The 115,343-nt window shown below is 39.6% G+C and carries 107 protein-coding genes, 2 tRNA genes and 2 pseudogenes (2 of these 111 running past the window's edge); 81 read left to right on the top strand and 30 right to left on the bottom strand.

What is annotated here, in order from left to right; translation table 11 throughout:
* The 10 genes from hemC to EAL87_RS02615 all read right to left on the bottom strand — a co-directional run.
* On the bottom strand, nt 1–796 hold the 5' portion of the coding sequence (hemC, locus tag EAL87_RS02660; protein ID WP_120912862.1) for a hydroxymethylbilane synthase. It extends 125 nt beyond the left edge of the window; 796 of the gene's 921 nt are visible here — the first part of the coding sequence; the start codon lies at nt 794–796; the stop codon falls past the left edge of the window.
* Between the two features lie 9 nt (nt 797–805).
* A complete protein-coding gene (gene proS / locus EAL87_RS02655; protein WP_120912861.1) occupies nt 806–2,539 on the bottom strand; it encodes a proline--tRNA ligase in 1,734 nt (577 codons plus the stop codon).
* A 3-nt stretch (nt 2,540–2,542) separates the two neighbouring features.
* Entirely contained in the window at nt 2,543–3,886 is a 1,344-nt protein-coding gene (gene hemA / locus EAL87_RS02650; protein WP_120912860.1) for a glutamyl-tRNA reductase, read from the bottom strand.
* Nucleotides 3,886–4,809: a polyprenyl synthetase family protein gene (locus EAL87_RS02645; RefSeq protein ID WP_120912859.1), complete on the bottom strand. Its 924-nt coding sequence runs from the start codon at nt 4,807–4,809 to the stop codon at nt 3,886–3,888. Before EAL87_RS02645 ends, hemA begins: the two co-directional genes overlap by 1 nt.
* A gap of 9 nt (nt 4,810–4,818) precedes the next feature.
* The gene (locus EAL87_RS02640) at nt 4,819–5,214 is read right to left on the bottom strand and encodes a hypothetical protein (protein ID WP_001004116.1); all 396 of its coding nucleotides are present in this window, start codon (nt 5,212–5,214) and stop codon (nt 4,819–4,821) included.
* Nucleotides 5,207–5,491 (bottom strand): DUF2018 family protein, encoded by a 285-nt coding sequence (locus EAL87_RS02635; RefSeq protein WP_120912858.1) that lies wholly within the window; start codon nt 5,489–5,491, stop codon nt 5,207–5,209. The genes EAL87_RS02640 and EAL87_RS02635 overlap by 8 nt, the downstream gene beginning before the upstream one ends.
* Nucleotides 5,492–5,511: 20 nt before the next feature.
* On the bottom strand, nt 5,512–5,946 hold the full coding sequence (gene dps / locus EAL87_RS02630; protein ID WP_000846455.1) for a DNA starvation/stationary phase protection protein: 435 nt from the start codon (nt 5,944–5,946) through the stop codon (nt 5,512–5,514).
* A 204-nt stretch (nt 5,947–6,150) separates the two neighbouring features.
* Complete coding sequence (gene flgS, locus EAL87_RS02625; protein ID WP_120912857.1) at nt 6,151–7,296, bottom strand: acid survival sensor histidine kinase; 1,146 nt, start codon at nt 7,294–7,296, stop codon at nt 6,151–6,153.
* The gene (locus tag EAL87_RS02620) at nt 7,293–7,610 is read right to left on the bottom strand and encodes a hypothetical protein (RefSeq protein WP_120912856.1); all 318 of its coding nucleotides are present in this window, start codon (nt 7,608–7,610) and stop codon (nt 7,293–7,295) included. The genes flgS and EAL87_RS02620 overlap by 4 nt, the downstream gene beginning before the upstream one ends.
* Nucleotides 7,607–8,632 (bottom strand): flagellar basal body P-ring protein FlgI, encoded by a 1,026-nt coding sequence (locus tag EAL87_RS02615; protein WP_120912855.1) that lies wholly within the window; start codon nt 8,630–8,632, stop codon nt 7,607–7,609. Before EAL87_RS02615 ends, EAL87_RS02620 begins: the two co-directional genes overlap by 4 nt.
* A 189-nt stretch (nt 8,633–8,821) precedes the next feature.
* Between EAL87_RS02615 and EAL87_RS02610 the strand changes: the two genes are divergently transcribed.
* Genes EAL87_RS02610 through EAL87_RS02600 form a run of 3 tightly spaced genes read left to right on the top strand, consistent with a single transcriptional unit; the run spans nt 8,822 to nt 11,961 of the window.
* Nucleotides 8,822–10,300, top strand: coding sequence for a DEAD/DEAH box helicase (locus EAL87_RS02610; protein ID WP_120912882.1), 1,479 nt, complete (start codon nt 8,822–8,824; stop codon nt 10,298–10,300).
* A 20-nt stretch (nt 10,301–10,320) separates the two neighbouring features.
* The gene (locus EAL87_RS02605; RefSeq protein ID WP_120912854.1) at nt 10,321–11,415 is read left to right on the top strand and encodes a prohibitin family protein; all 1,095 of its coding nucleotides are present in this window, start codon (nt 10,321–10,323) and stop codon (nt 11,413–11,415) included.
* Nucleotides 11,416–11,421: 6 nt separating this feature from the next.
* Nucleotides 11,422–11,961 (top strand): DUF2393 domain-containing protein, encoded by a 540-nt coding sequence (locus EAL87_RS02600; RefSeq protein WP_120912853.1) that lies wholly within the window; start codon nt 11,422–11,424, stop codon nt 11,959–11,961.
* A 71-nt stretch (nt 11,962–12,032) separates the two neighbouring features.
* On the opposite strand, the gene EAL87_RS02595 is transcribed toward EAL87_RS02600, so the two are convergent.
* From EAL87_RS02595 to EAL87_RS02585, 3 genes are all read right to left on the bottom strand, one after another.
* Complete coding sequence (locus tag EAL87_RS02595) at nt 12,033–13,583, bottom strand: dipeptide ABC transporter ATP-binding protein (RefSeq protein ID WP_120912852.1); 1,551 nt, start codon at nt 13,581–13,583, stop codon at nt 12,033–12,035.
* Between the two features lie 9 nt (nt 13,584–13,592).
* Nucleotides 13,593–14,615, bottom strand: coding sequence for an ABC transporter permease (locus EAL87_RS02590; RefSeq protein ID WP_000116882.1), 1,023 nt, complete (start codon nt 14,613–14,615; stop codon nt 13,593–13,595).
* 106 nt (nt 14,616–14,721) lie between these two features.
* Nucleotides 14,722–14,797 (bottom strand) — tRNA-Ala (locus EAL87_RS02585).
* Between the two features lie 158 nt (nt 14,798–14,955).
* Between EAL87_RS02585 and hopF the strand changes: the two genes are divergently transcribed.
* The 7 genes from hopF (at nt 14,956) to xseA (ending at nt 22,549) form a co-directional block, all read left to right on the top strand.
* The gene (gene hopF / locus EAL87_RS02580) at nt 14,956–16,398 is read left to right on the top strand and encodes a Hop family outer membrane protein HopF (RefSeq protein WP_120912851.1); all 1,443 of its coding nucleotides are present in this window, start codon (nt 14,956–14,958) and stop codon (nt 16,396–16,398) included.
* Nucleotides 16,399–16,410: 12 nt separating this feature from the next.
* On the top strand, nt 16,411–17,829 hold the full coding sequence (hopG, locus tag EAL87_RS02575; protein ID WP_120912850.1) for a Hop family outer membrane protein HopG: 1,419 nt from the start codon (nt 16,411–16,413) through the stop codon (nt 17,827–17,829).
* Nucleotides 17,830–17,927: 98 nt separating this feature from the next.
* Nucleotides 17,928–19,163, top strand: coding sequence for an adenylosuccinate synthase (gene purA / locus EAL87_RS02570; protein WP_120912849.1), 1,236 nt, complete (start codon nt 17,928–17,930; stop codon nt 19,161–19,163).
* Nucleotides 19,160–19,588, top strand: coding sequence for a flagellar export protein FliJ (locus tag EAL87_RS02565; RefSeq protein ID WP_120912848.1), 429 nt, complete (start codon nt 19,160–19,162; stop codon nt 19,586–19,588). Before purA ends, EAL87_RS02565 begins: the two co-directional genes overlap by 4 nt.
* Complete coding sequence (locus EAL87_RS02560) at nt 19,581–20,222, top strand: MotE family protein (protein ID WP_120912847.1); 642 nt, start codon at nt 19,581–19,583, stop codon at nt 20,220–20,222. The genes EAL87_RS02565 and EAL87_RS02560 overlap by 8 nt, the downstream gene beginning before the upstream one ends.
* On the top strand, nt 20,219–21,274 hold the full coding sequence (gene rseP / locus EAL87_RS02555) for an RIP metalloprotease RseP (protein ID WP_162972541.1): 1,056 nt from the start codon (nt 20,219–20,221) through the stop codon (nt 21,272–21,274). The genes EAL87_RS02560 and rseP overlap by 4 nt, the downstream gene beginning before the upstream one ends.
* Nucleotides 21,275–21,286: 12 nt before the next feature.
* Nucleotides 21,287–22,549 carry an exodeoxyribonuclease VII large subunit gene (gene xseA, locus EAL87_RS02550; RefSeq protein WP_120912846.1) on the top strand — a complete coding sequence of 421 codons (1,263 nt, stop codon included), beginning with the start codon at nt 21,287–21,289 and terminating at the stop codon, nt 22,547–22,549.
* Nucleotides 22,550–22,567: 18 nt separating this feature from the next.
* Here the strand turns inward: xseA and EAL87_RS02545 are convergent, their stop codons facing one another.
* Nucleotides 22,568–23,722, bottom strand: coding sequence for a DNA methyltransferase (locus EAL87_RS02545; protein WP_162972552.1), 1,155 nt, complete (start codon nt 23,720–23,722; stop codon nt 22,568–22,570).
* Between the two features lie 10 nt (nt 23,723–23,732).
* Nucleotides 23,733–24,347, bottom strand: coding sequence for a hypothetical protein (locus EAL87_RS02540; RefSeq protein ID WP_120912845.1), 615 nt, complete (start codon nt 24,345–24,347; stop codon nt 23,733–23,735).
* Between the two features lie 113 nt (nt 24,348–24,460).
* On the opposite strand from EAL87_RS02540, the pseudogene EAL87_RS02535 reads away from it, so the two are divergent.
* The 19 genes and pseudogenes from EAL87_RS02535 to EAL87_RS02445 all read left to right on the top strand — a co-directional run bounded on the left by EAL87_RS02535 (nt 24,461) and on the right by EAL87_RS02445 (nt 42,082).
* Nucleotides 24,461–25,146: pseudogene (locus tag EAL87_RS02535) on the top strand (BsaWI family type II restriction enzyme).
* Nucleotides 25,143–25,903 (top strand): annotated as a pseudogene (locus EAL87_RS02530) (DNA-methyltransferase). The pseudogenes EAL87_RS02535 and EAL87_RS02530 overlap by 4 nt, the downstream one beginning before the upstream one ends.
* Before the next feature lie 72 nt (nt 25,904–25,975).
* Entirely contained in the window at nt 25,976–28,546 is a 2,571-nt protein-coding gene (locus EAL87_RS02525) for an ATP-dependent Clp protease ATP-binding subunit (protein WP_120912843.1), read from the top strand.
* A 54-nt stretch (nt 28,547–28,600) separates the two neighbouring features.
* A complete protein-coding gene (locus tag EAL87_RS02520) occupies nt 28,601–29,320 on the top strand; it encodes a cytochrome c biogenesis protein CcdA (protein ID WP_162972539.1) in 720 nt (239 codons plus the stop codon).
* 9 nt (nt 29,321–29,329) lie between these two features.
* Nucleotides 29,330–30,463, top strand: coding sequence for an amidohydrolase family protein (locus EAL87_RS02515; RefSeq protein ID WP_120912841.1), 1,134 nt, complete (start codon nt 29,330–29,332; stop codon nt 30,461–30,463).
* Nucleotides 30,451–31,677, top strand: coding sequence for an adenosine deaminase (locus EAL87_RS02510; RefSeq protein ID WP_120912840.1), 1,227 nt, complete (start codon nt 30,451–30,453; stop codon nt 31,675–31,677). The genes EAL87_RS02515 and EAL87_RS02510 overlap by 13 nt, the downstream gene beginning before the upstream one ends.
* A gap of 58 nt (nt 31,678–31,735) precedes the next feature.
* Nucleotides 31,736–31,978 carry a nuclease gene (locus EAL87_RS02505; RefSeq protein WP_000780053.1) on the top strand — a complete coding sequence of 81 codons (243 nt, stop codon included), beginning with the start codon at nt 31,736–31,738 and terminating at the stop codon, nt 31,976–31,978.
* 9 nt (nt 31,979–31,987) lie between these two features.
* On the top strand, nt 31,988–33,301 hold the full coding sequence (gene miaB / locus EAL87_RS02500) for a tRNA (N6-isopentenyl adenosine(37)-C2)-methylthiotransferase MiaB (protein WP_120912839.1): 1,314 nt from the start codon (nt 31,988–31,990) through the stop codon (nt 33,299–33,301).
* Between the two features lie 38 nt (nt 33,302–33,339).
* On the top strand, nt 33,340–33,993 hold the full coding sequence (locus EAL87_RS02495) for a lysophospholipid acyltransferase family protein (RefSeq protein WP_000053527.1): 654 nt from the start codon (nt 33,340–33,342) through the stop codon (nt 33,991–33,993).
* Nucleotides 33,986–34,969 carry a hypothetical protein gene (locus EAL87_RS02490; RefSeq protein ID WP_120912838.1) on the top strand — a complete coding sequence of 328 codons (984 nt, stop codon included), beginning with the start codon at nt 33,986–33,988 and terminating at the stop codon, nt 34,967–34,969. Before EAL87_RS02495 ends, EAL87_RS02490 begins: the two co-directional genes overlap by 8 nt.
* The gene (locus EAL87_RS02485) at nt 34,959–35,492 is read left to right on the top strand and encodes a hypothetical protein (protein ID WP_120912879.1); all 534 of its coding nucleotides are present in this window, start codon (nt 34,959–34,961) and stop codon (nt 35,490–35,492) included. Before EAL87_RS02490 ends, EAL87_RS02485 begins: the two co-directional genes overlap by 11 nt.
* Nucleotides 35,489–36,028: a hypothetical protein gene (locus EAL87_RS02480; RefSeq protein WP_120912837.1), complete on the top strand. Its 540-nt coding sequence runs from the start codon at nt 35,489–35,491 to the stop codon at nt 36,026–36,028. The genes EAL87_RS02485 and EAL87_RS02480 overlap by 4 nt, the downstream gene beginning before the upstream one ends.
* Before the next feature lie 16 nt (nt 36,029–36,044).
* Nucleotides 36,045–36,443, top strand: coding sequence for a YkgJ family cysteine cluster protein (locus EAL87_RS02475; RefSeq protein WP_120912836.1), 399 nt, complete (start codon nt 36,045–36,047; stop codon nt 36,441–36,443).
* Between the two features lie 36 nt (nt 36,444–36,479).
* Nucleotides 36,480–37,775 carry a tetratricopeptide repeat protein gene (locus tag EAL87_RS02470; protein WP_120912835.1) on the top strand — a complete coding sequence of 432 codons (1,296 nt, stop codon included), beginning with the start codon at nt 36,480–36,482 and terminating at the stop codon, nt 37,773–37,775.
* Nucleotides 37,763–38,320, top strand: coding sequence for a beta/alpha barrel domain-containing protein (locus EAL87_RS02465; RefSeq protein WP_120912834.1), 558 nt, complete (start codon nt 37,763–37,765; stop codon nt 38,318–38,320). The genes EAL87_RS02470 and EAL87_RS02465 overlap by 13 nt, the downstream gene beginning before the upstream one ends.
* A gap of 56 nt (nt 38,321–38,376) precedes the next feature.
* Nucleotides 38,377–38,628, top strand: coding sequence for a YfhL family 4Fe-4S dicluster ferredoxin (locus EAL87_RS02460; protein WP_120912833.1), 252 nt, complete (start codon nt 38,377–38,379; stop codon nt 38,626–38,628).
* 9 nt (nt 38,629–38,637) lie between these two features.
* Nucleotides 38,638–40,092 carry a Ppx/GppA family phosphatase gene (locus EAL87_RS02455; RefSeq protein ID WP_120912832.1) on the top strand — a complete coding sequence of 485 codons (1,455 nt, stop codon included), beginning with the start codon at nt 38,638–38,640 and terminating at the stop codon, nt 40,090–40,092.
* On the top strand, nt 40,089–41,099 hold the full coding sequence (waaC, locus tag EAL87_RS02450; protein ID WP_120912831.1) for a lipopolysaccharide heptosyltransferase I: 1,011 nt from the start codon (nt 40,089–40,091) through the stop codon (nt 41,097–41,099). Before EAL87_RS02455 ends, waaC begins: the two co-directional genes overlap by 4 nt.
* Nucleotides 41,096–42,082, top strand: a complete 987-nt coding sequence (locus tag EAL87_RS02445) for a lipid A biosynthesis lauroyl acyltransferase (protein ID WP_120912830.1) — start codon at nt 41,096–41,098, stop codon at nt 42,080–42,082. Before waaC ends, EAL87_RS02445 begins: the two co-directional genes overlap by 4 nt.
* A gap of 123 nt (nt 42,083–42,205) precedes the next feature.
* Here the strand turns inward: EAL87_RS02445 and tgt are convergent, their stop codons facing one another.
* Entirely contained in the window at nt 42,206–43,321 is a 1,116-nt protein-coding gene (gene tgt / locus EAL87_RS02440) for a tRNA guanosine(34) transglycosylase Tgt (protein ID WP_120912829.1), read from the bottom strand.
* Between the two features lie 56 nt (nt 43,322–43,377).
* Between tgt and EAL87_RS02435 the strand changes: the two genes are divergently transcribed.
* From EAL87_RS02435 to EAL87_RS02375, 13 genes are all read left to right on the top strand, one after another.
* Nucleotides 43,378–44,814: a COG3400 family protein gene (locus EAL87_RS02435; RefSeq protein ID WP_162972538.1), complete on the top strand. Its 1,437-nt coding sequence runs from the start codon at nt 43,378–43,380 to the stop codon at nt 44,812–44,814.
* 4 nt (nt 44,815–44,818) lie between these two features.
* Nucleotides 44,819–45,850 carry a 3-dehydroquinate synthase gene (gene aroB / locus EAL87_RS02430; RefSeq protein ID WP_120912827.1) on the top strand — a complete coding sequence of 344 codons (1,032 nt, stop codon included), beginning with the start codon at nt 44,819–44,821 and terminating at the stop codon, nt 45,848–45,850.
* Nucleotides 45,841–47,412 carry a mechanosensitive ion channel family protein gene (locus EAL87_RS02425; RefSeq protein WP_120912826.1) on the top strand — a complete coding sequence of 524 codons (1,572 nt, stop codon included), beginning with the start codon at nt 45,841–45,843 and terminating at the stop codon, nt 47,410–47,412. Before aroB ends, EAL87_RS02425 begins: the two co-directional genes overlap by 10 nt.
* Nucleotides 47,409–48,665: a tRNA (N(6)-L-threonylcarbamoyladenosine(37)-C(2))-methylthiotransferase MtaB gene (gene mtaB / locus EAL87_RS02420; protein WP_120912825.1), complete on the top strand. Its 1,257-nt coding sequence runs from the start codon at nt 47,409–47,411 to the stop codon at nt 48,663–48,665. Before EAL87_RS02425 ends, mtaB begins: the two co-directional genes overlap by 4 nt.
* Nucleotides 48,652–50,304, top strand: coding sequence for an AAA family ATPase (locus tag EAL87_RS02415; protein WP_120912824.1), 1,653 nt, complete (start codon nt 48,652–48,654; stop codon nt 50,302–50,304). The genes mtaB and EAL87_RS02415 overlap by 14 nt, the downstream gene beginning before the upstream one ends.
* A gap of 2 nt (nt 50,305–50,306) precedes the next feature.
* Nucleotides 50,307–50,825 (top strand): pimelyl-ACP methyl ester esterase BioV, encoded by a 519-nt coding sequence (gene bioV / locus EAL87_RS02410; RefSeq protein ID WP_120912823.1) that lies wholly within the window; start codon nt 50,307–50,309, stop codon nt 50,823–50,825.
* 12 nt (nt 50,826–50,837) lie between these two features.
* Nucleotides 50,838–51,311 (top strand): DUF4149 domain-containing protein, encoded by a 474-nt coding sequence (locus tag EAL87_RS02405; protein WP_120912822.1) that lies wholly within the window; start codon nt 50,838–50,840, stop codon nt 51,309–51,311.
* Nucleotides 51,312–51,364: 53 nt separating this feature from the next.
* Nucleotides 51,365–60,082, top strand: coding sequence for an immunomodulatory autotransporter protein ImaA (gene imaA / locus EAL87_RS02400; protein WP_120912821.1), 8,718 nt, complete (start codon nt 51,365–51,367; stop codon nt 60,080–60,082).
* 47 nt (nt 60,083–60,129) lie between these two features.
* Entirely contained in the window at nt 60,130–61,347 is a 1,218-nt protein-coding gene (lysA, locus tag EAL87_RS02395; RefSeq protein WP_120912820.1) for a diaminopimelate decarboxylase, read from the top strand.
* Nucleotides 61,348–61,351: 4 nt separating this feature from the next.
* Nucleotides 61,352–61,642, top strand: coding sequence for a chorismate mutase (locus EAL87_RS02390; protein WP_120912819.1), 291 nt, complete (start codon nt 61,352–61,354; stop codon nt 61,640–61,642).
* Between the two features lie 12 nt (nt 61,643–61,654).
* On the top strand, nt 61,655–62,527 hold the full coding sequence (locus EAL87_RS02385) for a DUF2156 domain-containing protein (RefSeq protein WP_120912818.1): 873 nt from the start codon (nt 61,655–61,657) through the stop codon (nt 62,525–62,527).
* Nucleotides 62,528–64,207 (top strand): bifunctional chorismate-binding protein/class IV aminotransferase, encoded by a 1,680-nt coding sequence (locus EAL87_RS02380; protein ID WP_120912817.1) that lies wholly within the window; start codon nt 62,528–62,530, stop codon nt 64,205–64,207.
* Between the two features lie 241 nt (nt 64,208–64,448).
* Nucleotides 64,449–65,468, top strand: a complete 1,020-nt coding sequence (locus EAL87_RS02375) for an aliphatic amidase (RefSeq protein WP_001215714.1) — start codon at nt 64,449–64,451, stop codon at nt 65,466–65,468.
* Between the two features lie 79 nt (nt 65,469–65,547).
* On the opposite strand, the gene flgL is transcribed toward EAL87_RS02375, so the two are convergent.
* Nucleotides 65,548–68,034: a flagellar hook-associated protein FlgL gene (gene flgL / locus EAL87_RS02370; RefSeq protein WP_120912816.1), complete on the bottom strand. Its 2,487-nt coding sequence runs from the start codon at nt 68,032–68,034 to the stop codon at nt 65,548–65,550.
* Between the two features lie 241 nt (nt 68,035–68,275).
* Here flgL and rplU point away from each other — a divergent pair, with 241 nt between their 5' ends.
* The 17 genes from rplU (at nt 68,276) to EAL87_RS02285 (ending at nt 82,395) form a co-directional block, all read left to right on the top strand.
* Nucleotides 68,276–68,590 carry a 50S ribosomal protein L21 gene (gene rplU / locus EAL87_RS02365; RefSeq protein ID WP_000119318.1) on the top strand — a complete coding sequence of 105 codons (315 nt, stop codon included), beginning with the start codon at nt 68,276–68,278 and terminating at the stop codon, nt 68,588–68,590.
* Between the two features lie 14 nt (nt 68,591–68,604).
* Nucleotides 68,605–68,871 carry a 50S ribosomal protein L27 gene (gene rpmA / locus EAL87_RS02360; protein ID WP_000940618.1) on the top strand — a complete coding sequence of 89 codons (267 nt, stop codon included), beginning with the start codon at nt 68,605–68,607 and terminating at the stop codon, nt 68,869–68,871.
* Nucleotides 68,872–68,987: 116 nt separating this feature from the next.
* Nucleotides 68,988–70,637, top strand: coding sequence for an ABC transporter substrate-binding protein (locus EAL87_RS02355; protein ID WP_120912815.1), 1,650 nt, complete (start codon nt 68,988–68,990; stop codon nt 70,635–70,637).
* 10 nt (nt 70,638–70,647) lie between these two features.
* On the top strand, nt 70,648–71,652 hold the full coding sequence (locus EAL87_RS02350; RefSeq protein WP_000947972.1) for an ABC transporter permease: 1,005 nt from the start codon (nt 70,648–70,650) through the stop codon (nt 71,650–71,652).
* The gene (locus EAL87_RS02345) at nt 71,652–72,509 is read left to right on the top strand and encodes an ABC transporter permease (RefSeq protein ID WP_120912814.1); all 858 of its coding nucleotides are present in this window, start codon (nt 71,652–71,654) and stop codon (nt 72,507–72,509) included. The genes EAL87_RS02350 and EAL87_RS02345 overlap by 1 nt, the downstream gene beginning before the upstream one ends.
* Nucleotides 72,510–72,520: 11 nt before the next feature.
* The gene (locus EAL87_RS02340) at nt 72,521–73,384 is read left to right on the top strand and encodes an ABC transporter ATP-binding protein (RefSeq protein ID WP_000599883.1); all 864 of its coding nucleotides are present in this window, start codon (nt 72,521–72,523) and stop codon (nt 73,382–73,384) included.
* Nucleotides 73,381–74,187 carry an ABC transporter ATP-binding protein gene (locus EAL87_RS02335; RefSeq protein WP_033589942.1) on the top strand — a complete coding sequence of 269 codons (807 nt, stop codon included), beginning with the start codon at nt 73,381–73,383 and terminating at the stop codon, nt 74,185–74,187. Before EAL87_RS02340 ends, EAL87_RS02335 begins: the two co-directional genes overlap by 4 nt.
* 19 nt (nt 74,188–74,206) lie before the next feature.
* Nucleotides 74,207–75,289: a GTPase ObgE gene (gene obgE / locus EAL87_RS02330; RefSeq protein ID WP_120912813.1), complete on the top strand. Its 1,083-nt coding sequence runs from the start codon at nt 74,207–74,209 to the stop codon at nt 75,287–75,289.
* 42 nt (nt 75,290–75,331) lie between these two features.
* Entirely contained in the window at nt 75,332–76,315 is a 984-nt protein-coding gene (locus EAL87_RS02325) for an alginate lyase family protein (protein ID WP_120912812.1), read from the top strand.
* A gap of 281 nt (nt 76,316–76,596) precedes the next feature.
* Nucleotides 76,597–77,151, top strand: a complete 555-nt coding sequence (locus EAL87_RS02320) for a YceI family protein (protein WP_000738982.1) — start codon at nt 76,597–76,599, stop codon at nt 77,149–77,151.
* 8 nt (nt 77,152–77,159) lie between these two features.
* A complete protein-coding gene (gene hemL, locus EAL87_RS02315) occupies nt 77,160–78,452 on the top strand; it encodes a glutamate-1-semialdehyde 2,1-aminomutase (RefSeq protein WP_120912811.1) in 1,293 nt (430 codons plus the stop codon).
* Between the two features lie 5 nt (nt 78,453–78,457).
* Entirely contained in the window at nt 78,458–78,721 is a 264-nt protein-coding gene (locus EAL87_RS02310; RefSeq protein WP_128022061.1) for an AtpZ/AtpI family protein, read from the top strand.
* 15 nt (nt 78,722–78,736) lie between these two features.
* Nucleotides 78,737–79,132, top strand: coding sequence for a hypothetical protein (locus EAL87_RS02305; RefSeq protein ID WP_120912809.1), 396 nt, complete (start codon nt 78,737–78,739; stop codon nt 79,130–79,132).
* Between the two features lie 110 nt (nt 79,133–79,242).
* Complete coding sequence (locus EAL87_RS02300; RefSeq protein WP_120912808.1) at nt 79,243–80,127, top strand: carbon-nitrogen hydrolase family protein; 885 nt, start codon at nt 79,243–79,245, stop codon at nt 80,125–80,127.
* Between the two features lie 12 nt (nt 80,128–80,139).
* Nucleotides 80,140–81,021 (top strand): polysaccharide deacetylase family protein, encoded by an 882-nt coding sequence (locus EAL87_RS02295; protein ID WP_120912807.1) that lies wholly within the window; start codon nt 80,140–80,142, stop codon nt 81,019–81,021.
* A gap of 46 nt (nt 81,022–81,067) precedes the next feature.
* Nucleotides 81,068–81,430: a hypothetical protein gene (locus EAL87_RS02290; RefSeq protein ID WP_120912806.1), complete on the top strand. Its 363-nt coding sequence runs from the start codon at nt 81,068–81,070 to the stop codon at nt 81,428–81,430.
* The gene (locus tag EAL87_RS02285; protein ID WP_120912805.1) at nt 81,430–82,395 is read left to right on the top strand and encodes a CobW family GTP-binding protein; all 966 of its coding nucleotides are present in this window, start codon (nt 81,430–81,432) and stop codon (nt 82,393–82,395) included. The genes EAL87_RS02290 and EAL87_RS02285 overlap by 1 nt, the downstream gene beginning before the upstream one ends.
* A gap of 5 nt (nt 82,396–82,400) precedes the next feature.
* Here the strand turns inward: EAL87_RS02285 and EAL87_RS02280 are convergent, their stop codons facing one another.
* A complete protein-coding gene (locus tag EAL87_RS02280) occupies nt 82,401–83,546 on the bottom strand; it encodes a YbfB/YjiJ family MFS transporter (RefSeq protein ID WP_120912804.1) in 1,146 nt (381 codons plus the stop codon).
* A 107-nt stretch (nt 83,547–83,653) separates the two neighbouring features.
* On the opposite strand from EAL87_RS02280, the gene EAL87_RS08035 reads away from it, so the two are divergent.
* Nucleotides 83,654–83,818, top strand: a complete 165-nt coding sequence (locus EAL87_RS08035) for a tautomerase family protein (RefSeq protein ID WP_162972518.1) — start codon at nt 83,654–83,656, stop codon at nt 83,816–83,818.
* Nucleotides 83,819–84,106: 288 nt separating this feature from the next.
* Here EAL87_RS08035 and labA read toward each other — a convergent pair whose 3' ends face one another.
* The 6 genes from labA to EAL87_RS02250 all read right to left on the bottom strand — a co-directional run bounded on the left by labA (nt 84,107) and on the right by EAL87_RS02250 (nt 91,504).
* Nucleotides 84,107–86,230 carry a Hop family adhesin LabA gene (gene labA / locus EAL87_RS02275; protein ID WP_120912803.1) on the bottom strand — a complete coding sequence of 708 codons (2,124 nt, stop codon included), beginning with the start codon at nt 86,228–86,230 and terminating at the stop codon, nt 84,107–84,109.
* A 500-nt stretch (nt 86,231–86,730) separates the two neighbouring features.
* On the bottom strand, nt 86,731–87,486 hold the full coding sequence (locus tag EAL87_RS02270) for a HugZ family heme oxygenase (RefSeq protein ID WP_120912802.1): 756 nt from the start codon (nt 87,484–87,486) through the stop codon (nt 86,731–86,733).
* Between the two features lie 62 nt (nt 87,487–87,548).
* On the bottom strand, nt 87,549–89,174 hold the full coding sequence (gene argS / locus EAL87_RS02265; RefSeq protein ID WP_120912801.1) for an arginine--tRNA ligase: 1,626 nt from the start codon (nt 89,172–89,174) through the stop codon (nt 87,549–87,551).
* Nucleotides 89,175–89,176: 2 nt separating this feature from the next.
* Nucleotides 89,177–89,416, bottom strand: coding sequence for a twin-arginine translocase TatA/TatE family subunit (gene tatA, locus EAL87_RS02260; RefSeq protein WP_022576912.1), 240 nt, complete (start codon nt 89,414–89,416; stop codon nt 89,177–89,179).
* A 71-nt stretch (nt 89,417–89,487) separates the two neighbouring features.
* Entirely contained in the window at nt 89,488–90,108 is a 621-nt protein-coding gene (gene gmk / locus EAL87_RS02255; protein ID WP_120912800.1) for a guanylate kinase, read from the bottom strand.
* Entirely contained in the window at nt 90,101–91,504 is a 1,404-nt protein-coding gene (locus EAL87_RS02250; RefSeq protein WP_120912799.1) for a hypothetical protein, read from the bottom strand. The genes gmk and EAL87_RS02250 overlap by 8 nt, the downstream gene beginning before the upstream one ends.
* 142 nt (nt 91,505–91,646) lie before the next feature.
* Here EAL87_RS02250 and EAL87_RS02245 point away from each other — a divergent pair, with 142 nt between their 5' ends.
* Nucleotides 91,647–92,189 carry a phospholipase D-like domain-containing protein gene (locus EAL87_RS02245; RefSeq protein ID WP_000932487.1) on the top strand — a complete coding sequence of 181 codons (543 nt, stop codon included), beginning with the start codon at nt 91,647–91,649 and terminating at the stop codon, nt 92,187–92,189.
* Between the two features lie 54 nt (nt 92,190–92,243).
* On the opposite strand, the gene EAL87_RS02240 is transcribed toward EAL87_RS02245, so the two are convergent.
* Nucleotides 92,244–92,981: an outer membrane protein gene (locus tag EAL87_RS02240; protein WP_162972536.1), complete on the bottom strand. Its 738-nt coding sequence runs from the start codon at nt 92,979–92,981 to the stop codon at nt 92,244–92,246.
* 130 nt (nt 92,982–93,111) lie between these two features.
* Between EAL87_RS02240 and flgH the strand changes: the two genes are divergently transcribed.
* The 4 genes from flgH to pseH are packed head-to-tail and all read left to right on the top strand — an operon-like array spanning nt 93,112 to nt 95,934.
* Entirely contained in the window at nt 93,112–93,825 is a 714-nt protein-coding gene (flgH, locus tag EAL87_RS02235) for a flagellar basal body L-ring protein FlgH (RefSeq protein ID WP_000709990.1), read from the top strand.
* A gap of 17 nt (nt 93,826–93,842) precedes the next feature.
* Nucleotides 93,843–94,532: a pseudaminic acid cytidylyltransferase gene (pseF, locus tag EAL87_RS02230; protein WP_120912798.1), complete on the top strand. Its 690-nt coding sequence runs from the start codon at nt 93,843–93,845 to the stop codon at nt 94,530–94,532.
* On the top strand, nt 94,523–95,395 hold the full coding sequence (locus EAL87_RS02225; protein ID WP_240444222.1) for a CMP-N-acetylneuraminic acid synthetase: 873 nt from the start codon (nt 94,523–94,525) through the stop codon (nt 95,393–95,395). The genes pseF and EAL87_RS02225 overlap by 10 nt, the downstream gene beginning before the upstream one ends.
* Nucleotides 95,392–95,934: a UDP-4-amino-4,6-dideoxy-N-acetyl-beta-L-altrosamine N-acetyltransferase gene (gene pseH, locus EAL87_RS02220; protein WP_120912796.1), complete on the top strand. Its 543-nt coding sequence runs from the start codon at nt 95,392–95,394 to the stop codon at nt 95,932–95,934. Before EAL87_RS02225 ends, pseH begins: the two co-directional genes overlap by 4 nt.
* On the opposite strand, the gene EAL87_RS02215 is transcribed toward pseH, so the two are convergent.
* The gene (locus tag EAL87_RS02215) at nt 95,867–96,805 is read right to left on the bottom strand and encodes a tetraacyldisaccharide 4'-kinase (RefSeq protein ID WP_120912795.1); all 939 of its coding nucleotides are present in this window, start codon (nt 96,803–96,805) and stop codon (nt 95,867–95,869) included. The genes pseH and EAL87_RS02215 overlap by 68 nt on opposite strands.
* A complete protein-coding gene (locus EAL87_RS02210) occupies nt 96,802–97,584 on the bottom strand; it encodes an NAD+ synthase (RefSeq protein ID WP_120912794.1) in 783 nt (260 codons plus the stop codon). The genes EAL87_RS02215 and EAL87_RS02210 overlap by 4 nt, the downstream gene beginning before the upstream one ends.
* An 84-nt stretch (nt 97,585–97,668) precedes the next feature.
* Here EAL87_RS02210 and EAL87_RS02205 point away from each other — a divergent pair.
* From EAL87_RS02205 to EAL87_RS02165, 9 genes are all read left to right on the top strand, one after another.
* Nucleotides 97,669–97,745 (top strand) — tRNA-Arg (locus EAL87_RS02205).
* Nucleotides 97,746–97,832: 87 nt separating this feature from the next.
* Complete coding sequence (ilvC, locus tag EAL87_RS02200) at nt 97,833–98,825, top strand: ketol-acid reductoisomerase (protein ID WP_120912793.1); 993 nt, start codon at nt 97,833–97,835, stop codon at nt 98,823–98,825.
* Between the two features lie 23 nt (nt 98,826–98,848).
* Complete coding sequence (gene minD / locus EAL87_RS02195) at nt 98,849–99,655, top strand: septum site-determining protein MinD (RefSeq protein WP_120912792.1); 807 nt, start codon at nt 98,849–98,851, stop codon at nt 99,653–99,655.
* Nucleotides 99,652–99,885, top strand: a complete 234-nt coding sequence (gene minE / locus EAL87_RS02190) for a cell division topological specificity factor MinE (protein WP_000051414.1) — start codon at nt 99,652–99,654, stop codon at nt 99,883–99,885. The genes minD and minE overlap by 4 nt, the downstream gene beginning before the upstream one ends.
* Before the next feature lie 6 nt (nt 99,886–99,891).
* Complete coding sequence (dprA, locus tag EAL87_RS02185; RefSeq protein ID WP_120912791.1) at nt 99,892–100,692, top strand: DNA-processing protein DprA; 801 nt, start codon at nt 99,892–99,894, stop codon at nt 100,690–100,692.
* Entirely contained in the window at nt 100,689–101,093 is a 405-nt protein-coding gene (ruvX, locus tag EAL87_RS02180; protein WP_120912790.1) for a Holliday junction resolvase RuvX, read from the top strand. The genes dprA and ruvX overlap by 4 nt, the downstream gene beginning before the upstream one ends.
* A 128-nt stretch (nt 101,094–101,221) precedes the next feature.
* Nucleotides 101,222–101,581 (top strand): tetratricopeptide repeat protein, encoded by a 360-nt coding sequence (locus EAL87_RS02175; protein ID WP_120912789.1) that lies wholly within the window; start codon nt 101,222–101,224, stop codon nt 101,579–101,581.
* Nucleotides 101,582–101,708: 127 nt separating this feature from the next.
* The gene (locus EAL87_RS02170; protein ID WP_120912788.1) at nt 101,709–102,047 is read left to right on the top strand and encodes a hypothetical protein; all 339 of its coding nucleotides are present in this window, start codon (nt 101,709–101,711) and stop codon (nt 102,045–102,047) included.
* Complete coding sequence (locus EAL87_RS02165) at nt 102,031–102,591, top strand: hypothetical protein (RefSeq protein WP_120912787.1); 561 nt, start codon at nt 102,031–102,033, stop codon at nt 102,589–102,591. Before EAL87_RS02170 ends, EAL87_RS02165 begins: the two co-directional genes overlap by 17 nt.
* 97 nt (nt 102,592–102,688) lie before the next feature.
* On the opposite strand, the gene EAL87_RS02160 is transcribed toward EAL87_RS02165, so the two are convergent.
* The 3 genes from EAL87_RS02160 to pyrG are packed head-to-tail and all read right to left on the bottom strand — an operon-like array spanning nt 102,689 to nt 106,745.
* Entirely contained in the window at nt 102,689–103,570 is an 882-nt protein-coding gene (locus EAL87_RS02160) for an RluA family pseudouridine synthase (protein ID WP_120912786.1), read from the bottom strand.
* On the bottom strand, nt 103,570–105,120 hold the full coding sequence (recJ, locus tag EAL87_RS02155) for a single-stranded-DNA-specific exonuclease RecJ (RefSeq protein WP_120912785.1): 1,551 nt from the start codon (nt 105,118–105,120) through the stop codon (nt 103,570–103,572). The genes EAL87_RS02160 and recJ overlap by 1 nt, the downstream gene beginning before the upstream one ends.
* 8 nt (nt 105,121–105,128) lie before the next feature.
* Nucleotides 105,129–106,745, bottom strand: a complete 1,617-nt coding sequence (gene pyrG, locus EAL87_RS02150) for a glutamine hydrolyzing CTP synthase (protein WP_120912784.1) — start codon at nt 106,743–106,745, stop codon at nt 105,129–105,131.
* Nucleotides 106,746–107,000: 255 nt separating this feature from the next.
* Between pyrG and EAL87_RS02145 the strand changes: the two genes are divergently transcribed.
* The 7 genes in view from EAL87_RS02145 to EAL87_RS02115 are tightly spaced (at most 43 nt apart) and all read left to right on the top strand, a layout consistent with a single transcriptional unit that may run on beyond the window.
* The gene (locus EAL87_RS02145) at nt 107,001–107,663 is read left to right on the top strand and encodes a phosphatase PAP2 family protein (protein WP_120912783.1); all 663 of its coding nucleotides are present in this window, start codon (nt 107,001–107,003) and stop codon (nt 107,661–107,663) included.
* Between the two features lie 43 nt (nt 107,664–107,706).
* On the top strand, nt 107,707–109,410 hold the full coding sequence (fliF, locus tag EAL87_RS02140) for a flagellar basal-body MS-ring/collar protein FliF (RefSeq protein WP_120912782.1): 1,704 nt from the start codon (nt 107,707–107,709) through the stop codon (nt 109,408–109,410).
* A gap of 12 nt (nt 109,411–109,422) precedes the next feature.
* On the top strand, nt 109,423–110,454 hold the full coding sequence (fliG, locus tag EAL87_RS02135) for a flagellar motor switch protein FliG (RefSeq protein ID WP_000201859.1): 1,032 nt from the start codon (nt 109,423–109,425) through the stop codon (nt 110,452–110,454).
* Nucleotides 110,447–111,220 carry a flagellar assembly protein FliH gene (fliH, locus tag EAL87_RS02130; protein WP_162972550.1) on the top strand — a complete coding sequence of 258 codons (774 nt, stop codon included), beginning with the start codon at nt 110,447–110,449 and terminating at the stop codon, nt 111,218–111,220. The genes fliG and fliH overlap by 8 nt, the downstream gene beginning before the upstream one ends.
* Before the next feature lie 2 nt (nt 111,221–111,222).
* A complete protein-coding gene (dxs, locus tag EAL87_RS02125; RefSeq protein WP_162972534.1) occupies nt 111,223–113,073 on the top strand; it encodes a 1-deoxy-D-xylulose-5-phosphate synthase in 1,851 nt (616 codons plus the stop codon).
* 20 nt (nt 113,074–113,093) lie between these two features.
* Nucleotides 113,094–114,884 (top strand): translation elongation factor 4, encoded by a 1,791-nt coding sequence (gene lepA, locus EAL87_RS02120; protein ID WP_120912877.1) that lies wholly within the window; start codon nt 113,094–113,096, stop codon nt 114,882–114,884.
* A 14-nt stretch (nt 114,885–114,898) separates the two neighbouring features.
* Nucleotides 114,899–115,343 carry the 5' portion of a protein NO VEIN domain-containing protein gene (locus EAL87_RS02115; RefSeq protein ID WP_120912779.1) on the top strand. 314 nt of this gene lie beyond the right edge of the window, so only the first 445 of its 759 coding nucleotides appear in the window; it begins with the start codon at nt 114,899–114,901; its stop codon lies off the right edge, out of view.

Raw genomic sequence — 115,343 nt, 5'->3', positions numbered from 1 at the left:
TCCCGTTAGGCAAGCCCAAAACCGCCTGGATTTTAACCCTATCGCCCATTAAACTCGCATGCACGCCAACAGGGATCTGACACCCCCCATTAAGCCCTTTGATAAACTCCCTTTCTAAATGGCAACAAAACGCGCTTTCTTCATCGTTGAGTTTTTGAAGCACAATAAAATGCTTGTGGTTTTTGAGCATTTCTACCCCTAAAGCCCCCTGACCCATGCTAGGAATCATTTCTTCTACGCTAAAAGCCTTGCGGTATTTCGCCCCTTGAATTTCTAAACGCTGCAGTCCGGCTTCAGCTAAAATGATAGCGTCAAATTCACCGCATTCAAGCTTTTTCAAACGGGTTTGGACATTCCCCCTTAAGCTTTCTGTGTCTAGATCCTGGCGCTTCAGTTTGATTTGCATGGAGCGTCTTAAAGAAGTCGTGCCAACCTTTGCCCCTTTAGGCAAACTCATCAAATCAGGGAATTTCACGCTCAAAAAAGTGTCCCTCACATCAGCCCTTTTAGTGATGCATGCCAAGTCTAACCCCTTTTCAAACACGACCGGCACGTCTTTTAAAGAATGCACCGCCAAATCAATGGCGCCTTTTAAAAGCAATTCTTCTAATTCCTTAGTGAATAGCCCCTTACCGCCAATCTTATTTAAAGGGGTGTCTAAGATTTTATCGCCTTTAGTCTTAACGATTTGAATTTCGCTTTCTATAGAGCATTCTTTTTTCAGGCGTTCTTTAATGTGATTCGCTTGCCATAAGGCTAATTCGCTCCCCCTAGAGCCAATCACTAATTTTCCCACTCAATCCCCTTATTCGCTCGCTAACATTTCTAAAATTTTTTCTTCTAATTCGGTGTCTTTAAGCGTTTGTTTTTCCAAATTCGCGCGTTTGATGCATTCAAATTCTTTATTCTCTAAAGTTTGTTTCCCAACAATTAGCACTAACCGTTCCCCAATCAATTCAAAATCCCTCATCTTCGCCCCAAAACGCGCGTCTCTGTCATCTAACAGCACATCAACGCCCTTTTGAAGCAACCTTTCATACACTTCAAAAGCGAGTTTTTTTTGCGCTTCATCTTTCAAATTAGAAACCACGATCACCACATCAAAAGGAGCGGTATTTTTCGTCCACACACAGCCTAGATCATCGCTTTTTTGCTCCAAAATCGCGCTGAGTAATCGGCTAATGCCTATCCCATAGCACCCCATTTCAAAAAATTGCTCCTTACCATTCTTATCCAAGAAACTAGCCTTCAAGCTTTTAGCATAGCCTTGCCCGAGTTTGAAAATATGCCCCACTTCCAAGCTTTTATGGTATTTCAACGCTCCTTGACAATTAGGGCAACAATCGCTCTCTTTAACCTGGACAATATCCGCATAAACAAGATTTTCAAACCCTTTTAAATCCACGCCCACTGCATGAAAATCCTTTTCATTAGCCCCAGCGATCAAGCAATCGCCCTCTTTTAAATCTCCATCAAAAATAATGTAAGAAACATGCTTTTTCAAGCCATAAGGCCCTATAAATCCCGCTATTAACCCTGCGTGGTTTAAATCTTCTTCATTGGCCTCTCTTAACTCTAAAGCGTTCGCCCCTAAAAAATTTAAGGCGTTTAGGGCTTTAGTCTCTTCTAAATTGTCATCGCCCCTAACAAAAAAGCACGCTAGGGTTTCTTTATCTTTGTGGATCACTTTTCTAACAAGCGCTTTTAAAATAAAATAAGGCTCTGTTTTAAAAAATTCCGCCACGCTTTGAGCGCTGGTGGTATTAGGGGTAGGGAATTTCGCTAATTGCGCTTTGGGGACATTTAAAGGCTCAGGTCTTTTAGAGCGTTTAGCGATTTCAATATTGGCGGCATAATCGCAATTTTGACACACCACAATCGTGTCTTCCCCGCATTCTGTTAAAACGACAAATTCCCTGCTTTTACTCCCCCCAATCGCCCCGCTATCCGCTTCCACAATGCGAAAATCCAAACCCAAGTCGCTTAAAATCTCTTTATAAGCGCTTTGCGTGTTTAAAAATTCCTTATCCAAGCTCTCAGCGTCTTCATGAAAGCTATAACCATCTTTCATGATAAATTCCCTCGCTCTCACCAACCCGAATCGTGGGCGGATTTCATCACGGAATTTCGTGTGGATTTGATAGAGATGCACGGGTAATTGCTTGTAGCTTTTAATGAAATTAGCGGCAATTTCGGTAATATTTTCTTCTAAAGTGGGGCTTAAAACAAAATCATTGTCTTTGCGGTCTTTAAAAACCAGCAATTCCTTGCCGTATTTATCCAAACGGCCTGATTTTTCCCACAAACTTGCCAAAACCACAAAACTCATTAAAATATTTTGCGCCCCATGCTCTTGCATGCGTTTGTGCGTGATGTTTTCTATTTTATCCAGCACTTTTTTAGCTAAGGGCAAAAAATTATAGATCCCACTTCCTACTTGATAAATGTATCCTGCTTGAGCTAAGTGCTTATGGCTTTTTAACACGGCATCTTTTGGGGGTTCTTTGAGAGTGGGGGCAAAAAGTTTTGAAAACAGCATGCATTATTCCTCGTAATATTCGCATTTATAGAGATTCAAATTCTGGGCATGACAAGCACTAGATTTGTCTAAATTAAACAAGTTTTTAATCGCGCCCACAAACACATCGGATTCTTCTTTTTGAGCGTTCTTTTTTAAGGCGATAGTAGGGTGGTGTAAAAAGGTGTTGAAAGCGTTGTGCAAGATCTTTTCAATATTGCCTTCGTATTCTTTAGGCACATAGCGTTTTTTGAGTGCCTTTTGCAATTCCTTTTGGGCTGAAATCCTAGCCAATTCCCTTAAATCCTTAATCAAAGGCTCTATTTCTAAACTTTGGATCCATTGGTAAAATTCCATTGTGGCAAGCCCTACAATCTCATAAGCTTTCGTCCTACTCTCTTGCCTGTTTTCCACATTTTCCCTCACCATAGGCTCTAAATCATCCACGCTGTATAAGAAAATATTATTAAATACCGGTTTTTCAATATTCCGTGGCACGGCCAAATCAAACCAAAAACGCCTGAAAATCGTTTCTTTTAACATGGAATTTCGCACGATAAAATTCGGCGAAGAAGTGGCGCAAAAAAGCAGTTCGTATTCATTGATATAAGCGTTTAAATTTTCTACATTTTGAAAGCCCACTTTTTTAGGCTCTTCTAATTCCTTGAAAAAATCTTCAAATTTAGCCGCATTACGCCCTAAAATAAGCACTTCAAATTGCTTGTTTAAAAGGTGTTTGATGACTAATTGAGCCATCTCGCCAAGCCCTATCACAAGGGCTTTTTTATCCTTAATCCTTTCTTTTTCAAAAATATTAAGCGCTTCTTTGACCGCTACTGAAGAGATGGAGACCCCTTGCTTGGAAATGCCGGTTAGATTGCGCACTTTAGCGGCGCATTTGAAAGCAAAATGGAGCAATCGGGTTAAATCTTTGGAGCAAAATTTCTCTTCAAAAGCGAATTTATAGGCGTTTTTCATCTGCCCTGTGATTTGAGTTTCCCCCACCACTAGGCTATCCAAACTGCTGCACACGCTAAAGACATGATGGACCGCACTTTCATCAACGCTCATTAAAACGCATTTTTCTAAATCAGACACGCTCATTTTTTTATTTTGAGCCAAAATCTTTAATAGTGCGTTTTTTTGTTCATGAGTATTAGCGCCGTGTTTTAGGCTCGCATAGATTTCAAAGCGATTGCATGTGGATAATACCATGCACTCTTTGATATTGGGGCAGTGGTTTTTGATGGTTTGTAAAAATTCTTTAAGCGTTGCGCTCGAATTGATAGCGAGTTTTTCTCGCATTTCTAAGCTCATGCTTTTATGCGTAAAGGCTAGGATGAAATATTTTGTGGTTTCTAACTCCATTAAAAAGTCCTGTAAATGACATCTTGCGCTAGTTTTTCTAAAATCAAATTGTTTTCCCCTTTAATGGCTTCAAGGGCTTTGTTAGAATAAACTTGAGCGATCTTAAGGGTTTCTTCTATGATAGCATATTGCTTGAATTTTTCCTTAGTCCATTCAATGATTTCATCGTTATCTTGTTTGAAATAAGAAATTAAAAGCCCTTGCTCGCTCTTATTGAGTTTTTCATATAAAAGCAAGTAGGGTAAAGTGGTTTTGCCTTCTTTAAAATCGCTAAAATTGGGCTTGCCTAGAGTTTTGGCGTCTTGAGTGATGTCTAATAAATCGTCAATGATTTGAAACGCCATGCCAAAATGCAATCCAAAATCCGCATACATTTTGGCGTCTTTATCCAAAAGAATCGCCATGCTTTTTAGGCTCGCTTCTATAAAGTGTGCGGTCTTGTCTTCTAAAATGCGCCAGTATTTTTGTTTGTCGCTATTAAAACTTTCTCCCACAAACACATCTTCAATCTCGCCCCTAGAGAGCCTTAAAACCGCATTAGAGAGGATTTGAGCGATTGCTTCGCCCATTTTGGATAGTTCAAAAAAGGCTTTAGAATAAAACACATCCCCAAGCATCACGGCGTTAAAATTCCCAAAAAGAGCGTTAATGCTGGGGAGTTTTCGGCGCATGGCCGCCTTGTCAATCACATCATCATGCAATAAGGAAGCGGTCTGTATCATTTCTACAATCGCGCACAAATTGAAGGCTTTATCCAATAAAATAGCGTCTGTTTTTTCGTCTAACAAAGCGAGCATGAGTTTGGAGCGCAGCATTTTTGAAGGGCCAATCTTAGAAAACAATGCATCGATAAAGCCGCTTTCTATTTCTTTGATCCAAGAAGCGATTTTATTTTGAATGGCTTGAAGTTGTTTTTCTTGCATGCAAATCCCTTAAGGCTCTTTAGGGGAAAAAACAAGGGGCATAAGGGCTAAAAGCTTTAAAGTGGCTTTATCTTCTTTAAAGTCTTTAAACACAAGCGACAGAGTGCTGTTAGAAGAAAATTTTTCTTCAAAAACTTTAAGGTTATAGGTGTTTCTCGCATGATCGGTGTATAAAATAAACTGGTAAGGGAAATGGTTAAAACGCATGTTGATGACTAAACCTTTATTTGCATATAGCGTCCAATAGAGCGTGATTTCTTTGGTTTGTTCATTTGAAGTGTCTTTGATGATCGCTTTAAACACTTCATCTTTTTTTAATTCTAGCGTTCTATCTATCCCATAATCAAGCCCAAACGCCTTTAAAAAAAAGAGAAATATCAAGCCATAGCGGATAAGCTCATTCATTCCCGCTAAGAATATTCGCCATGGATTGGATCACAATGTCCGTTTTCCTGCTCTCTATTGTTTGTTGCAACTCTTCATCAATTCTTAAAGCTTTAGCAAAAGATTCAAACTTTTCTTCTAAGTTCTCTTTTTCTATAAAAGTTTCCAAGAGAGCCAGAAGCTCTAAAAGCCTTTCTAGCTCTTTTTTAGAAAGCTTTTTGCTCGCATGAAAAATAATGTCATTCCACTTGTCTAAGGGGTTTCCCTCAAAAATTTCAAGCTCGCCGTAATCTCTCATGCTAGCTTCTTTTTGTTCGCTTAAGCCAAATGGGCTTCTAGCATCCAAATGGATTTTTGCAACTTGGCCAATTGATCGTCCGCATAAGTTACGGTGACTTTATCGCCTTCTTTTTCAGCGGTGTTAGAAAGCTCTTTAAATTCTTTTTCTAGGTGTTTGTAATCGCCTAGAATTTCTTTAAAGATGTCTTTAGAGTGGAAGCTCGTTTTAGTTTCTTCTTTAACGCGAGTGAGTTTGAGTGCTTCGGATAAAGTGACTAAGGGGTGGTGTCCTAATTGAGCGATCCTTTCAGCGAGATCATCAAACATGTCCGCAAACTCTTCATAAATTTCTTCAGTGGCTTTATGCACATTGAAAAAATCGGTGCCTTTCACATTCCAATGGAAGTTATGCACTTTCATAAATAACACGATCGCATCCGCTTGCAAATGTTTTAAAATTTCAAATGTTTTCATCAAAAGTCCTTTTTTAAAATTGTTTTAGGCTTTTATTTCATAAAAACCTTGATCGCTATCCTACACCAAAAGAGTTAATGAAACATTTTTTTGATCTTATTTTTGTCAAATATTGATAAACCCTATTCAATTTAATATCTTTTAATCTTTTTAAAATTTTGTTTTATCGTAAAAATCATTTTTTAATGGGGATAGTTATCCAAATCAAGAAGCGTTAAGGATCTTAATTTCAAAGGTTTTTTCTTGATTTTCTAACAGCGCAATGCTCCCTTCATGGGCTTTAACGACTTGTAAAGACAGGGCTAACCCTAGGCCATTACCCTTCAATTTAGTGGTTTCAAAAGGCTCAAATAAAGCGCTTTTGTTTTCCACTTCCTTGCCATTATCAATAATAGTGAAGACAATAAATTCATTTTGAATGAACGCTTTAATCTTCACCTGACCCTGTTCGCTCTCTTCTAATGCTTCAATCGCATCAATGGCGTTATACAAGAAATTTTGCAACACAATCCCCATTAAATCAAAGTCAAAAAACCCTTCTTCATCGCTGAAATGAAAAAGAAAATCAATGTCTTTAGAGTAAGTGTAGCAATTTAGGGCTTCTTTGAGATCGCTCTCTAGCGTTTTTAAACTTTGCTTGGTGCGGTTGGCTTGAATGCCTTTAGAAAAAAGCAAGGTGGCTTTAATGATCCTTTCTACGCGCCATAAAGCTTTTTGCAATTCTACAACAATGGGCTTAGTCTTTTCGTTCGCATGCTTTAATAACACTGAAGCTAAAAGAGAGATGGAGCCTACGGGGTTTCTGATCTCATGGGCTAAATGCGCTGAGATTTTCCCCATAGAAGCGAGCCGCTCTTGGCGTTTTTGAGCGCTAATATCGGTTGCGGTGATGATTTGCTTGCCTTGAATGCTGTTTTGCTGGACCAAATAGCTTTTATTTTCATGCTCAATTTCGGTATTAAAATTTTCTAATTTAGCCTTATTAAACACCTCATGGCTTTGATTGGCTAAAGAATTTTTATAAAAAAAGCTCCCGTTTTCATTCACCACCCAAATGGCTTGCGGTAAAATCTCTATGACCCATTCATAAAGGGCTTTATAATCCTTAAATTCCTTTTCTACCTTGTAGCTTTGTAAAATAAATTGGTTTAAAAGCCCTAGCAATTCTTGCATGTCTTTTTTGTTGGAAAAATTTTCTAATAAATCTTCGCTCTCTTTGGGTTTAAAATTTTCTAATGAAATCACATTATCTTCTTTTTTTAACAACCCCTTGAAAGGAGAAGCCTTATCAGAGTGTTTCAAATGGGAACGCTTTAAATAAGGGCGTTTTAAGCACTTGGATTTTCTCATGGTTTTTGTTTTTCTTGCTCTTTTAAGAAATTAAACAGCATTTCGCTATAGCCAAAATTCCCGCTCAATTCTTTAGAAAGCGTGTCCTTATACATAGACGCATAAATCTCATCGCCTGGGGCTTTAGGATACAAAGGGTTATCCATTTTCATGGCGGTATCTAGCATGAATTTTAAAAGCAACGCTTCAAAAGAATCGGTTTGTTCTTTGAGGAGCTTGTCGTTTTTAGTTTGAGCTAGCGTTTTTAATTTCTCTTTGCTCGCTAATTTAGAAACATGGTATTGCTCTAACATGGCTTTATTGTTGTTTATCATAGTATCTCCATTTCAGCGCTAATCGCGCCGCTTTTTTTTAGGGCTTGTAAGATTGAAACCATCCCCTTAGCGCTCACGCCAATTTTTTGTAAGGCTTTTACCACCCCGGCAATGGTGATGTTTTTCCCGTTAGAACTCAGCGTGTTATGAGCGGTATCCAAAGACATATTATCTAAAGCTTGCGTGTTTTTAGAATCATTTAAAGGCTCTTTAGTGATTTTAAGCGTGATGTCTTGGCTGGTAACCACTATCGGGTGCACCATTATATCTACTCCTGAAACGATCGTGCCTGATTTTTCATCTATAATGATCTTATTTTTCGCGCTGTAATTAATAGGGATTTCTTGCACTAAGGCTAAAAACTCCACCATAGAAAAACGCTCTGGGCGAGTGATTTGAATGGTTTTTGGATCTAACGCTATTGCTGCCCCTTTACCAAACACACTATTTAAAGTGTTTTGCACTTGGATAGCGTTTTTAAAATTGGGGTTTTTTAGGCTTAAAGTCATGGCGTTTTTATGGAACAAATCATACGAAACTTCTCTTTCAATAGTCGCCCCGTTGATGATGTTGGCTGAAAGCAAGTTATTGGAATTACCTGAAGTGATTGATCCTTGAGCGAGGGCGTAAATATTCCCATCTACCGCATTTAAAGGGGTCATCACTAAAGTCCCCCCTTGAATGGATTTTGCATCCCCAATAGAAGAAATGTGAATATCAATTTTATCGCCCTGTCTTGCAAAAGGGGGTAAAGAGGCTGTAATCATCACGGCAGCGACATTTTTAGATTTAATATCATCTGCAGAGATCTTAACATTCACGCTCTCTAGCATGTTAGAAATGGATTGCATGGTGAATTTTGAGCCGGATTTATCCCCTGTGCCATTTAAGCCAATCACAAGCCCATAGCCAATCAGCTGGTTATCCCTTACGCCCACCACGCTCGCTATATCGCCTATTTTTTCGGCCAAAAGCTTATGAAAGGCTAATACAAAAATAAGCCACAAAAACACCCGTTTCAATCAAACCCTTTCTTTATTCCTTAAATTCTAATTATTTTAGCATAAGCCTTTTATAAAAACTTTAAACTTAATTGAGCGCATTTTTATGCTATACTCAAAAATCTTATAAACTTTAAATCAAAGATTTTAATTTTAGCCTTTTATTAGCTTTTTATGAAGTTTCAAATTAAATTGAGGTATGAATCTCCCATGGAATTGAATCAACCACCACTCCCTACAGAAATTGATGATGACGCTTATCATAAGCCGAGTTTTAATGATTTGGGCTTAAAAGAATCGGTTTTAAAATCCGTCTATGAAGCCGGCTTCACTTCCCCAAGCCCCATTCAAGAAAAGGCCATTCCGGCTGTTTTACAAGGCCGAGATGTCATCGCGCAAGCCCAAACAGGCACAGGAAAAACCGCTGCTTTCGCTCTGCCCATTATCAACAACCTTAAAAACAACCACACCATAGAGGCCTTAGTGATCACGCCCACTAGAGAATTAGCCATGCAAATTAGCGATGAGATTTTTAAATTGGGCAAACACACCAGGACTAAAACCGTGTGCGTGTATGGAGGCCAGAGCGTTAAAAAACAATGCGAATTTATCAAGAAAAACCCCCAAGTGATGATCGCTACACCAGGAAGGTTGTTGGATCATTTAAAAAACGAACGCATCCATAAATTTGTGCCTAAAGTGGTCGTTTTAGATGAAAGCGATGAAATGCTAGATATGGGGTTTTTAGACGATATTGAAGAGATTTTTGACTACCTCCCTAGCGAAGCGCAGATCTTGCTTTTTTCAGCCACGATGCCAGAGCCGATTAAAAGACTAGCGGATAAGATTTTAGAAAACCCTATTAAAATCCATATCGCTCCTTCTAATATCACCAACACCGACATCACCCAACGCTTTTATGTGATCAATGAGCATGAGAGATCTGAAGCGATCATGCGCCTTTTAGACACCCAAGCGCCCAAAAAGAGCATTGTTTTCATGCGCACTAAAAAAGAAGCCGATGAATTGCACCAATTCCTTGCTTCTAAAAATTACAAAAGCACCGCCTTGCATGGGGATATGGATCAAAGGGATCGGCACGCTTCTATCATGGCGTTTAAAAAAAATGACGCTGATGTGTTAGTGGCTACAGATGTGGCGAGCCGTGGGCTAGACATTAGCGGTGTAAGCCATGTGTTTAATTACCACTTGCCCCTAAACACTGAGAGCTATATCCATCGCATTGGCAGAACCGGAAGAGCAGGCAAAAAAGGCATGGCGATCACTTTAGTAACGCCCTTAGAATACAAAGAGCTTTTACGCATGCAAAAAGAAATTGATTCAGAGATTGAACTTTTTGAAATCCCTACCATCAACGAAAATCAGATCATCAAAACCTTGCATGACGCTAAAGTGTCTGAAGGGACTATCAGCCTTTATGAACAGCTTACCGAAATTTTTGAACCTTCTCAATTGGTGTTAAAACTTTTGAGCTTGCAGTTTGAAACCAGTAAAATTGGCTTAAACCAACAAGAAATTGATGCGATTCAAAACCCTAAAGAAAAAACGCCAAAACCCTCTCACAAAAAAACGCACAAGCCTGAGCAAGCGCGTTCTTTTAAAAAGAGCCACCACAAAGACAAACACCCTAAAACGAACCATTATTCTAAAAAACCCAAACGCCGTTAAAATATTAAAAAAGGAAATTCATGCCCATTGATTTGAACGAACATTTAAAAAAGAAAAATTCTCAAAGACCCCCAGACAACTCTGTGCCTAATGGGTCTAATAATGGGGGGCGTTTCATCCCGCCGTCTAACTCTTTTAATTCTAAAAAGCTATCGGTTTTAATTGTCATTGTCCTTTTAGGCGTTATCGCTTTTTTAGCCAAGCCTTTTGAAGTGATTAGCTCAGGAGAAATTGGCATTAAAATCACCGCCGGGAAATACGAACCCACCCCCTTACAGCCAGGAATCCACTTTTTTGTGCCTATCATTCAAGACATTCTTATTGTAGATACAAGGATCAGGAATATCAACTTTTCACGCACCGAAGACATGGGTGTGGCGGGTAAAAATCAAGGGATTTTTAGAAACGACGCTATTAATGTGATGGATAGTAGGGGTTTGACCGTTTCTATTGAACTCACCGTGCAATACCGCCTAAACCCCCAAACTACCCCCCAAACGATCGCTACTTATGGCTTGTCTTGGGAGCAAAAAATCATCAACCCTGTGGTGCGCGATGTGGTGCGCTCTGTCGTGGGGCGCTATCCGGCTGAAGATTTACCCATTAAGCGCAATGAAATCGCCGCTCTTATCAACAGCGGTATCAATAAAGAAGTCTCTAAACTCCCCAACACCCCTGTGGAATTAAGCTCTATCCAGTTACGAGAAATCGTTTTGCCCGCTAAGATCAAAGAGCAAATTGAAAAAGTCCAAATCGCGCGCCAAGAATCAGAAAGGGTGAAATACGAGGTGGAGCGCTCCAAACAAGAAGCTCAAAAACAAGCCGCTCTGGCTAAAGGGGAAGCGGACGCTAACAGGATTAAGGCTCAGGGCGTGGCGGATGCGATTGTGATTGAGGCTAAGGCAAAATCTCAAGCTAATTTAAGCATTTCACAAAGCTTGAGCGACAAGCTTTTAAGGCTGCGCCAAATTGAAGTTCAAGGTCAGTTTAATGAAGCGTTAAAAACGAACAATAACGCTCAAATCATGCTCACTCCAGGTGGGGCTGTGCCTAACATTTGGATTGACACTAAAAGTAAGGTTAAATCTAGTATCGCTGAGACTAAAGAGCCTTAAAAACGCATGGCATCTCTTGCCTTTATCCAAGCTTTTTTGGAGTCTTTTAAGGGCTTTTTAAGTCAAGCGACTTTAATTAGCGTTTTAACAGCGAGCGTTTTAATCCTTTTTTGTGCGGTTTTGCTCCTTTTAGCTCTGCTTTTAAAAAACCGCTGGGCTAGCTATATAGCAACAACAACTTTTTTGGGTGCGTTTTTGAGCATGCCTTTTGTTTTAAAATTTTTACTCACTCAAGCGATTTATCCCATAGAAACACGCATCTTGCACGCTAACCCTTTAAGCTATAGCAACGCCTTTTCTTTGCAAGTGGGAGTCAAAAACCATTCCAAATTCAGTTTAAACAAATGCGTTTTACGCCTAGAAGTGCTTAAAAACCCTCACAATTTTGTAGAAGAGCATGCTTTTAAATGGTTTGTCAAAAAAAGCTATGAAAAAACCTTTAAAGAAAAGATTTTGTCCAAAGAATCTAAGGTGTTTTCATTCTTTATTGATAATTACCCTTATTCAAAAACAGCCCCCTATCAAGTTTCTTTGTTTTGTTTGTAGAAAGCTAAAAGATAACACCCATTAAAAAGCGATTAAAAACGCTAAAAGTATAAATTTTAAAATAGAGTTTTTTAAAGCCTGGATTCTAACAAACGCTTCGTATAAGCGTGTTTGGGGTTGTCAAACACCTCTTCAATAGCGCCTGTTTCTACGACTTTCCCCTCACTTATCACTAACACCTTATCGCAAAACGCTTTGATCACATCTAAATCATGGCTGATAAACAAATAGCTTAAATCCTGCTTTTCTTGTAAATCCAACAACAATTCCAACACGCTTTTTTGAATGCTTTTGTCTAAAGCAGAGGTTGGCTCATCTAAAAGAATGATTTTAGGTTTTAAGGCAATCGCTCTAGCGATCGCTACTCTTTGGCGTTCCCCTCCACTGAGCTCATAAGCGTAAAAGTTAAGCAATTCAGGGTTTAAACACACTTCTTCTAAACAAAGTTCAGCTAAATGGTGCCATTCTTCTTTGGAAGATTTAGGGTAAGCAAAGCGCAAAGCTTCTATTAAAATGCTTTGAATGCTTAAGCGAGGGTTTAATGAAGCGTAAGGGTCTTGAAACACCATTTGCAAGATCTTGCGGTAGGGTTTGAACGCCTTAGAATTTAAAAGCCCCACGCTTTGGCCTAAAATCTTTTCTTCCCCGCTATTTAAAGCGAGTTTTAAAAGCCCTAACGCTAGAGAGCTTTTCCCGCTCCCGCTTTCGCCAATGATGCCGATGTTTTCTTTGGCTTTGAGGGAAAAATTCACTGATGCAATAAGGGGTTTTTTTAAAGAAGGCCTAAAGAAGCGCTTTTGCAAGTAATAAACGCTAAAATCTTTTACTTCTAAAAGCGTCTCGTCTAGCGCTTTTAAATTTTTAGCGGGCAAGTTTGAAGCTTGAATCAAGAGTTTTGAATATTCATGCTTGGGGTCATTAAAAAGATCTTTAGTGGAATTGGTTTCTACTATTTCGCCTTTTTTTAGCACATAAACCCTATCAGCCAAGCGTTTGACCGCTTTTAAATCATGGCTAATGAATAAAAGGGCGATGTTTTTTTCCGTGCTCAATTGCTTGAGTAAGTCTAAAATCTGGTTTTGGATTTGCGCATCTAATGCGGTGGTAGGCTCATCGCAAATGAGCAGTTTGGGCGCATTAATAATGCCCATAGCGATACACACCCTTTGGCGCTGACCTCCGCTCAATTCATAAGGGTAACGATCCAAAAATTTTTCATCTAATTGGACTTGTTTCATGGCGTTTAAAACTTTTTCTTTAAGGAGCGTTTTAGAAGCGTTTTTATGGTGTAAAAAATAGGCTTCACTCATTTGTTTGCCGATTTTATGCAAGGGGTTTAGACTGGATAAGGGGTCTTGAGCGATGTAAGCGATCGCATTCCCCCTTAAATGCTGCATAAATTCTTCGCTTTCTTTTGAAAGGTTGGTTGTTTCAAACAGCACTTCGCCATTATGGGGTTTGAATCTAGGGTTTAAACGCATAATGATATTAGCGATAGAGCTTTTCCCGCTCCCGCTCTCGCCCACGATCGCCACCCTTTCGCTAGGATTTAACGAAATATTGATGTTTTGGAGCGAAAAATGCGCGTTTAAAACGCAGTTCAAGTTTTTGATTTCTAGCATGTAACCCCCTTATTTGAGCATGTTAGCGTTGAAAGCATCGCGCACCCCTTCGCCAATGAACACTAAAACAGAAAGCAACAAGCTAATGGCTACAAACGCAACGATGGCTAAATGGGGCGTGGTGAGATTATCCTTACCTTGATTGACCAATTCGCCCAAACTCGCGCTCCCTATAGGCATGCCAAAACCCAAAAAATCCAAAGACACTAAAGTGGAAATACTAGCCGCCATTAAAAACGGCACATAAGTGATCGTCGCCACTAAAGCATTGGGCAAAACATGGTAGAAAATGATTTTTAAATCATTCACCCCAAGCGCTCTAGCGGCTTTGGTGTAGTCCATATTCCTCGCTTTTAAAAACTCCGTGCGCACGACTTGAGAAAGCCCCATCCAGCTAAAGAGCAAGACTAAAAACAAGATGATCCAGAAATTAGAATTAAACGCGCTAGAAATCACAATGAGTAAAAAAAGCATGGGAATCGCGCTCCAAATCTCGCTCAATCTTTGCCCCAATAAATCCACTAACCCTCCATAATACCCCTGAAACGCTCCCAAACTCACGCCAATAAGAACGCTAAAAAGGGTGAGTAAAATCCCAAACACTAACGAAACCCGATAGCCATAAACCAGTCTGGCTAACACATCTCTGGCTTGATCGTCTGTGCCTAAAAGGTGTTTGAAGCTTGGGGGGGTGGGGGCAGGCGAGTCTAAATCCATAATGATCGTATCATAGCTATAAGGAATGAGCGCATGGATGATGAAAGCGTCTTTTAAAAGCGTGTTTTGCACATAAGGATCGTTATAGTCCGTAGGGGTGAAAAAATCGCCTCCAAACTCCACTTCCGCATAGTTTTTAAACATAGGGAAATACGCTTTATTGTCTTTATAGATGAATAAAGGGCGATCATTCACCCACAAGGGGGCTAAAAGAGAAAGCGCTAATAAAGCGATAAAAAGATAGAGTGAAAACACCGCCCGCTTATTCTTTTTAAAACTAAGAATACGCATTTTAAACAAACTGCTCACGCTCAAACTCCCTTGATGAAAAACAATTCCTAAGATTATAATTAATTATGGGTAATACTAGCAAGAAAATGGGTTTGATCAATAAAGTAAAAAGGATAAGCGTAATAAATGATGGTGGAGTGTAGGGGGTTCGAACCCCTGACCTCAACGCTGCCAGCGTTGTGCTCTCCCAACTGAGCTAACACCCCAAATAAAATTAAACAAGCATTATAACATTTTGCTTAAAAGATGTCAATTTGATGCTTTTTTGAAACGCTTAATAGCAAATTAAGAATGATTATCTTAAAATTAGAGAGTTTCTTTTATGGATTAAGTAAAATCACTTATCAAAGCAAAAAGGATATTTTTGAAAAACCACTCCTTTAAAAAAACGATCGCTCTTTTCTTACTAGCGAGCATGTCTTTGTGTAACGCTGAAGAAGACGGGGCGTTTTTTGTCATAGATTATCAAACGAGTTTGGCCAGACAGGAATTGAAAAATCCAGGCTTCACTCAAGCGCAAGAATTAAAGCAACTCATTAGAGATGGGGCTGTGAGGTTGCAAACTTCTGCCATTCCCTTATCCTACTACTTGGATATTTTAGGGAATAAAACAAAAATTCTTTTGAGTGAAAGCCTGAAAAACAATGTGCAACCATCGCAACCAAACGGACAACCCAACCAAGCTTTAGTCAATTTAGAGCAATCTCTAGGGATTTTAGGAAAACTACTAGATCTATCCCAACAATACGCTAATCAGGGTGTCATTAAGCCTTTGGTGGTGGATGTGGGGAAAGAGCAAATCGGTATCACTGATAGCATGCTCTTAGTGGCTCAAAACATCGTTTTAGCTTTAGGGCAAGTGGATTTGAGTAAAATCCAACAAAACAATAACGAACAGCTATACGAAAATATCATGAAAGTCATGCTTTTAGGCGCAGGCGGGACTAATGGAGCGTATAACGGCGTGAGCGTGGGCGATATTGCCACAGGCATGCAAAATTTTTCTTCGCAAACGGGCTTGATAGGGGCTAATTCTACGGTTAGCGAGCTCAACGCTTTGATTAAGAGCGGGATTTCTTTAGATCGTGAGACTTTGGGGTTAGGGAGTTTTATTGAAAAAAATATTTGTAGCGGTGCATCGTCTTGTTTTACTGGGGGTCAGCTTATTTATAAGAAAGGGCTAGATAGAACCATAAACATCATTAATACGAGCTTGAATCAGTTTGAATATTCGGCTAGTTCTCTTTATAAGATTTCTTATATCCCTAATCTCTTTTCGCTCAAAGATTATCAGTCAGCGAGTATGAACGGCTTTGGGGCTAAGATGGGTTATAAACAATTTTTCACCCATAAGAAAAATATTGGCTTAAGGTATTATGGGTTTTTGGATTATGGCTATGCGAATTTTGGCGATACGAATTTAAAAGTGGGAGCGAATCTTGTTACTTATGGGGTAGGAACGGATTTTTTATACAATGTGTATGAACGCTCTAGAAGGAGGGAAAGGACTACAATCGGTCTTTTCTTTGGCGCTCAAATTGCAGGGCAGACTTGGAGCACGAATGTAACGAACTTGTTGAGCGGGCAAAGGCCTGATGTCAAGTCCAGTTCGTTCCAATTCTTGTTTGATTTGGGCGTGCGCACCAACTTTGCAAAAACCAATTTCAATAAGCATAGGCTGGACCAAGGGATAGAATTTGGGGTGAAAATCCCTGTTATCGCTCATAAATATTTTGCAACCCAAGGCTCAAGCGCGAGCTATATGAGGAATTTTAGCTTCTATGTGGGCTATTCAGTCGGTTTTTAAGGAAGGCTCTTGATGAAAAATACCAATACAAAAGAGATAAAGAATACAAGAATGAAAAAAGGTTATAGTCAATACCAAGCGCTCAAAAAAGGGCTTTTAAAAACCGCTCTGCTTTTTAGCCTTCCTTTAAGCATAGCGTTAGCTGAAGACGATGGCTTTTATATGGGAGTGGGCTATCAAATCGGCGGCGCGCAACAAAACATCAATAACAAAGGCAGCACCCTAAGGAATAATGTCATTGATGATTTCCGTCAAGTGGGCGTGGGTATGGCAGGGGGTAATGGGCTTTTAACCTTAGCGACAAACACGACCATGGACGCTCTTTTAGGGATAGGCAACCAAATTGTCAATACTAATACAACTGTTGGCAACAACAACGCAGAATTAACCCAGTTTAAAAAAATACTCCCCCAAATTGAGCAACGCTTTGAAGCGGATAAAAACGCTTATAGCGTTCAAGCCTTGCAAGTGTATTTGAGTAATGTGCTGTATAACTTGGTCAATAATAGTAATAATGGCAGTAATAATGGAGTCGTTCCTGAATATGTAGGAATTATAAAAGTTCTCTATGGTTCTCAAAATGAATTCAGTCTCTTAGCCACGGAGAGTGTGGCGCTTTTAAACGCGCTCACAAGAGTGAATCTGGATAGTAATTCGGTGTTTTTAAAAGGGCTATTAGCCCAAATGCAACTTTTTAATGACACTTCTGCAGCAAAGCTAGGCCAAATCGCAGAAAGCTTGAATAAGAGCGGTGGTGCAGGGGCCATGCTCCAAAAGGATGTGAAAACCATCTCGGATCGAATCGCTACTTACCAAGAGAATCTAAAACAGCTAGGAGGAATGCTAAATAATTACGATGAGCCTTACTTGCCCCAATTTGGGCCAGGCAAAAGCTCTCAGCATGGGGTTATTAATGGCTTTGGCATTCAAATGGGCTATAAGCAATTTTTTGGGAACAAGAGGAATATAGGCTTACGATATTACGCTTTCTTTGATTACGGCTTTACGCAATTGGGCAGTCTTAGCAGCGCTGTTAAGGCGAATATCTTTACTTATGGCGCTGGCACAGACTTTTTATGGAATATCTTTAGGAGGGTTTTTAGCGATCAGTCCTTGAATGTGGGGGTGTTTGGAGGCATTCAAATAGCGGGTAACACTTGGGATAGCTCTTTAAGAGGTCAAATTGAAGGCTCGTTTAAAGAATACCCCACTCCCACGAATTTCCAATTTTTATTTAATTTGGGCTTAAGGGCTCATTTTGTCAGCACCATGCACCGCCGGTTTTTGAGCGCGTCTCAAAGCATTCAGCATGGGATGGAATTTGGCGTGAAAATCCCAGCGATCAATCAAAGGTATTTGAAAGCGAATGGGGCTGATGTGGATTACAGGCGTTTGTATGCGTTCTATATCAATTACACGATAGGTTTTTAAGCTCTTTTTAGGGCTTATAAAGAGGCTTTTTACTTTTTTTTGGTATTCTAACAAGCTTTTAAACAATCCAATCTACTTTGTTTTAAGGATAATATTTTATGGCAGATGTCGTTGTGGGGATCCAGTGGGGAGATGAGGGGAAGGGAAAAATTGTGGATAGGATCGCTAAAGATTATGACTTTGTGGTGCGCTATCAAGGCGGGCATAATGCGGGGCATACCATTGTGCATAAGGGGGTTAAGCACTCTTTGCATTTAATGCCCTCAGGAGCACTATACCCCAAATGCAAGAATATCATTTCTAGCGCGGTGGTCGTGAGTATTAAGGATTTGTGCGAAGAAATCAGCGCGTTTGAGGATTTAGAAAATCGTTTGTTCATCAGCGACAGAGCCCATGTGATCTTGCCTTATCATGCCAAAAAAGACGCTTTTAAAGAAAAATCTCAAAACATCGGCACGACTCAAAAAGGCATAGGCCCTTGCTATGAGGATAAAATGGCCAGAAGCGGGATAAGAATGGGGGATTTATTAGACGATACCATATTAGAAGAGAAACTAAAAGCGCATTTCAAAGCCATTGAGCCTTTTAAAGAAGCGTATGATTTGGGCGAGGATTACGAAAAAGATTTGAGGGAGTATTTTAAACAATACACCCCAAAAGTCCGCCCCTTTATCAAAGACACCACAAGCATGCTGATAGAAGCGAATAAAAAAGGTGAAAAAATCCTATTAGAAGGGGCGCAAGGCACGCTTTTAGACATTGATTTAGGGACTTACCCTTTTGTAACAAGCTCTAACACCACTAGCGCTAGCGCATGCGTGAGCACCGGTTTAAACCCTAAAGCGATCAATGAAGTGATAGGCATCACGAAAGCGTATTCTACTCGTGTGGGGAACGGGCCTTTTCCTAGCGAAGACACTACACCCATGGGCGATCATTTAAGGACTAAGGGCGCGGAGTTTGGCACGACAACCAAGCGCCCAAGGCGTTGCGGGTGGCTGGATTTGGTGGCTTTAAAATACGCTTGCGCTTTGAATGGTTGCACGCAATTAGCTTTAATGAAATTAGATGTTTTGGATGGGATTGATGCGATTAAAGTGTGCGTGGCTTATGAAAGAAAGGGCGAAAGATTAGAGGCTTTCCCTAGCGATTTGAAAGATTGCATGCCTATTTATCAAACTTTTAAAGGCTGGGAAAAAAGCGCGGGCGTGAGAAAATTAGAGGATTTAGAGCCAAACGCTAGAGAGTATGTTCGTTTTATTGAAAAAGAAGTGGGGGTAAAAATTGGCCTTATTTCTACAAGCCCTGAAAGAGAAGACACGATTTTTCTATGAAAAAATTCGCTTCTGTGTTGGTGCAATTAAAAACCCTTGCGTTAGAAAAAATAGAGCAAAAGCTTGAAAGCAAGCGTTTAGAATTGCAACAAAACGAGCGAGAAGTTTTGGACAAACAAGCCCAATTGAGCGCGTTTAAAAACCCTGAGTTGGGGGGAATGAGCCTTTTTTTACAAATCCAGCAATTAAAAAGCGCTCTAAGAATGGAGATAGAATATTACCAACAAGAGGGCGAGAATTTAACTAAGGATTTAAAAGTTTTAGAAAAAGATTATTTTTTGGCTAACCAGGAATTAGAAAAAGCTAAAATCATTTTAGAAAATGAAAAGCAAAAAGAAAAGGAAATTGTGGAAAAAAAAGAGCAGGCTCTTTTGGACGAAAACGCTATGATTTTACACTGGCAAAAAGGGGGCTTGCATGCGTAAAATCTTGTTAATGGGCTTGATTTTACAAGCGCTTTTTAGCGAAGAAGCCGCACAAGAATTGTTGCGATGCTCTGCGATTTTTGAATCTAAAAAAGCCGAATTAAAAGACGATTTGCGCCGATTGAGCGAAAAAGAGCAGTCTTTAAGGATCTTACAAACCGAAAACGCCCGCCTTTTAGATGAAAAAAACGATCTGCTAAACCAAAAAGAAAAAGAAGTGGAAGAAAAACTGAAAAATTTAGCCGCTAAAGAAGAAGCCTTTAAAACCTTACAAGCTGAAGAAAAAAAACGCCTTAAAAATTTGGTAGAAGAAAATGAAGAAATTTTAAGAGAAATCAAGCAGGCTAAAGAGAGTAAGATCGGCGAGACTTATTCTAAAATGAAAGATTCTAAATCGGCTCTGATTTTAGAAAATTTACCCACCAAAAACGCCTTAGAAATTTTAATGGCGCTAAAACCCCAAGAATTAGGTAAAATTTTGGCCAAAATGGATCCTAAAAAAGCGGCGGCTTTGACAGAGTTGTGGCAAAAACCCCCAAAAGAAAATAAAGAAAGCCAAAAAACTACAGCGCCCACGCCTTTAAAAGAGCCGATGATAAAAGATCCTAACACCAAAGAGCCTGCAGGGGTATGATGTTGATTGCAGCGGTTTTAATGCTGGCGTTTTTGATCTTTGTCCATGAGTTAGGGCATTTCACTATTGCTAGGTTTTGTGGGGTGAAGGTAGAAGTTTTTAGCATTGGTTTTGGTAAAAAACTCTGGTTTTTTAGGCTTTTTGACACGCAATTCGCTTTGTCTTTGATCCCGCTTGGGGGCTATGTGAAATTAAAGGGCATGGATAAAGAAGAAAATGAAGAAAATGAAATTAATCAAGCGGATGATAGCTATGTGCAAAAAAGCCCTTCTCAAAAGCTATGGATATTGTTTGGGGGGGCGTTTTTCAATTTTCTTTTTGCGATTTTAGTGTATTTTTTTCTGGCATTGAGCGGGGAAAAAGTCTTACTGCCCGTCATTGGCGGTTTAGAAAATAACGCGCTAGAAGCTGGGCTGTTAAAGGGGGATAAAATCCTTTCTATCAACCACAAAAAAATAGCGAGTTTTGGAGAGATTAGAGGGATAGTGGCGCGCTCTCAAGGCGAGTTGGTTGTAGAAATAGAGCGAAACAACCAGGTTTTAGAAAAACGACTGACCCCCAAAATCGTGGCGGTGGTAAGCGAATCTAATGATCCTAATGAAATGATCCAATACAAGGTGATAGGCATTAAACCGGACATGCAAAAAACAGGCATTGTTTCTTATTCCCTAATTCAAGCGTTCAAGCAGGCCTTAAGTCGGTTTAAAGAGGGTGTTGTTTTGATTGTGGATTCTTTAAGGCGTTTGATTATGGGGAGCGCTTCAGTTAAGGAATTGAGTGGGGTAATAGGCATTGTGGGAGCGTTAAGCCATGCCAATAATTTGAGCATGCTTTTGTTGTTTGGGGCGTTTTTGTCTATCAATTTAGGGATTTTAAATTTACTGCCCATCCCCGCTTTAGATGGGGGGCAAATGCTAGGGGTTATTTTTAAAAATATTTTTAATATCACTTTGCCTGTGATCATACAAAATGCGTTGTGGCTAGTGGGGGTGGGGTTTTTGGTTTTTGTCATGTTTTTAGGGCTTTTCAATGACATCACTCGTTTGCTATAAAAGGGGGAGTTGATGCATGTGTTGAGCGTGAGCGAAATCAACGCGCAAATCAAAGCCCTTTTAGAAGCGACTTTTTTACAAGTTAGGGTTCAAGGGGAAGTGAGTAATTTGACTATCCATAAGGTGAGCGGCCATGCGTATTTTTCGCTCAAAGACAGCCAATCAGTCATTAGATGTGTGCTGTTTAAAGGGAACGCTAACAGGCTTAAATTCGCTTTAAAAGAAGGGCAGGAAGTGGTTGTTTTTGGGGGTGTTAGCGTGTATGTTCCAAGGGGGGATTATCAAATCAATTGCTTTGAAATAGAGCCTAAAGATATAGGTTCATTAACTTTAGCTTTAGAGCAATTGAAAGAAAAGTTACGCCTTAAAGGCTATTTTGATGAAGAAAATAAATTACCCAAGCCAAGTTTTCCTAAACGAGTGGCAGTCATCACTTCTCAAAATTCAGCCGCTTGGACGGACATGAAAAAGATCGCTTCCAAACGATGGCCGATATGCGAATTAGTCTGCATCAATACCTTAATGCAAGGGGAGGGGTGCGTTCAAAGCGTGGTGGAGAGCATCGCTTATGCGGATAGTTTTCATAACACAAAAAACGCTTTTGATGCGATTGTAGTGGCTAGGGGTGGGGGGAGCATGGAGGATTTGTATTCTTTCAATGATGAAAAAATCGCTGATGCTCTGTATTTGGCTAAAACTTTCAGCATGTCAGCTATTGGGCATGAGAGCGATTTTTTATTGAGCGATTTAGTGGCGGATTTAAGGGCTTCTACGCCTTCAAACGCGATGGAAATTTTGCTCCCTAGCAGCGATGAATGGTTGCAAAGACTTGATGGGTTTAATGTGAAATTGCAACGCTCCTTTAAAATTTTGCTCCACCAAAAAAAGGCGCATTTAGAGCATTTAGCGGCTTCTTTGAAACGATTGAGTTTTGAAAACAAGCACCATTTAAACGCTTTAAAACTAGAGAAACTAAAAATCGCCCTAGAAAATAAAATCCTAGAATTTTTACGCTTTAAAAAAACGCTTTTAGAAAAGATTTCTACCCAGTTCTTTACAAGCCCTTTTTTACACACTAAAACAGAGCGCTTAAACAGGCTAGAAAACGCCCTTAAACTCGCTCATGCGCATTTGAAATTACCCCAATTCGGGGCGTTTGTGAGTAAAAATAATCAAGCGGTGGAATTAGAGGTATTAAAAAGGGGCGACAAAATTGAATTGAGCAATGAAAAAGCCAGAGCGAGCGCTGAAATTTTGAGCGTGAGTAAAGCGTAGGGGTTTGAAAAATAATATTTAAAATAAAATGGATTTTGTTTTTAAAATTTCGTATTCACTTCTTTTGATGATCTTTTCTAAACGCAATAGCATGATGTTTGAAATCGTGTTTTGATACCCTTTGTTTTTTAAAATGCTAACAGCTTGCGGGTTATTTTTAATTTTTTCTTCTTTTTGACACAAATAAAAAGACCAATTCAAATCATAATCCCTATTAACTTCTATAACCGCTTGCGCTGTTGTCCCGCTGCCTGCAAAAAAATCTAAAACAACAGAATCTTTAGGGGTGGAGCATAGCAATAAATATTTGATCAATTCTACAGGTTTTGGTGTCTTAAAAAGCCCTTTTAAGCCTAATTTTTCTAAATCTTTTGTGCCTTGTCGGCTATAAAAATCCAACACGCTCAAACAATTATCTTGCGATTCTTTTAGGTAATGTTTTTCATAAGGGCGGTTGTTCTTAAAAATAAGTCTATTTTGATAATATAAATCCTTAAGCTTTTCATCGCTGCTCCACCCTCTGCTTTTTAGGGGTTCTAAAAAAAGATTGATTTCTTGTATCGCTACACTGCGTGGGTTTGAAGGCGTGGATAAATCTTTAGCGAAATAAATCTCACCTTTTTCATCCACTAAATTATAATTTTTTAAAAAATTAAAATGTTCTTTTTGGGATAACTCTTTGATTTGTTCTTTTAAGACAAGTTGGGCTTGAGCTTGTCCTTTTTGTTTAAAAACATTCTTAATCGTTCGCATTAAATCTTTTAATGGTTTAGCATAAACAGGCAAAAGCGTTCGTAAGATTTTAAAACAAGGAGCGAACGCTTTATTTTTGGCGTAGCTTAAAACATATTCATGGGTAATATTGATGTGTTTAGCGTTAGACCTTGTGGCTTGTTTAGTGATAAAAGTGCCTAAAAAATTGCGCGTTCCAAAAATTTCATTGGCAATGATTTTAACTTCAGCCATTTTATTGTCATCTATGGAAATAAAAAGACAACCGCTTTGTTTTAACACAGCCTTTGCTAAAATCAAATGTTCTTTAATCCATTTTTCATAGTCAGCATGATCGTCTTCGTATTCAAAATTAGAATTCTTAGTGTTATAAGGGGGGTCTATATAGATCGTTTGGATGCTTTCTTTTTCTATCCTTTTCAAACACTCCAAAGCTTCCATGATAAAAACTTTATGCAAGGTGGTTTTCCCAAGAAAAATGGCCAAATTTAAGATTAAAAAGGTTGATAAGCTCTTGTCCTTTTAAATCAATGGGTTTCATTTTAAATTCAAATTCTTTGATTAATTTACTAACCCCTATCGTTTGAGTTGAACGCCTGCTCTCATTATGACACTCTTTTACTTTTTGCTCTAAATACAATCCTATTTCAGGGTGCTTTCCATAAACAATGAATAAGAGATTAGAAATATTATTCCAAACGCCCACGGCTAAAGTCGTTTTAATATCGCAAAAAACTTTGGCTTTTTCTAAAGTGGTGTCATTAAAAGTCGCGCTCCAAGTTTTACTTTGAAAAGATACTTGTTTGATTTCTAAAAATTCATCGCTTGAACTTCTTTTGGCATCAAGGCCATGCTTTTGGGTATTGATGAGATCATAATCTAAATATAAAGCCACCATGCTATCTCTCAATTCATTCAAAAATGAATCGTTATCATGTTTATTGTATTTATTTTGAATTTCTTCAATCGGCTTTAGTGCTTGATAGCTTTCTGTAATGAAGTTTCTGTCAATGGGTTCAAAGCACCCCTTATTAAAAAATCCTAAAGATTGATTTAAAAATCGCATATCTAGCCCTTTGATTAAATTCTGTCAATATTATAGCCTGTTTAAAACACCAGCCATTATAAAAAGGTTTTGTATTATAATTTGATGGATTTCTATGGATTAAGGTGTTTGGATTGAGTTTAGCGGATATTATTTTAGAGCGTTTTAAAGATTTTATGAGAGAACAACCTGAGCCTTACAAGTTTTTGCAGGTTTTTTACGCGCAAGAAAAAGAACGCTTTTTAAACCATAAAATGAACGATTACATCAAGCAAAATAAAAGCAAAGAAGAAGCCAGCATTTTGGCCAGACAAGGTTTTGTCAGCACCATAGGAAGGGTGTTAGAAAAAATCATAGAACTTTTATTAAAAGATTTCTGTATTAAAAACAATGTCAAAATGACGAACGATAAAATCTTAAGGGCTAAGCGCATTAATGGCGAGTTGGATAGAGTCAAACGGGCTTTATGGGTGCATTTTGGAGAATATAGCGTGTTACCCGATATTATTCTTTATCAAACTAACAAGGATACTATCAAAATTCCAGCGATTTTATCGGTAAAAAATTCGTTTAGAGAGCGTTTCACAGAAACGCCTTATTGGAAATTAAAACTCTTACGATCGCCTGTAACTTCTCACATTAAAGTCTTTATGATAACACCGGATAACGATGAGGAGATCAGTTTTAAAGACAAGCCCAAAAAAGCATCGTCATGGAGCATGAATGAGATGGCCTTTATTTAGCCAAAAGCCATTTTGATCAAAGCTCTAAAATTAAGGGCATAGAGAATTTATTAGAAGATTTAAAAAGGCTTTTATGAAACCTTATTTCAGTTTGGAAAAATTGCATTTATACCATGGCGATGCGAGCGTTTTAGAGACTTTTGAAAAAGGTTTTTATGATTTGTGCGTTACTTCACCGCCCTATAATTTGAGCATTGAATACCAATGGAGTAATGATTTTAGGGCTTATGATGATTATTTGAATTGGTGTAAAAATTGGCTTAAAAATTGTTATTTTTGGGGTAAGGAGCAAGCGAGATTGTGCTTGAATGTCCCTTTGGATACGAATAAACATGGCAAGCAAAGTTTAGGGGCTGATATTACTACAGTGGCTAAAGAATGCGGTTGGAAATACCAAAATACGATCATTTGGAATGAAAGCAATATTTCAAGACGCACCGCTTGGGGGAGTTGGCTTCAAGCTAGCGCGCCCTATGCGATCGCTCCTGTGGAGTTGATTGTCGTTTTTTATAAAAACGAATACAAACGAAAAAAAAACAAACTTCTACAATCAGTAAAGAGGAATTTTTGCTCTACACTAATGGGCTATGGAATTTTAGCGGTGAATCCAAAAAGCGCTTAAAGCACCCAGCCCCATTCCCAAGGGAATTACCCAGGCGTTGCATCCAATTGTTTTCTTTTTTGGAAGACACGATTTTTGATCCTTTTAGCGGATCTGGCACGACTATTTTAGAGGCTAATGCTTTAGGGCGTTTTAGCGTGGGTTTAGAGGTTGAAAAAGAATATTGCGAGTTGTCTAAAAAGCGTATTTTAGAGAGTTTATCGTTAGTGTGAGCGTTTTAAAAACCTTTGAGGGTTAAAATAGTGTAAAATAGTAAAGATTTTAAAACTCAAAAAGGATTGATAATGAATTTATTTGAAAAAATGACTGACCAATTGCATGAAACTTTAGACAGCGCGATCGCTCTAGCCTTACACCATAAAAACGCTGAAGTAACGCCCTTACATGCGCTTTTTGCCATGCTCAATAATTCCCAAGGCATTCTCATTCAAGCCTTACAAAAAATGCCTGTGGATATTCCAGCTTTAAGGCTTAGCGTTCAAAGCGAATTAAATAAGTTCGCTAAAGTTTCACAAATCAGCAAGCAAAATATCCAATTAAACCAAGCTCTAATAGAAAGTTTAGAAAACGCTCAAGGTTTGATGGCTAAAAGGGGCGATTCTTTCATCGCTACCGATGTGTATCTTGTGGCGAACATGAGCCTTTTTGAAAGCGTTCTAAAACCTTATTTAGACACTAAGGAATTGCAAAAAACTTTAGAATCTTTAAGAAAAGGCAGGACTATCCAGGATAAAAACGACGATTCCAATTTGGAAAGTTTAGAAAAATTTGGCATTGATTTGACGCAAAAAGCCCTAGAAAATAAGCTAGATCCCGTGATCGGAAGAGATGAAGAAATCATTCGCATGATGCAAATTTTGATCAGAAAAACAAAAAATAACCCTATTTTACTGGGCGAGCCTGGAGTGGGGAAAACAGCGGTTGTGGAAGGGTTAGCCCAACGCATTGTGAATAAGGAAGTGCCTAAAACGCTTTTGAACAAACGAGTCGTCGCTTTAGATTTAAGCTTGTTGGTGGCTGGGGCGAAATACAGAGGCGAGTTTGAAGAGCGCCTGAAAAAGGTGATTGAAGAAGTTAAAAAAAGCGCGAATGTGATTTTATTCATTGATGAAATCCATACGATCGTGGGGGCTGGGGCTAGTGAGGGGGGCATGGACGCGGCGAATATTTTAAAACCGGCTCTAGCTAGGGGGGAATTGCACACGATTGGAGCGACCACTTTAAAAGAATACCGCAAGTATTTTGAAAAAGACATGGCGTTACAAAGGCGTTTCCAACCCATTTTACTCAATGAGCCTAGCATCAATGAAGCTTTACAGATTTTAAGGGGGTTAAAAGAAACTTTAGAAACGCACCATAATATCACCATCAATGACTCCGCGCTCATAGCGAGCGCCAAACTCTCTAGCCGTTATATCACTGATAGGTTTTTACCCGATAAAGCGATTGATTTGATTGATGAGGGAGCGGCTCAATTAAAAATGCAAATGGAATCAGAGCCGGCCAAACTCTCTAGCGTTAAGCGCTCCATTCAAAGACTGGAAATGGAAAAACAAGCCCTTGAAATGGAAAAAAAAGAGAGCAATGCCAAACGCATGCAAGAAATCCTTAAAGAATTGAGCGATTTGAAAGAAGAAAAAATCCAATTAGAAGCGCAATTTGAAAACGAAAAAGAAGTGTTCAAAGAAATTTCACGCTTGAAAATGGAAATGGAAAGCTTGAAAAAAGAGGCTGAGAGATTTAAGCGCAATGGGGATTACCAGCAAGCGGGTGAAATTGAATACTCTAAAATCCCTGAAAATAAAAAGAAAGAAGAGGAATTGCAGCATAAATGGGAAGCGATGCAACAAAACGGGGCGTTATTACAAAACGCTTTAACCGAAAACAACATTGCTGAGATTGTGAGCCAATGGACGCACATCCCGGTCCAAAAAATGCTCCAAAGCGAAAAAAATAGGGTTTTAAACATTGAAAGCGAATTGCAAAAAAGAGTGGTGGGGCAAGAAAAAGCGCTCAAAGCGATCGCTAAAGCGATTAAAAGGAATAAGGCCGGCCTTAGCGATAGCAATAAACCCATAGGGAGTTTCCTCTTTTTAGGGCCAACAGGCGTGGGTAAAACCGAGAGCGCTAAAGCCTTGGCGCAATTCTTGTTTGATAGCGATAAAAATCTTATACGAATTGACATGAGCGAATACATGGAAAAGCACGCTATAAGCCGTCTTATTGGGGCTGCTCCTGGGTATGTGGGCTATGAAGAAGGCGGGCAATTGACCGAAGCGGTGCGCAGAAAGCCTTATAGCGTGGTGCTGTTAGATGAAGTGGAAAAAGCCCATCCGGATGTGTTTAACCTCTTGTTGCAGGTTTTAGATGAGGGGCATTTAACCGATAGCAAGGGCGTGAGGGTGGATTTCAAAAACACGATTTTGATTTTAACCAGCAATGTGGCTAGCGGCGCGCTTTTAGAAGAAGATTTGAGTGAAGCCGACAAACAAAAAGCGATCAAAGAGAGCTTGAGGCAATTTTTCAAGCCGGAATTTTTAAACCGCTTAGATGAAATCATCTCCTTTAACGCCCTAGATAGCCATGCTATCATTAATATCGTGGGGATACTCTTTGAAAACATTCAAAAAAAAGCGCTTGAAAGGGGTATTAATATAACCCTAGACGAAAAGGCAAAAGAATTGATCGCCGAAGCGGGATTTGACAGATTTTATGGCGCTAGACCCTTAAAGCGCGTGCTCTATGAAATGGTAGAAGACAAGCTCGCTGAACTCATTTTAGAAGATAAAATTAAAGAGAATGACAGCGTGGCGTTTGTGGTAGAAAATAACGAGATTGTGCCTAAGATTAAGTGAAGTTTGGTTATCCTAAAAAATAAGAAATGGTTATTTTGAAAAAAGGATTGAATGATGTTTGATAACACGCTTGTTAATCTCTTTGACACAGCGCCTCTTTTAACTTCGCTTCTAGCTGGGATTTTAACTTTTTTAAGCCCTTGCGTGTTGCCTTTGATCCCAGCGTATATGTCTTATATTTCTCAAATTTCTTTAGAGGATATTAAAGATGGTAAGGCTAAAAGGGTTTCGGTTTTTTTAAAATCCTTGATGTTTGTAGTGGGGTTTTCGCTCGTGTTTTTGGGCGTAGGCATGTCTATGGCCAAGCTTATCCATAGCTTTTCGTTTTCCTGGGTGAATTATATCGCTGGGGGGATTGTGATCCTTTTTGGTTTGCATTTTTTAGGCGTGTTTCGTTTTTCATTTTTGTATAAAACTCAAAGCGTTCGTTTAGCGAGCAAATCTAATAGCATGCAACGCTTTTACCCCTTTCTTTTGGGCATGAGTTTCGCTTTGGGTTGGACGCCATGCATTGGGCCGATATTCACTTCTATAGTGATCATGAGCGCGAGTAAGGACGCTTACGGCTTAATGCTTATGGTGGTGTTTGTAATGGGTTTAGCGATCCCTTTTTTATTGGTGGCTTTAATGCTAGAAAGAGCGCTTTTATTTTTAAAATCCTTAAAGAAATACAACCGCGCGATTGAAATCGTCTCAGGGGTGGTGCTTATTTTAATGGGAATATTGATCATGACAAATTCTTTAGAAAGCCTGACTAACTTTTTACAAAATTAGGAGGGTTTGATGCTGTTAAAAAACGCTTCGTTTTATGATGATGAGATTTTAAAAAGAGCAGACATTCGCTTAAAAGATTCCCTCATTATAGAGATTAAAGAAAACTTAAGCCCTATTAATAATGAAGAAGTGGTTGAGTGTGGGGATTTATTCGTGCTGCCAAGCTTCATTGACTTGAGCGTTACTGGTTTAGAGGGTTATGAAAATTTAAAACAAAAGGCTTTTAAAGGGGGGGTAGGGTTACTCAATGTTTTTAATTGCGATCAAAGCGGTATTAAAAATATCATGGCGCTCAAAAACAACCAACTAGCCGACATCGCTACGCTTAAAAATAAAGGGGGGGAAATTTTAATTGCGCAATCTGACGCTTTTTTAGAACTCATCAGCCATTATGCCAAATCCTACAACTTGCCTCTTTTAATCTCTTTGGAAAATTCTTTTGAAGCCCTAAATAGCGGGGAATTAGCCTATGAATTGGGACAAAATTTTGTGGAAAATGCGTTTGAAAACACGCGCTTGGTGCGTTTCATGGAGGTTTCTAGAGCGTTACAAATCCCTGTGCTTTTAGATAAAGTGAATAGCATCGCCACGCTCAAACTCATCAAAGCCTTTAACGATTTAGGGGCGAAATTACAAGCCCAAACGCCCTTAAGCCATTTAGTTTTAGATGAGAGCGTGTATGAAGATTATGAACCACGATTTAAAATCGCTCCTCCTTTAAGGGATAAAGAAAGCCAAAACGCCTTAAAAGAAGCCCTAAAAAATAACGAAATCGCCATGCTCACAAGCCTTCATGCTTCTAAAAATTCTAACGCAGAGCTTTTTGAAGAAAGCGCGTTTGGGTGTGAGAGCATAGAGGACGCTTTTAGCGTGGCTTACACTTTTTTAGTTCAAAAAAAGGTTATCAGTTTCCAACAGCTCATTAAAGTCATGGCGATCAATCAAGCGGAGTTTTTAAAACTCAATGCAGGCGAGGTTAAAGAAAACCAATTAGCTAATTTGATGATCGTGGATTTAAACGTTCAAACAAGAGTGAGTAATCAAAATTCGCCCTTTTATGGTTTGGAATTGTATGGCGAAGTGCAAAGAATGATCTTAAAAGGGCAAACCACATTTATTAAGGAGAATGCATGCAAATCATAGGAGCGTCTTTAGTTTTTTTATGCAATGAAAAATGCGAAGTGTTAGAAGATTATGGCGTGGTCTTTGATGAAAAGATTGTTGAAATAAGCGATTATCAAAGCTTAACGCTTAAATACCCCCACTTAAAGGCGCAGTTTTTTGAAAATTCCGTTCTGTTGCCCGCTTTTATCAACGCGCACACCCATTTTGAATTTTCCAACAACAAGGCGAGTTTTGATTACGGGAGTTTTTCTGGCTGGTTAGGGAGCGTGTTAAACAATGGGGGGGCGATTTTAGAAAATTGCCAAGGGGCTATTCAAAACGCTATCGCTGTGCAATTAAAAAGCGGGGTGGGGAGCGTGGGAGCGATTTCTAACCACTTGATAGAAGTTAATTTGTTAAAAGAAAGCCCCTTGAACGCTGTCGTGTTTTTAGAGTTTTTAGGGAGTCGTTATTCTTTAGAAAAATTGAAAGCGTTTGAGAAAAAATTTAAAGAGTTAAAAGATTTAGAAGATGCAAAGCTTAAAGCCGCTCTCGCGGTGCATGCCCCTTATTCGGTTCAAAAAGACATGGCTTTGAGCGTGATTCAATTAGCTAAAGATTCACAAAGCCTGCTTTCTACGCATTTTTTAGAATCGTTTGAAGAATTAGAATGGGTAGAAAACTCTAAAGGGTGGTTTGAAAATTTTTACCAGCATTTTTTAAAGGAGTCTAATTTCAAATCGCTCTATGAGGGCACGAACGATTACATTGACATGTTTAAAGACACGCACACTTTATTCGTGCATAACCAGTTCGCTTCTTTGGAAGTGTTAAAAAAGATCAAGTCTCAAGTCAAAAACGCTTTTTTAATCACATGCCCCTTTTCTAACCGCTTATTGAGCGGGAAAGCGTTGGATTTAGAGAGAACCAAAGAAGCCGGTTTGAGCGTGAGCGTCGCCACTGATGGCTTGAGTTCTAACGTTTCGCTGAGCCTTTTAGACGAATTAAGGGCGTTTTTGCTCACCCATAACATGCCGTTATTGGAATTGGCTAAAATAGCCCTTTTAGGAGCGACTAGGCATGGGGCTAAAGCTTTAGCTTTGAATAATGGCGAGATACAAGCCAACAAGAGGGCGGATTTGAGCGTGTTTGGTTTTGATGAAAAATTCACTAAAGAGCAAGCGATTTTGCAATTTTTATTGCATGCTAAAGAAGTGGAGCGCTTGTTTTTAGGGGGGAAAAGGGTGATCTAATTTGTTTTAAAGACAGAATGCGTTAAAATGAGAAGATTAAATCAATTAAGGAGAGTTTATGAAATTAGTTTTAGCCAAAAACACGAGAAAATCAGACGCTAAGAGCGTGGAATTAGAGGATTTGTATAAAAAATTCAATGAAGACAAGCGTTCTATTTTTTATTTTGCCCCCACAAACGCCCACAAAGACATGCTTAAAGCGGTGGATTTTTTCAAAGAAAAAGGCCATACGGCTTATTTAGATGAGGTGAGGGTCAGCACTGATGAAAAAGATTTTCTTTATGAATTGCACATTATTTAAAGGCTTGTGTTGAAAGTTTATATTGAAACCATGGGTTGTGCGATGAATTCTAGGGATAGCGAGCATTTGTTGAGCGAGCTTTCCAAACTAGACTATAAAGAGACCAATGACCCTAAAACAGCGGATTTGATTTTGATCAACACTTGCAGCGTACGCGAAAAGCCTGAGCGGAAATTATTCTCAGAAATCGGTCAATTCGCTAAAATCAAAAAACCTAACGCCAAAATTGGGGTTTGCGGGTGCACTGCAAGCCACATGGGAGCGGATATTTTGAAAAAGGCCCCGAGCGTGAGCTTTGTGTTAGGAGCTAGGAACGTGTCTAAAATCTCTCAAGTGATCCATAAAGAAAAAGCCGTTGAGGTAGCGATTGATTATGATGAAAGCGTGTATGCGTTTGAATTTTTTGAAAAAAAGGCTCAAATCCGATCGTTATTAAACATCTCCATAGGTTGCGATAAGAAATGCGCTTATTGCATTGTCCCACACACTAGGGGGAAAGAAATTTCTATCCCTATGGATTTGATTTTAAAAGAAGCTGAGAAATTGGCGAATAACGGCACTAAAGAGCTCATGCTTTTAGGACAGAATGTGAATAATTATGGTGCGCGTTTCAGTAGCGAGCATGCGAAAGTTAATTTTAGCGATTTGTTGGATAAATTGAGCGAAATTCCAGGCATTGAAAGGATACGATTCACTTCGCCTCACCCCTTGCACATGAATGATGCATTTTTAGAGCGCTTTGCCAAAAACCCTAAAGTGTGTAAGAGTATCCACATGCCCTTACAGAGCGGATCTAGTGCGGTGTTAAAGATGATGCGAAGAGGTTATAGTAAAGAGTGGTTTTTAAATCGGGTGGAGAGGTTGAAAGCCTTAGTGCCTGAAGTGGGCATTAGCACGGATATTATCGTGGGCTTTCCTAATGAGAGCGATAAGGATTTTGAAGACACGATGGAGGTGCTAGAAAAAGTGCGCTTTGACACGCTCTATAGCTTTATTTACTCCCCACGCCCTTTCACGGAAGCGGGAGCTTGGAAGGAAAGAGTGCCATTAGAGGTTTCATCTTCAAGGTTAGAGAGGTTGCAAAACAGGCACAAAGAAATTTTAGAAGAAAAAGCCAAGTTAGAAGTGGGTAAAACGCATGTGGTGTTGGTGGAAAATAGGCGTGAAATGGATAATCAAATCGTGGGTTTTGAGGGGCGCAGCGATACGGGGAAATTCATTGAAGTAACTTGTAAAGAAAAAAGAAACCCGGGCGAGCTTGTAAAAGTGGAAATCATTTCTCATTCCAAAGGGCGCTTGATAGCGACCGCTAAAGGCAACTAATCAAAATAACTAATGAATAGCGGGTTTAAAGGCGAGAATTGAGCTTAAAATTTTTCAGGAAAAATATCGTTTTAAAGGTTGTCCCTCGTTTGGCGTTTGGAGTCCTTTGGTTGTTGCATAAAACTTGTAAAAACCGCTATTTTTTAGCTCAAAATTTAAAAGAAAAACCCTTCATTGTGAGCTGTTGGCATGGGGAGCTTGGCATGATCGGGTTTGCGTATTTAAGGCTTCAAAAACCTTCTGTTTATGTGATCGCAAGCCAGCATTTTGACGGCTCTATTGCGGCGGGTTTGTTTGAAAGCTTTGGTTTTAAAAACATTAGAGGCTCTAGCAAAAAAGGGGGGGTTAAGGTTTTGATAGAAGGGCTTAAACGCTTAAAAGAGGGCTGTGATGTCGCTATCACTCCTGATGGCCCCAAAGGCCCACGACACAGCATAGCGGATGGGGTGATCGCTTTGGCTCAAAAATCAGGCGTGGGGATTAGTGCTTGTCGGGTGGTTTGTAAAAACGCATGGCGGTTGAACACTTGGGATCAATTTGAAATCCCTAAACCTTTTAGCGAAGTGCATTATCACATGCTAGAATCTGTAATTATCCCTAAAGAATGGGAGCTTTCAAAGGCTAAAGAATATTTAAAGACGCGTATGGATTCTGTTGGATTTGAAGAATCTCAAAGGGGTTTGGGTGCTTAAAGGGTTAAAAAAAGCACTTAAAGAGAGATTTTGCTCTCAAGTGTATATCTCTTTTAATGTGGATCACAATCTTTTATCCACTCAAGTCATAAGGATCAAAAACGATCGCATTAAAGAGAAATTTTTTAAAACTTTTGAGGCTAAAGTGGAAACAAAAAACGGCGAAGTCCCCATTCAAGCTTTAAAAATCGCCAGAACTTATAGCCAAAAATACCCTTATACTTATTTTAGCGCAATGGTTAAAGCTAAAGAGGTTTTATGCGAAAAACAGGCGTTTGAACAAATCAAGCGAGAAAATCAGGATTATCAAACTTGTGAAGTCAATCAAAAGTATTGCGTTTATGTGGAATCTAAGGATTTTTTAAAGGATTTCAAGCGTTTTAAAATCCAGGACGTGGATTTTTTGTTTTCGCCTTTTAGCCTTATTTATGAATTTATACGCGACATGTTAGAAGAAAAGCCATTATTGTATTTGCTTTTGGAGCGTTCAAGGTTTTATTTTTTGATTGCGGACAAAAAAGAGATTTTTTTAGCTAAATCTGTGTTTTTAGAAGAACAACCTGAACAGTTTGTAGAGAGCAAAGAAGAAGATTCTATGGAAATGGATAATGAGACTGTGAATTTGTTTTTGAGTGAAATCCAAGAAGATATTGACAGCCTTGAAGAAGCGATAGGCCTAGATAGCAGTAAGGATAATGGCGAAAAAATAACAGAGGACGCTTATAGTTTGATTGAAGGCATGACGAATATCCCCTTGATTGCAGATGTTTTGCAAGAGGGATTGCGCAGCGTCTATTATTCTAGAGATATAGACTTTGTGGAAAAAGTGGTTGTTTTGGATAGCTGTCAAATCCATCAAAAAGCGTTAATGCATTTGCAAGAAACTTTGATGATAGAAGTGGATAGGCTTGATTTTTCCTTAGTGGAACAATTAAATGTTTTAGCGCGCATGGAGAATGAAAAGCATGCGTTTTAGTTACATTGAGCCAAGAGCGAAATACCTTATCGGCAAGCTTTCTAAAATTTGGGTTTTTTACATTTTTTTATCTTTTGTAATAATAGGGGGGTTAGTGTGGTTTATGCACAACGCTATTAAAAGCACTCAAGACAACGCGTCTGATTTAACGATCCAAGAAAGGCTCTATCGCCATGAAATCAGCCGCTTGCAGGTAAAGACTGATGAAACTTTAAAACTGATTAAAGAAGCCAAAAAGCGTTTGAATTACAATGATGATATACGAGATGTTTTGCAAGGGCTTTTGAATATTGTGCCGGATCTTATTACTATTAATAGTATTGAAATAGACCAGCAAAGCGTGGTGGTGAGTGGTAAAACCCCCTCTAAAGAAGCCTTTTATTTTTTGTTTCAAAACAAACTAAACCCCATGTTTGATTATTCTAGGGCGGAATTTTTCCCCTTAAGCGACGGGTGGTTTAATTTTGTTTCCACCAACTTTTCTAATTCCTTGTTGATAAAAAACCCGGAGTCTCTTAAATGAAACCATTGCATTTTTCACACCTGGACAGAGAGCAATCAGGCGATGTGGGTTTTATCATTAAAAACCTTGTTTTTTTAGGGGTTTTTTCCTTATTTGGTTGGCTCAATACCGAGTATTTTCTATGGCCTAGCATGTTGGAATTAAAAAAAATCCTTTTAGAAGAAAATCGTAAAAAAAGCGTTTTAGAATACGCGCAAAGGCATTTTGAAACAGCTCTAGCAAACTATCGCAGTCAAAAAGAAACGGGTGAATCCTTATTAAAAATTTTTAATGATGAAGAGTCCAGGCGGATTTTAGAAAAGATTTTAAAAAAATGTTTTGATGTTTATAAAATCAAACCCTTGCTCTCTCAAAACCCTCTTCAAAAAACCCAATTTTTCATCATGGCCAGAGCGAGCGAATTAGAAAAAACCTATCTTTTTTTCACCTTAATCAACAAGTATTTACCGAGCGCTCAAAGCCAATTACCTTTTAAGATTTCTAAAGATAATGAAGGGCTGTTGGTGCAATTTAGCGTGAGCATTGATTTCCAATAGGATTAGGGGTAGTTTGATGCAAGATTTTGATTTTAGTTTTGACCATAAGGCATGCGAGAGTTGTGGGGCGAAGTGTTGCGTGGGAGAAAGCGGGTATATTTTTTTAAATATCCAAGAAATGCAAACAATTAGCGCTTTTTTAAAATTAGAATTAGAAGAATTCAGCCAAAAATACGTTAAAAAGGTGGGGTATAAGTTCTCTTTATTAGAAAAAGACGCTAAAGATTTGGGTTTAGCGTGCGTGTTTTTGGATTTAGAGACGAAAAAATGCCAGATTTATAGCGTGCGCCCTAAACAATGCCAAACTTTCCCTTTTTGGGAGAGCGTGAAAACTTTTTCTAAAGAGCGAAAGGAAGCTTTTTGTAAAAGCTGTCCGGGCATCACACAAAAAACCAAAGAAACTAAAGTGCGCTAAAATTCACTTCAGTGATACAAAAAAGGAAATAAAATAATGAATATTCAAACAAAGAAAAGATTTTTAGCAAATATATTGCTTTTTAGTCTGTTTTCTTGCCTTAAGGCTGAAACCCTTTCAGAAGATCATCAAATCCTATTGAGTTCAGACGCTTTCCATAGAGGGGATTTTGTTGCCGCTCAAAAAGGCTATATGAATCTTTACAAGCAAACCAATAAGGTGGTGTATGCTAAAGAAGCGGCCATTTCAGCGGCGAGCTTAGGGGACATTAAAACCGCTATGCATTTAGCCATGCTCTATCAAAAAGTCACCAACAATCGTAACGATGTTTCTATCAATAAGATTTTAGTGGATGGCTATGTGCAAATGGGGCAGATTGATAAGGCGATTGAACTATTACACAAAATCCGTAAAGAAGAAAAGACCATAGCCACAGATAATGTGTTAGGGACTTTGTATTTGACTCAAAAGCGTTTGGATAAGGCTTTCCCGTTGTTGAATAAGTTTTATAACCAAGTGCATGATGAAGACAGCCTAGAAAAACTCATTACAATCTATTTTTTGCAAAACCGCAAAAAAGAAGGCTTAGACTTGTTGCAATCTCATATAGACAGGTATGGTTGCTCAGAGCAATTGTGCCAAAAAGCGCTCAACACTTTCACGCAATTTAACGAGCTTGATTTGGCTAAAACGACTTTCGCTCGTTTGTATGAAAAAAACCCTATCGTTCAAAACGCCCAATTTTACATAGGGGTATTAATCTTGTTAAAAGAGTTTGATAAGGCCCAGCAAATCGCAGAATTATTCCCTTTTGATAGGCGTTTGTTGTTGGATTTATACACCGCGCAAAAAAAATTCGATCAAGCTTCCAAACAAGCTTCTTTGATCTATCAAGAAAGAAAAGACCCTAAATTCTTAGGATTAGAGGCTATTTATCATTATGAAAGCTTGAGCGCGAAAAATAAAAAGCTCACCAAAGAAGAAATGCTGCCTATCATTCAAAAATTAGAGCAAGCCACCAAAGAGCGCCAAGCTTGGCTTGCTAAAACTAAAGATAAAGAAGACGCGCAAGACGCTTTCTTTTATAATTTTTTAGGGTATTCCTTAATAGATTATGACATGGATATTAAAAGGGGCATGGATTTTGTGAGGAAGGCCTTAGCTTTGGATTCTGGATCAGTGCTTTATTTGGATTCTTTAGCATGGGGTTATTACAAATTGGGGAATTGCTTGGAGGCTAAAAAAATTTTTTCTAGCATCGCTAAAGAGTCTATCCAAGCCGAACCCGAATTGAAAGAACACAATAAGATCATTCAAGAATGCAAGAAATAGGGATTTTAGAAAATTTACAAAAAAGCTTAGCCTTAAAAGAGGGTATGCTTTCTTATGAAATGCTGGGTAAAAGCCTGTCGTATAACCCTTACTTGCCTAGAATCATTTCTCAAACCAAAAATTGTGTTTTTGTAACCCCTGATGAGGTTTTAGAAAAGCTTTTGAAAGAAAACACCCACACCGATTGCGTCATTGTCAATTTCAAAGGATTATACGAAATAGGCGCACCAAGCGTGTTTGATTTAGAAGTTTTAGGGTTATTGCGCCGCCATGCAAGCTCTATGATAGTCCATCAGGATTTTTTCATCAGCCATTACCAGCTTTTAGAATCCCTTGTTCAAGGATCTGATGGGGTCATTTTAGATGAAGAGCTTTTAAAAGAAGATTTAAAGGGCATGGTAGAATTTTCTTGGCGTTTGGGCTTGAGCGTGTTTGTAGAAACTGACAAGCCAGACTACACCCATTTGAAAGATTTAGGGGTTTTAGGCGTGTTAGAAAAAGTCCCTCATTCTCATAATCAAAAAAAAATAGTCTTTTTAGATTGAATTTTAAGCTAATTTAGAGTAAAAATCGTATTCAAACTTTTTAAAAGGAGTTAGTCATGTCATTATTGGTGAATGATGAATGCATTGCATGCGATGCTTGCAGAGAAGAATGCCCTAGTGAGGCGATTGAAGAAGGCGATCCTATTTATAATATTGACCCAGACAGATGCACGGAGTGTTATGGGTATTCTGATGAGCCAAGTTGCGTGAGCGTATGCCCTGTAGATGCGATTCTACCGGATCCTAACAATACAGAAAGCACAGAGGAATTGAAATACAAATACGAAAGCTTAAAAGAGCAAGATTAAAGGCTAGTAATGGCTAAAATCACAACCGTGATTGATATAGGCTCTAATTCAGTGCGTTTGGCTATCTTTAAAAAGACGAGCCAGTTTGGGTTTTACTTGCTTTTTGAGACTAAATCTAGGGTTAGGATTTCAGAGGGCTGTTATGCATTTAAGGGGGTTTTGCAAGAAATCCCCATGCAAAGAGCCATTAAAGCCTTGAGCGAGTTTAAAGAAATCGCCCTCAAATACAAAAGCAAAAAGATCTTGTGCGTAGCGACCTCAGCGGTGCGCGATGCCCCTAATCGTTTGGAGTTTGTAGCGAGGGTGAAAAAGGCTTGCGGTTTGCAAATCAAAATCATTGATGGGCAAAAAGAAGCGCTCTATGGTGGGATCGCGTGCGCGAATTTGTTGCATAAAAATTCAGGGATCACGATAGATATTGGAGGGGGTAGCACCGAGTGCGCGTTGATTGAAAAAGGCAAGATTAAGGACTTAATCTCGCTTGATGTCGGCACGATTCGCATTAAAGAAATGTTTTTAGACAAAGATTTAGATGTCAAATTGGCTAAAGCCTTTATCCAAAAAGAGGTCTCTAAACTGCCTTTTAAGCATAAAAACGCCTTTGGGGTGGGGGGGACAATTAGGGCCTTGAGTAAGATACTCATGAAACGCTTTGATTACCCTATTGATTCTTTGCATGGTTATGAAATAGATGCACATAAAAATTTGGCGTTCATTGAAAAGATTGTCATGCTCAAAGAAGATCAATTACGGCTTTTAGGGGTGAATGAAGAGCGTTTGGATAGCATCAGGAGCGGGGCGTTGATTTTATCAGTCGTTTTGGAGCATTTAAAAACTTCTTTAATGATCACCAGTGGCGTAGGGGTGAGGGAGGGCGTGTTTTTAAGCGATTTATTGCGAAACCATTACCATAAATTCCCCCCTAATATCAACCCCTCTCTCATCTCTTTAAAAGATCGCTTTTTACCCCATGAAAAGCACAGCCAAAAGGTCAAAAAAGAATGCGTGAAATTGTTTGAAGCCTTATTGCCTTTGCATAAAATAGATGAAAAATACCTTTTCCATTTAAAGATTGCGGGGGAATTAGCGAGCATGGGTAAGATTTTAAGCGTCTATTTAGCCCACAAGCACAGTGCGTATTTTATTTTAAACGCTTTGAGTTATGGCTTTAGCCACCAAGATAGAGCGATCATTTGCCTATTAGCTCAATTCAGCCATAAAAAAATTCCTAAAGACAACGCTATCGCCCACATGAGTGCGATGATGCCAAGCCTTTTAACCTTGCAATGGCTGAGTTTTATCCTTTCTTTAGCCGAAAATCTGTGTCTGACAGACAGCCATCATTTAAAATACACGCTAGAAAAAAACAAGCTTGTGATCCATTCTAACGATACGCTTTACCTGGCTAAAGAAATGCTCCCTAAACTCATTAAGCCCATTCCTTTGATGATAGAGTTTGCTTGAAAATAGCGATTGTCAGGCTTTCAGCGCTCGGGGATATTATCGTGAGCGCGGTGTTTTTGGCGGCAATTAAAGAGTGTCTGCCTGATGCTCAAATAGAATGGTTCGTGGATGAAAGATTTGGTGCGATTTTAGAGCATTCCCCTTATATTGATAAATTACACCCCATCGCTTTAAAAAGCGCGCTCAAAACCTTTAACCCTTTAAAGATTTTCAAACTTTTTAAATCTTTAAGGGCTTATGAATACGATATAATCATTGACATGCAAGGCCTAGTCAAATCCGCTCTCATCACACAAATGTTGAAAGCCCCTAAAAAAGTCGGCTTTGATTACGCTTCGGCTAGAGAGGGTTTGAGCGCATTGTTTTATTCGCAAAAAGTTTCTATCGCTTATGATGAGCCTGTTTTAAAGCGTAATTTCACGCTCCTTTCTCAAGCCCTAAACTTGCCCAAAAAAGAGATTTCAGAGGTTTTAAGCTCTAGATTTAAAGTGTTTTCTTACCAAGATTCTCCAAAAATTGATGCGTTAAATTTGAACCAAAACAAGCCTAAAATCCTTTTTGTTTTAGAAACTTCTAAAATCAATAAAACTTACCCCATAGAGCGCTTTAAAGAGTTAGCGTTAATGCTAGAAAATTTTCAAATTTGCTTGTTATGGCATGCTAATGAAGATAAGGCTACTACGCTTTATCGCGCTTTAAAAAACCAGTGCGATGTTTTATTGCTCCCCAAACTCACTTTAAACGAGGTTAAGGCGTTGCTCTTTAGAATGGATTTGATTATTGGGGGCGATACGGGTATTACGCATTTAGCATGGGCGTTGCAAAAAGCTAGCATCACCCTTTATGGCAACACGCCCATGGAGCGTTTTAAATTAGAAAGCCCGATCAATGTTTCCCTCACCGGTAATTCAAACGCCCGCTATCATAAAAAGGATTTTTCTATCCAAAACATAGAGCCTAAAAAAATTAAAGAATGCGTTTTAAACCTTTTAAAGGAAAAAGAATGACTTACAAAGAACGACTCATACACGAAAAAATATTGAACAAAGATGATAAGGGTTTTAAAACAGAACTGCGCATTTTGAGCGTTTTTATTGTGGAATTTTTAGTGAATATTTTGGGGTTTGTTTTGGCTAAAATGCCCCATTCGTGGTTTTTAAGGTGCATTAAGGCTGTGGCGTGGCTGATGAGAACTTTTGATAGGCACCGTTATTTTGACGCTAAAGCCAATTTGGATTTTGTGTTTGGGGATTCTAAAAGCGAAGAAGAGAAAAAACGAATCATCAAAAAGGGTTATGAAAATTTTGCTTTCATTATTTTAGAAACCATTAGAGTGATCTTTATCCCTAAAGATGAATACGACGCTCGTTTCACGCTCATCAATGAAGAAAACGTGTGGAAGTCTTTAAACAAGGAAGGCCAAGCGATCACTTTATGCATGCATTTTGGCTATTGGGAAGCGGTAGGCACGACTTTAGCGCAATATTATGAGGATTATGGTAGGGGGTGCTTGGGGCGTTTGACTAAATTCGCCCCCATCAATCACATGATTATGAGTAGGCGAGAGGCGTTTGGGGTGCGTTTTGTCAATAAAGTGGGAGCGATGAAAGAACTCATTAAAATGTATAATCAAGGCAACGGCCTTGTGGGGATTTTAGTGGATCAAAATGTCGTGCCTAAAGATGGGGTGGTGGTGAAATTTTTCAATAAAGACGCTACGCACACCACGATCGCTTCTATTTTATCGCGCCGTTACAATATAGACATCCAGCCGGTATTCATTGATTTTAATGACGATTATTCGCATTACACAGCGACTTATTATGAAAGCATTCGATCTAAAATCACCGATAACGCTGAAAAGGATATTTTAGAATGCACGCAAGCCCAAGCGAGTTTGTGCGAAGAAGTGATCAGAAAGCATCCGGAAAGTTATTTTTGGTTCCATAGGCGTTTTAAAAGCACCCACCCTGAGATTTATCAAAGGTAGGGTTTTGTTTTAATCAAAAACTGAAAACTAAAGTCTTATTTTAAGAAAAACTTTTATTTTGCTTTGCAAGTTCTTTGTCATTGATGGTAAAAAACGCTTTTTAGTATTTTTGTATTCCATCATTCAATGAGAGCGAGAGTTGTATTTCTCCAAAAATTCTTTTTTAAAACTCAAAAACCGCTTTTCTAAAATAGCGTTTCTGGCGTTTTTAACCAGCTCTAAATAAAAATGCAAATTGTGCAAGCTGGCTAAACGAGCGTAGGTGAGTTCTTTGGCCCTAAATAAATGGTGCAAATAGGCTTTAGAGTAGCGTTTGCAAGCATAACAAGCGCAATTTTCTTCAATAGGCGTATCATCCAATTTATAGGGTGCGTTTTTGATAGAAATTTTGCCAGAATGCGTGAAAAGGGTGGCGTTTCTGGCGTTTCTGGTGGGCATCACGCAATCAAACATGTCCACCCCCAAACTGATAGCGTCTATGATATTTTCAGGCGTGCCTACGCCCATTAAGTAGCGAGGCTTGTCTTTAGGGAGTAAGGGGGCGGTGTGTGCGATCGTTTCTAGCATTTCATCTACACTTTCCCCCACCGCTAAACCGCCTATCGCATAGCCATCAAAGCCCCCATGCGTTAATCCCACGCTAAGGCTGCGCATTTTCAAATGCGTCCCGCCCTGGATAATGGCAAAAAGGTTGTTGTTGGGGCGGTTTTTTTCTTTGTGGTATTCTAGGCTAAGATTCGCCCATTTAGCGCTTCTTTTAATGGATTCTTCAAGGCGTTTTAAGGGAGCGGGCAAGCCCACCAAATCGTCTAAAACCATCATAATATCGCTATTTAAAGAATATTGAATGTCCAAAACTTTAGCGGGCGTGAAGAAATGCTTGCTCCCATCAATATGGGATTTAAAAACAATCCCGTCTTCTTGCAATTTAACATTGCCGCTCAAACTAAAGGCTTGAAACCCTCCGCTATCGGTTAAAAAACTCCCCTGAAATTGAGCGAAACGATGCAAGCCTCCTAATTGTTCAACCACTTCCTCGCCCGGTCTTAAATACATGTGATAGGTGTTGGCTAAAATGAGTTTAGCGCCTAAAATTTCTTGCATATCCATAGCGTCTAAAGATTTGATACAGCCTTGCGTGCCTACGGGCATAAAAATGGGTGTCTCTACTTGAGAATGGGCTAAATTTAAAAGACCAGCTCGCGCGTTATCATCAATAGCTTGGAGTTGAAAATCCATTGTTTAAGCCTTAATCTTGGATATAATGGCGTAATCATTTTTTAGGAAGTTTGGAATTGAAAAAAATCGCCCTTATTTTAGATGGCATTGTAGCAAAAAATTTTTTAGACTTGGTGCTAAGGCATTATTCTAATCATAATTTTTATATAGTGGTTGTCAAAGATGAGAGCCTTATCCCTAAAAATTACCCGAGCACTTTCGCTTTTTATTGTTTTGATGCGACTTCTAGTTTTAGGCTCTTGCAAGTGTTAAACGATGAGGTGAGCGATGCGTTTTTAATCATACAAGATTTTAAAGAACAGCGCATCATCCATAAAATCATTCAGACCCATTTCAAACGCATGCGCGTGGTTTTGAGCGTGAAAAAAGATGGTGAAAAAGCTTTAGAAAATAATGGAGAAAATAAAGATGAAAAGCTTATTTTGATTGATGAATTTGAAGTTTTAGCCAATAAATTCATTTCTCGTTTGCCTAATATCCCTAGCACCCCTAGAGAGTTTGGGTTAGGCAAGGGCGAGATCATGGAAATTGATGTGCCTTTTGGGAGCGTTTTTGCTTACAGGCATATTGGCTCTATCAGGCAAAAAGAATACAAAATTGTAGGGCTTTATCGCAACGATGTTTTGTTGCTCTCCACTAAATCTTTGGTTATCCAACCACGAGACATTCTTTTAGTGGCGGGCAATCCGGAAATTTTAAACGCGGTGTATCATCAAGTCAAAAGCAATGTGGGGCAGTTCCCAGCCCCCTTTGGTAAGAGCATTTATTTATACATTGATATGCGCTTACAGAGCCGAAAAGCGATGATGCGCGATGTGTATCAAGCCTTGTTTTTGCACAAACATTTAAAGAGCTACAAGCTCTACATTCAGGTTTTACACCCCACTAGCCCTAAGTTTTACCATAAATTTTTAGCGCTAGAAACCGAAAGCATTGAAGTGAATTTTGATTTTTATGGGAAAAGTTTTATCCAAAAACTCCATGAAGACCACCAGAAAAAAATGGGCCTGATCGTGGTAGGCAGAGAGCTTTTTTTATCTAAAAAACACCGAAGAGCCTTGCATAAAACAGCCACCCCGGTTTATAAAACCAACACTTCCGGCTTGTCTAAAACCACTCAAAGCGTGGTGGTATTGAATGAAAGCTTGGATATTAATGAGGACATGTCTTCAGTGATTTTTGACGTGTCTATGCAGATGGATTTGGGCTTGTTGCTCTATGATTTTGACCCTAACAAGCGCTATAAAAACGAAATTGTCAATCATTATGAAAATTTAGCCAACGCGCTCAACCGCAAGATTGAGATTTTTCAAACCGATATTAGAAATCCTATCATGTATCTCAATTCTTTAAGAAATCCCATTTTGCATTTCATGCCTTTTGAAGAGTGCATCACGCACACGCGCTTTTGGTGGTTTTTATCCACTAAAGTGGAAAAATTAGCGTTTTTAAACGATGATAACCCTCAAATTTTTATCCCCATAGCGGAGTGAAAGAATGCAAGAAATTTTAATCCCTTTAAAAGAAAAAAGCTATAAAGTGTTTTTGGGGGAATTGCCCAAAATGGAATTGAAACAAAAAGCGCTCATCATTAGCGATAGCATCGTAGCCGGGTTGCATTTATCGTATTTATTAGAGCGCTTGAACGCCTTAGAAGTCAGAGTGTGCGTGATAGAGTCCGGGGAAAAATACAAGAATTTTCATTCATTAGAGCGCATCTTAAACAACGCCTTTGAAATGCAATTAAACCGCCATTCTTTAATGATAGCCCTTGGTGGGGGAGTGGTAAGCGATATGGTGGGGTTTGCGAGCAGTATTTATTTTAGGGGGATTGATTTTATTAATATCCCTACGACTTTACTTTCTCAAGTGGATGCGAGCGTGGGGGGGAAAACAGGGATCAATACGCCTTATGGCAAGAATTTAATCGGATCGTTCCACCAACCTAAAGCGGTTTATATTGATCTAGCTTTTTTAAAAACCCTTGAAAAAAGGGAATTTCAAGCAGGGGTGGCTGAAATCATTAAAATGGCGGTGTGTTTTAATAAAAATTTGGTAGAAAGATTGGAAACAAAGGATTTAAAAGATTGTTTAGAAGAAGTAATCTTTCAAAGCGTCAATATCAAAGCTCAAGTTATTATGCAAGATGAAAAAGAGCAAAATATCAGGGCTGGGTTGAATTATGGGCATACTTTTGGGCATGCGATAGAAAAAGAGACTGATTATGAGCGATTTTTGCATGGCGAAGCGATCGCTATTGGCATGCACATGGCGAATGATTTAGCCCTTTCTTTAGGCATGCTCACTCTAAAAGAATACGAACGCATAGAAAATTTATTGAAAAAATTTGGTTTGATATTCCATTACAAAATCACAGATATTCAAAAATTTTACGAACGCTTGTTTTTAGACAAAAAAAGCGAAAATAAGACGATCAAATTCATTCTGCCTAAAGGCGTTGGAGCGTTTGAGATTGCCTCTCATATCCCTAAAGAAACGATTTTAAAGGTGTTAGAAAAATGGCATTAAGGGTATTATTATTCTTTTGTTTTTTGTTTTTACAAGCAGAAGATAAAAGCCAAGAATTATTGTCCATACAAAAACAAATGGCTTTGGTGGATAAAAAACTCGCCAAAGACGATAACGTGTGGTTGAAAAAATTTGAAAACTATAAGATTTACAACCAAATTTATACCGAAAAAGAGAGCGTGAGGCAGGAGTTAAGGCGTTTAAAAAATAAAAAAAGCAAGGATTTATTAAAGATTAGCACTTTAGAGCACACCCTAAAGGCTTTAGAATCCCAGCAAAAAATGTTTGAAAGCTATGGGGTCAATCCTTTTAAGGATTTGATAGAGCGCCCCAATATCCCCAATATCCCTAATATCGCTAACCCTATTGCGATCATTGATGGCATTTCTTTCATTAAAAGCATGCATTTAAAGCATGAAAATCTTAAAAGAAACCAGACTGCTTTAGAAGAAGTTTTAAGGCTTTTAGATCAAAAACACCAGCTTTTAAATCAGTGGCACGCTTTGGATAAAAGCGCGAAATTAAGCGATGAAATTTATCAAACTCAAGCCAAACGCCTGGAATTGCAAGGGGCTCAAAACATTTTAAAAACCACGATCGGGATTTTCCAAAAAGACAGCGATGAGGCTATAAGCATTGTTAAATCTCAAGTTAAAAATCAGTTTTTTAAATTGATTTATGTGTTTTTAGCAGCCCTTTTGAGCGTGGTGTTTGCTTGGATCTTAAAAATCATTTCCAGTAAATACATTGAAAATAATGAGCGCGTCTATACCGTGAATAAAGCCATTAACTTCGTGAATGTGAGCGTGATCATTTTAATCTTTCTTTTTTCTTATTTAGAAAACGTTACTTACTTGGTCACGGTTTTAGGCTTTGCGAGCGCGGGCTTAGCGATCGCGATGAAAGATTTGTTCATGAGCTTGCTCGGGTGGTTTATTATTTTGATTGGAGGGAGCGTGCATGTGGGCGATAGGGTGCGTATCGCTAAGGGGACGGATATTTTTATTGGCGATGTGTTGGATATTTCTATGTTGCACATTACGATTTTAGAAGATGTAACCTTTACCACTTACACGAATAACAGGAGAGCGGGCCGAATTATCTTTGTGCCTAATAATTATATTTTCACCACCATGTTCGCGAATTACAGCCATTTTGGGATGAAAACGGTTTGGGATGGGGTGGATTTTTGCGTTACATTTGATTCTGATTTTAAAAAAGCTTCTAAAATTGCGCTCAATATCGCTACAGAATTGTCTAAAGAATACACGGATATTACCTATAAACAGCTCAATAAAATGCGCGACCGGTATTCTTTAAGGAGTTTGAGCGTGAAACCACGATGCTTTTTGATGCCTGAAAATAATGGGATAAAGATCTCGGTGTGGTATCAAACCAATTCGTATGCGACCATGTCTTTAAGGAGCAAGATTGTGGCTGAAATCGTTGAAGCTTTTTTGAAAGAAGAAAATATCCATATCGCTTATACGACCAGCAAGCTGCTTAAAGTGGATGCTGACGCCTTAGGCGATGGTTTTGGGAATAAAAGGGAACAAAAATGAAAAAAGTCTATTTCAAAACTTTTGGGTGCAGGACGAATCTTTTTGACACGCAAGTGATGGGCGAAAATTTGAAAGATTTTAGCGCGACTTTAGAAGAACAAGAAGCCGATATTATTGTGATCAATTCTTGCACCGTGACCAATGGGGCCGATAGCGCGGTAAGGAGTTACGCTAAAAAAATGGCGCGATTAAATAAAGAAGTGCTATTTACCGGCTGCGGGGTGAAAACCCAAGGCAAAGAGCTTTTTGAAAAAGGGTTTTTAAAGGGCGTTTTTGGGCATGACAATAAAGAAAAGATTAACGCGCTTTTACAAGAAAAAAAGCGTTTTTTTATAGACGACATTTTAGAAAACAAGCACTTAGACACCACGATGGTGAGCGAGTTTGTGGGAAAAACCAGGGCGTTTATCAAGATCCAAGAGGGCTGTGATTTTGATTGCAATTATTGCATTATCCCAAGCGTGAGAGGGAGGGCTAGGAGTTTTGAAGAGAGGAAAATTTTAGAGCAAGTGGGTCTTTTATGCTCTAAAGGGGTTCAAGAAGTGGTTTTAACCGGCACCAATGTGGGGAGCTATGGGAAAGATAGAGGAAGCAATATCGCAAGGTTGATTAAAAAATTAAGCCAGATTGCTGGATTAAAACGCATAAGGATTGGGAGCTTAGAGCCTAATCAAATCAACGATGAATTTTTAGAGCTTTTAGAAGAGGATTTTTTAGAAAAACATTTGCATATCGCTTTACAGCACAGCCATGATTTCATGCTAGAAAGGATGAACCGAAGAAACCGCACTAAAAGCGATAGGGAATTATTAGAGGCAATCGCTTCTAAGAATTTTGCTATTGGCACGGATTTTATTGTAGGGCATCCGGGCGAGAGCGGAAGCGTTTTTGAAAAAGCGTTTAAAAATTTAGAAAGCTTGCCTTTAACGCACATCCACCCTTTTATTTACAGCAAACGAAAAGACACCCCCTCTAGCTTGATGACTGATAGCGTGAGTTTAGAAGTTTCCAAAAAGCGTTTGAATGCGATCAAAGATTTGATTTTTCATAAAAATAAAGCGTTCAGGCAATTGCAACTCAAACTCAATACGCCCCTAAAAGCCTTAGTGGAAGCGCAAAAAGACGGCGAATTTAAAGCTTTAGATCAATTTTTCAACCCCATTAAAATCAAAAGCGATAAGCCTTTAAGGGCTAGTTTTTTAGAAATCAAAGAGTATGAAATTAAGGAGAGGGAAAATCATGCCGTTTTCTAAAAATTTAGAAAACCTCACCGCTCCCTTTAAACGCATCAAAAACCGCTCGCTTGTGTTGGCGTTAGGGTTTTTGATCCTTACTTTTTGCTTGCTTCTTTTTTTGGTTTTGAGCGATGTTTCTAGGCTCATATCGGGTAAGGACTTTTTCTATGTGATCCAATCCCACCCTAAGCAAACTCTAATTGAAGATGAAAATTATTTTTATGCCAATAAAGGACTTTATAAAACCAACAAAGAAGCCTTTTTAAGAGTTTATAAAATCCCAGAAAACATGCCCATAGAAAGACGAGAAAGTTTAAACAAGGTTTCTAAAATCTTTTTAGCGTTGCTTTTTTTCATTTCTAGCATGCTTTTTGGGATCTTTTGGCGCTTGCCTAAACGATTGGATACTAAAATGAGTTTAGAAAGCGCGCACAAAAACGAATTAGAAAACGCGTTCCAACGATACGATGCGCTAGGGGTGCGTTTTGAAGACATTGCAGGGGTGGATGAAGTCAAAGAAGAATTATTAGAAGTGATAGATTATTTAAAAAACCCTAAAAAATACCAGGATTTAGGGATTTTTCTCCCTAAAGGCGTGCTTTTAATCGGGCCTCCTGGAGTGGGGAAAACCATGATCGCTAAAGCCTTAGCGAGTGAAGCCAGAGTGCCGTTTTTTTATGAGAGCGGGAGCGCGTTTTCTCAAATTTATGTGGGGGCTGGGGCTAAAAAAGTGCATGAACTTTTCATGCACGCTAAAAGGCATGCCCCCTCTATTATTTTTATTGATGAAATTGACGCTTTGGGTAAGGCTAGGGGAGGGCATAGGAGCGATGAAAGAGAGGCCACGCTCAATCAGCTTTTAACCGAAATGGATGGGTTTTTACAAAACGATGAGGTGGTGGTGATAGGAGCGACTAACCAAATGGAAGTGATGGATGAAGCGCTATTAAGGAGCAAGCGTTTTGATCGGCGCATTTTCATTTCTTTACCGGATTTACTAGAAAGGCAGAGCATTTTAGAAAAGCTTTTAGAAAACAAAAAGCATGCGCTCAATTATCTTAAGATCGCTAAAATTTGCGTGGGTTTTAGCGGAGCGATGTTAGCGACTTTGATCAATGAAAGCGCTCTAAACGCCCTCAAACACCAACGAAACGAAATCACTGAGAGCGACATTTTAGAAGTGAAAGACAAGATCGCTTACGGCAAGAAAAAGCCCCAAACCTTAGACGAAAACCAAAAAGAATTAGTCGCTTTGTATCAAAGCGCGAAAGCCTTGAGCGCGTATTGGCTAGAAATTGAATTTGATAAAGCGCCATTATTAGGGGAATTTATCGCTTTTAATGAAAATAAAATCCATAGCGAAAGCGAGATTAAAAATTACATTAAAGTGTATTTGAGCGGGACGATTATTTTAGAGTTGCTCTATAAGGAGCGTTATAGTTTGTCTAAACAAGACTTGCAAAAAGCGAAATTTTTGAATGAATTTATGGCCAGCGAGCTTCTTTTAGCCCCTACAAAAGAGTCTTTGAGCGTTCTTTATGAAGAGCAATTGGAGTTTTTAAAACCCCAAGTAACGACTTGCAAGCGATTAAGCGTTCTACTATTAGAGCAAGAGTATTTAGAGTATTCTCATTTGTATGATTTGTTGAACGGGTGAAAATGCGTTTTTTTAGCGGTTTTGGGTTCATTAATGAAAGCGTTTTGTTTGAAGAGTGGCTTTTAAAAGGGGCTTATGATGTGTCAGGCTTTTCTATGGGGGCGATTAAGGCGATAGAATACGCTTATAATGAAATCTTACAACAGCGCCGCATCCATTCTTTGTTATTGTTTTCGCCTTGCATGTTAGCGCATAAGAGTTTGGCGTTCAAACGCTTGCAACTTTCTTCGTTTCAAAAAGATCCGCAAAATTACATGGATAACTTTTATCAAGCAGTGGGTTTGAACGCCCGATTGGAGCGTTTTAAAAAAGAGGGTTCTTTAGAAGAATTAGAATTTTTATTGAATTACAAGTATAGTGATCCTATAATTAGATTTTTATTAGAAAAAGGCGTGAAGATTGAAGTGTTTATCGGGTTAAAAGACAGGATCACTGACATTCAAGCCCTTTTAGAGTTTTTTACGCCATTAGTTCAAGTGTGGCAGTTTAAGGATTGTAACCATTTGTTGCAAAAATCTTAAAAAAGGTGGAAGATGAAAAAATTTGGTTTAGGGGTGTATTTGCTTCTTTTAGGCATTTTGGGCGGCTCTTTGATCATTCTAGGAGCGATAGTCGCGCCCATTGTTTTCAAAGCTTCAAGCATTTTACCTGAATTGAATCTGACTCCCTTTGAGAGCGGGAAACTCATGGCGCAAATCTTTGTGCGTTTCAATTATCTTTTGGGTGCGATGGGGTTTATAGTGTTGCTTTATGAAATCGTTTCGTTTATCTACTCTAAAAGATCGTTAGTGTATTTGATCCTTGGCGTGGCGATAGGGGCGTTGTGCTTGCTCTTTGTTTTTTATTACACGCCTTATATTTTAAACGCTCAAAAAGCAGGCGAAGCCGTGCTTCAAAGCACTGAATTTGCCCGCTTGCACACTCAAAGCGAATGGCTGTTTAAGGAATTGTTTGTGCTGGTGTGCGCTTTGTTTTTTTGGCGTTTGTTTGGGAAAAATGCGGTTTGATTAAAGGAGAGAGTTTTTAGTTACTATTTAGAGAAAAAGAAAGTAGCATTTAAATGAAGAAGTTTAAAAAGAAACCAAAAAAGATAACACGCAAGCAAAAAACCATTTTAAAGCGTCCCTTATGGCTCGCACCTTTATTGCTCGGTGGGTTTGCTAGTGGGGTGTATGCGAATGGAACGGATATTTTGGGGCTTAGTTGGGGGGAAAAAAGCCAAAGGGTATGCGTGTATCGTCCATGGTATGCTCTATGGAGTTGCGATAAATGGGAGGAAAAAACACAACAATACACAGGAAACCAACTCATCACAAAAACTTGGGCAGGGGGTAATGCGGCTAATTACTACCACACTCAAAACAACCAAGACATTACAGCCAATTTAAAAAATGATAACGGCACTTATTTTTTAAGCGGTCTGTATAACTACACCGGAGGGGAATATAATGGGGGGAATTTAAATATTGAATTAGGCAGTAACGCTACCTTTAATCTAGGTGCGAGTAGTGGGAATAGCTTCACTTCTTGGTATCCTAATGGGCATACTAATGTTACTTTTAGCGCTGGGACTATCAATGTGAATAACAGCGTAGAAGTGGGCAATCGTGTGGGATCGGGAGCTGGCACGCACACCGGCACAGCCACTTTAAACTTGAACGCTAATAAAGTCAATATCAATTCCAATATCAGCGCGTATAAAACTTCGCAAGTGAATATAGGCAATGCTAACAGCACCATTACCATTAATTCGGTTTCTTTAAGTGGGGATACTTGCAGTTCTTTAGCTAGCGTTGGGATAGGGGCTAATTGCTCCACTTCAGGGCCTAGCTATTCTTTTAAAGGGACGACTAACGCTACTAATACGGCTTTTAGCAATGCAAGCGGTAGTTTCACTTTTGAAGATAACGCCGCTTTTAGCGGGGCGAAATTAAATGGGGGGGCATTCACTTTCAATAAAGGATTTAGCGCTACCAATAATACCGCCTTTAATAGCGGTAGTTTTAATTTTAAAGGCGTAAGCTCTTTTAATGGTGCGAATTTCAACAACGCTACATACACTTTCAACAATCAAGCCACTTTCCAAAACAGCTCCTTTAATGGGGGGACTTTTACTTTTAATAACCAAACCAATCAAAGCGTTCAGCATCCCCAAATTGTGTTTGAAAACAGCTCTTTTAGTGGTGGCGCTACCACTCTTAAAGGCTTTGTGAATTTCCAGCAAGCCTTTAACAATTCAAACCACCAGCTAACAATCCAAAACGCTTCCTTTAATAACGCTACTTTCAACAATACCGGTAAAATCACTATAGAAAAAGATGCGAGTTTTAACAACACGACATTCAACACTTCTGTTGATACAAACAACATGAGTGTTACCGGTAGCGTTACTTTAAGCGGTAAGAATGACTTGAAAAATGGCTCAACCCTTGATTTTGGGAGTTCTAAAATCATTCTCACTCAAGGGACAACTTTCAACCTCACAAGTTTAGGCAGTGAGAAGAGCGTAACGATTTTAAATTCTAGCGGTGGGATCACTTATAGCGGTTTTTTAAATCATGCAATCAACAGCTTGACAAACGCCCTAAAAACGAGCGAAAGCCCTTCAGATCCGCAAAGTTTCACTCAAGGTTTGTGGGATATGATCACTTACAATGGGGTTACCGGGCAGCTTTTGAGCGGAAACGCTACAACATCTAAAAATACTGACTCTTCGCCCCCTAAATCCTCCTCAAACTCTACGCAAGTCTATCAAGTGGGCTACAAAATAGGGGATACTATCTACAAATTACAAGAAACTTTTAGCCCTAATTCCATTATTATCCAAGCTTTAGAGAGCGGGACTTACACGCCACCCCCTACAATCAGCGGATCACAATTTGACTTATCCGCTTCAAATTATATTAATGCTGACATGCCTTGGTATAACCATAAATATTACATCCCCAAATCCCAAAATTTTACAGAGAGCGGGACTTATTACTTGCCGAGCGTTCAAATATGGGGGAGCTACACCAACTCGTTTAAACAAACCTTTAGCGCGAATAATAGTAATCTGGTGATTGGGTATAACTCAACATGGACTGATCATAATGTTTCTTCTAGCGACACGGTGTCTTTTGGGGACACTTCAGGGAGCGCTCTTAATGGGCATTGCGGGCCTTGGCCCTATTACCAATGCACAGGCACGACTAACGGCACTTATAGCGCTTATCATGTGTATATCACAGCGAATCTGCGTTCTGGCAATCGTATAGGCACCGGTGGGGCAGCCAATCTGGTCTTTAATGGGGTAGATAGTATCAATATCGCTAACGCTAAGATCGAACAACATAACGCCGGGATTTATTCAAGCTCTATGACTTTTTCCACGCAAAGCATGGATAGTTCTTATAATTTGAATGGTCTAAATTCTAACGGCAAACTTTCCGTGTATGGCGCAACTTTCACTAACCAAGCCAAAGACGGGAAATTTATTTTCAATGCGGGGCAAGCGGTTTTTGAAAACACCAACTTTAATGGAGGGAGTTACCAATTCAGCGGCGATAGCTTGAATTTTTCAAATAACAACCAGTTCAATAGCGGTTCGTTTGAGATTAGTGCAAAAAACGCTTCGTTCAATAACGCTAACTTTAACTACAGCGCTTCTTTTAATTTCAATAATTCTAGCGCGACCACTTCGTTTATGGGGGATTTCACTAACGCTAATTCAAATTTGCAAATCGCTGGGAACGCTGTTTTTGGGAACTCTACTAATGGCTCTCAAAATACCGCTAATTTTAACAATACCGGTTCTGTCAATATTTCCGGGAATGCAACTTTTGATAATGTGGTATTTAACAGCCCTACGAATACAAGTGTGAAAGGGCAGGTTACTTTAAACAACATCACTTTAAAAAACCTGAACGCTCCTTTGTCTTTTGGCGATGGGAAAATTACTTTTAACGCTCATTCGGTGATTAATATTGGTGAAGCTATCACGAATGGCAACCCTATCACCCTTGTAAGCTCTTCTAAAGAAATTGAATACAACAACGCTTTCAGTAAAAATCTATGGCAGCTCATCAACTACCAAGGGCATGGGGCTAGCAGTGAAAAGCTCGTTTCTAGCGTGGGTAATGGCGTCTATGATGTGGTGTATTCTTTCAACAACCAAACCTACAATTTCCAAGAGATTTTTTCACCAAACAGCATTTCTATCCGGCGTTTGGGCGTTGGCATGGTGTTTGATTATATGGATATGGAAAAATCGGATCACTTATATTATCAAAACGCTCTCGGTTTTATGACCTACATGCCCAACAGCTATAACAATAATTTAGGGAATGCAAACAACACCATTTACTATTACGACAAGAGTATTGATTTTTATGCGAGCGGGAAAACCTCATTCACTAAGGCGGATTTTTCTCAAACATTCACCGGGCAAAACAGCGCGATCGTTTTTGGGGCTAAAAGCATATGGACGAGCTTAAGCGATGCACCGCAATCTAATGTGATCATCCGCTTTGGGGACAATAAGGGAGCAGGGAGTAATGATGCGAGCGGGCATTGCTGGAATTTGCAATGCATAGGCTTTATTACAGGGAATTATGAAGCGCAAAAGATTTACATTACCGCAAGCATTGAAAGCGGGAACCGCATTTCTAGCGGTGGGGGCGCGAGCCTTAATTTTAACGGGCTTCAAGGCATTCTTTTAACGAACGCGACTTTGTATAACCGCGCCGCTGGCACGCAAAGCTCGTCTATGAATTTTGTCTCTAACAGCGCGAACATTCAGGCTCAAAACTCCTATTTTATAGACGATACGGCGCAAAATGGCGGCAACCCTAATTTTAGTTTCAACGCTTTGAATCTGGATTTTTCTAACAGCTCTTTTAGAGGCTATGTGGGGAAAACGCAATCTGTTTTTAAATTCAATGCCAAGAATGCGATTAATTTCACCAACAGCACGAATTTAAGCTCTGGTTTGTATCAAATTTCAGCTAATAGCGTGTCGTTTAACAATTCCAATTTAAGCGTTTCAGTGGGGACAAGCAGTATTCAAGCTAGTGCGATCAATCTTTCTCAAAACGCTTCAATTAATGCGAGCAACCATTCAACCTTAGAGCTTCAAGGCGGTTTGAATTTAAACGACACCAGCTCGCTCAACCTCAACCAAAGCGCCATTAATGTTTCCAACAACGCCACGATCAACGATTATGCGAGCTTGATTGCGAGTAATGGCTCTCACCTTAATTTTAACGGAGCGGTTAATTTTAATTCAGCGAATATTACTACGAGTTTGAGTGATTCCTCTATCGTGTTTAAGGGAGCGAGCTCTTTAGGAGGGCAGTTTAATTTAAGCAATAACTCTTCTTTAGATTTTCAAGGCTCTAGCACTATTGCCTCTAACACGGCGTTTAATTTCTATGATAACGCTTTTTCTCAAAGCCCCATCACTTTCCATCAAGCCCTTGATATTAAAGCACCCTTAAGTTTGGGAGGCAACCTCTTAAACCCTAACAATAACAGCGTGCTGAATTTGAAAAACAGCCAGCTTGTTTTTAGCGATCAAGGGAGTTTGAATATCGCTAACATTGATTTACTAAGCGATCTAAACGATAATAAAAATCGTGTGTATAATATCATTCAAGCGGGTATGAGTAGTAATTGGTATGAGCGTATCAGCTTCTTTGGCATGCGCATCAATGATGGGGTCTATAACGCTATCAACCAAACTTATAGTTTCACTAACCCCCTTAATAACGCCCTAAAAATCACCGAGAGTTTTAAAGACAACCAACTAAGCGTTACGCTCTCTCAAATCCCAGGTATTAAAAACACGCTTTATAGCATTGGCTCTGAAATCTTTAACTACCAAAAAGTCTATAACAACGCTAATGGCGTGTATTCTTATAGCGATGATGCACAAGGCGTGTTTTACCTCACAAGCAATGTGAAAGGCTATTATGACCCTAATCAATCCTATCAAGCTAACGGTAACAATAACACCATCATAAACAATAATATCAGCTCGGATTCTTCTGTCATTTCGCAAACCTATAACGCGCAAGGCAACCCTATTAGCGCGTTACACATCTATAACAAGGGCTATAATTTCAATAATATCAAAGCGTTAGGGCAAATGGCACTCAAACTCTACCCTGAAATCAAAAAGATATTAGGGAATGATTTTTCGCTTTCAAGTTTGAGCAATTTAAATTCTAACGCATTAAACCAGCTCACCAAACTCATCACGCCTAGCGATTGGAAAAACATTAACGAGTTTATTGATAACGCAAACAATTCGGTTGTGCAAAATTTCAATAACGGCGCTTTGATTATAGGAGCGACTCAAATAGGGCAAACAGACACCAATAGCGCGGTGGTTTTTGGGGGCTTGGGCTATCAAACACCTTGCGATTACACCGACATTGTGTGCCAAAAATTTAGAGGCACTTATTTAGGGCAGCTTTTGGAGTCCAGCTCGGCTGATTTGGGCTATATTGACACGACTTTTAACGCTAAAGAAATTTATCTTACCGGCACTTTAGGGAGCGGGAACGCATGGGGGACTGGGGGGAGTGCTAGCGTAACTTTTAACAGCCAAACTTCGCTCATTCTCAACCAGGCTAATATCGTAAGCTCACAAACCGATGGGATTTTTAGCATGCTAGGCCAAGAGGGAATTAATAAGGTTTTCAATCAAGCTGGGCTCGCTAATATTTTGGGCGAAGTGGCGGTGCAATCCATTAATAAAGCCGGGGGATTAGGGAATTTGATAGTAAATACGCTAGGGAGTGGTAGCGTGATTGGGGGGTATTTAACGCCTGAACAAAAAAATCAAACCCTAAGCCAGCTTTTGGGGCAGAATAACTTTGATAACCTCATGAATGATAGCGGTTTGAATACGGCGATTAAGGATTTGATCAGACAGAAATTAGGCTTTTGGACCGGGTTAGTGGGGGGGTTAGCTGGACTAGGGGGCATTGATTTGCAAAACCCTGAAAAGCTTATAGGGAGCATGTCCATCAATGATTTATTGAGTAAAAAAGGGTTGTTCAATCAGATCACTGGCTTTATTTCTGCTAACGATATAGGGCAAGTCATAAGCGTGGTGTTGCAAGATATTGTCAAACCGAGTAAGGCTTTACAAAACGATGTAGCGGCTTTAGGCAAACAAATGATTGGCGAATTTTTAGGCCAAGACACGCTCAATTCTTTAGAAAGCTTGCTGCAAAACCAGCAGATTAAAAGCGTTTTAGACAAAGTCCTAGCGGCTAAAGGCTTAGGGTCTGTTTATGAGCAAGGCTTGGGGGATTTGATCCCTAGTCTTGGTAAAAAGGGGATTTTCGCTCCCTATGGCTTGAGTCAAGTGTGGCAAAAAGGGGATTTTAGTTTCAACGCGCAAGGCAATGTTTTTGTGCAAAATTCCACTTTCTCTAACGCCAATGGAGGCACGCTCAGTTTTAACGCAGGAAATTCGCTCATTTTTGCCGGAAATAATCATATCGCTTTCACTAACCACGCTGGAACGCTTCAATTATTGTCTAATCAAGTTTCTAACATTAACATCACCACGCTTAACGCGAGCAACGGCCTTAAGATTAACGCCGCTAATAACAATGTTTCCGTGTCTCAAGGCGATCTTTTTATCAACGCTAGTTGCACGCAACAAAGCGATCCAACTGCAGCTAACGCTACAAACCCTTGCACGCTTAACGCTAGCGTTAATGACTCTTCTTCTAGCAATGCGTCAAATAACGCGCCAATCGCCTTGAACAATAACGATGAGAGCTTGATGGTTACGGCGAATGATTTCAATTTTTCAGGCAATATTTACGCTAATGGGGTGGTTGATTTTTCAAAGATTAAAGGCTCTGCCAACATTAAAAACCTGTATCTTTACAATAACGCCCAATTCCAAGCCAACAATCTCACGATTTCCAACCAAGCGGTGTTAGAGAAAAACGCTAGCTTTGTAACGAATAACTTAAACATTCAAGGAGCGTTTAACAACAACGCCACGCAAAAAATAGAGGCGCTTCAAAATTTAGTAATCGCTTCAAACGCTTCTTTAAGCACCGGGATTTATGGGCTAGAAGTGGGGGGGACCTTGAATCATTTTGGAACGATTAATTTCAATTTAGAAAATTCTCAAACGCCTGCAATGCCGCTCATTCAAGCAGAGGGGATCATCAATCTCAACACCGCCCAAACGCCTTTTATAAATGTCAATAACAGCATGGCCAATAACACGACTTACACTTTATTAAAAAGCAGCCGTTACATTGATTACAATATCAATCCTAATAGCTTGCAATCGTATTTAAAGCTCTATACCTTAATCAATATCAACGGAAACCACATAGAAGAAAAAAACGGCGTATTGACTTATTTGGGCCAACGGGTTTTATTACAAGATAAGGGGTTATTATTAAGCGTAGCGCTGCCTGACTCAAACAACGCTTCTCAAAACAACATTTTAAGCCTTTCTGTTCTTCATGATCAGATTAAAATGTCTTACGGCAACAAGATCATGGACTTTACCCCGCCTACTTTACAAGATTACATTGTAGGCATTCAAGGGCAAAGCGCGCTCAATCAAATTGAGGCTGTTGGGGGGAATAGCGCTATCAAGTGGCTTTCAACATTGATGATGGAAACGAAAGAAAACCCGCTTTTTGCACCGATTTATTTAGAAAACCACTCTTTGAATGAAATCTTAGGCGTAACAAAAGATCTTCAAAACACCGCGAGCTTGATTTCTAACCCTAATTTTAGGGATAACGCTACCAACCTTTTAGAATTGGCGAGTTACACCCAACAAACCAGCCGTTTGACCAAACTCTCTGATTTCAGGACTAGAGAGGGAGAGTCTGCTTTTTCTGAGCGCTTGTTAGAGCTTAAAAACAAGCGTTTTAGCGATCCTAACCCTGGAGAGGTTTTTGTCAAATACTCTCAACCTAGCAAACACCCAAATAACCTTTGGGTTCAAGGGATTGGGGGAGCGAGCTTTATTGCTGGAGGCAATGGCACGCTTTATGGCTTGAATGCGGGCTATGATCGGTTGGTTAAAAATGTGATCCTTGGGGGTTATGTGGCTTATGGCTATAGCGGCTTTAATGGGAATATCATGCATTCTTTAGGTAATAATGTGGATGTGGGGATGTATGCGAGAGCGTTTTTAAAAAGAAACGAATTCACTTTGAGCGCGAATGAAACTTATGGAGGCAATGCAAATAATATCAATTCTTCTAATCCCTTGCTTTCTGTAATCAACCAACGCTACCATTATAGCACTTGGACAACGAGCGTGAACGGGAATTACGGCTATGATTTCATGTTCAAACAAAAAAGCGTGGTGTTAAAGCCTCAAGTGGGCGTGAGCTATCATTTCATAGGCTTGAGCGGGATGAAAGGCAAAATGAATGATGCCGCTTACAAACAATTTCTCATGCATTCAAACCCCTCTAACGAATCGGTTTTAACGCTCAACATGGGGTTGGAGAGCCGTAAGTATTTTGGTCAAAATTCCTATTATTTTGTAACGGCGAGATTGGGTAGGGATCTTTTGATCAAATCTAAAGGCGGCAATACGGTGCGTTTTGTGGGCGAAAACGCTTTATTGTATCGCAAGGGGGAAGTTTTCAATACTTTTGCGAGCGTGGTTACAGGGGGTGAGATGCATTTGTGGCGTTTGGTGTATGTGAATGCGGGGGTGGGGCTTAAGATGGGCTTGCAATACCAAGATATTAATATAACTGGGAACGTGGGCATGCGAGTGGCGTTTTAGCTTTTTTGCTATAATGCTTCGTTCAAATTTTATGGTTAGGTTTTTCCATGTTTAATTATGAAGAGCTGTTTCAAACTCACAAAACCCCTTTTTACCTCTATGATTTTGACAAAATCAAACAGGCTTTTTTAAGCTATAAAGAGGCGTTTAAGGGGCGTAAATCTTTGATTTGCTACGCTTTAAAGGCGAATTCCAATTTGAGTATCCTCTCTTTATTGGCGAATTTAGGGAGTGGGGCAGATTGCGTTTCCATAGGCGAGATATATAGGGCTTTAAAAGCTGGGATCAAGCCTTATAGGATCGTGTTTAGCGGGGTGGGTAAGAGCGCGTTTGAAATAGAGCAAGCCCTAAAACTCAACATTTTATTTTTGAATGTAGAAAGTTTTATGGAATTAACAACGATTGAAACAATCGCCCAGTCTTTAGGGATAAAGGCCAGGATTTCCATTAGAATCAACCCTAACATTGACGCTAAAACGCACCCCTATATTTCTACCGGTTTGAAAGAAAATAAGTTCGGCGTGGGAGAAAAAGAAGCTTTAGAAATGTTTCTTTGGGCTAAAAAAAGCGCGTTTTTAGAGCCTGTTAGCGTGCATTTTCATATCGGCTCACAGCTCTTAGATTTAGAGCCGATTATAGAAGCGAGCCAAAAGGTGGCCAAAATCGCTAAATCTTTGATAGCGCTAGGGATAGATTTGCGTTTTTTTGATGTGGGCGGAGGCATTGGCGTGAGCTATGAAAATGAAGAGACTATCAAGCTTTATGATTACGCGCAAGGGATTTTAAACACGCTTCAAGGCTTGGATTTGACGATTATTTGTGAGCCGGGCCGATCCATCGTGGCTGAGAGTGGGGAATTGATCACGCAGGTTTTGTATGAAAAAAAGGCTCAAAACAAGCGCTTTGTGATCGTGGATGCGGGCATGAATGATTTTTTACGCCCGAGTTTGTACCATGCTAAGCATGCCATAAGGGTTATAACGCCCTCTAAAGGGCGTAAGATCTCGCCTTGCGATGTGGTAGGGCCTGTGTGTGAGAGCAGCGACACTTTTTTAAAAGATGCCCATTTGCCAGAATTAGAGCCAGGCGATAAAATAGCGATTGAGAAGGTTGGGGCTTATGGCTCTAGCATGGCCAGTCAATACAATTCGCGCCCCAAACTCTTAGAATTAGCCCTAGAAGATCACAAAATCAGGGTGATAAGAAAAAGAGAGGCTTTAGAAGATTTATGGCGGTTAGAAGAAGAAGGCTTAAAAGGGGTTTGATCAGATGCAAAAGAATTTGGATGGTCTTTTAGAGAGTTTAAGGGCTGAAATTGATGCGTTGGATAATGGATTGAGCGATCTTTTAGACAAACGCTTAGAAGTGGCTTTAAAAATCGCTCTCATCAAGCAAGAAAGCCCCATTTATTGCCCAAAAAGAGAGCAAGAAATTTTAAAACGACTCAGCCAGAGGGATTTCAAGCATTTGAATGGAGAAATTCTTACGGGTTTTTATGCAGAGGTTTTTAAGATTTCTAGAAAATTTCAAGAAAACGCCCTAAAAAAATTAAAAAAATAAAAGAGAGTTGTTATGTTTGAAAAAATTACCCTAGCGCATAAGGACTTGTTTTCAAGGTTTTTACAAACTCAAAAAATCGTTTTATCGGATGTGAGTTTTACCAATTGCTTTTTATGGCAGCACGCAAGGCTCATTCAAGTGGCTGTGATTAGGGATTGCTTGGTGATTCAAACCACTTATGAAAATCAAAAACCCTTTTATTTCTATCCTATCGGCAAGAATGCGCATGAATGCGTGAAAGAGCTTTTGAATATAGAAAAAAATTTAAGATTCCACTCCCTGACTTTAGAGCAAAAAGACGATTTGAAAGACAATTTTGTAGGGGCGTTTGATTTCACTTACAACAGAGACAGGAGCGATTATGTTTATTCTATTGAAGAACTGATCGCGCTCAAAGGGAAAAAATACCATAAGAAAAAAAACCACTTAAACCAGTTTCTAACCAACTACGCCAATTTTGTTTATGAAAAGATTTCTCCTCAAAATAAAAAGGAAGTTCTAGAAGCCTTTCAAGAATGGTTTTTAGAAAGCCAGACCGATGATATAGGGTTAATTAACGAAAATAAGGGCATTCAAAGCGTGTTAGAAAATTATGAAAGCTTGGATGTGAAAGGGGGGTTGGTTAGGGTTAATGGAGAAATAGTCTCGTTTAGTTTTGGAGAAGTTTTAAACGAAGAGAGCGCACTCATTCACATTGAAAAAGCCCGCGCAGATATTGCAGGCGCGTATCAGATCATCAACCAGCAATTGCTTTTGAATGAATTTAGCCATTTAACTTACGCTAACAGAGAAGAAGATCTAGGATTAGAGGGCTTGAGAAGGTCTAAAATGAGCTATAACCCGGTTTTTTTGATAGACAAATACGAAGCGGTTGCTAGAAATTAAATGATTTTTGGGGATTTTAAATATCAAAAAAGCGTTAAAAAACTCACCGCCACTAATCTTAACGAGCTTAAAAACGCCTTGGATTTCATCTCTCAAAATAGGGGGGATGGGTATTTTGTGGGGTATCTTTTGTATGAAGCGCGTTTAGCGTTTTTAGATGAAAATTTTCAAAGCCAAACCCCTTTTTTGTATTTTGAACAATTTTTAGAAAGAAAAAAATATTCTTTAGAGCCTTTAAAAGAGCATGCGTTTTACCCTAAAATCCACAGCCCTTTAGATCAAGAAACTTATTTCAAGCAGTTTAAAGCCGTTAAAGAACATTTAAAAAACGGCGATACCTATCAAGTGAATCTCACGATGGATTTATTTTTAGACACTAAAGCCAAACTGAAGCGCGTTTTTTGCGAGGTAGCGCACAACCAAAACACGCCTTTTAAGGCTTTGATAGAAAATGAGTTTAGGAGTGTTTTAAGCTTTTCGCCGGAATTGTTTTTTGAATTAGAGTTTTTGGACACAGCGATTAAGATTATTACAAAACCCATGAAAGGCACGATCGCTCGCTCAAATAACCCCTTGATAGATGAAAAAAACCGATTGTTTTTGCAAAATGATGACAAAAACAGAAGCGAAAATGTGATGATTGTGGATTTATTGCGTAACGATTTGAGCCGTTTAGCCTTAAAAAACAGCGTGAAAGTCAATCAATTGTTTGAAATCATCAGCTTGCCTAGCGTGTATCAAATGATAAGCGAGATTGAAGCGAAATTGCCCCTAAAAACCAGCTTGTTTGAGATTTTTAAGGCGTTGTTCCCTTGCGGCTCTGTGACCGGATGCCCTAAAATCAAAACCATGCAAATCATTGAAAATTTAGAAAAACGCCCTAGGGGGGTGTATTGCGGGGCGATAGGCATGGTTGGAGAAAAAAAAGCCCTTTTTAGCGTGCCTATCCGCACTTTAGAAAAAAGAGCGCATGAAAATTTTTTGCATTTAGGGGTAGGGAGTGGGGTAACTTATCAAAGTAAAGCGTCAAAGGAATATGAAGAAAGCTTTTTAAAATCCTTTTTTGTGATGCCCAAAATAGAATTTGAGATTGTAGAGACGATGAAAATTATCAAAAAGGATCAAAAATTAGAGATTAAGAATAAAAACGCTCATAAAGAACGCTTAATGCATAGCGCCCAATACTTTAACTTTAAATACGATGACAATCTTTTAGACTTTGAATTGGAAAAAGAAGGGGTTTTAAGGGTTTTGCTCAATAAAAAGGGCAAGCTCATTAAAGAATACAAAAATTTAGAGCCTTTAAAAAGCCTAGAAATCCGTTTGAGTGAAGCCCCCATTGATAAACACAACGATTTTTTATACCATAAGACCACTTACGCCCCTTTTTATCAAAACGCTCGAGCGCTCATTAAAAAAGGCGTTATTTTTGATGAAATCTTTTATAACCAAAATTTAGAACTCACTGAGGGCGCTAGGAGCAATCTTGTTTTAGAAATCCATAACAAGCTTTTAACCCCTTATTTTAGCGCGGGCGCGTTGAGCGGGACGGGTGTTATGGGATTGTTAAAAAAGGGTCTTATTGAGCATGCTAGCTTAAAATTACAAGACTTGCAAAGAGCGGACAAAATTTATTGCATCAATGCTTTATATGGCTTAGTGGAAGTGAAAATGAAATAACCATAAAAAGTGAAAATGAAATAACCATAAAAAGTGAAAATGAAATAACCATAAAAACAGAGCGGCTAAAACCTCATTTTTTAAAAATAGGTTACCCAATGGAGCAAAAAAGTTAAAACTCGCCCACAATAATCATAATAATTAAAGTTTTCATATTCATTATAAATCCGTTTACACAATTATTTTATAAATTCAAGTAGAGGGTTTGTAGGAGCTCTCATCAAAAAACAAGGAACATAATATGAGACATGGAGATATTAGTAGCAGCCCCGATACTGTGGGCGTAGCGGTAGTTAATTATAAGATGCCTAGACTCCACACTAAAGAGCAAGTGTTGGAAAATTGTCGCAATATCGCTAAGGTGATTGGTGGGGTCAAACAGGGTCTGCCCGGGTTGGATCTGATTATTTTCCCCGAATACAGCACGCATGGGATTATGTATGACAGACAAGAAATGTTTGACACAGCTGCAAGCGTTCCTGGAGAAGAAACTGCAATCCTTGCTGAGGCTTGTAAGAAAAACAAGGTTTGGGGAGTGTTCTCTTTGACTGGGGAAAAACACGAGCAAGCTAAAAAGAATCCTTATAACACTTTGATTCTTGTCAATGATAAGGGAGAGATCGTGCAAAAATACCGCAAAATCTTGCCTTGGTGTCCTATTGAATGTTGGTATCCTGGGGATAAAACTTATGTGGTTGATGGGCCTAAGGGCTTGAAAGTTTCTTTGATCATTTGCGATGATGGCAACTACCCTGAAATTTGGCGCGATTGTGCGATGCGTGGGGCAGAACTCATTGTGCGCTGTCAAGGTTACATGTATCCGGCTAAGGAGCAGCAAATTGCGATAGTGAAAGCTATGGCGTGGGCTAATCAATGTTATGTAGCGGTAGCGAATGCGACCGGCTTTGATGGGGTGTATTCCTATTTTGGGCATTCTAGCATTATTGGTTTTGACGGGCATACTTTGGGCGAATGCGGGGAAGAAGAAAATGGTCTTCAATACGCCCAACTTTCCGTGCAACAAATCCGTGATGCGAGGAAATACGACCAAAGCCAAAATCAACTCTTCAAACTCTTACACAGAGGTTATAGTGGGGTTTTTGCTAGTGGCGATGGGGATAAGGGTGTGGCGGAATGCCCTTTTGAGTTCTATAAAACTTGGGTTAATGATCCCAAAAAAGCTCAAGAAAATGTAGAAAAATTCACCCGCCCAAGCGTGGGTGTGGCCGCTTGTCCTGTGGGCGATTTGCCCACAAAATAAAGGGCAAAAGGAGGGGGCTTTAGAGGCTTAAAAGCCATTTTGATACCTCTTTTAAGAACGCTTAAAAACCGCCAAAAGACTACAAATATTTCGTTAAAGACAAATTATTGATTTTATTCGTGGAAGCCAGAACAGCGTTATAGTTGTTAGTGAGATTGGAAAATTTATTATAAGTTTCTGCCATATCCGTGCCGGTTGTTTCCCCACGAATGCTTTGAACTTGTGTTTTTAAAACTTCATTACGCCTGATAATGTTTTCAAACGCCTTACCATGAGCGCCGTTTTTAGCGATCATTTTTTCTATGTGATCGCTCAAGTGGTCTATAAGGGTGATGCCGTTTTGAATGCCTAGATTACGCATGTCGCTAGAATAAGTATCCCCTAAAGCGTCCGGGCGATAAATCCCTTTTCTTACAGAAGTGATGGTATTTTCTAATTGATCAAAAAAATTCACGCTGGGCTTGTCAATAATGAGAGCGTTATTAGCGTTTAATTTAAGGCTTGGTTTGTCGCTGTGTAAGGCGTTTTGAGAAAAATCATTCGCGTCTTTATCAAAAAGCATGAACTGCATTTTGGTGTTTGAATGCATGTTGTCTTGGATAATAACTTTTCCCTCTTCATTCAAATTGACAGAAAGGTTGTCTTTAGCTTGTTTTAACAATCCAATAAAGCGCTCCTTGCTTTCTTTTGAAGTAGGGTTATCGCTGATTTGTTGGTAGATTGTAGGGTCAATGTTGCTGTAATTGAGCGCGATACTCATCGCATCCATAAGTTGCCTGTAAGTGACTTCATTGGGTTTAGAAGCTTGAATATCAGCGGTTGTGGGGTCATAAAGCGGGATTTTAACGCCATTAGGCAAACTCAAAAAAGCCCCATTATTATCCAAGTTCATTTGCGCTTCCAAAAATAAGCCATTCACATCGTTTAATTTCATGTTAAAAACGCTATTTTCTAAACTCCCCTTAGAGACTTCACTCAGTTTAGTGGAGCCATTAGCCGTGCCATTTTGAGCAATTTGAGCGACATTGCTTTCTAATTTTGCCCCTTCTTTATTGAAATAGGTTTTTTGGTATTCGCTCGCGTTATTCGTAGGAATGCCAGCCACTTCTAACCCTTTATCATCTAGGGTGCTTAAAGCCAAAGAAATGGGCGATTGGTTAGGCGCGTTATCAATGATCCTCAAACGCCCGTTTGTTGCAATTTCCACATCCACTTCATTGTTAAAGCGTTCTTTAATCGCGTCTTTCAAATCTTTAATCGTAGAATTTTTCACGTCTAAAAGAATGGGAATATCCAAATAAACAGGGAGGTTTGGGATTTTAATAGCGCCTGTATCGTCCAAACGGCTGGCATTGATTTTTAAAGTTTTCACGCTATCGCCAAAAATCTCGCTCAATTTAGTGTTTTTGTTGGCTAAAACATTGTCTTTAGTGACAAACACGCTAGGGATTTCAAGCACCTTGGGATTATACATGCTTTGTACCGCTTTAACTTGGCTCAAACTCCTATCCGTTACAAACGCGCTTTTGACGTATTCAGTAACCCTTTTACCGCTCGAACGCAAGGCGTCTAAATCATCAAAATCCCCATCGCTAGAAATCAAGTGGAAGTCTAAATTTTCACTGCCGGGCGTTAGGTTTTTGATCTCAATTTGCCCCCAATTATTCAAACTCACATCCACGACTTTATTTTGCGAAGTGTTCCCGTAAGCATGACCGATTTTATCCAACAAATCGCTCACTTTAGTCGCGCTTTGTTGGTTTTGATAGGCTTTAGAGAGCGCGAATTTTTCTTTAAAACTAGAGCCATCAGGCCTAACGCCTTGCAAATAAAAAAACTCTTTAGGGTCGTTGGTGGGGTCTTTATCGTTATCGCCAATGAGTTCTCGCAAGGTATCGCTGGGTTTAATAAAAACTTCTTCAGGCAATGAAGAACGCTCTAATGCGTCCATCACATCAGGGTGGAGCTTGTTTTGGTTGAGTAATTTAATGTTGGTGGTGATGAGTTTGTGCTTGTCTTTATCCGTGCCTAAAAATAAATCTTGCCCGCTGATATTATAAGGCACAAGGTTATCAGAGCTAATAAGCGCATTTAAATCTTCGCCATTGCCATGGTATTTTCCCTCGCTATCAATAGGGGGTCTATCCACTTTACTGCCCCCAAATAAAAATTCCCCCCCTATGGAGGTGTTAGCGACATTCATCATATGCTCTCTTAAGCGTTCTAAATCGTTAGCGATAGCGGCGCGAGAAGTTTCTGAATGCACATCGTTAGCGGATTGGATGAGTTTGGTTTTAAATGCCTCCATCGTTTTAGAAAATTCTTGCAAGGCTTTGTCGGTATTGAGCGTTGAAGTGTAAGCGTTTTGAGCCACATCAATGCCTTGATCTAAGGTGTTTTCTTCGTATTGGAATTTTAAATTCTGGTTGTTAATGTCGCTGTTTTGATAACCATAACGGATTTTTAGCCCTGAAGCGATCTGGGTGTTAGCGTCGTTGATTTTATTTTGTAAAGCGTTTTGATAGTGATTCATTTGGTTGTATTTTGAGCCAAAGGTAACGCGCATGATCAAATCCTTATTGGTTTTTTAACAAACAAGCGAAAAGTATTCCAAAACAAGTTAATAACAATTGCGAGTGGTTTGAGTGGGGCAATGCGGGGTAATAATGGCGGGTTAAATGGGGTGTTTTTGAGTAAAAAAAATCTTTTAATGTGAATTTAATCTAAATTTAAAGTTAAATTTTAGCAAATACTCACTATAATAAGCGTTTATTTTAAAAAGAGCGTTCAATTTTTAAGGAATAGAAATGTCATACGCAATATTCAAGCATGGCGGTAAGCAGTACAAAGTCGTTGAGGGCGATATTGTTTTACTGGACAAAATGGATAAAGAGCCTAAGGCTTTAGTGGAATTAGTGGAAGTGTTAGCCGTATCCAAAGAGGGCAAGCTCTCTTGCGGGAAACCCTTTGTGAATGGGGCTAAAATTGAAGCGGAAGTGATCAATGAAGGGCGTGGCAAAAAAGTCATCACTTTCAAAAAACGCCGCCGAAAAGACAGCAAAACCAAGCGTGGTTTTAGAAGAGATTTCACTCGTGTGAGAATCACTAAAATTGTAGCCTAAAGGAGTATTAAACAATGGCACACAAGAAAGGTCAAGGGAGCACGCAGAACAACAGAGATTCTGCAGGAAGACGCTTAGGCGTGAAAAAATTTGGCTCAGAATTTGTGAGAGCAGGGAATATTATCGTGCGCCAAAGAGGCACTAAAATGCATCCTGGTAATAATGTGGGCATGGGGAAAGACCATACCTTATACGCGCTCATAGATGGCGTTGTGAAGTTTGAACATAAAGACAGAAACCGCAAAAAAGTTTCTGTGGTTAGTCAAAATTTTGGGGAATAGGGTAACCTTTAAAGACCAATTAAACCTTTGGGTGTTTGTTAAACGCCTATAAACGCAATAAAATATTTATAATTTAGATCTCTATCCTTTATAGAATTTGTTGTGGAGACTGGCTTATGAATAATGTTTTTGTTAAGGGTTTGTTTTTTTTTCTTTTGTTGTTTGGGTTCTTTTTGAAAGCCTCAGAAAGCCCAAACGCTACTCTTAATCCATCTAAAGAAAATGTTTCTGTTGAAGAGCAAAAGCGTTTTGGAGGTGTTTTAGTTTTTGCTAGAGGCGCTGATGGCTCAAGCATGGATCCGGCCTTAGTGACTGATGGCGAAAGCTATGTGGCAACGGGCAATATTTATGACACGCTCGTGCAATTCAAATACGGCACCACAGAAATTGAACCCGCCTTAGCGACAAGTTGGGAAATATCCCCAGATGGTCTTGTATATACCTTTCATTTACGCAAAGGGGTTTATTTCCACCAGACGAAGTATTGGAATAAAAAAGTAGAGTTTAGCGCTAAAGACGTGCTGTTTTCGTTTGAGCGCCAGATGGATAAGGCTAAACGATACTACAGCCCGGGGGCTAAAAGCTATAAGTATTGGGAAGGCATGGGCATGTCTCATATTATTAAGAGCATTGAAGCTTTAGATGATTACACGATCAAATTCACGCTTAATGGGCCAGAAGCGCCGTTTTTAGCCAATTTGGGCATGGACTTTTTGAGCATTTTGAGTAAAGATTACGCTGATTATTTAGAACAAAATAATAAAAAAGACGAGTTAGCCAAAAAACCTGTTGGGACAGGGCCTTTCAAATTCTTTTTATGGAATAAAGATGAAAAAATCATCCTTTTAAAAAATCAAGATTATTGGGGGCCTAAAGCTTATTTGGATAAGGTGGTGGTGCGCACCATTCCTAATTCTTCCACTCGCGCTTTGGCACTGCGGACCGGCGAAATCATGCTCATGACCGGGCCTAATCTCAATGAAGTGGAGCAGTTAGAAAAACTTCCTAATGTCGTGGTGGATAAAAGCCCTGGACTAATCGCCAACTGGCTTTCATTGAACACGCAAAAAAAGTATTTTAACAACCCTTTGGTGCGTTTGGCTATCAACCATGCGATCAATGTGGATGATTATATTAAGGTGATTTATGAAGGTTTTGCCCAAAAAATGGTCAATCCTTTCCCGCCCACCATATGGGGTTATAACTATAATATCAAACCTTATAAATACGATTTGAAAAAGGCTAAAGAGTTACTGAAACAAGCGGGGTATCCTAACGGCTTTAAAACCACCATTTTTACCACTTCCACTCGTAACCCAAAGGGAGCGGTGTTCATACAAGCGAGCCTGGCTAAAATTGGCATTGATGTGAAAATTGAAGTGTATGAATGGGGGGCTTATTTGAAAAGAACGGGATTAGGAGAGCATGAAATGGCGTTTTCAGGCTGGATGGCAGACATTGCGGATCCGGATAATTTCTTATACACCTTATGGAGCAAGCAAGCCGCTTCAGCCATACCCACTCAAAATGGTTCTTTTTATAAGAGCGACGCCTTTTCCGATCTTCTTGTAAAGGCTAAACGGGTTTCGGATCAAAAGGAGAGGGAAGCCCTTTATTTAAAGGCTCAAGAAATCATCCATAAAGATGCGCCCTATGTGCCTTTAGCTTATCCTTATTCGGTGGTGCCGCATTTGTCTAAAGTCAAAGGCTATAAAACGACCGGAGTGAGCGTGAATCGCTTCTTTAAAGTGTATTTAGAAAAATAAAAGGGGTTGCATGCTGAGTTTTATCATCAAGCGTATTTTGTGGGCGATCCCCACGCTGTTTGGGGTGAGTATCATTGTGTTTATGATGGTGCATTTAGTGCCAGGAGATCCGGCGTTAGTGATTTTAGGCGAAAAGGCCAATCAAGCCGCTATTGACGCTTTAAGGGAGCAATTTGGCTTGAATAAGCCCTTGATAGAGCAGTATTTTTTCTTTATCAATAATGTGTTGCACGGCAATTTTGGCGCTTCTATCATGACTGGTGAGCCTGTGATGCATGAATTTTTGCAACGATTCCCGGCTACGGTGGAATTAGCTTTGATCGCTCTATTTATGGCTCTTGTTTTGGGTATTAGCGTGGGCGTGTTAGCCGCGATCAAACGCTATAGCGTGTTTGATTATTCCAGCATGACTTTCGCTTTAGCCGGGATTTCTATGCCGGTGTTTTGGCTAGGGCTTATGCTGATTTATATCTTCAGCGTGCAATTGGGGTGGTTGCCTGTTTTTGGGCGTTTGAGCGATGTGTATTATTTAGATGGCCCTACAGGTTTTTATTTGATAGACAGCTTGATCGCAAGGGATTATGGGGCGTTTGTGGATACGATCAAGCACTTGATTTTGCCTAGCATTGTGTTAGCCACGGTTTCTACTGCTGTTATTGCCAGAATGACTCGCGCGAGCATGGCAGAAGTGTCTAAAGAAGATTACGTGCGCACCGCTAAAGCTAAGGGGTGTAGCTCCTTTAGGGTGATTTTTGTGCACACTTTGCGTAACGCTTTAATCCCTGTAACGACTATCGCAGGCTTGATGTTGGCCGGGCTTTTAGGGGGGAGCATGATAACTGAAACGGTTTTCTCATGGCCTGGGATTGGCAAGTGGATCGTTAATGCGCTCAACCAGCGCGATTTCCCAATTATCCAGTCCATGTCTTTGATCATCGCCATGATGTATATTGGGGCTAATCTCTTGGTGGATATTTTATACGCTTTTATTGATCCTAGAATAAGGTTGTCATAATGGAGTCTTTTAGAGAGTTTATCCAACAATTCAAAAAAAATAAGGCGGCGGTAGTTGGGGCTTGGATTGTGCTTTTATTGGTAATTTGCGCGATTTTTGCGCCCCTTTTAGCCCCGCATGATCCTTATGTCCAAAACGCACAAGATCGCCTTTTAAAACCTATATGGGAGCATGGGGGGAATGCTAAATACCTTTTAGGCACCGATGATTTGGGGCGCGATATTTTGAGCCGCTTGGTTTATGGGGCTAGGATTTCTTTAACCATAGGGATTGTTTCTATGGGGATTGCAGTCTTTTTTGGCACGATATTAGGGCTAATAGCGGGGTATTTTGGGGGGAAAACAGATGCGATTATCATGCGTATCATGGACATTATGTTCGCTTTACCCTCTATTTTATTGATCGTGATTGTGGTCGCTGTGTTAGGGCCTTCGCTCACTAACGCCATGCTCGCTATTGGGTTTGTAGGCATTCCTGGGTTTGCACGATTGGTGCGCAGCTCTGTGCTAGGCGAAAAAGAAAAAGAATACGTGATCGCTTCTAAAATCAATGGCTCTTCGCATCTTCGTTTGATGTGTAAGGTGATTTTCCCTAATTGCATCATCCCTTTGATCGTGCAAACGACAATGGGTTTTGCTTCCACGGTTTTAGAAGCGGCCGCGCTGAGCTTCTTAGGTCTTGGGGCCCAACCTCCCAAACCTGAATGGGGAGCGATGCTGATGAACTCCATGCAATATATCGCTACCGCTCCTTGGATGCTCGTTTTCCCTGGGGTGATGATTTTTTTAACGGTCATGAGTTTTAATTTAGTAGGCGATGGCATCATGGACGCTTTAGATCCTAAACGGGTCTCTTAAAAGGAGCTTGCATGATTTTAGAAGTTAAAGATTTAAAAACTTATTTTTTCACCGATAAGGGCGTGAATAAAGCAGTAGATGGCGTGAGTTTTGGCTTGAAAAAGTCTCAAACGCTTTGCATTGTAGGGGAGAGCGGGAGCGGAAAAAGCATCACTTCGCTTTCTATTTTAGGGTTGATTGAAAAACCGGGTCAAATTGTGGGAGGGAGCATTCAATTTTTAGGGCAGGATTTGTTGCAGCTCAAAGAAAAGCAAATGCAAAAAGAAATCAGGGGTAAAAAAATTGGCATGATCTTTCAAGAGCCTATGACAAGCTTAAACCCTTCCTACACGGTGGGGTTTCAAATCAATGAAGTGCTGAAAATCCACCACCCTAACCTTAATAAAAAAGAACGCTTAGAAAGGGTGGTCTATGAGTTAGAGCGTGTGGGCATCCCCCATGCAGGGGATAAATACCACGAATACCCTTTCAATCTCAGCGGGGGGCAACGCCAAAGGGTGATGATCGCTATGGCTATGGTGTGTGAGCCTGAAATCTTGATCGCTGATGAGCCTACGACAGCGTTAGATGTAACCATTCAAGCGCAGATTTTGGAATTGATGAAAGAGTTGCAACAAAAAAAAGGCACTTCTATTTTGTTTATCACCCATGATTTAGGCGTGGTGGCGCAAATCGCTGATGAAGTGGTGGTGATGTATAAAGGGCATGTGGTGGAGCAAGCGAGCGCGAAAGAGCTTTTTGCTGATCCAAGACACCCTTATACCAAAGCTCTTTTGAGTGCGATCCCTAAACCGGGCAAAGAATACCGCAAAAAACGCTTAGAAACCGTGGATGAAAATACAGATTATTTGAGTTTTCCAAAGGAGTTGCGATGAAGCTCTTAGAAATTAAAGAATTGAAAAAATCTTATGCGATAGACAGGGGGTTATTCAAACCCAAGAGGATCATCCATGCACTCAATGGGATCAGTTTTGAGGTGGAACAAAATGAAGTTTTAAGCATTGTGGGGGAGAGCGGTTGCGGGAAAAGCACGACAGCCAAAATTTTAGCTGGGATTGAAAGGCAAGATAGCGGGGCGATTTATTTCAATGGCAAGCGCCATTTGCATTTTAGCAAACAGGATTGGTTTGATTACCGCAAAAAGGTGCAAATGATTTTTCAAGACCCTTATTCTAGCCTGAACCCTCGCTGGAAAGTGGGCGAGATCATCGCTGAACCCTTGCTTTTAAATTCTCATTTTTCAAAAAAAGAAATCAAAGCAAAAGTGCTAGAGATCATGCAAAAAGTGGGCTTGAAATTAGAATGGATCGATCGTTACCCTCACCAATTTTCAGGCGGTCAAAGGCAACGGATTGGCATTGCTAGGGCACTCATTTTGCACCCTAGCGTGGTGATTTGCGATGAGCCTGTGTCTGCGTTAGACGTGTCCATTCAAGCGCAAGTGTTGAATTTGCTCTTGGATTTGCAAAAAGAAATGGGGCTGACTTATATTTTTATCAGCCATGATTTGGGGGTGGTGGAGCATATAAGCGATAAAATCATCGTAATGAATCAAGGGCAAATCGTAGAAACGGGGGATGTGGATAGCGTGATAAGCGCTCCAAAGCACCCTTATACGCAAAAATTACTCAATGCGGTGCCGCATTTGGAAAAATCCATGCAAAGATTTGCCAAATAAAAGAAAGGATATTTAAGCCGTGTTTGTAGATAGCGTGGAAATCATCATCGCTTCAGGTAAGGGGGGGCCTGGAATGGTGAGTTTTAGGCGAGAAAAGTTTGTCATCAAAGGAGGCCCTGACGGGGGCGATGGAGGCGATGGAGGCGATGTGTATTTTGAAGTGGATAACAATACCGACACTCTAGCGAGTTTTAGAGGCACCAAACACCATAAGGCTAAAAACGGGGCTCCAGGAGGCACACGAAATTGCGCGGGCAAAAAGGGCGAAGACAAGATCATTGTTGTGCCACCAGGAACGCAAGTTTTTGTAGGTGATAAGTTGTGGCTTGATTTAGTGGAACCTAAAGAAAGGGTGTTAGCCTTAAAAGGAGGCAAGGGGGGGTTAGGGAATGCGCATTTTAAAAGCGCGACTAAACAGCAACCCACTTACGCGCAAAAAGGCTTAGAGGGGGTTGAAAAATGCGTGCGTTTGGAATTAAAGCTCATTGCTGATATAGGGTTGGTGGGCTTCCCTAATGCGGGTAAATCCACGCTCATTTCCACCATCTCTAACGCTAAGCCTAAAATCGCTAATTATGAATTTACGACTCTAGTGCCTAATTTAGGGGTTGTGAGCGTGGATGAAAAAAGCGGATTTCTAATGGCGGATATTCCTGGAATTATTGAAGGGGCTAGTCAAGGAAAAGGCTTAGGGATTAGCTTTTTAAAGCATATTGAACGCACCAAAGTTTTAGCTTTTGTTTTAGACGCTTCCAGGTTGGATTTGGGTATTAAAGAGCAATACCAACGCTTGAGGTTGGAGTTGGAAAAATTTTCACCCGCTTTGGCCAATAAGCCTTTTGGGGTGTTGCTCAATAAATGCGATGTTGTAGAAGGTATTGATAGCATGACGAAGGATTTTTGCGCCTTTTTAAACTTAGAAGCACAAAAATTAGAGGCGTTTGATTTAGAGCCGTATTTAGGGTTTTTGCACCCCAATTTAACCAGCGATTTTGAAAAACACCCTAATGAAAAATCCGCGCTCTTTGTTTTACCCCTTTCAGCGGTTAGCGCTCTTAATACGCATGCGCTTAAATTTGTGTTGTTAAAAGCGTTACCCTAAAAACGCTATTTTTAAACCAATCCATTAAAATAAAGGTGAGAGATGAAAAGATTTGTTTTATCCTTATTGCTCATTTGCGTTCAAGCTTACGCCAAGCAGGATTACTTTTTTAGGGATTTTAAATCTAGAGATTTGCCCCAAAAACTCCATCTTGATAAAAAGCTCTCCCAAACAATACAGCCATGCGCGCAACTTAACGCGTCAAAACACTACACTTCTACCGGGGTTAGAGAGCCTGATGCCTGCACAAAGAGTTTTAAAAAATCCGCCACCATGTCCTATGACTTAGCGCTAGGCTATTTAGTGAGCCAAAACAAACAATACGGCTTAAAAGCTATAGAAATTTTAAACGCTTGGGCTAAAGAGCTTCAAAGCGTGGATACTTATCAGAGCGAGGATAATATCAATTTCTACATGCCTTATATGAATATGGCTTATTGGTTTGTCAAAAAGGCGTTTCCTAGCCCAGAATATGAAGATTTTGTCAAGCGGATGCGCCAGTATTCTCAATCCGCTCTTAACACTAACCATGGGGCGTGGGGCATTCTCTTTGACGTGAGCTCTGCACTAGCGTTAGATGATCATGCCCTTTTGCACAATAGCGCTAATCGGTGGCAGGATTGGATATTTAAAGCCATAGATGAGAATGGGGTTATTGCTAGCGCGATCACTAGGAGCGATACGAGCGATTATCATGGGGGCCCTACGAAAGGCATTAAAGGGATAGCTTATACCAATTTCGCGCTTCTTGCACTAACCATATCAGGCGAATTGCTTTTTGAGAACGGGTATGATTTGTGGGGTAGTGAGGCCGGAAAAAGGCTCTCTGTAGCGTATAACAAAGCCGCAACATGGATTTTAAACCCTGAAACTTTCCCTTATTTCCAGCCTAACCTTATCGGGGTGCATAACAACGCCTATTTTATTATTTTAGCTAAATACTATTCTAGCCCTAGTGCAAATGAGCTTTTAAGACAAGGCGATTTGCATGAAGATGGTTTCAGGCTCAAACTCCGATCGCTGTGAATCTTTTAAAGTTCAAGCTAACTTGAGTGGGTTTTTTAAATCTTCTTAAGTTATTGGCACCAGTTTTTCTTACTTCGTGTTTTTAACTTCTCTATGAATGGTTAGGAGTGTTTGGTCCAGTCGGCATTATTTACAAAAAGAGTTTAAAATAAACGCAATTGTATCTCTAGGCTGTATTTAGAGTGCAAATGATTATCAAAATGAATTATTTTAGCTGTAAGCATGCTTGTTTACACTAAAATAATAAGCGTTATTGATAAGACCACATTAAAGGATAATGAATGAAAAAAATGGTTTTGGTATCGGTTTTACTAGCAGGGTTTTTACAAGCGGTGAATTTGGATTTATCTTCAGCTAAAACGACATGGACAGCCTTTAAAACTAAGGCTAAAACACCAGTAAGTGGGAGTTTTGAAAGCATCACTTATAAACTGGGTAAATCTCAAGATAGTTTAAAAACCCTTTTAGAAGGGGCGAGTGCGAGCATGGATAGCTTGAAAGTCAATTTAGGCGATGACACTAAAAACAAAAATGTTAAAGAAGCTTTTTTCGCTCTTTTTAAAAACACTAACATTAAAGTAACCTTTAGAAATGTGATAGAAGGCGATCATGCAGGTTCTCTCACGGCTTATGTGAGGATGAATGAAAAGCTGGTGAAAGTGCCTATGCAATACACGATTGCTGAGGATAAGCTCGTGGTTAAAGGGGTCTTGGATCTATTGAATTTTGGCTTGAAAAACGAGTTAGCGAGCTTGGCTAAACGATGCGAGAGTTTTCATGAGGGCTTGACTTGGTCGCAAGTGGAGATCCAATTTGAAAGCATGATTAAGGGATAATTTAAATCATGGAGTTGTTGCACAGTATTAATGATTTTAATGAAGCTAAGCAAGTGATCGCTGGGGGGGTCAATTCGCCCGTAAGAGCGTTTAAGAGCGTTAAAGGCACTCCGCCTTTTATCTTAAAGGGTAAGGGAGCGTATCTTTATGATGTGGATAACAATCATTATATAGATTTTGTGCAAAGCTGGGGGCCTTTGATTTTTGGGCATGCGGATGAAGAAATTGAAGAAAATATTATTAATGTATTAAAAAAAGGCACTTCTTTTGGCGCTCCCACGGAGTTAGAAACCACTTTAGCTAAGGAAATCATTTCTTGTTATGAAGGCTTAGATAAGGTGCGTTTAGTGAATAGCGGCACAGAAGCGACCATGAGCGCAATACGACTCGCTAGAGCTTATAGCCAAAAAGACGATTTGATCAAGTTTGAAGGGTGCTATCATGGGCATAGCGACTCTTTATTAGTGAAAGCGGGTAGCGGGTGCGCTACTTTTGGATCGCCTTCTTCTTTGGGCGTGCCAAACGATTTTAGCCAACACACTCTAGTGGCCCGTTATAACGATCTAAACTCCACAGAAGAATGCTTCAAAAAAGGCGATGTGGGTTGCGTCATCATTGAACCCATTGCCGGGAACATGGGGTTAGTGCCGGCTCAAAAAGAGTTTTTATTGGGCTTAAAGGCCTTGTGTGAAAAATACCAAGCGGTGCTGATCTTAGATGAAGTGATGAGCGGGTTTAGAGCGAGTTTGAGCGGTTCGCAAGAATTTTATGGCGTGGTGCCGGATTTGGTAACCTTTGGTAAGGTGATAGGTGCAGGGCTTCCTTTGGCGTGTTTTGGGGGGCGTGCGGAAATTATGGACTTGCTTTCGCCTATTGGAGGCGTGTATCAAGCCGGCACATTAAGCGGTAACCCTTTGGCGGTGTGTGCAGGGTTGAGTGCATTGTATAAAATTAAAAGAGACAAAACCCTTTATGCTCGCTTAAACGCTTTAGCCGTTCGTTTGACTCAAGGTTTAAAAAAGAGTGCTCAAAGCTATAACATCGCTTTAGAGACGCTCAACAGAGGGAGCATGTTTGGCTTTTTCTTTAACGAAAATGCGGTGCACGATTTTGATGACGCTTTAAAAAGCGATACGGAAATGTTTGCAAAATTCCACCAAAAAATGCTCTTTAAGGGCGTGTATTTGGCGTGTTCAAGCTTTGAAACCGGCTTTATTTGTGAGCCTATGACTGAAGAGATGATTGATTTTACGATCGCAAAGGCCGATGAAAGTTTTGATGAAATCATAAAGGGTGTGTGAATTTTTTGAAAAAGCCAAAGTATTATAAATTCATAGAGGGGGCGAATTATTTGAGTTTGGGGCTTTCTATGGTCATAGCGATCCTTATGGGCGTGGCTATAGGCTATGGGCTTAAAAAACTCACCCACATTTCGTGGCTTTTTTGGCTTGGGGTTATTTGGGGTGTGTTAGCGAGCTTTCTCAATGTCTATAAAGCTTATAAAAACATGCAAAAAGACTATGAAGAATTAGCCAAAGACCCTAAATACACACAAAACAAAACAAAATAAATACCATAAAAGCCCATGTGCCAAATCCAATGCTTGCTTATTTTACTTTCTATCAATATAGTCAGCGCGATCATTGTTTATTTTTTCCAAGCATTTCATGGGTTTTTGAATTTTGAAGGGGGGTTTTTGGGATTTTTTATCGTGGCGTTGTCTTCGTATTACGGCGTTAAAAAGCGTTTGGATTTGAGGAAACAAAATTCAGCAGAAAAAGAAGAAAAGCAAAAATTCCAAAAATTCGCCCTGGGTTTGGAAATGTCTTTCAATGTGTGGCGTTTAGGGGGGTATGGGGTTTTACTAGGCATTTTAGGAGCACTTTTATTCTTGAATCTTTTTAACGGGTTAATCTTTCTTATCGGCGTGTTTGTGAGTTCGCTCTCTAGCGCGTTATTGCGATTTTTAAAAAACAGGTAGGTTTATCGCTGTTTTGATAAGTTTTGACACGAATTAGTATTGATTTTAACCCCTTTAACCCTCTTTTAATTTCTAATCCTATACAATAAAAACAAAAATGGGAGTGGATCTTGAAAACAAAAAATCCCGCTAAAAGAATCCTAAAAACCGCCGTGATTCAAATGCAATCCAAATCCTACGCCTTAAATGAAAACTTGCAATTAGCGCTCAATCTAGCCAAAGAAGCCCACAACAAAGGCGCGAATCTCATTGTTTTACCGGAATTGTTTGATAGCGGTTATTGCGTGAATGATAAGGATGCAGATTTTGGGATAGATTTTAAAGCCCTAAAGCATGGCGAAAAAACGCTAAAAAACGAGTCGTTGAGCGCGTTGAGCGGTTTTGCAAAATCTAATAAAGTGCATCTAGTGGCGTGCAGCATTGAAAAAACGAATCAAAAACTCTACGACAGCGCTTATATCGTTTCACCAGAAGGTAAAATCGTTGGCAAACACCGCAAGATTTATTTGTGGGGCGATGAAAAATCGCGCTTCAAAAGGGGTAAAAAATACGAGGTTTTTACGCTGGATTTTGGGGATTTTAGCGCGAAAGTGGGTTTGCAAATTTGCTATGAAATCGGCTTTGGCGTGGGCGCGAATCTTTTAGCGTTACAAGGGGCGGAGATTTTAATCTATCCTAGTGCGTTTGGCAAAGCTAGGGCTTATAACTGGGATTTATTGAGCATGGCTAGAGCGTTAGAAAATGGCTGTTTTGTGTGCGCGTGCAATCATAGTGGGGAAGAAACTAACCCTAAATTAAAACAAACGCTAGAATTTGCCGGTGATTCAAGAATCATCGCACCCAATGGGAAAATCATCGCGCAAGCCACTAAACTCAATGAGGTCATTATCGCCGAAATGGATTTAAACGAAGTGGCACTGCAACGCCAAAAAATCCCTTATTTACAAGATTTTGACACCAAACTCACCAAAAAGGGGTTTGGAAAACTCACTTAAAAAGGAGCGATTATGGCAAAAGAAATTTTAGTGGCTTATGGTGTGGATATTGATGCGGTGGCTGGTTGGTTAGGGAGCTATGGTGGGGAGGATTCGCCTGATGATATTTCGCGCGGGCTTTTTGCAGGGGAAGTGGGGATCCCACGGCTTTTGAAATTGTTTAAAAAATACCATCTCCCGGCGACTTGGTTTGCGCCGGGGCATTCTATTGAAACTTTTCCAGAGCAAATGAAAATGATCGTGGATGCAGGGCATGAAGTGGGCGCGCATGGGTATTCGCATGAAAACCCTATCGCTATGACGGCCAAGCAAGAAGAAGATGTTTTGTTAAAAAGCGTTGAATTGATTAAAGATCTCACCGGCAAAGCCCCCACAGGCTATGTGGCGCCGTGGTGGGAGTTTTCTAATATCACTAATGAATTGCTTCTAAAACACGGCTTCAAATACGACCACTCGCTCATGCACAATGATTTCACGCCCTATTATGTGCGCGTGGGGGATAATTGGAGCAAGATTGATTATAGTTTGGAAGCCAAGGATTGGATGAAGCCTTTAATCCGTGGGGTGGAAACCGATCTGGTGGAAATCCCTGCGAACTGGTATTTGGATGACTTGCCGCCGATGATGTTTATCAAAAAATCCCCCAATAGTTTTGGTTTTGTAAGCCCGCACGATATAGGGCAAATGTGGATCGATCAATTTGATTGGGTTTATCGTGAGATGGATTATGCGGTGTTTAGCATGACAATCCACCCTGATGTGAGTGGGCGTCCGCAAGTGTTGCTCATGCATGAAAAAATCATTGAGCATATCAACAAGCATAAGGGCGTGCGTTGGGTAACATTCAATGAAATCGCTGATGATTTCTTAAAACGAAACCCTAGAAAAAAATAGCGGTAACGCCAAAAAGATTTTTGGCGTTTGATTAAAAGGTTGAAAGATGTGCGTTTTATGCGGGGAGCTTATCAGTTCTTTTCATTGGACCGATGGGACCGATGGGACTGATGGGAGTTTGAGGGGGCAAAATGCGGTAATTAGCGTCAATGAAAACGCTAGAGAACGCAAAAGAGCGCGGCTCAAACGAGTAAGATTGCTCAATCAAATCCTGGCGTTTTATGGGCTAAAAATTGATGATTGGCAAGGCGCGAAGTTTGTGCTGTGCGATCAAAAAGGACAGAGCGTGATCGTGAATGATTTAGGCGATTTGTGGGATAAGGCGCAAAAATTAGCCAAAAAAGAGATGGATGCGCTAGATTCTAATTTATTAGCGTTTTTAAACCAACAGACACACGCCACTCACTGATGCCCAAAATCCCTATCACGCTCATCACCGGTTTTTTAGGCAGCGGTAAAACGAGTTTTTTAAGCGAATATTTAAACCAAATAGATCACCAAGGCGTTGCCCTTATTATCAATGAAATCGGTCAAGCCGCTTTGGATCAGCGCATCTTAAGCGTTCAATATTGCGGTGAAAAAATGCTCTATCTTAACGCAGGGTGCGTGTGTTGCAACAAACGCATGGATTTAGTGGAGTCTTTAAAAGCCACGCTCAACAACTATGAATGGCGCGGCGAAATGTTAAAGCGCATCATCATTGAAACCACCGGTTTAGCCAACCCGGCGCCGATTTTATGGACGATTTTGAGCGACACTTTTTTAGGGGCGCATTTTGAGATTCAAAGCGTGGTGGCTTGCGTGGATGTTTTGAATGCTAGAGAGCATTTAACCAACAATGAAGCTAAAGAGCAAATCGTTTTTGCTGATAGCGTTTTATTGACCAAAACGGATTTGCAAAATAACAGCGCGGCTTTAATCAAATTAAAAGAGCGGATACAAGCCATTAACCCCAGCGCGGAAATTTTTGACAAGAGAGCGATAGACTATGAGAGCCTCTTTTCACGCAACAATAGGGCGCAAAATTTTATGCCAAGAATGCCAAAAGATTCGCACTCGCAGGGCTTTGAAACTTTAAGCATTACTTTTGAAGGCACAATGGAATGGAGCGCGTTTGGGATTTGGCTGAGTTTGTTGTTGCATCAATACGGCACGCAGATTTTACGCATAAAGGGGATTATTGATGTTGGAAGCGATTTTTTGGTGAGTGTTAACGGCGTGATGCATATAATTTACCCGCCCAAGCACATTTTAAAGGATAAAAACGGCTCTAACCTCGTTTTTATCATGTGCCATTTAGAGCGTGAAAAAATCTTAAATTCCTTAAAGGGTTTTAAGGAATTTCTTGGCATCAAGGGTTTTGAAACCCCATAATTTTTCTATTTATTGGTAGCTGGTTGCATTTTAATAGGGAAAAGAACGATGAAGCTTAAAACCAAACACACCCCACAAATAACAAAAATCAAAAGATAGCCCAAATCCCCTAAAAAGATCGTAAAGAGATACGAAAAAAGCGCTTGGAAAATGCCAAAAGAAAACACCACCCACGAAGACGCTTGAGCGAAATGCTTGGCGCCTGCAATTTTTAAAGCCATCATGCTGAATAAATTGATATTGGCGGTTGTGGCCGCTCCCATTATGAAGATGCTTAAATTGAGTAAAGAGATTTGGTGGAAAAAAATGGGCAAAAAGCATGCGATGGATTTTAAAATAAGGATAAAGATGTTGGCGTTTTTAGCCCCTAGCTTTTGAGCCATGGGACCGCTGATTAAAGAGCCAAGCGTAGCCCCAAAACCAAAAAACGCCCATGAAGTTCCAGCGATAGTGGGGGAGATATTTAAATGACGGATCAAATAATCCACCCAAAAAAGCGTGTGCGGTAAAAAACCAATCGCATTGAGCGCGCAAGAAATCAGCAATAACCACAAATGAAAGGGGATTTTAAACGTGCTTTCTTCTTTTTTAACGGATTTTTTCCTTAAAGAACGGGTTTTTAACCCAATCAAGGAAAGGATAAAAGCTATCAAGCAACTGCCCCCTAAAAAAATCCATGCCCATTTGATGTTATAAGAGCTGATCCAAGGCAGAACAAACCCGCTAAAGACAGATCCAATGCCTACAGCGCTAAAAATAAGCCCTCCCACTAAGGCTTTTTTATGTTCTTTGACATAGGGCAAAGAGAGAGGAGCGACTAAAATCATTAACGCGCTGCTGGCCACACCAGCAATAAAACGCCAGATCCAAAGCCAAAAGAAAGGGATAGTATCAAAATAACAGATTAAAAAACTCAAAGCGATCAAGAAAAAACTGATTTTAGCGATGCTTTCTAATGACATTAACGGACTTAAGAATTGGATTAAAAAACTCCCAAAAACATAGCCCATTAGCACCGCAATACCTAATTGGAAGCTTTGGTGGGGGGTCAAGCTCCCTGATAAAATGAGTAGGGGGATTAAAACCACATAGCCAAAACGAGCCAGGCCGTTAGACACAAAAACCCCTAAAAAGCAAACAAACACGCGCATTTTGATCCTTAACAAACGACAAGTTATAAAAAACAAGATCTTGTATTATATTGAAACTTGTTAATTGATAGCACATAATAAAAGCGAGATAAGAATAAATTGAAAGAGTGTTCTTTATCAATACCCGTATTATTAAAGAGGCTACACGATTGAATAAAAAAGAGTTGGTTATTGGCGTTATAGAGCTTGTTTTAAAAGCGCTTCATAAAAACAGGGATTCTACTAGAATAAAGCTTCTTTGCGGTGGTTTTCATTGGTGGAATAAAGACTAATAACTATGGGCTAGGCTTAAAAAGAGCATCGTTGAGAAAAAAGATTAAAATTAAAAAACTTTGTTTGGTGGAAAAAATTAAAAAAGTTTAGAAAAATAAAAACTTTATGAAAAGATTAAAAAGCGAGTGAGAAGTCAGTGAAAAAATCAGTGAAAAAAGATTAGCCCCCCAAAAAGAGAATTTAAAAAAAGAAAGGGTTCAAAAAAAGGGAGTTTAAAAGAAATCCCCCAAAACAAAGGGTTCAAAAAAACCCCCTTAAAAAAGGGAGTTTAAAAAGGGGTTTAGCTTCTAGTAAGCGAACACATAGTTGAGATAGACGCTATAAAGCCTTCTGTATTGCAAGGTAGTGCCTAGCAAAGAATAGTAATTCGTGTTGATCGTGGGGATCTTCACGCCTAATTCCATGCCATGTTGCGTGCTATGATCAGCGCCTCTTCTCTTATTTCTAGCGAGATTGGTCCTTAAGCCCAGATTGAACAAGAATTGGAAGTTAGAGGTGTTGATTTTAGCTTTATAGTAGTTATTCACATTCGTTAAATTCACATATTGAGAATTAAGCCATGAAGTCCCGGCTAGTTGGATACCGCCAAACGCGCCAAAAGAAATCTTGTTGTGTTTAGTGGCTTTATCGTTGATGAAATTCACTAACAAATCGCTCCCCACGCCATAAGTCCAAACGTCAGAAGAGGCGTTGAAAAATTGGGATTTATTATAGGTGTGGTTGTAATCCACAAAGCCGTAGTATCTTAAGCCCCACCATTTCTTTTCCCCAAAGAATTGCTTATAGCCCACTTGAAAGCCGATCCCGTTCATCGCGCCGTTATTGGTGGTAGAAGCGGCGATCAGACCGGCGCGTCTGAAAGGGTTACTGCCGAGTTCTTGACTCCTGGATTGCACTTGAGAATGGATGTTGGAGTCAATGTAGTAGTTATCCTGTATGCCTTGCGGGCTATTAGGGTTAGTCTTTTTGCTCACCACATTTTGTAAAGATTGAGCGTCAGGCAAGCTTGAAATGGCTGCTGTGATGCTGTCATAGTGTTCGCCTAGCTTTTTATACTGGCCGCTGAAATTCGCTAAAGTGTAGGCGAGGTTTCGCGCGTTATGGATTTGCTCCGCTTGGTCGCCAAAATGAGCGATGCTGTCTTTTAGATTCGTTACGGTCTCTCCCACATACGCGCAACCGGCTCCCCAAGTGTTAGAAGTCACCGTGCCAGGTGGCGTGCCACGGAGATTGCCGTCGCTACCCTTTTCATGACACACCCCTAAAGAGTCTTTAACAAACGCTGCAGGGATTCTTTCAAAGTCTTTCACCACTGCTTGAGCGCGGTTTAAAATCTCCGCTTGCGCTTTGGCGTTAGCGAACATGCTTTGGGCGAAGTTGGCGTCTTTATAGGGGTTGAATGTCTTCCCTGTGTCTAGGTTGTGCTGGTTTTGCGCGTTGGCAGCAACGATCTTGGATTGCTCTACGGCTATTGCAGCGTTTTTGATCATGTCTTGAATCGCGCTGATTTCATTTTTAAAAATCCCACACGCGCTCCCATCGCCTTTATCTATCCCAGCCCATAAACTATTGCCACCGCCTGCACCTCCATTACTCAACCATGGGCATGCTTCATTAATAGTGGTCAAAATAATGCTCGCTTGTTGCAAAAGCTCTTGAGCGTTGTTGGAGACTTTGATGTCTTCTTTAATTTCTTTATACTCCCCATTCACCCACTTGATTGAAACAAATCCGTTAGTCCATGGGAATTTCCATCTTTCTCCTGGCTGGACGCTATCATTTTTTTTCCCTTTAATTTCAAAATTAAGTTCTTTGGTGTCGCTTAAGGCAGGAATATCTTGCCCGCTGCTCCCAAAAGCCTTTTGGATGATTTGATAAGCTTTATTGATTTTCGCGTAATTTTCAGTGGAGATACCGCTCCCCTTTCCTGGTTCATAAAATGAATCGCAAGTAATGGTAGTCCCCCCATTTGATGGTGTGTTTTCAAAGGTTTGAACGCCCCCATTTTTATCTTTGTTAGAGCCAGGGCCGCAAACGCTGATCGAATAGCTCATGACTTGCCACAACCCCGCTGCCGCATTCAAGCTCAAAAGCACCGCTTGATACGCCGAGGAATTCTTTTTATCATTGATTAAATTCTTTGCGCTCGCGTTCAAATTGCCCCTTGCGTTATTGATAGCGTTGGGGTCGGCGGACTGCCTAATAAGAGTGTTTAAAACGCTGTAATTCGTTAAAAGATTGTTCAATCTTTCATAGCTGTCTGAGAGATCTTGAATGCCTTTAGTGTTTTTCACCATTTGAGCGGATTCGCCGATTTGATAGCCGGCACTCACAAAAAAGCCGTTGTCTTCAGCGCTTAAAGCGGAAACTAAAAGCGAACCTAAGGTTAATGACAGAAATTTTTTCTTCATGTTTTCTCCTTTTATTACTTGAAATAAGATTGATTTTATCTGTAAATCTTGCGGAAGTGTGTCTTTAAGTGAAACCATACCGCAAGCTTTCGTTAATATAGTATAAATTAATGGGATTTTGACATTAATTGGGCGTTTTTGCCCTTTCAAAAAAAAAAAAAAAAAAAGGTTTTTGTGGAGTTTCTAAACAAATATTAAACCAATAAGGGTAATTTTTAAAGGAATGAGGTTGTTTGAATAGAAGTAACTATAAAAAGTTTAGTTATTTTGTTGGATTGTTTTGGTGCGATATTTATTTTTATGACTTGATGATCGTATTTGATAAAAAAGAGTCTTTGATAAAATCTTAAACTTAATGGGCTTTTTGCTTGTTTTGTAAAAAGACAGAAACATTCAAAGCGTAGCACTAAAAAAAGGGGTCAATAAGGCGTTTATGATACCATTTATCCCAAACACTAAGGCGTTTGGGAAATATTTCTAAATGGTTTTGAATAAAAGGTTTATTTTTTGTGAGCGAAATTGTGTGGGTTGCCTTTATCCCCAACATAAGCGATTTTGTCGCCTAAAATGTCATAAGCTTGACCAAAGCCTTTCACAAAACGCCCTTCTTTGAAATCCAATGCGATCAAATGGAAATCTTGCATGGTGCGGATGGTTTTAATGCCCCCAGCGCCACCGGTTTTTTCAACGAAAGAATCAAACGCTTTGTCAAACTCCGCCCCTCTCTCAATAAAACGAGCGTTGGTTTTATAACGCAAGCGTTTCCTCAAAATGGCTGATTTAGCCTTGCTCTCGTCTTCTAAAAACATCACTTCCACATTATGGGGGTTGTTTTTAAGGCCTGCAAAATGCTCAGCCACTTCGCTCACATAAATGTAGTATTGTTTGCCATCGCTCATTAAAGGCGCATAAGAGCATACCACATGCCCATTAGGGTGTAAAGTCGCCAAACAAACAGAATCAAAGCCTTCTTTAAAAGCCTTAACCTCTTCTTCCACGCCTTTTAAGTCATGGGTTTTTTCCACGCTTTGGCACAATTCAATGATAGCGTTTTTGTAGTCTTTGGGGTCTTTAACTTCGTGGTTAAATTCAATCCTTAAGGTTTGATTGTGGTTATAACCAATCACAATACCTTGAGAATCCACGCTTTTAAAGGCGACATTTTCAGCGTGATGGACTTGCCCGAATTTTTTCAACAAGCCTTTCATGTCTTCAACATGGTGAGCGTTCATGTGTTCTATAATACGATTAAGCAAAATATTCTCCTTATTTTTTATAAATAATGAGAATATTATAATCAAAAAAACTAATTTTGAGCTTAATCTTTGACTGAAATCCTGGTTTTTATCTCTATGCCTAAAAGTTTGAAAGCGTTAGTCAAACTCAAGCTCACCATTAAACAAATTTTTAAAAGCTCTTTAGCTTTAGGGGTGTCTAAGATTTTACCGGCATTATAGAAGCGGTGGAATTCTGAGGCGAGGGTTTTTGCGTATTCGCACATTTTTTGCAATCCGTATTCTTCAAAAGAGGATTCAATTGCTTTAGGCAAGCTTAAAGCGCTAAAAAGCAGGTATTTTTCTTCAGCGTTTAAATTGGTTAAAGGGGTTTGCAAAATTTCTTCTTTAGAAAAGGGCGATTTTTCTAGCATGGTGTGGATGCGCGAGTTAGCGTAATGGATGTAGTAGATAGGGTTTGAGCTGTCTTGCTTTTTTAAAGTATTGACATCAAATTCTAAATGGGTGTCAAGCCGTTTGCTCAAAAAAATAAACCTTAAAGCGTCTTTACCCACATCATCAATCACATCTTTAATCAAAATGAAATTACCCGCTCTTTTACTCATTTTGTAAGGCTCGTTATCTTTGAGCAAGCGCACCATTTGAGCGAGCAAGACTTCAAGCTTGTTGGAATCATAGCCCAAAAACTCAAGGCTGGCTTTCACTCTAGCGATGTAGCCGTGGTGGTCTGCCCCCCAAATGTTGATATATTTGGTGTAATTTTGTTGGAATTTTTCATCATGATAGACAATATCGCCGGCTAAATAGGTGTAGCTTTTATCTTCTTTGATAAGCACCCGATCGCTTTCGTCTTGGTATAGGGAGGATTTGAGCCAGATTTTAGAATCTTTTTCATAAAGGGCGTTCGCTTTTTCTAATCGCTCAAACACCGCATCTTTTTGTTTAAAAATTTCTCTTTCGCTCGCATAGGAATCAAAATGAATGCCTAAAGCGTCTAAATTATCCTTAATTTCTAAAAGCATTAAATCCTTAGCGTAGCCGCTCAAAACTTCAATGATAGTCTCTTCGTTTTCTTTAAAAAGGCTTGGCTCTAAATCGTTACTCGCCTTTTTGGCGATTTCAATGATGTATTCGCCCTTGTAAAAGACTTCCGGATAAGTTACGCTTTCTTTTAAAACATGCTCTCTGTAAGCGAGCCATACCGAAAGCCCTAACAAGCGGATTTGAGATCCCATGTCATTGACATAATATTCGCACAAAACTTCATGCCCTAAAAAGCGGGCGATTTTAGCCAAACTATCGCCAAACACCGCCCCTCTAGCATGCCCTATATGTAAAGGCCCTGTGGGGTTAGCGCTCACAAATTCTAAAAAGATTTTTTGAGAACGTTCGCTTTTAGGCTGAGAGCCAAATTGTTCTTTTAATTCTAAAGCCCTTTGGGTGAAACGCTCTAAAAAATCTAAAGAAAGCGTGAAATTGATATAGCCCTTACAAGCCACTACGCTGTCAAAAAACCCTTGAATTTTTTCGTGCGTGCTGATTTTAAGGGCTAACTCCTCAGCGATAACTAAGGGCGATTTTTTAAAAACTTTGGCGAGATTGAAAGCAATGGGCACAGCGTAATGCCCATGCTCTCTGTCTTTAGGGTATTCAATCACCACCTCTTCTTCTAAAATCTCTTCTAAAACGCCCTTAATGAGAGTGTGCATGTTCAACTTTCTTGTTTGCTTTTAATCTCGCTAGTTTCATGCACTTTAGCTTGCGTTGCTTGAGCGTCTAGGGTTTTAGGCTCGTTTTTAGCTTCTTCTTCATCGTCTTTCACGGCTTTTTTGAAATTCTTAATCCCACTGCCTAAACCTTTAGCCAACTCTGGGATCTTTTTAGCCCCAAACAACAACACAATCACTAATAAAACAATGACCCAATGCCATATGCTTGTGAATCCGCCCATATGTTACTCCTTGAATTTATTGGTTGGTTTTTACTTGAATTATAGCTTTTTTAAAAAATAAATGATAGGTTTTATAAGGATTCGTTTTTCCAAGCCTTGCATATTTTTTCAAAATTAAACGCTTTTAAGCGATAAACGAGAGTTTTGGCGATGCTTAAAATGATTTCTTTGGATTTTTCTAAATCTTCATTGATGATGAGGTAGTCAAAACTCTCCAAGCTTTGCATTTCTTTATAAGCGTTGATCAAGCGTTTTTCTATCGTCTCTTTAGAATCCGTCCCCCTTAAAAGCAAGCGCTCTTTTAAAACCTCTTGGTTTTTGGTGCTAATAAACACAGAGCATGCGTTAGGGTAATGCTTTTTAAGGATCTCATGCCCTTGCACGTCAATGTCAAAAATCACGATTTTGCCTTCTTTTAAGGCCTTTTCTACAAGGGCTTTAGAAGTGCCATAGTAGTGGTTATGCACGATCGCCCATTCTAAAAACTGCCCTTTTTCTATGCCTTGTTTGAATTCTTCTTCGCTGACAAAATTGTAATGCAAGCCATTAATTTCGCCCTCCCTAGGCTTTCGTGTGGTGGTGGAAAGGGAAAAATAGGTTTTTTGGATCTTTTCTTGCAAATACTTTGTAAGGGTGCTTTTACCCGCCCCGCTAGGGCCTGAAAGGATGAGCAAATTAAAATCATTATGCATGCGGGTTTTTATCCTCTAGAGTGATTTTAATGCTTAAGGTTTTGTTTTCTAAAAGGCTTTTTAAGGACTCTTGATTGAGACTTTTTAATAAATCTTGCAAATTCAAGCGCAATTCTAGGGGACTAGAAGTTGTATCGCTTTTTTGGGGGTTTTTTGCGTTTTCTTGTGGGGTCTCTGTAACGCTCTCTTTAGGGGTCTCTGTGGTGTTCTCATTATTAGGAGTTTCTGCAGCGCTCTCATTCAAAAAAGGCAATTCTTCCCCCATCGCTTTAGCCATCACCGGCTCAGGAATGTCTTCAATGGTTTCGTAGTTGTCTTCTTGGGTTTTTTCGTTGGTTTCTTCTTGGGCTTTTGGGGGCGTTTCTTGGTTTTGGGTTTCTGTTTCTATTTCTTGGGGAGCTTCTGCGACTTCTTGCGTTTTGGGGGTTTCTGTAACGGCTTCTTGGGTTTCTTCTTGTGGGGTTTCTTTTTCTTGCGTTTCTTGCGTTTCTTTTTCTTGGGGAGCTTCTGCGACTTCTTGCGTTTCTGTTTTATCTTCGTTAGAGTTTTCTTGGATTTCTTTGACTAATTCTTGCATGGCCTCTAATTCTTGAGCGCTTGGGGAGTCTTGTGTTTCTTCTTTGATTGGTTCTTGTTCTTTGATTGGCTCTTCTTGCATTTCTTCTTTAACTTGTTCTTGTTTTTCCTCTTTGATTTCTTGTGTTTCTTCTTTGACTTGCTCTTGTTCTTGCGGAGTTTCTGCGACTTCTTGCGTTTGGAGGGTTTCTAACTCTTCTTGCGTTTCCAATTCTTTAGAAACTTCTTTATCTTTGGGGGTTTCACCCTCTTGCGTTTCATCATCTTTAGGTTTTTCTTCTTCTTGAGGAGTTTCTTTAACCTCTTCTTTTTCTTCTTGATCGTTTAAAGTGGGGAGCAATTGCTCTTCATTGTTAGGCTCTTCTTTGGCGAGAGCTTCTAAATCGCCTAAATTTTCTAATTCGTCCCAATTGGTTTCTAAAACTTCTTGAGTTGGGTCTAAATTCTGGCTAGGCTCTGGCTCGCTTGTATTAGAGCCAAGCTTTTTTTGAAGGACTTTCAACATTTCAGTGGGTAAAAAAGGTTTTTTCATTTTCACCTCAAAGCCCTCTAAGAAGGGTTGCGCTTCATTGCCCTTTTTATACATGCACACGCTGTTTTTATTTTGAGAGATGGTTTCTTTTAACTCTAGCCAATCCACTTGGTCTAGTTTTTCCAAACATTCATCATCGGCTATCAAAATCCATTCTGGATCTTTTTTAAGGCACGCTAATAGCTCTTGATAGTGGTTAAAATTTTCTATAGATAATTCTAATTTCTTAGAGACACTCTCAAGCAGCTTTGTGATCATGGGATTTTGGTTGAACAGAATCATTTTCATTTTAGGGACTCCTTATTTGATAAGAAACGCTTCTTTAAGCCTATTCATTTTTATCGCTTTTTTTAAATCTTTTATTATAATCAAAAATCCACTTGGTTGGTTGTTTTTATCATAGAGTGTAATTTAAAATAAGGATCGTTTGATGTTAAACAAGTTTAAAAAAATCGTTGGCGTGGGCGTGTTAGTGGGTTGTTTAGGGGTTTTGCAAGCTAAAAATAGCCTCTTTGTCTTGCCTTATGAGCAAAGAGACGCTTTGAACGCTTTAGTTTCTGGCATTAGTAACGCCAGAGAGAGCGTGAAAATCGCTATTTATAGTTTCACGCACAGAGATATTGCAAGAGCGATTAAAAGCGTAGCGAGTAGGGGGATTAAGGTGCAAATCATTTATGATTATGAAAGCAACCACAATAACAAGCAATCCACTATTGGCTATTTAGACAAATACCCTAACACTAAAGTGTGTTTATTGAAAGGGCTTAAGGCTAAAAACGGGAATTATTACGGCATCATGCACCAAAAAGTAGCGATCATTGATGATAAGATCGTGTTTTTAGGCTCAGCGAATTGGAGCAAAAACGCTTTTGAAAACAATTATGAAGTGCTTTTAAAAACCGATGACACAGAAACGATCCTCAAAGCCAAGAGCTATTATCAAAAGATGTTAGGGAGTTGCGTTGGGTTTTAAGCTTTTAAGCAGAAATCCCAATCGTTTTTAGCGTTTGGGTGCTTCACAAGCCCTTTAGAAGTGGTAATTATACCCCACATAAAAGGCAAAGACCCTACGCATTTGAACCTTGAGCGCGTCAGTGGTGTAGTATTTGTTATTAATGGTGGGGAATTTAAAGCCGATTTCAAATTCATGCTCATCTATAAATAAAGCCTTGAGGCCAAAGTTAAAAAGGAATTGAAAAGAAGTGTTATCAACCGCACTGCTGTTAGTGATGCCTAACAATTCCTGCCCTTTATTGCCAATATACCAGCTATTTCCCGCAATCGCAATCCCCCCAAAAACGCCAATATCCACGCTAATATCATCTTGATAGAAACTCCCTTGGAAGAAATTCCACACCGCATCCACGCCCACGCCATAAGTGATCATGTTATTGCCGCCATAATAGCCTTTAGGGTATCTCATGCCATAGCCTTGCCAGTCTAAAAAAGCAAAATAGCGCAAGCCCAAGATTTTATCCGGATGGAAAAAGTGGTTATAACCCATGACTAATCCAATCCCATTCGATCCCATGTTGGTGAGTTTTTTAACGCTATTGACGCTAGTCATTACATTGGTATAACCGGTTTGATAGTTAGTAACTTCCCTAACTTCATGGATATTAGTCATTAAATTGATAGAACCTGTTTGGTAATTGACTCCCATATACAAATTTTTTGTCCAAGAAGGCGCTGCGCTTTCTTCTTTAGCTACTAAGGCGTGTGTCAGTAAGCTTGCGCCAACTAACATTTTTAACAAGGTTCTCAATTTTATCTCCTGCAAGTAAGTTTCATCATAAAGATCTAAATTTTACAACAACTTGCTCAAAATTAAGCATTTATTCTTTATAAGAGAGTATAATTCAAGGTTCAAAATAACTCAAAAGTAAGGCTAGTGGATGAAAAAAGCGCTTTATTTAGGGGCTGTTGCGTTTAGCGTTGCATTCAGCATGGCATCAGCCAATGAGCCAAAAATTGATTTTAACCCTCCCAATTATGTAGAAGAAACCCCCTCTAAAGAATTTATCCCTGAATTGAACAAGTTGGGGAGTTTGTTTGGGCAAGGCGAACGCCCTTTATTTGCGGACAGGAGAGCGATGAAGCCTAACGATTTGATCACAATCATTGTTTCTGAAAAAGCGAGCGCGAATTATTCCAGCTCTAAAGATTATAAAAGCGCTTCAGGGGGTAATTCCACGCCCCCAAGACTCACTTATAACGGGCTAGATGAAAGAAAGAAACAAGAAGCGGAGTATTTAGACGATAAGAATAATTACAATTTCACCAAATCCAGCAATAACACGAATTTTAAAGGCGGTGGTTCGCAAAAAAAGAGCGAAGATTTAGAGATCGTGTTGAGCGCTCGAATCATTAAGGTGCTAGAAAACGGGAATTATTTCATCTATGGGAATAAGGAAGTGCTAGTGGATGGGGAAAAGCAAATCCTTAAGGTGAGTGGGGTGATCCGCCCTTATGATATTGAAAGGAATAACACCATCCAATCCAAGTTTTTAGCCGACGCTAAGATTGAATACACGAATTTAGGGCATTTGAGCGATTCCAATAAAAAGAAATTCGCTGCTGATGCGATGGAAACCCAAATGCCTTATTGAAAAGAGCAAAGCCTAGCATGAGAGCGATCGCTGTTGTTTTAGCCAGAAGTTCTAGTAAAAGGATCAAGAATAAAAATATTATTGATTTTTTCAATAAACCCATGCTCGCTTACCCGATTGAAGCGGCACTAAATTCCAAGCTCTTTGAAAAGGTGTTTATCTCTAGCGACAGCATGGAGTATGTTCATATAGCTAAAAATTATGGGGCGAGTTTTTTGAATTTACGCCCTAAAGTTTTAGCAGATGACAGAGCCACGACTTTAGAGGTGATGGCCTATCACATGAAAGAATTAGAGCTAAAAGATAATGATATTGCGTGTTGCTTGTATGGCACCTCAGCGCTTTTACAAGAAAAGCATTTAAAAAACGCTTTTGAAACTTTAAACAAAAATCAAAATACGGATTATGTTTTCACATGCTCTCCCTTTAGCGCTTCGCCCTATCGTTCTTTTAGCCTTGAAAACGGCGTTCAAATGGCTTTTAAAGAGCATTCAAACACGCGCACGCAAGATTTAAAAACGCTCTATCATGACGCAGGGTTGCTTTATATGGGGAAGGCTCAAGCCTTCAAAGAAATGCGGCCTATTTTTAGTCCAAATTCTATCGCTTTAGAATTATCGCCCTTAGAAGTCCAAGATATTGACACTTTAGAAGATTTAGAATTAGCCAAGCTCAAATACAGCCGTTTGAAAAACGCATGCCAGTAAAAATTTTGTGCGATGCGTTTTTAACAAGCGGTTTGGGGCATGTGAGGCGTGGTGAAAAAATCCTTTCTTATATAGAAAAATTAGGGGTTAAAGCGGATCTTTATTTACACAAGCAAAATAATATAAGCGCTTTTTTAGAGGGCGTTGGCAATGATGATTTTTTGATTGCAGACAGCTATTGTTTAAATTCAAAGGATTTTTACCTTTTAAAAGAAAAAGCCAAAAGCCTAATGGTGATAGAAGATACAGAGCATGTTAAGGGGTTTTACCCTAAAAACACCAAGATCATGAATTCCACGCTGAACGCTTTAAAACACTACCATTATTTATCAAAAGATTATCAGTATTATTTGGGGGTGGAATTTTACCCTGTTGATATTCGTTTTATTTATGAGCGCCCTATCAATACAGAAAATAAAGAAGTGTTGATCACTCTAGGGGGGAGCGAGCAAAAAATACTCAAAGAGATAGTCAAAATTTTAGAAAATAAGAATGTGAATTTGCATATCATTTCACCTTATATCCCTAAAAATCCTCTAAAAAACACGCATTATTACAACCCTTTAAACCCTTTGGAGTTCAGTTCTTTGATGAAATCTTGCGCTTGCGCTATTAGCGCTGCTGGCCAAACCCTCTATGAATTAGCCCTTTCTCAAACGCCCTCGCTCATTATCCCCATTGCACCTAATCAAATCCTTCAAAGCCAAGAATTTGAAAACTTGGGCATCTTTAAACAAACGAGTTTAAAAACTTTAGCTAAAGATTTTGAAAAATTACAAGAGCAAAAAAACCAAGTATGGGCAAAAAACCTGGCCTTTGGGAGTGAGCTAGAGGGCGCATTAAGGGAGTTTTTAGAAATTTGAAAAAAAATTATTCTTATGGAAATATCCAAGCGATTGATTTTACCCATTTAAACGATGAAGAAAAGCTGTTGGTTTTAGAGTTTCGTAACCACCCAAACACTGCCTTATGGATGTATAGCGCTAATATTTCTTTAAAAACGCATTTGCAATTCATAGAAGATTTAAAAAACTCGCCCAACCACCGCTATTTTTTGTTTAAAGAAGAGGGCGTTTATTTAGGGGTTGGCTCTATCACTAAAATCAATTTTTTTCATAAGCATGGGTATTTGGGGATTTATAAAAACCCTTTTTTGAAAAATGGGGGAGAGATTATTTTAAAAGCTTTAGAATGCATCGCTTTTGAAGAGTTCCAATTAAATTCTTTGCACTTAGAAGTGATGGAAAACAATTTCAAAGCGATCGCTTTTTATGAAAAAAACCATTATGAGTTAGAGGGGCGTTTGAAAGGCTTTGTTTCTAAAAATAAGGAGTTTATAGATGTTCTTTTGTATTATAAGGATAAGAAAGGATATAACGATCAATCTCTTCTAAAACCTTAGGGCAAATTTCTAGTTTTAAATCCAATACGCTTAAAGGCAAGTCGCAATCTTGTAATTTGACGAGATCTTTTGGAGTAACCAATAAGGAAGTAGCGTTATTGTTGTGAAACTCTTTTTCCAAAAGCTTCAAATCAAAAGGGGCATGGTCTCTAAAATACAATTTTTTAACCACTTCTTTGGGTAAAAACGCATCAAGCCTGCTAGGATTAGCGATAGCCGTTACTAAAAGCATGCGCTTGGTGGGGCGGGCGATAGAGGTGATTCTTTGATAATCCTTATCTTCGGTAATGACTAAATGGGCTTCTTCATAGCTTTTGATGCTTTCTCTATACAACCCGCTAGGCAAACAAAAAGGGTAGTAGGGGGGGACTTTAGGCTTTAAAAGCAAATTGAATTGGTTGAAATTAAACCTAAAACCATCGTCTAAAAACACGATTTTTGCCCCTAATTCAAGGGCTTTTAAAACGCCTAACTCTCTTTTTTCGCTCACAATCACGCTCGCTTGTTTTAAATTTAAGGCTAAAAGATAGGCTTCATCGCCCGCTGTTTGTTGAGAAACTAAAATGTTTCCTTTAACGCTCACCACCACTAAGCCTTTAGAATTTCGTTGGTACCCCCTAGAAACAATAGCCACTTCTTGGTATCTTGGAGCGATCTCTAAAATAAAGGGCGTTTTACCGCTCCCCCCAGCGATCAAGTTGCCTATGCTGATAAGGGGGATTTTAAAATCATGTTTTTTCGCCATTTTTCTTTTTAAGGTGGCGATGCCTTGATAGATTAAAGAAAAAGGATAGAGCGCAAAAATCAACCCCTTTTGCAAAAGAGTGGGATTATAAAAATAGCGTTCTAAAAAGGGCTTATCGCTTTTCATTTAGGGTTAAATCGTTTGGCGATAGTGGGTAATTCCAATTTAAAAGCGTTTTTTTGGATACGGCTTGTGATGTTTTTCACTAAAATTTCATCATAGCCTAATTGAGTGAGCGTTTCTAAATGGATGGGCTTTGTTTGAAACAACGCTTCAATATCCTTCAATAAAGGATCGATCACGCTATAAGGATAGCCTAAATCTTTTTCATCGCTTTGCCCTACAAATAAATCCGCGCTAGGGGGCTTGTTTAAAATCCTTTTAGGGATATTCAAATAATAAGCGAGTTCATAAACTTCGGTTTTAAATAATTCCCCAATCGGGTTAATCGCGCACGCCAAATCCCCAAATAAAGTGCCATAGCCCAACATTCTTTCGCTTTTATTGCTCGTGCCAATGACTAAAGAATCGCTTTTTAAAGCATAGTCGTATAAAAAAGCCATGCGCAATCTTGCGCAAAAATTCCCCTTTCTAGTAAGGCTTGCGTCTTTAAAATGAGAGCCAAAGATGGCATCATAGGGAGCGATAGAATATTCTGTATAAGGGATAGAAAAGGTTTCGCACAAATTTAAAGCGTCTGTTTTACTTTCTGGCATAGAGACTGAAGAGGGCATTAAAAGGGCATGGGCGTTTTCTTTAAAAACTTTTTGGCACAGCACCCCAACGACCGCACTATCTAGCCCCCCACTCAGCCCGTAAATGACTTTTTTAAAGCCGCGTTTGTGAACTTCTTTTTCTAAAAAATCGCATAAATAAACGATGAGTTTTTGGTAATCTTTTTGCATGCTTTAAATTATAATAGAAAAAACGCATCGTTTAAGTGAAAAATTAGCTTTTCTTGCTATAATTCTCGTTTCACTTCTTTAAAAGTGCTCGTAGCTCAGCTGAATAGAGCAACAGGTTGCGGTCCTGTAGGTCGGGGGTTTGAATCCCTCCGAGCACACCATTTCTTAATATTCTGCATGTTTTTAAACATTATCGCTCCCATTATGGTAAAATAAATACTTGCTTAAACACGCTAGGAGATTTAATTTTGGCATTACCCGTTTATTATGATAAAGACATTGATTTAGGCGTTATCCAATCCTTACAAGTGGGCGTTATTGGCTATGGCGCGCAAGGAGAAGCCCAAGCGCTCAATTTGAGGGACTCTAAAGTGAAGGTGCGTATTGGCTTGTATCAAGGGAGTTTGAGCGTTTCAAAAGCAAAAAAAGAGGGCTTTGAGGTGCTAGAAGTCAAAGAATTAGTCCAACAATCTGATGTGATCATAGCACTTCTTCCGGACGAATTGCATAAGGAAGTGTTAGAAAAAGAAGTGATCCCTTTTTTAAAAGAAGGCCAAATTGTGGGCTTTGCTCATGGTTTTAGCGTGCATTTCAATCAGGTTATTCTTCCAAAAGGCGTGGGCGTGATCCTAGTTGCGCCAAAAGGGCCAGGGAGCGCTTTAAGAGAAGAATACCTTAAAAATAAGGGCTTATACCATCTGATCGCCATAGAGCAAGAAAGTTCAAAAAATAACGCTAAAGCGGTGGCTTTAAGCTACGCTAAAGCGATGGGCGGAGGGAGAATGGGGGTTTTAGAAACGAGCTTTAAAGAAGAATGCGAGAGCGATTTATTCGGCGAGCAAGCGGTCTTGTGTGGGGGGTTAGAAGCGGTTGTGAGAATGGGATTTGAAACTTTAATTAAAGCAGGATACCCTGAAGAATTAGCCTATTTTGAATGCGTGCATGAAGTGAAATTAGTGGCGGATTTATTGCATTATAAGGGGGTAGAGGGCTTAAGGAAACACATTTCTAACACCGCTGAATTTGGGGCGATTAAAGCTAGAGAGCCTATGGCAAATCTGTTGGAAAAACGCATGCAAAAAATCTTAAAAAAGATCCAAAACGGTGCATTCGCTAAGGATTTTTTACTAGAAAAGAGCTTGAATTACCCCAGGTTAAACACAGAGAGGAAAGCCCTTAAAGAGACTAAAATAGAAAAAATTGGGGAAATTTTACGCGCCCCATTCAACCATAAAAAATAAATCATCAAAATAAAAGGAATCATATGGCAATAGTAGTTACTATCACTTCAGGTAAGGGGGGCGTGGGTAAAAGCACCACCACGGCTAATTTAGCGATTGGCTTGGCTGAGAGCGGTAAAAAGGTCGTAGCGGTTGATTTTGACATAGGCCTTAGGAACTTGGATATGATTTTAGGGTTAGAAAATCGCATTGTTTATGATGTGGTGGATGTGATGGAAAAAAATTGCAACCTTTCGCAGGCTTTAATCACGGATAAAAAGACGAAAAACCTTTCTTTTTTAGCGGCTTCACAAAGCAAGGATAAAAATGTTTTAGATAAGGAAAAAGTAGCGATTTTAATCAACGCTTTAAGGGCGGATTTTGATTATATTTTGATTGATTCACCGGCTGGGATTGAAAGCGGTTTTGAGCATGCGATTTTGCATGCGGACATGGCGTTAGTGGTGGTAACGCCCGAAGTGAGTTCCTTAAGGGATAGCGACAGAGTGATTGGCATTATTGACGCGAAGTCTAATCGGGCTAAAAGGGGCGAAGAAGTGCATAAGCATTTGATAATCAATCGCTTAAAACCTGAGTTAGTGGCAAATGGCGAGATGATTTCTATAGAAGAAGTGCTTAAGATTTTATGCTTGCCTTTAATTGGGATCATTCCTGAAGACAGCCATATCATTTCAGCGACCAATAAGGGCGAGCCGGTGATTCGCACGGACTGCGAGAGCGCGAAGGCTTACCAACGCATCACCAGACGGATTTTAGGCGAAGAAGTGGAATACGTGGAATTTAAGGCTAAAAGAAACTTTTTTAGCGCGTTAAAAGGGATATTTTCATGAGTTTGTTTGATTTTTTCAAAAACAAAGGGAGCGCGGCTACTGCAACCGATAGATTAAAATTGATTCTAGCCAAAGAGCGCACCTTAAATTTACCCTACATGGAAGAAATGCGTAAAGAAATCATTGCCGTTATTCAAAAATACACTAAATCTTCAGACATCCATTTCAAAACCCTTGACAGCAACCAGAGCGTGGAAACGATTGAAGTAGAAATTATACTGCCTAAATAGTTTAAAATGAAAAGCCATTTCCAATACAGCGCACTAGAAAATATCCCTAAAGCCTTTGACATTCTCAAAGACCCCCCTAAACAGCTCTATTGTGTGGGTGATACCAAGCTTTTGAGAGCTCCTTTAAAAGTGGCTATCATCGGCACAAGAAGACCCACCCCTTATAGCAAGCAACACACCATCACTCTAGCCAGAGAGCTTGCTAAAAATGGCGCGGTTGTTGTGAGCGGGGGAGCGTTAGGCGTGGATATTATCGCTCAAGAAAACGCCTTACCAAAAACCATCATGCTTTCGCCTTGCAGTTTGGATTTGATCTATCCTACGAACAACCATAAAGTGATCCAAGAAATCGCGCAAAACGGCTTGATTTTAAGCGAATATGAAAAGGATTTCATGCCCATTAAAGGCTCTTTTTTAGCGAGAAACCGCCTGGTGATCGCTTTAAGCGATGCGGTGATTATCCCCCAAGCGGATTTAAAAAGCGGCTCTATGAGCAGCGCGAGATTAGCCCAAAAATACCAAAAACCCTTGTTTGTTTTACCCCAACGCCTGAATGAAAGCGATGGCACTAATGAACTTTTAGAAAAAGGGCAGGCTCAAGGGATATTTAATATTCAAAATTTTATAAACACCCTTTTAAAAGACTACCATTTAAAAGAAATGCCTGAAATGAAAGATGAATTTTTAGAATATTGTGCGAAAAACCCGAGCTATGAAGAAGCGTATCTCAAATTTGGGGATAAGCTTTTAGAATACGAGCTGTTGGGTAAGATCAAGCGCATCAATCATCTCGTGGTGTTAGCATGATTTTAGCATGCGATGTGGGGCTAAAACGCATTGGCATCGCTGCACTTTTAAACGGCGTTGTCTTGCCCTTAGAAGCGATTTTACGCCACAACAGGAATCAGGCCTCTAGGGATTTGAGCGATTTATTGAGGGAAAAAAACATTCAGGTGCTGGTGGTGGGCAAGCCTAATGAAAGCTATGCGGATACGAACGCGCGCATTGAGCATTTTATCAAACTTTTGGATTTTAAGGGCGAAATCGTTTTTATTAATGAAGACAGATCCAGCATAGAAGCCTATGAAAATTTAGAGCATTTGGGTAAGAAAAACAAGCGGCTCGCTATCAAAGACGGCCGGCTAGATTCTTTGAGTGCTTGCAGGATCTTAGAGCGCTATTATCAGCAGGTTTTAAAAAATCATTAGATTTGATTGCAATTTGATTATAATAAAGTCTGAATTTTTTAATAAAAGGGAGAGCGTCATGCTAAGTTTCAAAAAAGCGATTTTTAGGGTTTTGTGCTTGTGTTGTGTGTTGATTGGGGGGGGGGTTAATGGCAGAGCCAAACCCTAAAGAGCTTTTTGATTTGGGCGTAAAGAGTATTGAAGCGAAAGATTACATTCAAGCTAAAAAATATTTTGAAAAAGCATGCGAGTTAAAAGATGGTGGGGGGTGTTTTAATTTAGGGAGACTATATTATTATGGAGAAGGAGTGGAAAAAGACTTTAAAAAAGCTTTTGCTCTGTTTGAAAAAGCTTGCGATTTGAATAATAGTGGGGGGTGTGGTACTTTAGGGATGCTGTATGAATTTGGTCAAGGAGTGGAAAAAAACTTAACAAAAGCCGCTTACTTTTACTCTAAAGCATGCAAACTAGGATTTCAAAAGACATGCGAGATACTCAAAGAAAAATAAGGGATAAGAGCATCGCCAAAACGCCCCCTATTCTTTATGAGAAAATATTTTACTAGAGAGTTTTAATCTTTTTTTGGTATTCTTTTAGGGGTCATTAGTCTTAAAAACTCTTTAAAAACGGATAACCATGAAAATTATGCATCAAGTCAAGGATTTTTTAGATTTTTGCAAACAAACGATCCACAAAAATTCTAATGAAGCGCTTCAAAAAACCAAGCGAGCGCTTTTTAAAGAAAAATCTCAAAAAATTAGGGAACAAGCGGTTAAAATCGTAGAAAAACGCTTGATAAAAGAAAACATGCAACTAAGCGATTTTAGTGAAGAAGAATTAAAAATCATGTTTGAAGCGGAAGAAAAAAGGTTGTTAGAGCAAATCCACGCTAAAGAATTGAAAGAAAAACAAGAAAAAACCACCAAGCATTTTAAAGAAGTTTGGGAAAAGGGCGAAAATGAGCAAGAAAAATAGCGTAATTTCTGGTTTAATGAATTTTTTTAGCGAAAAGAATGAACGCTGGTTGTTAGCCCACAGGCACACGAGAGGGTTTGTGATAGTGGCGTGGCTTTTTAGGTTTAAAAGCATTGCGTTTTCTATTTTGATCACTTTGTTGGTTATTTTAGTGGATATTTGGGTTTATAGCGATGTGCGCCAGTTTTTATTGGACACTTCTAGCTCTTTTATTTGGCTTTTGATCGCTTTATTGATCAAGTGGGGCGTGATTGTCATAAGCACGCGTAAATGCTACCAATTCAGCCAAAAAATGTTTGCGCTCATTCAAAGAAAAAGGCAAATCAGAGAGAATTTAAAAAACCGCTCCAACTACAAAGACACTAAAAATGCGGGAAAACTCTCTAGCATCGCCGAAGAAATCATTTCAAAAAAACAAGAAGAATCCCGCCACAAAGAAGATTCTAATAGCGAAAACCATAAAGACAAGCTTTCTAACATTACTGAAGAAATGATTCTCAAAAAACAAGAGGAATTGAAAGCCAGAAAGGATAAGGGGGATTAAAAAAGCATATAAAAAACCTTAATCAAAAAAAACCCCCCAATAAAAATAATCAAAAAATAATCAAAAAAAGCAATCAGGGGATAATCAATAAAGGGGATCAATCTTTTAAAAAAGGCATGAAGCGTTCGGGCATGGGGGAAGCGATTTTATAGATCGCCCCTTTAAATTCAAACTCTAAACTAGCGGCATGGAGCATGAGTAATGGGGCGTTATTTTCACGCTTTAATTGAAGGTATTCTCTAGCGTTTTCATCTGCCACCCCATAAAGCCCCTCGCCCACAATCCTATGATTTATACTGCTTAAATGCAAGCGGATCTGGTGCGTGCGCCCGGTGAGCGGGGTTATTTTGAGTAGGCTCATATCCAAAAAAGGATTATAGTTTAAAGGCTCAACAAGGGTAATTGAAGGCTTGCCTAAAGGAGAAATTTGAGATCGAATGCACAAATCTTTTTGAATGTTTGTGGGCGTTAGAATGGGTTTGTCTATTTTCATGCTTTTTTCAACCAACCCATGCACGAGTGCCAAATAAGTTTTTTCCACTTTTTTTTGCATGAAAAGCGCTTTTAAATCCTTAACGCTTTGTAAGGTCTTGCCCGCCAAAACTAACCCGCTCGTTTCATAGTCTAGCCTGTGGGCTGGGTGGGCGTTTTTGCCCAAATGTGATTGGATACAATCTAATAAGCTTTCATGGTAAAAATAGCCTTTAGGGTGGGTATAGACTTGAGCGGGTTTGTCAAACACGCCAAAATCTTTCGTTTCAAAAACAAGCGCTTGAGTTTTTTCATTGGGCTTGAAATGAATCAAGCGAACGGCCCCTTGAATGATTTGAGATTTACGCACGGCTTGTTGGTTTTGTTTCAGGCGTTGTTTGTCAAGGTGGCGTTGGGCTTCTTTTAAAGAGCATTTTAAAACGTCGCGCACCAAAAACAAGGCTTTGGTGGGTTTTAAAATTTCAAATTCTTCTTCAACAAAAGGCACTACAACAAACTTTTAACAAACATTTTAGGCTCATTAGAACACTCATCTAATTCCACGCTAAAAAGCACGCTCACCTTTTCGCCCGCTTTCACAAACCGCTCAGCGTTAAAATAAATCGCCTCTTTGACGCATTCTTTATCCTTAAAACGCAAAACCTGATGGCTTTCTTTAATGATTTTTTCTTCTATGACTTCTAAATTTTTTGCTTGGAATAAAGGCTCAGGGTTTTCTTGCCCATAAGGTTCGCCCATCTCTATAATCTCTAAAAGCTCTCTGTCAATGTCTTTTAATTTGAGCGTTAAAGGGGGTTCTGTTTCACAAAAAGGCAAGACTTTAAAATCAAAATTTTCTAAAGTTTCAAAGAGCGAGACGATATTGTTTTTTCCAACGCTCAACCCGCACGCTTGCCTATGCCCTCCATAGCCGAGCAGTAAAGAAGAAACCCCATTCAAAGCGTCAATCAAGTCAATATTTGGAGAGCTACGCCCACTCCCTTTATACACCCCTTCTTTAAAAGTGAAAACCAGGCTTGGCTTTTGGGTGGCTTCCACTAACTTTGAAGCCACGATCCCAAGCACGCCCTCATGCCAATCATCCTTAAAAGCGATGATGATTTTTTCTCCAACCATCGCATGTTTAAAGGCTTCTTCAAAAACCTGCTGTTGGATCATTTTACGCTTCAAATTGCATGCTTTCAAGCGTTCATACAAAGAATAACCATCTTGAAAATTATTCGCACTTAAAAAATCTAAAGCCATTTTAGCGTCTTGCATGCGCCCTGCGGAGTTGATTAAAGGGGCGATATTAAAAGAAATGTCGCTCGCTTTTAAAGAGCGTTTTCTAAAAACTTCTTTTTGGCGCAAAAACCCCATCGCCCCTAAGGATTCTTTTTGCAAAAAATACAAGGCTTTAGAAACTAAAAAGCGGTTGAAAAAAGTCAAAGGCATCATATCAGCGATAGTCGCCACGCCCGCTAAGCATAACAACTCACTAGAATGGCTTTTTTCTTTTCCTAAAAGCTTGTGGATACCATAGCACAAATAAAACGCTACCAACGCCCCACACACTTCCTTTTGGATAAAATCACAATCTGGTTGCTTGGGGTTGATCACCGCATAAGCGTCTGGGACTTCATCATTATTTAAGCAATGGTGATCGGTGATGATAAGGGTGTAGTTTTTTTCTTTGCAAAATTGAGCGGCTTCAAAGGCGCTAATCCCGTTATCCACCGTGATGATTAAAGGGGCGTGGTGTTTTTCTAAAAATTTTTTAGAAATCCCATAGCCATCCATGAAGCGATTAGGGATTGCAATGCGGACATGCTTGTAGTTCAGGCTTTCAAAAAATTTTGCCATGATAGTAGAGCTAATCACGCCGTCAGCGTCATAATCGCCCACTACTAAAATCTCCGTGTTTGTGCGCATCGCTTCTATAATCTTGAGCGCGGCTTTTTTCAAGTCTTTGAATAAAAAGGGGCTAGGAAACCCTTTTTCATTATAAGCGATAGAAGCCATGCGCTCTTTGATTTGAGCTTTAAGCTTTTGTTTCATTTGTTAGATTAGGATTTATAAAGAGCGCTCTTAATGAAATCCAAAATAATAGGGTTAGGGCTTTGCAACCTAGAGGTGAATTCCGGGTGGAATTGCACCCCCACAAAGAACGGGTGATCTTCTAATTCAATCGCTTCAATCAAATGATTCGCTCCAAAACCCACCACTTTCAAGCCCTTATTTTCCCACTCTTGGCGGTATTTGGGGTTGATTTCATAACGATGGCGGTGTCTTTCTTTAACGCTAGGCTTTTTATAAGCTTTTTCTAACAAACTATTAGGCATGATTTCGCATTCGTATTCGCCTAATCGCATGGTGCCACCCAATGGCGAATTATAGGTGCGCACCTGTTTTTGGTGGTTTTGATCGATAAAATCTTCAATCAAATACACCACAGGGTATTCGCAGCGTTGGTTAAACTCCGTAGAGTTAGCCCCTTTCAAGCCTAAAACATTGCGGCAAAACTCCACGATCGCTAATTGCATGCCCAAACAAATCCCTAAAAAGGGGAGTTTTTCTAGCCTTGCTCTTTGAATGGCGCAAATTTTACCCTCAATCCCCCTTTCTCCAAAGCCTCCCGGCACTAAAATCGCATCAACGCCCTCTAAATCCGTCTTTTCATTAAAATTCTCGCTATCCAGCCATTCAATATTGACTTGCGTATCCAGATGTGCACCCGCATGGATTAAGGCTTCAATCAAGGATTTATAAGATTCTTTTAAGCTTAAATACTTGCCTACAAAACCAATTTTGACCTTGTGTTTAGGAGCGATAATCTTTTCTACTAGAGTGTTCCAAGCCGCCATTTTGGGGTGTAGTTTATTCAAATTAAAGCGTCTGGCAATGGGGGTCAAAATGCCTTCTTGCAAGAAAAGAATGGGGCATGCGTAAATGCTTTTAGTGTCTGTGGCGACAATCACGCTGTCTTGCTCCACATCGCAACTCAAAGCGATCTTTTTTTTCAATTCTTTATCCAAAGGCTTAGGCGATCGCGCCAAAATGATTTGAGGGGTTACGCCAAGGCGCCTTAATTCCTGGACGGAGTGTTGCGTGGGTTTGGTTTTTAATTCGTTAGTGGTTTGGATATAAGGGATCAAGGTTACATGCACATTGATGACTTTCTCATTCCCTAATTCCAATTTAAGCTGGCGGATCGCTTCTAAATAAAACATGCCCTCCATATCGCCCACGGTTCCGCCCACTTCCACGATTAAAAAATCCAACCCCTTAGCCGCGCTTTTAATGCGCCTTTTGATTTCATCGGTTACATGGGGGACGATTTGAATGGTTTTGCCTAAATATTCCCCTTTCCTTTCATTTTCTATCACGCTTGAAAAAATCTGCCCGGTAGTGAAATTGTTCAACCTGGTTAAATTCCTGTTCAAAAAGCGTTCATAATGCCCTATGTCTAAATCCGTTTCAGCGCCATCGCTAGTTACAAACACTTCCCCATGCTCTAAAGGGCTCATGGTGCCTGGATCAATATTGATATAAGGGTCAATCTTCAAAATAGAAACCTGGTAATTGCAATGCTGTAAAAGCGTAGCGATTGAAGAAGATGAAATCCCTTTCCCTAGAGAGCTTAACACGCCCCCTGTAACGAATATAAATTTGGCTCTATCCATTATGTCGTGTTCCTTTGATTTTTACTCCTCGCATTGTAGTCTAAAAAGGGTTAAAAAGCTTTAAAAGAGGGCAAAAATTAAAGCGATTTCAAAAAAAAAAAAAAACAATTTCAGTTTCTTATTAGCTAGGTTTGATTAAAATGAAAAGCTTTTATGTGTTTAAACTTCATTGTCTTAAAACTTTTAAGAGCAATTTTAAAGTTCGTCGGCGTATAATATCAAGTTTGAATGAACTGACTAAAAGGGTTTTAAATAATGGCTGAAAATTCTTTCAAAAATGTTTCTACACAACCCAAAGCATTTTTCTTATTACCAGTTAAAACCCTGTTTCTTTTAGGAGGCGTTTTTAGCGCGCTTTTTATTATGATTGCTGGTTTAGTCCTTTTTGGTTACACCAACTCAATGGATAACGCCATTTTTAGCTTGATGCGTTCAAATTCTTCTAACCCTATTTTAGATCAAACGCTCCAACGCATTGTTTTTTTAGGCTCTTCTCAATTCGTGTTGCCTTTGAGCTTGTTAGTGGGGGTGTTTTTAAGCCTTTATCGCAGAAACTTAGCGCTTGGGGTGTGGTTTGTGCTAAGCGTGATCCTGTTTGAAGCCCTTTTAGAATCTTTAAAACACCTTTTTGCATATTCTATTCAGTGGCTTTCGCACAACGCTAATTTCCCTAGCGCTACTGCGCTCTCTTTGACGCTATTTTATGGGTTGCTTGTTTTATTGATACCCCATTTCATCGCTCATAAAACGCTCCAAAATATTCTTGTTTATGGCTTATTTGGTTTGATTCTTTTAATAAGCTTAGCGCTGATTGTTTTAGGGGTGTCTTTTAGCAGTGTTTTAGGAGGGTTTTGTTTAGGGGTGTTAGGGGCTTGTTTTTCCATAGGGATTTATTTGAGCGTGTTTCAAAAGATCTAAGCGAACGGCTTAAAAGAATGAAAATTTTATCAAGGTTTTAAGATTGGATTTAAAGGTATTGTTGCAACGGATTGTTGATTTTTTCATCAAACTCAATAAAAAACAAAAAATCGCTCTGATTGCAGCGGGGGTTTTAATCACGGCTTTGCTCGTGTTTTTATTGCTCTATCCCTTTAAAGAAAAAGACTACGCGCAAGGGGGTTATGGGGTTTTATTTGAAGGATTAGACTCTAGCGATAACGCTTTAATCTTACAGCACCTCCAGCAAAACCAAATCCCTTATAAAGTCTCCAAAGACGACACCATTCTTATCCCTAGAGATAAAGTGTATGAAGAAAGGATCACTCTGGCTTCTCAAGGGATCCCTAAAACGAGTAAAGTGGGCTTTGAAATCTTTGACACTAAAGACTTTGGGGCGACTGATTTTGATCAAAATATCAAACTCATTCGCGCCATTGAGGGCGAATTGTCGCGCACGATTGAAAGCTTAAACCCCATTCTTAAAGCCAATGTGCATATTGCAATCCCTAAAGACAGCGTGTTTGTGGCTAAAGAAGTCCCTCCTAGCGCATCAGTGATGCTCAAACTCAAGCCTGACATGAAGCTTTCACCCACTCAAATTTTAGGGATTAAAAATTTAATCGCTGCAGCTGTGCCTAAACTCACGATAGAAAATGTGAAAATCGTGAATGAAAACGGCGAATCAATAGGCGAGGGCGATATACTAGAAAACTCCAAAGAATTGGCCCTAGAGCAATTGCACTACAAACAAAATTTTGAAAATATTTTAGAAAACAAGATTGTCAATATCTTAGCCCCTATTGTGGGGGGTAAAAACAAGGTGGTCGCAAGGGTCAATGCGGAGTTTGATTTCAGCCAAAAGAAAAGCACCAAAGAGACTTTTGATCCCAATAATGTCGTAAGGAGCGAGCAAAATTTAGAAGAGAAAAAAGAAGGCGCTCCTAAAAAACAAGTTGGCGGTGTGCCTGGGGTTGTGAGCAATATTGGGCCTGTGCAAGGATTGAAAGACAATAAAGAGCCAGAAAAATACGAAAAGTCTCAAAACACGACCAATTATGAAGTGGGTAAAACCATTAGCGAGATTAAGGGCGAGTTTGGCACTTTAGTGCGTTTGAATGCGGCGGTTGTGGTGGATGGCAGGTATAAAATTGCGCTTAAAGACGGGGCAAACGCTTTAGAATACGAGCCTTTGAGCGATGAAGCGCTTAAAAAAATCAACGCTCTAGTGAAACAAGCCATTGGCTACAATCAAAATAGAGGCGATGATGTGGCGGTGAGTAATTTTGAGTTTAACCCTATAGCGCCCATGCTTGATAACGCTACTTTGAGCGAAAAAATCATGCACAAAACTCAAAAAATCTTAGGCTCATTCACGCCTTTAATCAAGTATGTTTTAGTGTTTATAGTGTTGTTCATTTTCTATAAAAAAGTGATCGTGCCTTTCAGCGAGCGCATGCTAGAAGTGGTGCCTGATGAAGATAAGGAAGTGAAATCCATGTTTGAAGAAATGGATGAAGAAGAAGATGAATTGAACAAACTGGGCGATTTGAGGAAAAAAATAGAAGATCAATTAGGGCTTAATGCAACCTTTAGCGAAGAAGAAGTAAGATACGAAATTATCTTAGAAAAAATTAGAGGGACCCTTAAAGAGCGCCCTGATGAAATCGCCACGCTCTTTAAACTCCTAATCAAAGATGAAATCTCTTCAGACAGCGCGAAAGGTTAAAAAAGGTTAAAAATGGCAACCAAGCTTACCCCCAAACAAAAGGCTCAATTAGACGAACTCTCCATGAGTGAAAAAATCGCTATTTTACTCATTCAAGTGGGCGAAGACACCACAGGCGAGATTTTAAGGCATTTAGACATTGACTCCATTACAGAGATTTCTAAGCAAATCGTGCAATTAAACGGCACGGACAAGCAAATCGGCGCAGCGGTTTTAGAGGAATTTTTTGCGATTTTCCAGTCTAACCAATACATCAATACCGGCGGTTTGGAATACGCTAGAGAGCTTTTAACCAGGACTTTAGGGAGCGAAGAAGCCAGAAAAGTGATGGACAAACTCACTAAAAGTTTGCAAACGCAAAAAAACTTCGCTTATTTAGGCAAAATCAAGCCCCAACAACTCGCTGATTTCATCATTAATGAACACCCTCAAACCATTGCCTTGATTTTAGCCCACATGGAAGCCCCTAATGCGGCTGAGACTTTGAGTTATTTTCCTGATGAAATGAAAGCCGAGATTTCTATTAGAATGGCGAATTTAGGCGAAATATCGCCCCAAGTGGTTAAAAGGGTTTCCACGGTTCTAGAAAACAAACTAGAATCGCTCACCAGTTATAAAATTGAAGTGGGTGGCTTGAGAGCGGTGGCTGAAATCTTTAACCGCTTGGGCCAAAAGAGCGCTAAAACCACGCTCGCTCGCATTGAAAGCGTGGATAACAAGCTCGCCGGTGCGATTAAAGAAATGATGTTCACTTTTGAAGACATAGCCAAACTAGACAATTTCGCTATCAGAGAGATTTTGAAAGTAGCGGATAAAAAAGACTTGTCTTTGGCGCTAAAAACTTCTACTCAAGATTTAACCGATAAATTCTTAAACAACATGAGCAGTAGGGCTGCAGAGCAGTTTGTAGAAGAAATGCAGTATTTAGGAGCGGTCAAAATCAAAGATGTGGATGTGGCTCAAAGAAAGATCATTGAAATCGTGCAGAGCTTGCAAGAAAAAGGCGTGATCCAAACCGGTGAAGAGGAAGACGTCATTGAATAGCCGTAAAAACTTGATCCAAAAAGACCATTTGAATAAGCATGACATCCAAAAATACGAATTTAAAAGCATGGCGAATTTACCCCCTAAAATTAATCCTAATGGCGCGTCTTTAGAAACGCCTAACCACCCAGAAGAGCCTTTGGAAAAAAAAGCGATAGAAAACGATTTGATTGATTGCTTATTGAAAAAAACCGATGAGCTTTCAAGCCATTTAGTGAAATTGCAAATGCAATTTGAAAAAGCCCAAGAAGAGAGCAAAGCTTTGATTGAAAACGCTAAAAACGACGGCTATAAAATCGGCTTTAAAGAGGGCGAAGAAAAAATGCGTAACGAGCTCACCCACAGCGTGAATGAAGAAAAAAACCAGCTTTTGCATGCGATCACGGCTTTAGATGAAAAAATGAAAAAATCAGAAGATCATTTAATGGCTTTAGAAAAGGAATTGAGCGCGATTGCGATAGATATAGCTAAAGAAGTGATCCTTAAAGAAGTGGAAGACAATAGCCAAAAAGTGGCTCTCGCTTTGGCTGAAGAGCTTTTAAAAAACGTTTTAGACGCAACGGATGTTCATTTAAAAGTCAATCCCTTGGATTACCCTTATTTGAACGAGCGTTTGCAAAACGCTTCCAAAATCAAATTGGAGAGCAATGAGGCTATTTCTAAAGGAGGCGTTATGATCACTAGCTCTAACGGGAGTCTTGATGGGAATTTGATGGAGCGCTTTAAAACGCTCAAAAAAAGCGTGTTGGAAAATTTTAAGGTGTGATTTTGCAAAATAAAACTTTTGATTTAAACCCTAATGATATTGCAGGCTTGGAGTTGGTGTGCCAAACGCTACGGAATCGTATTTTAGAAGTGGTGAGCGCTAATGGGGGGCATTTAAGTTCTTCTTTAGGGGCTGTGGAGCTGATTGTGGGCATGCATGCCCTATTTGATTGCCAAAAAAACCCTTTTATTTTTGACACTTCGCACCAAGCTTACGCTCACAAGCTTTTAACCGGGCGCTTTGAAAGCTTTAGCACTCTAAGGCAATTTAAAGGTTTGAGCGGCTTTACTAAACCCAGCGAGAGCGCATACGATTATTTCATTGCCGGTCATAGCTCCACTTCGGTGTCTATAGGCGTGGGGGTGGCGAAAGCCTTTCGTTTGAAACAAGCGCTAGGCATGCCTATCGCTTTATTAGGCGATGGGAGCATTAGCGCAGGGATTTTTTATGAAGCCTTAAACGAACTGGGCGATAGGAAATACCCCATGATCATGATTTTGAACGATAATGAAATGAGTATCAGCACGCCTATTGGCGCTTTATCCAAAGCCCTTAGCCAGCTGATGAAAGGCCCGTTTTATCAGTCTTTCCGCTCTAAAGTGAAAAAAATCTTAAACACCTTACCTGAAAGCGTGAATTACTTAGCGAGTCGTTTTGAAGAATCTTTTAAGCTCATCACCCCGGGCGTGTTTTTTGAAGAATTGGGCATTAATTATATAGGGCCTATTAACGGGCATGATTTGAGCGCGATTATTGAAACCTTAAAATTAGCCAAAGAGCTTAAAGAGCCGGTGCTCATCCATGCGCAAACCTTAAAGGGCAAAGGCTATAAAATCGCTGAAGGGCGCTATGAAAAATGGCATGGGGTGGGGCCTTTTGATTTGGATACCGGCTTGTCTAAAAAATCCAAAAGCGCGACTTTATCGCCCACTGAAGCGTATTCTAACACCCTTTTAGAATTAGCCAAGAAAGATGAAAAAATCGTAGGCGTAACCGCTGCGATGCCTAGCGGCACAGGATTAGACAAGCTCATTGACGCTTACCCTTTGCGCTTTTTTGATGTCGCTATCGCTGAACAACACGCTTTAACTTCTAGCAGCGCTATGGCTAAAGAGGGGTTTAAACCTTTTGTGAGTATCTATTCTACTTTTTTGCAAAGGGCTTATGATTCCATTGTGCATGACGCTTGCATTTCCAGTTTGCCGATTAAATTAGCCATTGACAGGGCCGGGATTGTGGGCGAAGATGGCGAGACGCACCAAGGGCTTTTAGACGTGTCGTATTTGCGCTCTATCCCTAACATGGTCATTTTTGCCCCACGAGACAATGAGACTTTAAAAAACGCCGTGCATTTTGCTAATGAATACCATTCAAGCCCTTGCGCGTTCCGCTACCCTAGGGGGTCGTTTGCACTAAAAGAGGGGGTTTTTGAGCCTAGCGGTTTTGTTTTAGGGCAAAGCGAATTGTTGAAAAAAGAGGGCGAAATTTTACTCATTGGCTATGGTAATGGCGTGGGGCGGGCGCATTTGGTCCAACTGGCTTTAAAAGAAAAAAACATAGAATGCGCTCTTTTGGATCTCAGGTTTTTAAAGCCCTTAGATCAAAATTTAAGCGCGATCATTGCCCCTTATCAAAAACTCTATGTTTTTAGCGATAATTACAAGCTTGGGGGGGTGGCTAGCGCGATTTTAGAGTTTTTGAGCGAACAAAATATTTTAAAGCCTGTTAAAAGCTTTGAAATCATGGATGAATTTATCATGCATGGGAACACCGCTTTAGTGGAAAAATCCTTAGGCTTAGACACAGAGAGTTTGACTGACGCTATTTTAAAAGATTTAGGACAAGAGAGATGAAAGAAAAGACGCCTACACCAATGAAGAATATCCGCAATTTTTCCATTATCGCTCACATTGACCATGGTAAAAGCACTTTAGCGGATTGCTTAATCGCTGAATGCAACGCTATCAGTAACAGAGAAATGAAAAGCCAGGTGATGGACACGATGGATATTGAAAAAGAAAGGGGCATTACGATTAAGGCTCAAAGCGTGCGTTTGAATTACACTTTTAAGGGGGAGGATTACGTTTTAAACCTCATTGACACCCCAGGGCATGTGGATTTTAGCTATGAAGTGTCTCGCTCTTTGTGTTCATGCGAAGGGGCGTTATTGGTGGTGGATGCCACTCAAGGCGTGGAAGCGCAAACCATTGCAAACACTTATATCGCTTTAGATAACAATTTAGAGATTTTACCGGTGATCAATAAAATTGATTTGCCGAATGCGAATGTTTTAGAAGTCAAACAGGATATAGAAGACACGATAGGGATTGATTGCTCTAGCGCTAATGAAGTGAGCGCTAAAGCTAAGCTTGGCATTAAAGATTTGTTAGAAAAAATCATTACCACCATTCCTGCCCCTAGCGGTGATCCTAACGCTGCTTTAAAAGCGCTCATTTATGATTCATGGTTTGACAATTATTTAGGGGCGTTAGCGCTAGTGCGTATCATGGATGGGAGCATCAACACAGAGCAAGAAATTTTAGTGATGGGAACAGATAAAAGACATGGCGTTTTAGGGCTATATTACCCTAACCCTTTGAAAAAAATCCCCACCAAAAGTTTAGAATGCGGTGAGATTGGCATTGTGAGTTTAGGGCTAAAGAGCGTTACTGATATTGCGGTGGGCGATACGCTCACAGATGCTAAAAACCCTACCCCTAAACCCATTGAAGGCTTTATGCCGGCTAAACCCTTTGTGTTTGCGGGGCTTTACCCTATAGAAACGGACCGGTTTGAAGATTTAAGAGAGGCGTTATTGAAACTCCAGCTTAACGATTGCGCTTTAAATTTTGAGCCTGAAAGCTCGGTAGCGCTTGGCTTTGGCTTTAGGGTGGGCTTTTTAGGGTTGTTGCACATGGAAGTGATCAAAGAAAGGCTGGAAAGGGAATTTGGCCTTAACTTAATCGCTACCGCTCCCACGGTGGTGTATGAAGTGCATTTAACGGATAATAGCATCAAATACGTTCAAAACCCTAGCGAATTGCCCCCTGAAAACCATATCGCTTGCATCAAAGAGCCTTTTGTGAGAGCGACAATCATCACGCCGAGTGAATTTTTGGGCAATTTAATGCAGTTATTGAACAATAAAAGAGGCATTCAAGAAAAAATGGAATATTTGAACCAGTCTCGTGTCATGCTCACTTATTCCTTGCCGAGCAATGAAATTGTGATGGATTTTTATGACAAACTCAAATCTTGCACGAAAGGGTATGCGAGCTTTGATTATGAGCCTATAGAAAACAGAGAGGCTCATTTGGTGAAGTTAGATGTGAGGGTGGCAGGCGATGTGGTGGATGCGCTTTCTATCATTATAGATAAAAACAAGGCGTATGAAAAGGGGCGCGCTTTAGTGGAAACGATGAAAGAGCTTATCCCAAGACAGCTTTTTGAAGTCGCTATCCAAGCGAGCGTGGGGAATAAAATCATCGCCAGAGAGACGATCAAATCTGTCGGTAAGAATGTAACGGCTAAGTGCTATGGGGGCGATATTACACGAAAAAGAAAACTCTTAGAAAAGCAAAAAGAAGGTAAGAAACGCATGAAAGCTATCGGTAAGGTGGAGCTTCCCCAAGAAGCGTTTTTAGCGATATTAAAGATTGATTAGGGCGTTTAGCTTCTATGGCAAAACATAAGAACTATGAAATTTTAAATCTCATAGGCTATGCTTTAGCAAAATTTGATAATGATTTTATTAAAGAATTTGGTTTTTCTACTAAAAACGCCTTTTTTGAATATTGCGTCCAAATCGGCTTGGCTGACACGATTGGTGTTATCAAAAATCGCATGGATTTATTTGATTATTTTTTTCCTAACAAACGCAAAGGTTGGTGGCAAAAAGGCGATGCATATATCCATAGAAAATTATGGATTGATAGCTTGTTTAAAGATGAAGATGCTAAAGGTTTTAGCCATATTGTGAAATTGTTTTTGCAAGAACAATACGGAATCAAAGATTTAGGCATTACCCCTAACGCTTACCTTAAAACCCGCTATAAAAGCATGCAAGAAACGGGTTTAGAAGCCGAATTGTATTTTTTAAACCACTATAAAAACATCAAAATAT

Origin of the sequence: Helicobacter pylori, assembly GCF_003636935.1 — a bacterium.
In the GTDB taxonomy this organism is placed as follows: Bacteria; Campylobacterota; Campylobacteria; order Campylobacterales; family Helicobacteraceae; genus Helicobacter; species Helicobacter pylori_CH.
This window is presented reverse-complemented; position numbering and strand designations above follow the sequence as displayed.

Bases quoted from the DNA above. Each gene is read 5' to 3' on its own strand.
- EAL87_RS02640 (WP_001004116.1), bottom strand. From the start codon at position 5,214: ATGAATGAGCTTATCCGCTATGGCTTGATATTTCTCTTTTTTTTAAAG.
- EAL87_RS02470 (WP_120912835.1), top strand. From the start codon at position 36,480: ATGAATATTCAAACAAAGAAAAGATTTTTAGCAAATATATTGCTTTTT.
- EAL87_RS02485 (WP_120912879.1), top strand. From the start codon at position 34,959: ATGCGTTTTAGTTACATTGAGCCAAGAGCGAAATACCTTATCGGCAAG.
- ruvX (WP_120912790.1), top strand. From the start codon at position 100,689: ATGATTTTAGCATGCGATGTGGGGCTAAAACGCATTGGCATCGCTGCA.
- EAL87_RS02375 (WP_001215714.1), top strand. From the start codon at position 64,449: ATGAGACATGGAGATATTAGTAGCAGCCCCGATACTGTGGGCGTAGCG.
- EAL87_RS02515 (WP_120912841.1), top strand. From the start codon at position 29,330: ATGCTGTTAAAAAACGCTTCGTTTTATGATGATGAGATTTTAAAAAGA.
- hemL (WP_120912811.1), top strand. From the start codon at position 77,160: ATGGAGTTGTTGCACAGTATTAATGATTTTAATGAAGCTAAGCAAGTG.
- mtaB (WP_120912825.1), top strand. From the start codon at position 47,409: ATGAAAAAAGTCTATTTCAAAACTTTTGGGTGCAGGACGAATCTTTTT.
- EAL87_RS02350 (WP_000947972.1), top strand. From the start codon at position 70,648: ATGCTGAGTTTTATCATCAAGCGTATTTTGTGGGCGATCCCCACGCTG.
- EAL87_RS02620 (WP_120912856.1), bottom strand. From the start codon at position 7,610: ATGATAAACAACAATAAAGCCATGTTAGAGCAATACCATGTTTCTAAA.
- EAL87_RS02540 (WP_120912845.1), bottom strand. From the start codon at position 24,347: ATGCGATTTTTAAATCAATCTTTAGGATTTTTTAATAAGGGGTGCTTT.
- EAL87_RS02455 (WP_120912832.1), top strand. From the start codon at position 38,638: ATGGCTAAAATCACAACCGTGATTGATATAGGCTCTAATTCAGTGCGT.
- fliG (WP_000201859.1), top strand. From the start codon at position 109,423: ATGGCAACCAAGCTTACCCCCAAACAAAAGGCTCAATTAGACGAACTC.
- EAL87_RS02165 (WP_120912787.1), top strand. From the start codon at position 102,031: ATGAGCAAGAAAAATAGCGTAATTTCTGGTTTAATGAATTTTTTTAGC.
- EAL87_RS02345 (WP_120912814.1), top strand. From the start codon at position 71,652: ATGGAGTCTTTTAGAGAGTTTATCCAACAATTCAAAAAAAATAAGGCG.
- EAL87_RS02600 (WP_120912853.1), top strand. From the start codon at position 11,422: ATGGCATCTCTTGCCTTTATCCAAGCTTTTTTGGAGTCTTTTAAGGGC.
- pyrG (WP_120912784.1), bottom strand. From the start codon at position 106,745: ATGGATAGAGCCAAATTTATATTCGTTACAGGGGGCGTGTTAAGCTCT.
- EAL87_RS02520 (WP_162972539.1), top strand. From the start codon at position 28,601: ATGTTTGATAACACGCTTGTTAATCTCTTTGACACAGCGCCTCTTTTA.
- EAL87_RS02635 (WP_120912858.1), bottom strand. From the start codon at position 5,491: ATGAGAGATTACGGCGAGCTTGAAATTTTTGAGGGAAACCCCTTAGAC.
- EAL87_RS02295 (WP_120912807.1), top strand. From the start codon at position 80,140: ATGGCAAAAGAAATTTTAGTGGCTTATGGTGTGGATATTGATGCGGTG.
- EAL87_RS02250 (WP_120912799.1), bottom strand. From the start codon at position 91,504: ATGAAAATGATTCTGTTCAACCAAAATCCCATGATCACAAAGCTGCTT.
- EAL87_RS02525 (WP_120912843.1), top strand. From the start codon at position 25,976: ATGAATTTATTTGAAAAAATGACTGACCAATTGCATGAAACTTTAGAC.
- EAL87_RS02465 (WP_120912834.1), top strand. From the start codon at position 37,763: ATGCAAGAAATAGGGATTTTAGAAAATTTACAAAAAAGCTTAGCCTTA.
- EAL87_RS02170 (WP_120912788.1), top strand. From the start codon at position 101,709: ATGAAAATTATGCATCAAGTCAAGGATTTTTTAGATTTTTGCAAACAA.
- EAL87_RS02415 (WP_120912824.1), top strand. From the start codon at position 48,652: ATGCCGTTTTCTAAAAATTTAGAAAACCTCACCGCTCCCTTTAAACGC.
- EAL87_RS02340 (WP_000599883.1), top strand. From the start codon at position 72,521: ATGATTTTAGAAGTTAAAGATTTAAAAACTTATTTTTTCACCGATAAG.
- hopG (WP_120912850.1), top strand. From the start codon at position 16,411: ATGAAAAATACCAATACAAAAGAGATAAAGAATACAAGAATGAAAAAA.
- EAL87_RS02445 (WP_120912830.1), top strand. From the start codon at position 41,096: ATGACTTACAAAGAACGACTCATACACGAAAAAATATTGAACAAAGAT.
- bioV (WP_120912823.1), top strand. From the start codon at position 50,307: ATGCGTTTTTTTAGCGGTTTTGGGTTCATTAATGAAAGCGTTTTGTTT.
- EAL87_RS02145 (WP_120912783.1), top strand. From the start codon at position 107,001: ATGGCTGAAAATTCTTTCAAAAATGTTTCTACACAACCCAAAGCATTT.
- EAL87_RS02460 (WP_120912833.1), top strand. From the start codon at position 38,377: ATGTCATTATTGGTGAATGATGAATGCATTGCATGCGATGCTTGCAGA.
- EAL87_RS02605 (WP_120912854.1), top strand. From the start codon at position 10,321: ATGCCCATTGATTTGAACGAACATTTAAAAAAGAAAAATTCTCAAAGA.
- proS (WP_120912861.1), bottom strand. From the start codon at position 2,539: ATGCTGTTTTCAAAACTTTTTGCCCCCACTCTCAAAGAACCCCCAAAA.
- minD (WP_120912792.1), top strand. From the start codon at position 98,849: ATGGCAATAGTAGTTACTATCACTTCAGGTAAGGGGGGCGTGGGTAAA.
- EAL87_RS02290 (WP_120912806.1), top strand. From the start codon at position 81,068: ATGTGCGTTTTATGCGGGGAGCTTATCAGTTCTTTTCATTGGACCGAT.
- EAL87_RS02385 (WP_120912818.1), top strand. From the start codon at position 61,655: ATGTTTGAAAAAATTACCCTAGCGCATAAGGACTTGTTTTCAAGGTTT.
- EAL87_RS02325 (WP_120912812.1), top strand. From the start codon at position 75,332: ATGAAAAGATTTGTTTTATCCTTATTGCTCATTTGCGTTCAAGCTTAC.
- EAL87_RS02285 (WP_120912805.1), top strand. From the start codon at position 81,430: ATGCCCAAAATCCCTATCACGCTCATCACCGGTTTTTTAGGCAGCGGT.
- flgH (WP_000709990.1), top strand. From the start codon at position 93,112: ATGAAAAAAGCGCTTTATTTAGGGGCTGTTGCGTTTAGCGTTGCATTC.
- EAL87_RS02355 (WP_120912815.1), top strand. From the start codon at position 68,988: ATGAATAATGTTTTTGTTAAGGGTTTGTTTTTTTTTCTTTTGTTGTTT.
- EAL87_RS02505 (WP_000780053.1), top strand. From the start codon at position 31,736: ATGAAATTAGTTTTAGCCAAAAACACGAGAAAATCAGACGCTAAGAGC.
- dps (WP_000846455.1), bottom strand. From the start codon at position 5,946: ATGAAAACATTTGAAATTTTAAAACATTTGCAAGCGGATGCGATCGTG.
- flgS (WP_120912857.1), bottom strand. From the start codon at position 7,296: ATGAGAAAATCCAAGTGCTTAAAACGCCCTTATTTAAAGCGTTCCCAT.
- rseP (WP_162972541.1), top strand. From the start codon at position 20,219: ATGATGTTGATTGCAGCGGTTTTAATGCTGGCGTTTTTGATCTTTGTC.
- EAL87_RS02595 (WP_120912852.1), bottom strand. From the start codon at position 13,583: ATGCTAGAAATCAAAAACTTGAACTGCGTTTTAAACGCGCATTTTTCG.
- lepA (WP_120912877.1), top strand. From the start codon at position 113,094: ATGAAGAATATCCGCAATTTTTCCATTATCGCTCACATTGACCATGGT.
- EAL87_RS02565 (WP_120912848.1), top strand. From the start codon at position 19,160: ATGAAAAAATTCGCTTCTGTGTTGGTGCAATTAAAAACCCTTGCGTTA.
- EAL87_RS02545 (WP_162972552.1), bottom strand. From the start codon at position 23,722: ATGGAAGCTTTGGAGTGTTTGAAAAGGATAGAAAAAGAAAGCATCCAA.
- EAL87_RS02335 (WP_033589942.1), top strand. From the start codon at position 73,381: ATGAAGCTCTTAGAAATTAAAGAATTGAAAAAATCTTATGCGATAGAC.
- rpmA (WP_000940618.1), top strand. From the start codon at position 68,605: ATGGCACACAAGAAAGGTCAAGGGAGCACGCAGAACAACAGAGATTCT.
- minE (WP_000051414.1), top strand. From the start codon at position 99,652: ATGAGTTTGTTTGATTTTTTCAAAAACAAAGGGAGCGCGGCTACTGCA.
- EAL87_RS02425 (WP_120912826.1), top strand. From the start codon at position 45,841: ATGGCATTAAGGGTATTATTATTCTTTTGTTTTTTGTTTTTACAAGCA.
- EAL87_RS02510 (WP_120912840.1), top strand. From the start codon at position 30,451: ATGCAAATCATAGGAGCGTCTTTAGTTTTTTTATGCAATGAAAAATGC.
- EAL87_RS02480 (WP_120912837.1), top strand. From the start codon at position 35,489: ATGAAACCATTGCATTTTTCACACCTGGACAGAGAGCAATCAGGCGAT.
- EAL87_RS02390 (WP_120912819.1), top strand. From the start codon at position 61,352: ATGCAAAAGAATTTGGATGGTCTTTTAGAGAGTTTAAGGGCTGAAATT.
- rplU (WP_000119318.1), top strand. From the start codon at position 68,276: ATGTCATACGCAATATTCAAGCATGGCGGTAAGCAGTACAAAGTCGTT.
- tgt (WP_120912829.1), bottom strand. From the start codon at position 43,321: ATGGATTTTCAACTCCAAGCTATTGATGATAACGCGCGAGCTGGTCTT.
- EAL87_RS02475 (WP_120912836.1), top strand. From the start codon at position 36,045: ATGCAAGATTTTGATTTTAGTTTTGACCATAAGGCATGCGAGAGTTGT.
- purA (WP_120912849.1), top strand. From the start codon at position 17,928: ATGGCAGATGTCGTTGTGGGGATCCAGTGGGGAGATGAGGGGAAGGGA.
- EAL87_RS02305 (WP_120912809.1), top strand. From the start codon at position 78,737: ATGTGCCAAATCCAATGCTTGCTTATTTTACTTTCTATCAATATAGTC.
- labA (WP_120912803.1), bottom strand. From the start codon at position 86,230: ATGAAGAAAAAATTTCTGTCATTAACCTTAGGTTCGCTTTTAGTTTCC.
- lysA (WP_120912820.1), top strand. From the start codon at position 60,130: ATGTTTAATTATGAAGAGCTGTTTCAAACTCACAAAACCCCTTTTTAC.
- EAL87_RS02280 (WP_120912804.1), bottom strand. From the start codon at position 83,546: ATGCGCGTGTTTGTTTGCTTTTTAGGGGTTTTTGTGTCTAACGGCCTG.
- recJ (WP_120912785.1), bottom strand. From the start codon at position 105,120: ATGAAACAAAAGCTTAAAGCTCAAATCAAAGAGCGCATGGCTTCTATC.
- dprA (WP_120912791.1), top strand. From the start codon at position 99,892: ATGAAAAGCCATTTCCAATACAGCGCACTAGAAAATATCCCTAAAGCC.
- EAL87_RS02380 (WP_120912817.1), top strand. From the start codon at position 62,528: ATGATTTTTGGGGATTTTAAATATCAAAAAAGCGTTAAAAAACTCACC.
- tatA (WP_022576912.1), bottom strand. From the start codon at position 89,416: ATGGGCGGATTCACAAGCATATGGCATTGGGTCATTGTTTTATTAGTG.
- argS (WP_120912801.1), bottom strand. From the start codon at position 89,174: ATGCACACTCTCATTAAGGGCGTTTTAGAAGAGATTTTAGAAGAAGAG.
- aroB (WP_120912827.1), top strand. From the start codon at position 44,819: ATGCAAGAAATTTTAATCCCTTTAAAAGAAAAAAGCTATAAAGTGTTT.
- EAL87_RS02210 (WP_120912794.1), bottom strand. From the start codon at position 97,584: ATGCAAAAAGATTACCAAAAACTCATCGTTTATTTATGCGATTTTTTA.
- EAL87_RS02405 (WP_120912822.1), top strand. From the start codon at position 50,838: ATGAAAAAATTTGGTTTAGGGGTGTATTTGCTTCTTTTAGGCATTTTG.
- EAL87_RS02225 (WP_240444222.1), top strand. From the start codon at position 94,523: ATGCCAGTAAAAATTTTGTGCGATGCGTTTTTAACAAGCGGTTTGGGG.
- EAL87_RS02610 (WP_120912882.1), top strand. From the start codon at position 8,822: ATGGAATTGAATCAACCACCACTCCCTACAGAAATTGATGATGACGCT.
- hemA (WP_120912860.1), bottom strand. From the start codon at position 3,886: ATGGAGTTAGAAACCACAAAATATTTCATCCTAGCCTTTACGCATAAA.
- EAL87_RS02645 (WP_120912859.1), bottom strand. From the start codon at position 4,809: ATGCAAGAAAAACAACTTCAAGCCATTCAAAATAAAATCGCTTCTTGG.
- EAL87_RS02560 (WP_120912847.1), top strand. From the start codon at position 19,581: ATGCGTAAAATCTTGTTAATGGGCTTGATTTTACAAGCGCTTTTTAGC.
- imaA (WP_120912821.1), top strand. From the start codon at position 51,365: ATGAAGAAGTTTAAAAAGAAACCAAAAAAGATAACACGCAAGCAAAAA.
- xseA (WP_120912846.1), top strand. From the start codon at position 21,287: ATGCATGTGTTGAGCGTGAGCGAAATCAACGCGCAAATCAAAGCCCTT.
- EAL87_RS02320 (WP_000738982.1), top strand. From the start codon at position 76,597: ATGAAAAAAATGGTTTTGGTATCGGTTTTACTAGCAGGGTTTTTACAA.
- EAL87_RS02175 (WP_120912789.1), top strand. From the start codon at position 101,222: ATGGCAGAGCCAAACCCTAAAGAGCTTTTTGATTTGGGCGTAAAGAGT.
- pseF (WP_120912798.1), top strand. From the start codon at position 93,843: ATGAGAGCGATCGCTGTTGTTTTAGCCAGAAGTTCTAGTAAAAGGATC.
- EAL87_RS02215 (WP_120912795.1), bottom strand. From the start codon at position 96,805: ATGAAAAGCGATAAGCCCTTTTTAGAACGCTATTTTTATAATCCCACT.
- EAL87_RS02245 (WP_000932487.1), top strand. From the start codon at position 91,647: ATGTTAAACAAGTTTAAAAAAATCGTTGGCGTGGGCGTGTTAGTGGGT.
- gmk (WP_120912800.1), bottom strand. From the start codon at position 90,108: ATGCATAATGATTTTAATTTGCTCATCCTTTCAGGCCCTAGCGGGGCG.
- flgL (WP_120912816.1), bottom strand. From the start codon at position 68,034: ATGCGCGTTACCTTTGGCTCAAAATACAACCAAATGAATCACTATCAA.